Source organism: Paraburkholderia aspalathi, assembly GCF_905220735.1.
Taxonomy (GTDB): Bacteria; Pseudomonadota; Gammaproteobacteria; order Burkholderiales; family Burkholderiaceae; genus Paraburkholderia; species Paraburkholderia aspalathi.
Window position 1 is genome coordinate 1 of sequence record NZ_CAJNBA010000013.1, and the last position, 98,672, is coordinate 98,672.

General features: G+C 57.1%; 100 protein-coding genes and 3 pseudogenes. 72 read left to right on the top strand and 31 right to left on the bottom strand.

Annotated features, from left to right (window positions below; all coding sequences use genetic code 11):
• The first annotated feature begins 525 nt into the window (after nucleotides 1-525).
• The 4 genes from KHO30_RS36425 to KHO30_RS36440 are packed head-to-tail and all read left to right on the top strand — an operon-like array spanning nucleotide 526 to nucleotide 3,323.
• Nucleotides 526-1,077, top strand: coding sequence for a PAAR domain-containing protein (locus tag KHO30_RS36425; protein ID WP_211703819.1), 552 nt, complete (start codon nucleotides 526-528; stop codon nucleotides 1,075-1,077).
• Nucleotides 1,074-1,970: a glycine zipper family protein gene (locus KHO30_RS36430; RefSeq protein ID WP_211703820.1), complete on the top strand. Its 897-nt coding sequence runs from the start codon at nucleotides 1,074-1,076 to the stop codon at nucleotides 1,968-1,970. The genes KHO30_RS36425 and KHO30_RS36430 overlap by 4 nt, the downstream gene beginning before the upstream one ends.
• A gap of 2 nt (nucleotides 1,971-1,972) precedes the next feature.
• Nucleotides 1,973-2,665: a hypothetical protein gene (locus KHO30_RS36435; protein ID WP_211703821.1), complete on the top strand. Its 693-nt coding sequence runs from the start codon at nucleotides 1,973-1,975 to the stop codon at nucleotides 2,663-2,665.
• Nucleotides 2,655-3,323, top strand: coding sequence for a hypothetical protein (locus KHO30_RS36440; RefSeq protein WP_211703822.1), 669 nt, complete (start codon nucleotides 2,655-2,657; stop codon nucleotides 3,321-3,323). Before KHO30_RS36435 ends, KHO30_RS36440 begins: the two co-directional genes overlap by 11 nt.
• 154 nt (nucleotides 3,324-3,477) lie before the next feature.
• Here the strand turns inward: KHO30_RS36440 and KHO30_RS36445 are convergent, their stop codons facing one another.
• Together KHO30_RS36445 and KHO30_RS36450 are read right to left on the bottom strand one after the other, a co-directional pair.
• Nucleotides 3,478-3,753: a hypothetical protein gene (locus KHO30_RS36445; protein WP_211703823.1), complete on the bottom strand. Its 276-nt coding sequence runs from the start codon at nucleotides 3,751-3,753 to the stop codon at nucleotides 3,478-3,480.
• Nucleotides 3,754-5,666: 1,913 nt separating this feature from the next.
• Nucleotides 5,667-6,566 (bottom strand): LysR substrate-binding domain-containing protein, encoded by a 900-nt coding sequence (locus KHO30_RS36450; protein ID WP_211703824.1) that lies wholly within the window; start codon nucleotides 6,564-6,566, stop codon nucleotides 5,667-5,669.
• 172 nt (nucleotides 6,567-6,738) lie between these two features.
• Here KHO30_RS36450 and KHO30_RS36455 point away from each other — a divergent pair, with 172 nt between their 5' ends.
• The 3 genes from KHO30_RS36455 (at nucleotide 6,739) to KHO30_RS36465 (ending at nucleotide 8,734) form a co-directional block, all read left to right on the top strand.
• The gene (locus KHO30_RS36455) at nucleotides 6,739-7,485 is read left to right on the top strand and encodes an SDR family NAD(P)-dependent oxidoreductase (protein WP_211703825.1); all 747 of its coding nucleotides are present in this window, start codon (nucleotides 6,739-6,741) and stop codon (nucleotides 7,483-7,485) included.
• A gap of 65 nt (nucleotides 7,486-7,550) precedes the next feature.
• Nucleotides 7,551-7,988 carry a GlcG/HbpS family heme-binding protein gene (locus KHO30_RS36460; protein WP_211703826.1) on the top strand — a complete coding sequence of 146 codons (438 nt, stop codon included), beginning with the start codon at nucleotides 7,551-7,553 and terminating at the stop codon, nucleotides 7,986-7,988.
• A gap of 266 nt (nucleotides 7,989-8,254) precedes the next feature.
• Nucleotides 8,255-8,734, top strand: a complete 480-nt coding sequence (locus KHO30_RS36465) for a nuclear transport factor 2 family protein (protein ID WP_211703827.1) — start codon at nucleotides 8,255-8,257, stop codon at nucleotides 8,732-8,734.
• A gap of 258 nt (nucleotides 8,735-8,992) precedes the next feature.
• Here KHO30_RS36465 and KHO30_RS36470 read toward each other — a convergent pair whose 3' ends face one another.
• Nucleotides 8,993-12,793 (bottom strand): chemotaxis protein CheB, encoded by a 3,801-nt coding sequence (locus KHO30_RS36470; RefSeq protein WP_211703828.1) that lies wholly within the window; start codon nucleotides 12,791-12,793, stop codon nucleotides 8,993-8,995.
• A 397-nt stretch (nucleotides 12,794-13,190) separates the two neighbouring features.
• Nucleotides 13,191-13,667: a response regulator gene (locus tag KHO30_RS36475; protein WP_244864226.1), complete on the bottom strand. Its 477-nt coding sequence runs from the start codon at nucleotides 13,665-13,667 to the stop codon at nucleotides 13,191-13,193.
• A gap of 167 nt (nucleotides 13,668-13,834) precedes the next feature.
• On the opposite strand from KHO30_RS36475, the gene KHO30_RS39455 reads away from it, so the two are divergent.
• The 5 genes from KHO30_RS39455 (at nucleotide 13,835) to KHO30_RS36500 (ending at nucleotide 18,740) form a co-directional block, all read left to right on the top strand.
• Nucleotides 13,835-14,101, top strand: coding sequence for a hypothetical protein (locus tag KHO30_RS39455; protein ID WP_244864227.1), 267 nt, complete (start codon nucleotides 13,835-13,837; stop codon nucleotides 14,099-14,101).
• 185 nt (nucleotides 14,102-14,286) lie between these two features.
• Nucleotides 14,287-15,423: a sensor histidine kinase gene (locus KHO30_RS36485; protein WP_211703830.1), complete on the top strand. Its 1,137-nt coding sequence runs from the start codon at nucleotides 14,287-14,289 to the stop codon at nucleotides 15,421-15,423.
• A gap of 299 nt (nucleotides 15,424-15,722) precedes the next feature.
• Complete coding sequence (locus KHO30_RS36490) at nucleotides 15,723-16,031, top strand: hypothetical protein (RefSeq protein ID WP_211703831.1); 309 nt, start codon at nucleotides 15,723-15,725, stop codon at nucleotides 16,029-16,031.
• Between the two features lie 147 nt (nucleotides 16,032-16,178).
• A complete protein-coding gene (locus KHO30_RS36495; protein WP_211703832.1) occupies nucleotides 16,179-17,702 on the top strand; it encodes a hypothetical protein in 1,524 nt (507 codons plus the stop codon).
• A gap of 96 nt (nucleotides 17,703-17,798) precedes the next feature.
• Nucleotides 17,799-18,740, top strand: coding sequence for a hypothetical protein (locus tag KHO30_RS36500; RefSeq protein WP_211703833.1), 942 nt, complete (start codon nucleotides 17,799-17,801; stop codon nucleotides 18,738-18,740).
• A gap of 323 nt (nucleotides 18,741-19,063) precedes the next feature.
• Here KHO30_RS36500 and KHO30_RS36505 read toward each other — a convergent pair whose 3' ends face one another.
• The 5 genes from KHO30_RS36505 to KHO30_RS36525 form a co-directional block, all read right to left on the bottom strand.
• A complete protein-coding gene (locus KHO30_RS36505) occupies nucleotides 19,064-20,053 on the bottom strand; it encodes a replication initiator protein A (RefSeq protein ID WP_244864228.1) in 990 nt (329 codons plus the stop codon).
• A 152-nt stretch (nucleotides 20,054-20,205) separates the two neighbouring features.
• A complete protein-coding gene (locus KHO30_RS36510; protein WP_211703835.1) occupies nucleotides 20,206-20,619 on the bottom strand; it encodes a TrfB-related DNA-binding protein in 414 nt (137 codons plus the stop codon).
• 70 nt (nucleotides 20,620-20,689) lie between these two features.
• Nucleotides 20,690-22,054 carry a ParB/RepB/Spo0J family partition protein gene (locus KHO30_RS36515; RefSeq protein WP_211703836.1) on the bottom strand — a complete coding sequence of 455 codons (1,365 nt, stop codon included), beginning with the start codon at nucleotides 22,052-22,054 and terminating at the stop codon, nucleotides 20,690-20,692.
• Nucleotides 22,055-22,065: 11 nt separating this feature from the next.
• Nucleotides 22,066-22,884 (bottom strand): ParA family protein, encoded by an 819-nt coding sequence (locus KHO30_RS36520; RefSeq protein WP_211703837.1) that lies wholly within the window; start codon nucleotides 22,882-22,884, stop codon nucleotides 22,066-22,068.
• Between the two features lie 13 nt (nucleotides 22,885-22,897).
• On the bottom strand, nucleotides 22,898-23,305 hold the full coding sequence (locus tag KHO30_RS36525) for a hypothetical protein (RefSeq protein ID WP_211703838.1): 408 nt from the start codon (nucleotides 23,303-23,305) through the stop codon (nucleotides 22,898-22,900).
• A 597-nt stretch (nucleotides 23,306-23,902) separates the two neighbouring features.
• On the opposite strand from KHO30_RS36525, the gene KHO30_RS36530 reads away from it, so the two are divergent.
• Nucleotides 23,903-24,088, top strand: a complete 186-nt coding sequence (locus KHO30_RS36530) for a hypothetical protein (protein ID WP_211703839.1) — start codon at nucleotides 23,903-23,905, stop codon at nucleotides 24,086-24,088.
• 87 nt (nucleotides 24,089-24,175) lie between these two features.
• Nucleotides 24,176-24,421: a helix-turn-helix domain-containing protein gene (locus KHO30_RS36535; RefSeq protein ID WP_211703840.1), complete on the top strand. Its 246-nt coding sequence runs from the start codon at nucleotides 24,176-24,178 to the stop codon at nucleotides 24,419-24,421.
• A gap of 85 nt (nucleotides 24,422-24,506) precedes the next feature.
• Here the strand turns inward: KHO30_RS36535 and KHO30_RS36540 are convergent, their stop codons facing one another.
• The 5 genes from KHO30_RS36540 to KHO30_RS36560 form a co-directional block, all read right to left on the bottom strand.
• On the bottom strand, nucleotides 24,507-25,748 hold the full coding sequence (locus KHO30_RS36540) for a Cdc6/Cdc18 family protein (protein WP_211703841.1): 1,242 nt from the start codon (nucleotides 25,746-25,748) through the stop codon (nucleotides 24,507-24,509).
• A gap of 265 nt (nucleotides 25,749-26,013) precedes the next feature.
• Nucleotides 26,014-26,982 (bottom strand): ParB/RepB/Spo0J family partition protein, encoded by a 969-nt coding sequence (locus tag KHO30_RS36545; protein ID WP_244864229.1) that lies wholly within the window; start codon nucleotides 26,980-26,982, stop codon nucleotides 26,014-26,016.
• A 2-nt stretch (nucleotides 26,983-26,984) separates the two neighbouring features.
• A complete protein-coding gene (locus KHO30_RS36550; protein ID WP_211703842.1) occupies nucleotides 26,985-28,169 on the bottom strand; it encodes a ParA family protein in 1,185 nt (394 codons plus the stop codon).
• A 251-nt stretch (nucleotides 28,170-28,420) separates the two neighbouring features.
• Entirely contained in the window at nucleotides 28,421-30,343 is a 1,923-nt protein-coding gene (locus KHO30_RS36555) for a tyrosine-type recombinase/integrase (protein WP_211703843.1), read from the bottom strand.
• A 13-nt stretch (nucleotides 30,344-30,356) separates the two neighbouring features.
• On the bottom strand, nucleotides 30,357-31,142 hold the full coding sequence (locus tag KHO30_RS36560) for a hypothetical protein (RefSeq protein WP_211703844.1): 786 nt from the start codon (nucleotides 31,140-31,142) through the stop codon (nucleotides 30,357-30,359).
• Between the two features lie 788 nt (nucleotides 31,143-31,930).
• Here KHO30_RS36560 and KHO30_RS36565 point away from each other — a divergent pair.
• Both KHO30_RS36565 and KHO30_RS36570 read left to right on the top strand, forming a co-directional pair.
• Nucleotides 31,931-32,227 (top strand): toxin-antitoxin system TumE family protein, encoded by a 297-nt coding sequence (locus tag KHO30_RS36565; protein WP_007182514.1) that lies wholly within the window; start codon nucleotides 31,931-31,933, stop codon nucleotides 32,225-32,227.
• Nucleotides 32,224-32,604, top strand: a complete 381-nt coding sequence (locus tag KHO30_RS36570) for an HVO_A0114 family putative DNA-binding protein (RefSeq protein ID WP_007182513.1) — start codon at nucleotides 32,224-32,226, stop codon at nucleotides 32,602-32,604. The genes KHO30_RS36565 and KHO30_RS36570 overlap by 4 nt, the downstream gene beginning before the upstream one ends.
• Nucleotides 32,605-32,728: 124 nt before the next feature.
• Here the strand turns inward: KHO30_RS36570 and merR are convergent, their stop codons facing one another.
• Nucleotides 32,729-33,163 (bottom strand): mercury resistance transcriptional regulator MerR, encoded by a 435-nt coding sequence (merR, locus tag KHO30_RS36575; protein WP_211703845.1) that lies wholly within the window; start codon nucleotides 33,161-33,163, stop codon nucleotides 32,729-32,731.
• Nucleotides 33,164-33,234: 71 nt separating this feature from the next.
• Between merR and merT the strand changes: the two are divergent.
• The 6 genes and pseudogenes from merT to merB all read left to right on the top strand — a co-directional run bounded on the left by merT (nucleotide 33,235) and on the right by merB (nucleotide 36,603).
• Nucleotides 33,235-33,584: pseudogene (gene merT / locus KHO30_RS36580) on the top strand (mercuric ion transporter MerT).
• Nucleotides 33,585-33,597: 13 nt separating this feature from the next.
• Nucleotides 33,598-33,873, top strand: a complete 276-nt coding sequence (gene merP / locus KHO30_RS36585) for a mercury resistance system periplasmic binding protein MerP (RefSeq protein WP_211703846.1) — start codon at nucleotides 33,598-33,600, stop codon at nucleotides 33,871-33,873.
• Nucleotides 33,874-33,891: 18 nt separating this feature from the next.
• On the top strand, nucleotides 33,892-34,326 hold the full coding sequence (merC, locus tag KHO30_RS36590) for an organomercurial transporter MerC (protein ID WP_211703847.1): 435 nt from the start codon (nucleotides 33,892-33,894) through the stop codon (nucleotides 34,324-34,326).
• 45 nt (nucleotides 34,327-34,371) lie between these two features.
• Complete coding sequence (merA, locus tag KHO30_RS36595) at nucleotides 34,372-36,039, top strand: mercury(II) reductase (RefSeq protein WP_211703848.1); 1,668 nt, start codon at nucleotides 34,372-34,374, stop codon at nucleotides 36,037-36,039.
• A 16-nt stretch (nucleotides 36,040-36,055) separates the two neighbouring features.
• Entirely contained in the window at nucleotides 36,056-36,292 is a 237-nt protein-coding gene (locus KHO30_RS39460; protein ID WP_244864230.1) for a hypothetical protein, read from the top strand.
• The gene (gene merB, locus KHO30_RS39465; protein ID WP_342345997.1) at nucleotides 36,256-36,603 is read left to right on the top strand and encodes an organomercurial lyase; all 348 of its coding nucleotides are present in this window, start codon (nucleotides 36,256-36,258) and stop codon (nucleotides 36,601-36,603) included. Before KHO30_RS39460 ends, merB begins: the two co-directional genes overlap by 37 nt.
• Here the strand turns inward: merB and KHO30_RS39680 are convergent.
• The 14 genes and pseudogenes from KHO30_RS39680 to KHO30_RS36665 all read right to left on the bottom strand — a co-directional run.
• Nucleotides 36,573-36,719 (bottom strand): annotated as a pseudogene (locus KHO30_RS39680) (DUF1264 domain-containing protein); the annotation flags it as partial. The gene merB and the pseudogene KHO30_RS39680 sit on opposite strands and share 31 nt — an antisense overlap.
• 294 nt (nucleotides 36,720-37,013) lie before the next feature.
• Nucleotides 37,014-37,685, bottom strand: a pseudogene (locus KHO30_RS36605) (c-type cytochrome); the annotation flags it as partial.
• Between the two features lie 388 nt (nucleotides 37,686-38,073).
• Nucleotides 38,074-38,907 (bottom strand): IS21-like element helper ATPase IstB, encoded by an 834-nt coding sequence (istB, locus tag KHO30_RS36610; protein ID WP_211703849.1) that lies wholly within the window; start codon nucleotides 38,905-38,907, stop codon nucleotides 38,074-38,076.
• Nucleotides 38,904-40,418 (bottom strand): IS21 family transposase, encoded by a 1,515-nt coding sequence (gene istA, locus KHO30_RS36615; RefSeq protein ID WP_211703850.1) that lies wholly within the window; start codon nucleotides 40,416-40,418, stop codon nucleotides 38,904-38,906. Before istA ends, istB begins: the two co-directional genes overlap by 4 nt.
• Nucleotides 40,419-40,592: 174 nt before the next feature.
• Nucleotides 40,593-40,880: a hypothetical protein gene (locus KHO30_RS39685; protein ID WP_342345998.1), complete on the bottom strand. Its 288-nt coding sequence runs from the start codon at nucleotides 40,878-40,880 to the stop codon at nucleotides 40,593-40,595.
• Nucleotides 40,880-41,641 carry a c-type cytochrome gene (locus tag KHO30_RS36625; protein WP_244864232.1) on the bottom strand — a complete coding sequence of 254 codons (762 nt, stop codon included), beginning with the start codon at nucleotides 41,639-41,641 and terminating at the stop codon, nucleotides 40,880-40,882. Before KHO30_RS36625 ends, KHO30_RS39685 begins: the two co-directional genes overlap by 1 nt.
• A gap of 87 nt (nucleotides 41,642-41,728) precedes the next feature.
• On the bottom strand, nucleotides 41,729-42,742 hold the full coding sequence (locus tag KHO30_RS36630; RefSeq protein ID WP_211703851.1) for a molybdate ABC transporter substrate-binding protein: 1,014 nt from the start codon (nucleotides 42,740-42,742) through the stop codon (nucleotides 41,729-41,731).
• 13 nt (nucleotides 42,743-42,755) lie between these two features.
• The gene (tetH, locus tag KHO30_RS36635; RefSeq protein ID WP_211703852.1) at nucleotides 42,756-43,541 is read right to left on the bottom strand and encodes a thiosulfate dehydrogenase; all 786 of its coding nucleotides are present in this window, start codon (nucleotides 43,539-43,541) and stop codon (nucleotides 42,756-42,758) included.
• A 65-nt stretch (nucleotides 43,542-43,606) separates the two neighbouring features.
• Nucleotides 43,607-44,383 carry a substrate-binding domain-containing protein gene (locus KHO30_RS36640; protein WP_211703853.1) on the bottom strand — a complete coding sequence of 259 codons (777 nt, stop codon included), beginning with the start codon at nucleotides 44,381-44,383 and terminating at the stop codon, nucleotides 43,607-43,609.
• A complete protein-coding gene (locus KHO30_RS36645; protein WP_211703854.1) occupies nucleotides 44,383-45,195 on the bottom strand; it encodes a TlpA disulfide reductase family protein in 813 nt (270 codons plus the stop codon). The genes KHO30_RS36640 and KHO30_RS36645 overlap by 1 nt, the downstream gene beginning before the upstream one ends.
• A 23-nt stretch (nucleotides 45,196-45,218) precedes the next feature.
• Nucleotides 45,219-45,710, bottom strand: coding sequence for a DsrE family protein (locus KHO30_RS36650; RefSeq protein WP_211703855.1), 492 nt, complete (start codon nucleotides 45,708-45,710; stop codon nucleotides 45,219-45,221).
• Entirely contained in the window at nucleotides 45,707-46,462 is a 756-nt protein-coding gene (locus KHO30_RS36655; protein WP_244864233.1) for a DsbC family protein, read from the bottom strand. Before KHO30_RS36655 ends, KHO30_RS36650 begins: the two co-directional genes overlap by 4 nt.
• Nucleotides 46,459-47,244, bottom strand: coding sequence for a sulfite exporter TauE/SafE family protein (locus KHO30_RS36660; protein WP_211703856.1), 786 nt, complete (start codon nucleotides 47,242-47,244; stop codon nucleotides 46,459-46,461). Before KHO30_RS36660 ends, KHO30_RS36655 begins: the two co-directional genes overlap by 4 nt.
• 5 nt (nucleotides 47,245-47,249) lie before the next feature.
• Nucleotides 47,250-47,969, bottom strand: a complete 720-nt coding sequence (locus tag KHO30_RS36665; protein WP_211703857.1) for an MBL fold metallo-hydrolase — start codon at nucleotides 47,967-47,969, stop codon at nucleotides 47,250-47,252.
• Nucleotides 47,970-48,073: 104 nt separating this feature from the next.
• Here KHO30_RS36665 and KHO30_RS36670 point away from each other — a divergent pair, with 104 nt between their 5' ends.
• The 7 genes from KHO30_RS36670 (at nucleotide 48,074) to KHO30_RS36700 (ending at nucleotide 55,607) form a co-directional block, all read left to right on the top strand.
• The gene (locus tag KHO30_RS36670) at nucleotides 48,074-49,336 is read left to right on the top strand and encodes an NAD(P)/FAD-dependent oxidoreductase (RefSeq protein WP_211703858.1); all 1,263 of its coding nucleotides are present in this window, start codon (nucleotides 48,074-48,076) and stop codon (nucleotides 49,334-49,336) included.
• Between the two features lie 22 nt (nucleotides 49,337-49,358).
• The gene (locus KHO30_RS36675) at nucleotides 49,359-49,823 is read left to right on the top strand and encodes a DUF2244 domain-containing protein (protein ID WP_211703859.1); all 465 of its coding nucleotides are present in this window, start codon (nucleotides 49,359-49,361) and stop codon (nucleotides 49,821-49,823) included.
• 51 nt (nucleotides 49,824-49,874) lie between these two features.
• On the top strand, nucleotides 49,875-51,473 hold the full coding sequence (ctaD, locus tag KHO30_RS36680; protein ID WP_211703860.1) for a cytochrome c oxidase subunit I: 1,599 nt from the start codon (nucleotides 49,875-49,877) through the stop codon (nucleotides 51,471-51,473).
• A 42-nt stretch (nucleotides 51,474-51,515) separates the two neighbouring features.
• Nucleotides 51,516-51,950 (top strand): protein tyrosine phosphatase family protein, encoded by a 435-nt coding sequence (locus KHO30_RS36685; protein ID WP_211703861.1) that lies wholly within the window; start codon nucleotides 51,516-51,518, stop codon nucleotides 51,948-51,950.
• A gap of 40 nt (nucleotides 51,951-51,990) precedes the next feature.
• On the top strand, nucleotides 51,991-52,425 hold the full coding sequence (locus KHO30_RS36690) for a YeeE/YedE family protein (protein ID WP_211703862.1): 435 nt from the start codon (nucleotides 51,991-51,993) through the stop codon (nucleotides 52,423-52,425).
• Nucleotide 52,426: 1 nt separating this feature from the next.
• Entirely contained in the window at nucleotides 52,427-52,873 is a 447-nt protein-coding gene (locus KHO30_RS36695; protein WP_211703863.1) for a YeeE/YedE family protein, read from the top strand.
• A 1,720-nt stretch (nucleotides 52,874-54,593) separates the two neighbouring features.
• Nucleotides 54,594-55,607, top strand: a complete 1,014-nt coding sequence (locus tag KHO30_RS36700) for an IS110 family RNA-guided transposase (protein ID WP_211703864.1) — start codon at nucleotides 54,594-54,596, stop codon at nucleotides 55,605-55,607.
• 544 nt (nucleotides 55,608-56,151) lie between these two features.
• On the opposite strand, the gene KHO30_RS36705 is transcribed toward KHO30_RS36700, so the two are convergent.
• Complete coding sequence (locus tag KHO30_RS36705) at nucleotides 56,152-57,054, bottom strand: LysR family transcriptional regulator (protein WP_062085351.1); 903 nt, start codon at nucleotides 57,052-57,054, stop codon at nucleotides 56,152-56,154.
• Nucleotides 57,055-57,165: 111 nt separating this feature from the next.
• Between KHO30_RS36705 and KHO30_RS36710 the strand changes: the two genes are divergently transcribed.
• Genes KHO30_RS36710 through maiA form a run of 7 tightly spaced genes read left to right on the top strand, consistent with a single transcriptional unit; the run spans nucleotide 57,166 to nucleotide 62,733 of the window.
• Nucleotides 57,166-58,161: a 2Fe-2S iron-sulfur cluster-binding protein gene (locus KHO30_RS36710; protein WP_211703865.1), complete on the top strand. Its 996-nt coding sequence runs from the start codon at nucleotides 57,166-57,168 to the stop codon at nucleotides 58,159-58,161.
• A gap of 12 nt (nucleotides 58,162-58,173) precedes the next feature.
• Nucleotides 58,174-59,217: a gentisate 1,2-dioxygenase gene (gene gtdA, locus KHO30_RS36715; protein WP_211703866.1), complete on the top strand. Its 1,044-nt coding sequence runs from the start codon at nucleotides 58,174-58,176 to the stop codon at nucleotides 59,215-59,217.
• Nucleotides 59,218-59,238: 21 nt separating this feature from the next.
• Nucleotides 59,239-59,937 carry a fumarylacetoacetate hydrolase family protein gene (locus KHO30_RS36720; protein ID WP_211703867.1) on the top strand — a complete coding sequence of 233 codons (699 nt, stop codon included), beginning with the start codon at nucleotides 59,239-59,241 and terminating at the stop codon, nucleotides 59,935-59,937.
• Nucleotides 59,938-59,959: 22 nt separating this feature from the next.
• A complete protein-coding gene (locus KHO30_RS36725; RefSeq protein WP_211703868.1) occupies nucleotides 59,960-61,216 on the top strand; it encodes an aromatic ring-hydroxylating dioxygenase subunit alpha in 1,257 nt (418 codons plus the stop codon).
• 1 nt (nucleotide 61,217) lies between these two features.
• On the top strand, nucleotides 61,218-61,691 hold the full coding sequence (locus tag KHO30_RS36730; RefSeq protein ID WP_211703869.1) for an aromatic-ring-hydroxylating dioxygenase subunit beta: 474 nt from the start codon (nucleotides 61,218-61,220) through the stop codon (nucleotides 61,689-61,691).
• Nucleotides 61,692-61,698: 7 nt separating this feature from the next.
• Nucleotides 61,699-62,013, top strand: a complete 315-nt coding sequence (locus KHO30_RS36735) for a non-heme iron oxygenase ferredoxin subunit (protein WP_211703870.1) — start codon at nucleotides 61,699-61,701, stop codon at nucleotides 62,011-62,013.
• A gap of 18 nt (nucleotides 62,014-62,031) precedes the next feature.
• On the top strand, nucleotides 62,032-62,733 hold the full coding sequence (gene maiA, locus KHO30_RS36740) for a maleylacetoacetate isomerase (protein ID WP_211703871.1): 702 nt from the start codon (nucleotides 62,032-62,034) through the stop codon (nucleotides 62,731-62,733).
• A gap of 97 nt (nucleotides 62,734-62,830) precedes the next feature.
• Here maiA and KHO30_RS36745 read toward each other — a convergent pair whose 3' ends face one another.
• A complete protein-coding gene (locus tag KHO30_RS36745; RefSeq protein ID WP_244864234.1) occupies nucleotides 62,831-64,519 on the bottom strand; it encodes a sigma-54-dependent Fis family transcriptional regulator in 1,689 nt (562 codons plus the stop codon).
• 572 nt (nucleotides 64,520-65,091) lie between these two features.
• On the opposite strand from KHO30_RS36745, the gene KHO30_RS36750 reads away from it, so the two are divergent.
• From KHO30_RS36750 to KHO30_RS36925, 36 genes are all read left to right on the top strand, one after another.
• Complete coding sequence (locus KHO30_RS36750) at nucleotides 65,092-66,198, top strand: LysR family transcriptional regulator (protein WP_211703872.1); 1,107 nt, start codon at nucleotides 65,092-65,094, stop codon at nucleotides 66,196-66,198.
• Between the two features lie 51 nt (nucleotides 66,199-66,249).
• Nucleotides 66,250-67,701 carry an aldehyde dehydrogenase gene (locus tag KHO30_RS36755; protein ID WP_211703873.1) on the top strand — a complete coding sequence of 484 codons (1,452 nt, stop codon included), beginning with the start codon at nucleotides 66,250-66,252 and terminating at the stop codon, nucleotides 67,699-67,701.
• Between the two features lie 50 nt (nucleotides 67,702-67,751).
• Nucleotides 67,752-68,744 (top strand): dihydrodipicolinate synthase family protein, encoded by a 993-nt coding sequence (locus KHO30_RS36760; RefSeq protein WP_030101532.1) that lies wholly within the window; start codon nucleotides 67,752-67,754, stop codon nucleotides 68,742-68,744.
• A 97-nt stretch (nucleotides 68,745-68,841) separates the two neighbouring features.
• Nucleotides 68,842-69,102, top strand: a complete 261-nt coding sequence (locus tag KHO30_RS36765) for a hypothetical protein (RefSeq protein WP_211703874.1) — start codon at nucleotides 68,842-68,844, stop codon at nucleotides 69,100-69,102.
• 55 nt (nucleotides 69,103-69,157) lie between these two features.
• Nucleotides 69,158-69,985 (top strand): DODA-type extradiol aromatic ring-opening family dioxygenase, encoded by an 828-nt coding sequence (locus KHO30_RS36770; protein ID WP_211703875.1) that lies wholly within the window; start codon nucleotides 69,158-69,160, stop codon nucleotides 69,983-69,985.
• Between the two features lie 31 nt (nucleotides 69,986-70,016).
• On the top strand, nucleotides 70,017-70,607 hold the full coding sequence (locus KHO30_RS36775) for a 2-hydroxychromene-2-carboxylate isomerase (protein ID WP_211703876.1): 591 nt from the start codon (nucleotides 70,017-70,019) through the stop codon (nucleotides 70,605-70,607).
• 63 nt (nucleotides 70,608-70,670) lie between these two features.
• Entirely contained in the window at nucleotides 70,671-72,023 is a 1,353-nt protein-coding gene (locus KHO30_RS36780) for an aromatic ring-hydroxylating dioxygenase subunit alpha (RefSeq protein ID WP_211703877.1), read from the top strand.
• A gap of 61 nt (nucleotides 72,024-72,084) precedes the next feature.
• Entirely contained in the window at nucleotides 72,085-72,672 is a 588-nt protein-coding gene (locus KHO30_RS36785) for an aromatic-ring-hydroxylating dioxygenase subunit beta (protein WP_088176956.1), read from the top strand.
• An 87-nt stretch (nucleotides 72,673-72,759) separates the two neighbouring features.
• Nucleotides 72,760-73,578, top strand: coding sequence for a 3-(cis-5,6-dihydroxycyclohexa-1,3-dien-1-yl)propanoate dehydrogenase (gene hcaB / locus KHO30_RS36790; RefSeq protein ID WP_211703878.1), 819 nt, complete (start codon nucleotides 72,760-72,762; stop codon nucleotides 73,576-73,578).
• A 375-nt stretch (nucleotides 73,579-73,953) separates the two neighbouring features.
• On the top strand, nucleotides 73,954-74,241 hold the full coding sequence (locus tag KHO30_RS36795) for a hypothetical protein (protein ID WP_156528834.1): 288 nt from the start codon (nucleotides 73,954-73,956) through the stop codon (nucleotides 74,239-74,241).
• On the top strand, nucleotides 74,211-75,224 hold the full coding sequence (locus KHO30_RS36800; RefSeq protein WP_211703879.1) for a hypothetical protein: 1,014 nt from the start codon (nucleotides 74,211-74,213) through the stop codon (nucleotides 75,222-75,224). The genes KHO30_RS36795 and KHO30_RS36800 overlap by 31 nt, the downstream gene beginning before the upstream one ends.
• A gap of 841 nt (nucleotides 75,225-76,065) precedes the next feature.
• The gene (locus KHO30_RS39815) at nucleotides 76,066-76,341 is read left to right on the top strand and encodes a phenol hydroxylase subunit (protein ID WP_211703880.1); all 276 of its coding nucleotides are present in this window, start codon (nucleotides 76,066-76,068) and stop codon (nucleotides 76,339-76,341) included.
• On the top strand, nucleotides 76,317-77,309 hold the full coding sequence (locus tag KHO30_RS36810) for an aromatic/alkene monooxygenase hydroxylase subunit beta (protein WP_184108312.1): 993 nt from the start codon (nucleotides 76,317-76,319) through the stop codon (nucleotides 77,307-77,309). The genes KHO30_RS39815 and KHO30_RS36810 overlap by 25 nt, the downstream gene beginning before the upstream one ends.
• A gap of 24 nt (nucleotides 77,310-77,333) precedes the next feature.
• Nucleotides 77,334-77,606 (top strand): MmoB/DmpM family protein, encoded by a 273-nt coding sequence (locus KHO30_RS36815; RefSeq protein WP_062085380.1) that lies wholly within the window; start codon nucleotides 77,334-77,336, stop codon nucleotides 77,604-77,606.
• Nucleotides 77,607-77,630: 24 nt separating this feature from the next.
• On the top strand, nucleotides 77,631-79,148 hold the full coding sequence (locus tag KHO30_RS36820) for an aromatic/alkene/methane monooxygenase hydroxylase/oxygenase subunit alpha (RefSeq protein WP_062085381.1): 1,518 nt from the start codon (nucleotides 77,631-77,633) through the stop codon (nucleotides 79,146-79,148).
• Between the two features lie 99 nt (nucleotides 79,149-79,247).
• Entirely contained in the window at nucleotides 79,248-79,610 is a 363-nt protein-coding gene (locus KHO30_RS36825) for a phenol hydroxylase subunit P4 (protein ID WP_062085382.1), read from the top strand.
• An 11-nt stretch (nucleotides 79,611-79,621) separates the two neighbouring features.
• Complete coding sequence (locus KHO30_RS36830; protein ID WP_062085383.1) at nucleotides 79,622-80,686, top strand: NADH:ubiquinone reductase (Na(+)-transporting) subunit F; 1,065 nt, start codon at nucleotides 79,622-79,624, stop codon at nucleotides 80,684-80,686.
• 43 nt (nucleotides 80,687-80,729) lie between these two features.
• On the top strand, nucleotides 80,730-81,056 hold the full coding sequence (locus KHO30_RS36835) for a 2Fe-2S iron-sulfur cluster binding domain-containing protein (RefSeq protein WP_231937099.1): 327 nt from the start codon (nucleotides 80,730-80,732) through the stop codon (nucleotides 81,054-81,056).
• Between the two features lie 92 nt (nucleotides 81,057-81,148).
• Nucleotides 81,149-82,093: a catechol 2,3-dioxygenase gene (locus KHO30_RS36840; protein WP_211703881.1), complete on the top strand. Its 945-nt coding sequence runs from the start codon at nucleotides 81,149-81,151 to the stop codon at nucleotides 82,091-82,093.
• A 120-nt stretch (nucleotides 82,094-82,213) separates the two neighbouring features.
• Nucleotides 82,214-82,648, top strand: coding sequence for a GlcG/HbpS family heme-binding protein (locus KHO30_RS36845; protein WP_156528836.1), 435 nt, complete (start codon nucleotides 82,214-82,216; stop codon nucleotides 82,646-82,648).
• A gap of 21 nt (nucleotides 82,649-82,669) precedes the next feature.
• A complete protein-coding gene (locus KHO30_RS36850) occupies nucleotides 82,670-84,124 on the top strand; it encodes a 2-hydroxymuconic semialdehyde dehydrogenase (RefSeq protein WP_062085386.1) in 1,455 nt (484 codons plus the stop codon).
• A gap of 2 nt (nucleotides 84,125-84,126) precedes the next feature.
• Nucleotides 84,127-84,909, top strand: coding sequence for a 2-oxopent-4-enoate hydratase (gene dmpE, locus KHO30_RS36855; protein ID WP_062085387.1), 783 nt, complete (start codon nucleotides 84,127-84,129; stop codon nucleotides 84,907-84,909).
• Between the two features lie 79 nt (nucleotides 84,910-84,988).
• Nucleotides 84,989-85,900: an acetaldehyde dehydrogenase (acetylating) gene (locus tag KHO30_RS36860; protein ID WP_062085388.1), complete on the top strand. Its 912-nt coding sequence runs from the start codon at nucleotides 84,989-84,991 to the stop codon at nucleotides 85,898-85,900.
• Between the two features lie 18 nt (nucleotides 85,901-85,918).
• Complete coding sequence (gene dmpG, locus KHO30_RS36865; protein ID WP_062085389.1) at nucleotides 85,919-86,962, top strand: 4-hydroxy-2-oxovalerate aldolase; 1,044 nt, start codon at nucleotides 85,919-85,921, stop codon at nucleotides 86,960-86,962.
• Nucleotides 86,959-87,747 carry a 2-oxo-3-hexenedioate decarboxylase gene (gene dmpH, locus KHO30_RS36870; protein WP_211703882.1) on the top strand — a complete coding sequence of 263 codons (789 nt, stop codon included), beginning with the start codon at nucleotides 86,959-86,961 and terminating at the stop codon, nucleotides 87,745-87,747. Before dmpG ends, dmpH begins: the two co-directional genes overlap by 4 nt.
• An 11-nt stretch (nucleotides 87,748-87,758) precedes the next feature.
• Entirely contained in the window at nucleotides 87,759-87,950 is a 192-nt protein-coding gene (locus KHO30_RS36875; protein WP_062085391.1) for a 2-hydroxymuconate tautomerase, read from the top strand.
• A 59-nt stretch (nucleotides 87,951-88,009) separates the two neighbouring features.
• Nucleotides 88,010-89,512: an aromatic/alkene/methane monooxygenase hydroxylase/oxygenase subunit alpha gene (locus KHO30_RS36880; RefSeq protein ID WP_211703883.1), complete on the top strand. Its 1,503-nt coding sequence runs from the start codon at nucleotides 88,010-88,012 to the stop codon at nucleotides 89,510-89,512.
• A gap of 71 nt (nucleotides 89,513-89,583) precedes the next feature.
• Nucleotides 89,584-89,850 (top strand): toluene-4-monooxygenase system B family protein, encoded by a 267-nt coding sequence (locus tag KHO30_RS36885; RefSeq protein ID WP_062085393.1) that lies wholly within the window; start codon nucleotides 89,584-89,586, stop codon nucleotides 89,848-89,850.
• Between the two features lie 55 nt (nucleotides 89,851-89,905).
• Complete coding sequence (locus KHO30_RS36890) at nucleotides 89,906-90,241, top strand: monooxygenase system ferredoxin subunit (protein ID WP_062085394.1); 336 nt, start codon at nucleotides 89,906-89,908, stop codon at nucleotides 90,239-90,241.
• Nucleotides 90,242-90,280: 39 nt separating this feature from the next.
• On the top strand, nucleotides 90,281-90,595 hold the full coding sequence (locus tag KHO30_RS36895) for an MmoB/DmpM family protein (RefSeq protein ID WP_062085395.1): 315 nt from the start codon (nucleotides 90,281-90,283) through the stop codon (nucleotides 90,593-90,595).
• Between the two features lie 53 nt (nucleotides 90,596-90,648).
• Nucleotides 90,649-91,635 carry an aromatic/alkene monooxygenase hydroxylase subunit beta gene (locus tag KHO30_RS36900; protein WP_062085396.1) on the top strand — a complete coding sequence of 329 codons (987 nt, stop codon included), beginning with the start codon at nucleotides 90,649-90,651 and terminating at the stop codon, nucleotides 91,633-91,635.
• Between the two features lie 97 nt (nucleotides 91,636-91,732).
• On the top strand, nucleotides 91,733-92,755 hold the full coding sequence (locus KHO30_RS36905) for a 2Fe-2S iron-sulfur cluster-binding protein (RefSeq protein WP_211703884.1): 1,023 nt from the start codon (nucleotides 91,733-91,735) through the stop codon (nucleotides 92,753-92,755).
• A 178-nt stretch (nucleotides 92,756-92,933) separates the two neighbouring features.
• The gene (locus KHO30_RS36910; RefSeq protein ID WP_211703885.1) at nucleotides 92,934-93,995 is read left to right on the top strand and encodes an alcohol dehydrogenase; all 1,062 of its coding nucleotides are present in this window, start codon (nucleotides 92,934-92,936) and stop codon (nucleotides 93,993-93,995) included.
• Nucleotides 93,996-94,064: 69 nt separating this feature from the next.
• The gene (locus KHO30_RS36915) at nucleotides 94,065-95,459 is read left to right on the top strand and encodes an OmpP1/FadL family transporter (protein ID WP_211703886.1); all 1,395 of its coding nucleotides are present in this window, start codon (nucleotides 94,065-94,067) and stop codon (nucleotides 95,457-95,459) included.
• Between the two features lie 254 nt (nucleotides 95,460-95,713).
• Nucleotides 95,714-96,544: an alpha/beta fold hydrolase gene (locus KHO30_RS36920; RefSeq protein ID WP_062085399.1), complete on the top strand. Its 831-nt coding sequence runs from the start codon at nucleotides 95,714-95,716 to the stop codon at nucleotides 96,542-96,544.
• 164 nt (nucleotides 96,545-96,708) lie between these two features.
• A complete protein-coding gene (locus KHO30_RS36925; RefSeq protein WP_211703887.1) occupies nucleotides 96,709-98,532 on the top strand; it encodes a sigma-54-dependent Fis family transcriptional regulator in 1,824 nt (607 codons plus the stop codon).
• The last annotated feature ends 140 nt before the right edge of the window (nucleotides 98,533-98,672 follow it).

Sequence of the window (98,672 nt, forward strand, 5' to 3'; positions counted from 1 at the left end):
GCGATCAAAGGGAGACGCGCACGTAGCTGGGTCAAGGAATCAAGCGCGGGGTGTGGGGCGGGATGGAGCGACTAGCGACTGACACGGCCCCGCGCGCCTTGACGCAGCGCAGGACGTGGCTACGATCGCGAGAAAAGGACGACGAACGAGGGGGATGGGAATTCGGCACAGAGAGGCCCGCGACGAAGCGAAACGCCGCGCGGCGAGCGCAACCTCGCGTAGCAAGCGATAGCGCTGCGAAGCGACATTTCTTCGCGGTGGTCGCCCGCCCCGAAGGGCAACGCCCGAATGGCGCGTAGTAGTCACCGTCGCGCCTTCGCGCGACGGCTGGTCAGTGCCGGTCCTTCCAGAAAAACGTTCCGCTCAGAGTCGCTCTTATGCATTGCGGCTATATCTCAAAATTAAACCGCATGAAACGCCTCTGGTTTGTCAATCTCTGACAAAAGTTCAGATTTATCTGATTGCCGACGCCGCTTTGATCGTGATAATTATCTAGGTTCCACGAATAGCGAGGCACGATGAAGCATGAGACGGAACAAGCTAAAAAAGGGTGATAAATCCTCGACGGGTGGTGTCGTCATTGAAGGTATGGAGTCGTGCACTCATCACGGAACGCCCTTGACCTTCGTCGGTGCTCTGGTGTCCTGCTCTGCATGTGGCTCAACTGGTCATATCGTCGCCCGAGGCCCGCGGTGGATCGATACGATGATGGGCAAGGAAGCTGCGCTGGAAGGCGATCTATGTCTCTGTAAATGCCATCCGACTCCCGTCATGATTGCGAGCCAAAACACGGCCTTTCATTCCTTTGAATCTCACGAACTCAAAGAGAAGGGCTTTGGTCCGACCGGCAATTCTCTCGTTGACGACTACAAAGGGGACTTTGACGAGCGGGTGCGGATTCTTGACGAAGGAGGCCGACCGCTCTGTTGCGTTCCCTACCATATCAAGACTGCGAGCGGCGCCACATTCAAGGGCCTCACGGATCTGTCCGGCTACTGTCCGCGTGTATATACCAAAGACGTGCAGCAACTGAGTATTGCCGTTGGCATGAAGGCACTGGAGCGGTGGGCCAAATGAGTAGCTATGTCTATCAGACCCCGACTAATGCCAAGCCAGACTCACGATACGATGTTCTCGGGCATCTCATGCCCGCCCGAATCTTCTTTTTTGTGGTGGTGGAAGAGCCTGGCCGTGATGGCTATCTGGTCCGTCGCTGCTACACCTCCATTGAGGATCCGTATCTTCAGAAGCTCCAACTCGACCCGCTCCAACTGGAGCGCGAAGTATTCCCGGAAAAGTACGGGCTTTGGGGCAAAGGTCCGAACGCGACGGCGAGCATTGCAGAGCACGTGATGGGCTACGAAAAAATCACACGGTATGCCTCTACCAGTTCCGAATTTCCCGAAGGTGCCGGCCGCATGCAGGGCAAGGTTATCTATGTGGATATCGCCCAAGCCAAACGTGCTGGTGCCAAGCTCGTTACCACTCAGGAAATCAAGCAGTCCCTGCAGCAGTATGCGCAGGAGAATCCGCACCTGAAGAATCGTATCAACAAGATCATGAGTTATGCGGAAGGGCTGGACAAGGAAGTGCTGGTCGCGGGCAATCCGAGCGTTCCGCCTTCCGGGATTTTTACCAAGGGTGGGCTGGCAATCACCTTGGGCTTTGTGAAGTATGCCCGTGTAGTTCAGGTGTTCGGTATTGCCTTCACGGGTTACGACCTTGCCGTAGCCTCAGATGAGTCATTCAAGACGAAGAGCATTCGCCCCATAGAAAAGGAAGTTGTCCGTCAAACAGGAGGTTGGGGTGGCGCAATCATGGGCGCAAGAATCGGTGCCTCAACCGGTGCCCTGGTTGGCATCGAGACCGGACCTGGAACCGTCATCACGGGGGCGATTGGAGGCATCATCGGCGGCGCAATTGGCTATTTCGGTGGTAGGGTTGCTGCTAACGAGATCCCGGACAGATAATCATGTTTTCATTTCTTCGCAGCCGTCGTCAGGAAAGGCAGGAAAAAGAGGCTCAAGCCAGCTTTGACCAGGGCCGTATCGCAGCCTTGGAGGGCGCCTTCGGTATGAATCTCGCTCACCTCAAGGATGTGTTTGAAGGCACGCCAGAGCACCTGAAAGACGAAAACACGCCCTCCTATCCGGGTGCCGTCTGGCTTGGCGATATCGGTGTCAGGGCGTTCGTGCAGACCGAAACCATTGAGCCCAATCGGGTTGACGCCTACATGGATCTGGTGCAGACCGGCCGACAGGCGCCTGTTCCACGTCATTTCATCACCAAGCCCCGTGTTGGATACGACCGTCATGTGCTGGTGTCGGCGAAGCCAGAGTTCTCAGGCGAAATGGTGCGTCTCCTCACCAATGACGTAGAACTACTGACTAAATTGGCTGCAGCTCGCTTCAATCCGCCAGTCCCGTGGGTAGCCTTCCCTGAGAGCGGCCCCTTGATTTTCGATCTACAGGGCGATACCCAATACTGGTACGAGCATGTTTGGGACCCGTATTGGGAAAACCTTAGCCTGGCCGAACAGTCGGACTTCCTCACGAAAAGGAAGCCTGAGCGCATAGAGGATTGGGAAGATTGGGTCGAAGCTATCAGAACCCGTGATCCGAGATATCGAGAGCAACTGAAGCAGGAATACCGGCATGAAGAATAAAACGCAATATATCGCTCCTGTGTCGTTGTGGCTCGTGGTCAGGAAACGGTTTGTGGAAGGTGGTGCGATATTCATTGAGCCTGCATGGGTCGGCTCAAGCAAAGCAGAAGAACAAGGGCCGGTCCTCTTCGCATCGCGCCTTCTGGCCGAAATCTATGCTCATATGCGAAACACCTATCACGGTCCGGACGACTCGAACAACTGGCGAGCCATTCCTCTATCGGATTTTGATCTGCTGGACCATGCGAAGGGCATATCAGGAAAGTTGAACTGCATGATGACGTTCGGCTTCACCATGGCTGATAGCGAGTCATTGATCGTGAAGACCGGTGCGCCCCGTATCCGATATGCGCCTCTGTCCTTTACCTTACCCGATGACATTGAGAGCATCACCTTCTCGTTCAATCAGTGGGTGTTCGCCTTCATGAAGGAAGAATGGACAGCGCTAGGCTTGCCCGAGTTCGAAAAAGATCTTGAGGTCGCTGACGAAATGGATCCGGTCACTTTTTCCCGCGCATTGAAGACTGCTATTGCCCTGGCCAAGGTGTGCCGAAATCCTCACGTTGGAGAGGACGCCTTTTGGGGTGTTTATAGCGTGCGAGGCGGGCAGTGGGTAGCCGGAAAAGATGTGGAATATATGGACCGAACGATCCATTGAGGTTCCGATTTTATCTACGCGGACCAACGCCAAACGTGCACGCGGGCCACGGCGCCGCTCCTTCGCGCGGCGATCGCCGCATGACAGTGTTTTGTGTCGTAAGCCCCATCCTCGCCGTTCGCCGATCCTCGAGCGCGCAGCGCTCGATCTTCCGTCACGCGCTGAAGCGGGCTGCGATGCGCGGCTCGATGAAGCGATACACCGCGGCCGATTCCTGCGTCGTGAGGCCCGCAATCAGCGCGTATTCGATACAACGTTGAGCGAGCGCCTTGTCCGCGTCATCCATCACGCGTAATGCGAACAGACTGCACACCATGTCTGGATGAACGATTGACGCAAGGACGTCGAGAAGAAGCGCGCGCTTCCCTGCCTTATCAAGCAGGATCGCTTCGATGGCGTCCGTGAAGGGATAGGGGAGCTGCGTGGCCATGAGAATTTCAAATAGGGTTCGACGTAGTATAGCTTTGCTGTCGGCCCGCGAACCTCAACGTTGAGCGTCAAGATGAGACGCCATCGCAGGTGATGGCAACCGAAATGCGCGTTTCACCAATCTGGTTGCAGTAAGAATTGATAAGGCGTTGTCAGCACAAATTAAGGCAATGGATCTTGCCAACGAAACAGACCTGCGCTTAAATAGCATTGTCCTGATGAATTGAATTTCGGTGCGTTGGGACAAACACTTCCTCCGAAAAGGCAGTAGTCGAAGGCCCGCTCTAACCAGCGGGCTTTTGGCTTTCTGGAGACTGCTGCGGCGAGTCTCGCAAACTGGTCGAGGCGGTTGCCCGCCGGCGACGCTGGATGCTAATATTGGTCAGCGCGGTGATGGCCCGCGCGTAAACGATTCCTCGGCCCCCTGGTGGGCGCTACGAAGCGAAGCAGCCATTGCAGTAACCGTTGTACGGGGGTTGCGAATCGGATCTCACCCAATCATCGATCGGGTAAAAACGGCTCACCTGTGAAGGTGGGCCGTTTTTCATTGGGGCATCGGCGTCGCCACCTGGCAATCGCTATCCCCGATAGCGCGCAGTGTGCGTCGCTACGTGAGACGGCCGGAGAGTGGTCCGATAGACACGAAGGTTACACCCTGGACTTCGACCTCGACCTTCGGTCTCCCTGGAGCGATTGCTACGCGTCGCACGTCGTTAGCCCTCCCCTAAGTTTCGCGAGCCCGTCTGCGGCCGTCGTGGCTTGCCAGCGAGGCTGAACAGACCCCGGCAGACCCCCTTCCCTGCAAAACTCGGTTCTTGGCCTGGGCGAACCATTGCGCGTCCACGGCAAAAGGCGAGCACACGAGCGCGTGGAGCCGGAGTCCGACTTGTCGGGCGCCGGCGACGTATCGCGCACTTAGGGGTGCGGGGTGCCGTAGGCGCCCCGTAGCCCTTAGTGCCTGCCGCACGATGTCGCTGGTACATGGTGGGGTTATTCCAAGCCTGCCCCTCTGGGGCCACGATTTGCTTTTGGGGGGTGTGGCCGGGGGGGTGGGGACGGCTTTAGCCGTCGAACCCGGCCGGGGGGTGCTTGCACCCCCCTCACCGAGGGTGGGGCGTTGTTCAAATCGCAGTTAAAACCAGTTAAAAGAAAAAAGTTAAACGCGCGCGCGTTTACGGCTTGCAGGACGCCCGTGTGGCGTGGGTTTGCGGAACGCTCGGTGGTGCGATAGACGCCTCGGCGGTGGTGAGATAGACGTGCCCGTGGTGGTGCGATAGACGTGCGAGCGGGAAAGTTATCCACAAAAATCGCTTAGGTGGCGCGAAAGACGCGACGAAAAAGCTTTCATTTCTATTCGTATGAAAATTGAATATCCCCTCTAATCAAGGGCATAACCCCGTCTAAACGGGCATTGGACGATCCGCCACCAGAGTGGCGGTGGTGCGATAGACGCGGCGGATGGTGGTGCGATCGACACTTTTCACACGCCTCAAATCCTGCATTTGGTGGTGCGATAGACACTCGCTCGTGGTGGTGCGATAGACGCATTTTGAGGACTTCTGTCGGGTGACACAGAAAGTGAAATCTGTGCCAGGTAAGTGAAAAACTGCTGACACGGTTAGTGAAAAAATCCGGGCGGCGGCACCCTACCCGACGGGAGGCTGACGTCCGCGACTGTCGCTGATCGACCCAACCTGCCACTCGTGAGCGTCTGCTATCGGGTAGCGAAATTTCTAGAGGTGGAGATAGATCACCACGAGCCGACGGCCGGGAGGAAATTGCCGTTATGGGATCCGCGGCTTCAGCGGGGTCGGCGGGCGAGATCCGGCAAAGGTGGAGACCCGGCAACGATGGCACGGGCCGATCAACCAGACTTCCTCGGAAATCGGTTCGATTGATGCCGGCCGCAAGCATTCAATTTTTCTTTTCGGGCATCGGCGCCCGCAGTTCCTCAAGCCTGGAGAGGAACAGCTTGAGAATCGGCGAGGTGTTCGACTTGCTGTAGCCGACCGCGAGGTCGATCGTCGGCACCTCACCCTCCAGCGGACGCCAGACCACGGACGGCGGCAACAGATCCTTCGCATAGGCGGGCATAAGCGCTAACCCGCGGGTGGACGCAACCAGGGACATGGCCATGGTCGTGCTGTCCACGCCGTGATCCAGTTTGATGTCGAGCCCGAAGTGGTGCAGATAGTCCTCGGTCACGGCGCGCAGCACTTTGGCTTTGTTCGAACCGCCGATGAAGATCTCGCCGATAAATTCCCGCGGGTGAATCGCTTCGCGGCTGGTGAGACGATGGTCGCCTGGCATCAGGACGATCAGCGGCTCGTGGTCCACCACCGCGTAGCCCAGGTCGAAGGCCGGCTCGACGCGGAGGAAGGCCACGTCGAGCTGGCCGCGGAATAGCGCCTCGGCGAGGTCGGGCGAATAGTCGCTCGAGACCGTGACCTGGATGCTGTTCAACTCGTCGCGCAGCACACGCATGGCCTGCGGCAGCCAGTTCATCTCGAGACCTGTCTGGAAGCCGAGGGCGAAGGTCTTTCTTGCAGGCCGTGCAGCCCTGCGCGCCCCTTCCACCCCGGCATCGACCTGCGCCAGCGCCAGCCGGGCATGGTCGAGAAAGACCTTGCCTGCAGCGGTCAGCTCGACGCCATGAACGCTGCGAGACAGCAGCTCGGCCCCGACCTGGTACTCCAGATCGCGAATTTGCCGGCTCAGCGAAGGCTGTGAGGTGCGGAGCCGGAGCTCGGCCGCCGTCGTCAGGCTGCCTTCCTCGACCACGGCTATGAAATAACGCAGATGCCTCAATTCCATGCCATTCCATGCCTGAAAGATATGCCCCTCAGCTTACAAAGTATTGTTCGCGGGCGCAACGGAAGCCTACTGTGGTCTGTGGCCGGCATGGATGCATTGGTAGCCGATAGATAAGCCAAGTCCTTGTTGTTCATCAAGTTACATCCATCAATCTGTCATCAGGAGTAGCGCAATGAACAAGCAAGTCGTTTTGATCACGGGAGCCCTCACAGGCATAGGCCGCTCCGCCGCGGTCGCCTTTGCCAAGAAGGGCGCGAATGTCGTCGTTGCCGGTCGGCGTGATGAGGCCGGCGAGGCACTCGTTAAAGAGCTGCGTTCTTTGGGTTCGGAGGTCGAATTCATCAAGGCCGACGTCCGCAAGGAGGACGACGTTCGCGCTCTGGTCGACAAGACCGTCGCACGGTTTGGCCGTCTCGATGTCGCGGTGAACAATGCTGGCACCCAAGGCCAGGTTGGCCCCATCACGGACCAGAGCGCGGAAAGCTATGCCGAGACGTTCGACACGAATGTTCTCGGCGTGATCCTGAGCATCAAGCACGAAGTGCGCGTCATGCAAGGACAGGGCAGCGGCAGCATCGTCAACATCTCCTCGACCTACGGGCACGAGGGTGCGGCGGGGGCCTCTGTCTATGGCGGCAGCAAGCACGCCGTCGAAGGCATCACCAAGTCGGTAGCGCTCGAAGTCGCTAAGGCAGGAATCCGCGTAAACGCCGTGGCGCCTGGTCCTACCGACACTGGCATGCTGACCCGTTTTACAGGCACGCCGGAGAGCAAGGCGGCTCTGGCGAGCAGTGTTCCGATGGGTCGTCTCGGCCTCTCGGAGGAGGTTGCCAGCGCGATCGTCTTCCTCGCGTCGGCCGAAGCTTCATACATTACCGGACACGTCCTCAACGTCGACGGCGGTCACAGTGCCGCCTGAAGACCGCAATTGCACGCAAGGCGATCGGCCAACGCACGATACATATCAAGTGAAGGGAGAGCCAAATGGCTAACGTGATCAAGAAACACAGCATTTCCTATGAGCTAGCACAGAAAATGGTGAATGCATCGGTGGCGAAAGCCAGAGAGCTTGGCGTCACGGAGAACATAACGGTTCTCGATGACGGCGGCAATCTCAAGGCCTTCGGCCGGATGGATGGGGCCCCGATCCTTTCCATCGAGATGGCGCAGAACAAGGCGTACACAGCGCTGTTCGGCGTTCCCACGCAGGACTTTTTCGACTTCATCCAGGGCGACCCGTCGCTTTTGGCCGGTATCCCTACGCTTCCACGCGTGGCAGCGTGGGGCGGAGGGTTTCCCATCAAGGTGAACGGAGAAGTGGTCGGGGCGATCGGGCTGAGCGGCGCGCCCACGCTGCAGAACGACATCGATTGCGCGAGAGCCGCCCTGGCGCTCGTAGCCGATGCGGCGCCAACCAAGTAACAACGATGATTCAGCGACTCGGGCACTTCAGCGCATTCCGTTTCCGAATCCATGCAGCAATCAGGAGATACGATCATGAGCAATCCTTCCGGAAAACAACGAAACGACAGTCGATCAATCAACTATGGACATGTTCCACACCTGCTCTCGGCGCACAGGATCCGTGCGGCGGAATAGCGGCAGGATTGAATTTCCTATCGTCGGGACGAGAGCCGTGGTTTCTGCTCTCGGATCGGTGAATTGTCTAACGAAGGAGAGTTGCGCTCATGGATAACGCAGAACTGGAAACACGCCTCACGGTCCTCCAGGACATTGAAGCGATCAAGAGGCTGAAAGCCGAATACTGTGACATTTGCGATGACGCCCACAATCCGGATCGAATGGCGGCGATTTTCGCCGAGGACGGGATTTGGGAAGGAAAAGGGCTCTGGCGGGCGCGAGGGCACGCGGACATTCGGAAGCAAGCCAAGGGCTTCGCCGAGCGCATCAGCTTCTCACAACACAACGTCTTCAACCCTCGCATCGAGGTGAACGGCAACGCAGCGCACGGGCGCTGGACATTCCTGGGAACGTTCACCTTCCGCAAAGGGAACCGCCCGGTCTGGCTCGCGGCATTCTACGACGACGACTTTGTCAAGGTCGACGGTGTGTGGAAATTTCAATACTTTCGGGCCCTTGTCCGCATGACCGCGCTCTACGAAGAGGGGTGGGGCTCAAAAGCCACAGTGGACGTGTTCTCCAATTAGCGCCGACGCCGCCAGCCCGTTACACGAGAAAGAAAGCAAGAAAGGGTAGCGACATGAACGATCTCCTGGAGCTTCTGTTGAGCGTTGATGCCGAGAATGACACTGTGGCGAGTGCCTGCTTTTTCGCCATGAGATTTGAACGCTGAGTGTCCGAATACGGCCGGTCCCTGGCCGCCGCACGGCGGGTTTTTTCACTTACTGCGGCAATGCGCGAGGTCGGTCGCCGTCGTCCAAAGTCAAGCAGCAGCCTGCTCTGGATCACCCGCTTTCATTCCCCGCAGCTCGTGAGGCAAACGTGGATATAAGTGATTGAAGTTTTCTCAAATCGATCGGTTTTAACACGTGATGATCAAATCCTGCCTCCTCGGACCGCCGTCGATATTCTTCCTGGCCATAACCGGTCAACGCGATGAGCAAGACGCCTGATTGTCCCGGTATTTTCCGAACCCGCCGGGCTACCTCAAAACCGTCCATGTCTGGCAAGCCAATATCGATGAGCATGATTTCCGGTTGGAAAGTTTTCGCAACCTCCAACGTGGATGCCCCGTCGATCGTTACCTTTACCTCGTGGCCATAAAGCTGTAAGCACATCTCCATGCTCTCGGCCGCGTCGAGATTGTCGTCAACCACCATGATCCGCCTTGGACGAACTATCAGCCCATGCATGTCGCCCGGTGGTTCTATGCTGTCAGGCGAGGTTCCGACTGGCATCGCTGGAAGCTGCACGACGAATCGACTACCCTTTCCGACGCCTGCACTGAACGCTTCAATCGTGCCCTGGTGAAGTTCCACGAGTCTATGCACGAGGGCCAGTCCGAGGCCAAGGCCACCTGCATGACGATCAAGAGAGCGCTCCGCCTGCACGAAGATCGTGAAAATGGACGGGAGAAATTCGGCCGACATGCCGATGCCGTTGTCGATCACCGTAAGCACGGCGCTTTGCTCGCGGCGCTCAACGGAGAGCGCGATGTGGCCGCCCGGTGGCGTGTATTTGATCGCATTGCTCAAGATGTTCGTCACGACCTGCTCGATTCGCATTGCATCGGCTTGAACGATCAGCGCGTCGTCGGGAACTTCCACGACCACCTCATGCCCGCGCAAATCGAATTCGGAACGCAGCCCTTCGACCGATTGCTTAACGACCTCAGCCACGTCTACCCGCGTGATCTTCAGCGGAATGATGCCCCGTGTAATTCGCGAGACGTCCAACAGATCGTCGACCAGGCTGATCTCATGCTCAAGCTGCCGCTCGGCCGTCGCGCGTGCCTTCTGCGAAATCTCGGGGCTTGCGTCCTTTCTCCCCCAGACATGGAGACCGTTGCGAATGGCCGCGAGTGGGTTCCTGAGCTCATGTGCCAGCATCGCGAGGAACTGGTTTTTATGGTTGTCCGCTGTTTGCAGCTGGTCCATCGCGACCGTCTGCTCCGTGACATCGTCCATGGCCAGTAAAATGAGTGCTCGCCCCCCCCACGCTACTCTTGAGGCGTTCACGCGCACCGTGCGAACGCCGATTTCCGGAAACGCGTGTGTCACCGTGAAGTCGCGAACATTCTCTTGGGCGGGGAGAATCTCCTCGAGCAACGTACGCAGAGATCCGCCACCCCATTGGCCGTTGCCCAAAGCGTAAAGTTTTGCACCGATTGTTGCGGCCGGCGAAACACGGAATTTTTGATAAAACGCTTCATTGACCCGTGTGATGCGAAGGTCGGATTCGAGAATGATCATCGGTTGCGACATCGTCTCGATCACCGAGTCCGCGTAGTCCCGCTCTTGCAGCGCGGTCGCGTGGAGCGTTTTCAGTTCCCCGTTGCGATACCTCAGCTCATCATTCGTCGTCGAGAGTTCCTCGTTAATAGACTGCAGTTCCTCTTTCGCTGTCTCCAGCTCCTCGTTCGTGCTTTGAAACTCCTCGTTGCTGGACAGCAATTCTTCCTCGCTGGATTTGAGCTCTTCCTGCCCGCTCTCGTGCTCCTCCAGTGTTGTGCGCAGTTGCTCTCGCGTCGACTCAAGTTCTGCCCTCAGTGCCGCGATCTCTTCGTCCTTGCTGTTCAGGCTACCCGCACTGAAGCGTCCGAAAAACCTACGCGATTTTTCTGCAGCGATGGCTCGAAGTGGTCCGCCAAGAATCGCGGGCAACACCCCATGCCGAGCGGCGCTCTGTTCGAACAAGACGAGAAACCACCGCCCGTCGACGTCATTCAATTGCAGCGGATGCACTTCAATCGTCGCTACTTTGACGCCATTCGCACCTTCTAAACGGACACCGCGCTTGAGGGATTGACGCCCGGTTTGCCGGGATTCGTTAACCGCTTGGCTCACCTGGACAAAGACTTCTGCCCGCGCAAGCCTCCTTAGATTGTTGCTTGGCGGTCCGTCCGGGTTGACGAGATACTGCGTGGTGTCGCCTCGAAACTCCACGATGTTGAAATCATCGTCACAGATGACGAAAGTCGGCGCGTATCGCGCGAGCACAGTCCGTTCCGCTTCTTCGCGTAAGCGTTCGGCTTGTGTCGTGACTCCGCGGTTTTCACTGGCTCGACCTGAACGGATTGCGCGCGCTGCAATCGGTGTCCTTGAGAGTAGCGCCGCCGCAGGCTCGCCAGCGACGACGCGCTTGCTATAGAGTTTGGTTCGCTTACTCTCGATCACGCTGAATAGCCGGGCAAATGAACCGACCGTTTCCGAGGGTCCCAGCATCAGCACGCCATTCGGTCTCAGGGCGTAGTGGAAAAGCGGCATGACCGTACGCTGCAATACTGGGTCCAGATAAATCAAGAGGTTCCGGCAACTGATCAAATCCATACGCGAAAAAGGCGGATCGGAAGCGACGTTGTGGCGCGCGAATGTACACACGTCACGGATGTTCTTGTCGATTCGGTAGTAATCGCCGTCACGCACGAAAAATCGCTGAAGCCGTTCTGCCGATACATTTCGAGCGATGTTTTCAATGTAACGGCCGGTGCGGGCCGTCTCGAGCGCTTCATCGCTGATGTCCGTGCCAAAAATTCGGACCGGGGTTGTCAACCCGTGGACACTCAGGTATTCGAACACGCACATCGCGATCGAATACACCTCTTCTCCACTTGAACATCCAGGTACCCAAATACGAATGGGCTCTTCAGTGCCTCGCGCGTCGAGAAAGCGCGGCAGAACGCGCTGAAACAACGCATCGAATGACTCCGGGTCGCGAAAGAACTCGGTCACCCGAATAAGTAGATCGCGACCTAACGCCACCACCTCGGCGGGCTCTGATCGAAGCACAGCGACATAATCCGCGATCGACGTGAGGCGACGCAGAGCCATCCGGCGCGATAGCCTGCGGTGGATCGTACCCAGCTTGTAGTGCGTGAAGTCGATGTTGCAAGCTTTACGTAAGAGTACAAAGACCGGCCGAAAACTTTGTTCCGATGGCTTGTCAACCCGCGCAACGTGTTCGATCTTGAAATGAGACAGATGAGGATGGGTGCCGATCCTCATGATCTCGGCACCGATGCGTGCCGGCGGCAGCACGAGATCGACACACCCTTGTGCAACTGCCGCGCGCGGCATGCTGCTAAATGCAGCAGTCGCATCGTCTTGGGCGAAGGTGATACCGCCTTCATCGTGAATGGCTTGAAGCCCAAGAACCCCATCCGTGCCGCTTCCAGAGAGGATGACGCCGATCGCCTGCGATCGTTGATCTTTTGCGAGCGAGTCTAAGAGATCGTCGACGGGCATTGGCGGACCCATCGATTTGTCGCGCGGCCGAAGACGAATTCGCCGATCCACAAGCGACATACTCATGCCAGGCGGAATCACGTACAAATGACCCATCTCGACGGGTATGCCCTCCGTCGCCTCCAGGACACGCAACGGAGTGTGCCGCGCGAGAATCTCGGGAAGGAGGCTTGGGCGATCCGGGTCCAAGTGCTGAACCACAAGAAAAGCCATCCCGCTGTCCGGGCGAATCTCCGCGATGAGTTCGCAGATTGCCTGCAAACCGCCCGCTGATGCGCCTATGCCGATGATCGGAAACGAACGTCGATCCACTTCATCTGGGACAGTTTCACCCGTTGTCATTTGTAATGTTCCATTGTTCGTTAATTTTCCCGCCTGGAAAGGTAGGCGTCGAGTTAAGGAACGAAGTCAAACCTGTCTTGAGCGCACGACGCACTGTGACATAGACGAAGGTATTTGCGTGAGTGTGGTTTAAGTATCGGTGAGTAATGCGCGCAAGCGACGCCCATCGCAGCGGCGAGAAGGCGGTCTCGCTTGGGTTTTGCGTACCCAATTTGGGTGTGGATTTGAAAACGGTGTTGCGCGCCGGATTACTAGTCGAGAACCACTTCTCACGCGAACGCCCGCCGGTAATCAGTCATCGTCAAGACCAACGATTAACCGAACGAAGCGGAGGACTGCACCAAGAGTTAACCAATTCTTTTGAACTCTAACGCTTCACGCGATCGTCTACCAGTATTCAGTACGCCATACTCGTCACGAGCGCGACTAATTCGGACGGCTTCTGACCCTTTTGGCAATACCCGTCAAACTCACTGTCTACGATATGGCGGCATACCTCGGCTTCATCCAACGCAGTGAAGGCAATGATGGCTATCCCGCAGGTACGCTCATCCCGGCGCAACGTGAGCGCAGCCTCAAAACCACTGCATCCAGGCATCGAGATATCCATAATAATGGCGTGAGGAATCCACGCAATTCCAACCGCAATCGCTTCCGCTCCCCCGAACGCCACGCGACATAGCATATTCTCGAACGACAAATAGGCCGCGAGCGCTTCAGCGGCATTGTGGTTATCGTCCACCACTAAAACACGCATTTTTTCGGTGCTGATCTGCACGCGCCGATTGGTCCAAAGATGATGCAGCTTGCTAGCGCCTGTTGGCATTAATAACTCCCCGAGTGCCACCAGCGACGCACCGGTCGTGCCCGCCAAGCGATAAATCCACAATTGAGCGCAATTCTTCGTTATCTAGATTCCCATTTTTTAAGCGAACGATATCACCACGTGATAAATGCGGACGGGTGGTATTTCGCAATCGTAGCGCTGCATCAGGCACGGCGAGTGCGTGCTACAACGTCTTGCGAAAGAATTGGGCTCAAATGAAAAGCGACTGGAAATCGAAAGTAGCAAAAGGCCGTACTCTTATGCTGTCGGCTCGAAACGCTGACCAAATACTTGATCACCTGGCGCTTATGGTTCGGCTAACTGGGCGCAGCGGTGGGCGAATAGCCCGTATTCAGGGGATGGACCTCAATTATTGGGCGAGTCGGATCATCACCGTGATCAACAAAACCGACCTCTTTTCTTCCCAGCAGGAGCGAGCAAAGCTGCTTCTGATCGAACTGCGATCTTCCGACCGAGCATAACGGGCGCGTGCTTCGGGACGGAGCGGTGCTGGAACTGTTAGCGAATTTCCCCTGCGAGGTTTCAACGATGTGCGGGTGTACGATGAGTTCTATTTTGCCCGTGGTCGAATGTGCGCGTCGGGCTTACAAGTTTAGTCCGGGACCCTGCCCCTTGCTCCATTGACGCAGAGAAGGAGGTGTTACCCATGATGCACGACTTCCTAGCGAACAACCGTGGCGATCTAATCGAGCGGTGTCGTGCGAAGGTGGCAACGAGACCGGCGCGGCGTGCGACCGCGCAGCAACTTCAAAATGGCGTTCCGCTGTTTTTAGAACAGCTCATCAAAACCCTCCGGATCGAGCAGACGCAGGAGCCAATGGATAGCCGTGCGGTCTCTGGTCCCGCGGGTGGCGGGACATCGTTGTCCGAGATCGGAACGTCTGCGGCACAACACGGACGAGAGCTGCTCGAGCTTGGATTTTCGGTCGATCAAGTGGTTCACGACTATGGCGATCTATGCCAAGCCATCACAGACTTGGCGTACGAGCGCGATGCGCCGTTTGAGGTAGATGAATTCAGAACCCTCAACCGCTGCCTGGATAACGCGATTGCCGACGCCGTCACCGAATTTAGTTACCAGCGTGACCATACCCTCGCGGATCAGCAAGCAGTTGCGGCAAACGAACAAGCTGGTTTCTTTGCGCACGAACTTCGTAACGCGCTTGGAACTGCGGTCCTAGCTTTTACAGCTGCAAAGGCTGGGAACCTGAGTTTGTCAGGTGCCACGGGATCGATGCTAGAACGCAGTCTGACGGCGCTGGCCGGTCTGATCGACAATTCCTTGGCAGAGGTTAGGGTAACTGCCGGACGGGCGGCTCGATCCGACCTATTCTCGGTTGCAGACTTTATCGCTGAAGTAACGTACGCGGCGCAGCTGGCGGCTCAGGTCAGGGGCGCACGACTCGCCGTTTCCCCAGTGGATACGGATTTGGCTATTAGTGGAGACCGCGATCTTCTCTATGCAGCGCTCGGGAATTTACTGCAAAACGCTTTCAAATTCACACACAAACACACCGAAGTGACCTTGAATGCATATGCAGTAGCGGACCGCATTCTGATAGAGGTTAAGGATCACTGTGGCGGACTTCCGGCGGGCAATGCTGAAAAGATGTTTTTGCCTTTCACACAGAACGGTGATGATAAAAGTGGGCTGGGACTTGGCTTGTCGATCGCCCGACGTAGCGCGGAATCAAACGGCGGAACCCTAAGTGTGTGTGACGTTCCTGGCATCGGCTGTATCTTTACGCTGAGCTTGCCGCGGCATGCGATGCCAAGCCAATAAACACTCTTCGTTATCCTTATATCTTCTTCCGTGAATCAGGCGTTATAACTACCAGTCCTGGACAATACAAACGCCTCCGCGCTTTCACTGAACTAGCCGATGAGTCGATATGCGTACGGACGGAACTTGTTAGAAATGCGGGAGCTATGGCAAGACCCCCTTGTTCCGCTGCCCAAGTTCGAAACGCCAGAATTGGAGGTACTAGCCGAACGCCTCTGATCGGCCGGTCCTTGCCCGTCGCTGACCGACGACAAGCAGACCGACGGGGCTGTGACCGGCTCTCGACTCCAGGCGCGTTGATGAGAACACAACGGTTTTTTCACTTACTGCGGCAGTGCGCGAGCGATATTTCACATTCCTTGGCACATGCCGGCCGCTCGGTGCCACTCTTCCTGAAAAATCGCCTTAAATTCAACGACGCATTTTTCACTACTGGTGACACCCGACAACTTCTCTGGCGTCACGTGGCAGAGTTTGCGATGGGGTCGAGGAATCCTGCTGGTGGCGCGATAGACGCGCTAATGGCGTCGATGATGATGCTGTCGGCCAGGTTGGTATCGGGTGTCGCAGAAAGTGAAATCCGTGCCAGGTGGGTGAAGAACTGCTGACACGGTTAGTGAAAAAATCCGGGTGGTTACGGCCATACCGTGCGCGTGCCCTCTGCGACTGTCCCGGAGCAATAGCGGACGAATTCAGCCGGGAACCTCGGGCGCACTGCCGGTATGCTCTCGCTTTAGACCACACCCGGATCGACGATGGCCGAGAAGACCCCTTGGGAACAAGCTGCGGCAGCCGAAGGCACGACCGATTCTGAACGGGCTCTGACGCACCTAGCCAAGAAGGCGTTCCTGAGCCTCTGGAGTTACTCGAACGTCTTCACCGACGAGGGTCGAGCCAACGGAAAGGGTGACGGCGACGAGCTGTGCGATCTACTGGTCGTCTTTGGCAATGACGTGCTTCTGTTCTCGGACAAGGACTGTGAGTACCACGCTGACACGGATGTGAAAGTGGCGTGGCCGCGCTGGTATAAGCGAGCGATAGAGAAATCGGCGAAGCAGTTGGCGGGCGCTGAGAAGTTTGCAAGGGCCTTTCCGAAGCGCATATTCCTCGATAAGAAGTGCCAGGCCCTGTTGCCTGTGCCGCTACCAGATGGCGCGGTCGCGCGCTATTTCCTGATCGCGGTGACACGTGGCGCGCACTTGGCCGCCCGACAGTTCTTCGGAGGTAGCAGTTCTGGCAGTGTCATGCTCAGTAGCGATATTCGAGGCAAGGAGCACTATGAGACGCCCTTTCACGTCGGTTTTCCCCTGGAGTCCGGACGGTTCGTACATGTCTTGGACGAGATGACCGTCGACTTGCTTCTTGAGGAACTCGACACTGTTCCGGACCTCGTGGCCTACCTCGCTTGCAAAGAGGCCTTCATCTCGAAGCCTGGCGTGCTCGTTTCGATTCCTGGGGAGGAGGAAATACTCGCCTGCTACATGACGACGATGCGTGACGGCCAGCACGCGCTGCCTGAGATCTCGGGAGAAATGATCTACGCGGCGCTTCCCGAAGGTGACTGGGGGACCTATGCGAAGAGCGCGCAGCGTGCTGCGAAACGGGAGGCCGACAAGGTCAGCTACCTATGGGATTCGCTCATCGAGCACCAGAGCAATTTCATTCGCGCCGGCACGGCGATAACGCTGCCGGACCAATCGCCGCAGCGGGTTGAACACGAGCGCATCGTCCGTGCGATGGCCCAGCAGAATCGGCTGGCGAGACGACAGTGTGGCGCGGACCTGCACTACGTCCTCTCGCGGGACGAACCACGGGGCGTGTTCACGCGGATTCATATGAACGGATCACCGCCGAAGCGCGCGTTCGTGTTCCTAGCAGCGAAACGGCCTGCGGACATGTCTTACGAGGAGTACAGAGAGAACCGCATACACTACCTGACGACGTACTGCCACGCAATCAAAGGGGACATGCCGACCTTGCAGGAAGCCATTGGCGTCTCCGCCGAGCCGTTCTCAGAGGGAGAAAGCTCCTTCGAGTTCATCTATGTCGATCACGCGATGCCGATGAGTGACGAAGAGAAGAGGGAGTGGAGGGACATGGCCGACGAGTTGGAGATTCTTCGGCCGAAAACGCAGTTTGCGTTCTACAAGGACACGACCAAGGAATTCCCGATACCGTTCAACTTCGGCCCCGAGCGTCATGCTCCGATCATGAGCCGTGCAGAACGTCGTCGGATGGAGCGCGAGGCCCGCAAAGTGGCCAAAAGAAACCCCCGCTGAGCGGGGGCAGGAATGCGGGGTAGACCTCCCCACAGTCCGTGCACACAGCCGGGCTTACAATGGGCTCAATGGGGATAGCCACGAGGCCAAACAATAATGAAAAAAATCGCCATCGCGTGCGCGATTGCACTATCGTCACCCGCGTTCGCAGGAAGCACCGCGACGGAGCTCGTGCAAGCTTGCCAATCGCTCAAGCGACAGGAGGAACGCAATACCTGCCTCGTGGAGGCCGTCAAGGCTGTGTCAGGCTCAACGCAGCAGGCAGCCGCACCAGTCGGGCCGTCGGTGTCGCCAAAGGATGCCGCTCGGGTGCGAGCGCAGCAGGTTATTGAGGCATCCCAGGCGATCCAGAGCATTGCCGCATCCGGAACATCGCTGCTGCAATATCAGTCCTTCGTGCAGCAGTTTTCGATTTTGCTCGGCCAGTACCGTGCTGCAGTCCAAACGCCGGATGAGAAAGAGGCTTCCGTCCTGCTTTCCGATGCGCTGAATGCCTACTCGGACGCCGGCGCCTACTGGCAGGCTGACAACGAGTTCTTTTCGCACAGCGATGCTCGGATCACGTACAGATGGGCGCAGCCGACCGGCTTGACCGGGACCCGCTACATTCTCGACCGATACAGCGTGCCAATTAGCAAGGCCGACCTATGGGGGATTCAGAAAGGCGCGCCTCTGGCCGAAGCGCTGTCGACCATTTGGGAATACGCGCAGAACAAAACGGATGCTGCCAAGAATGCGCTTGCGGGCATCGAGTCCCCGGCGAAGGCCGCACGTGACGCAAGAGTGAATGCTGCCGGACCGCCAGCCAAATTGGCTGAAATGATCGGGACGCCACTGGTGTGGACGGTAAAGGACGATTACGCGGGCGGAGCATACGCGGACCATGATCTGACCGCGCCGCGGGATAGCGAGCCGGCAGCTGGCAAGTCGGTGCCGATCTACGCGTCATATGGCAGATGGCTCCGCACGACACCGCTCGGAAAACCACCTAAGTGGTTCCGCTCCGATGACCTAAATGCGGCGACCGATATTCACTGAAGGGTTGGCGCCGTGATCGACCTTCAAATCACGCTGCATCAACGAGGACCTGCCGGATCTTTCATTTAAAGCGGCAGAGCAAGAGGGATATTTCACATTCTGTGGCGACTGCTGGGCGATAGGTGCCACTCTTCCTGAAAAATCGGTTTAAAGTCAATGATAGCCTTCTCACGAATCCTGGCAGCCGACAGTTGGCCGGGGCGCTGGTTTATGCGGGGAAAGCGACTGGCAGACTGGCACGGTCGGCGGCGAATCCCGATTACCGGAATCGCGCTGTTCGGCCAGGCGACCGCTACCGACGCGTGCACTTGAAACAGAGTGAGCTAATTGGGAAGCAGATCCAGTTGCGCCTTCGCGTCGGACTTAGAATCCCATCGCCGCAGCGCGTAGTACCAGTTCATCAGTTTCTTGGACAATAGTTCCTTGTGAATACCGGCGATGAGCTGCGCGTTCTGCTTCTGGTTATCACGATCGCACCTGAAGAAAATGACCATCGCTTTGGCGTCGTCAAGGGCGATATGAAATTCAGGCATGTTGTCGGCCACCATGGCGGCGACCACGTCGCGCCGGAAATACTTCTGAGCCTGCGCCGATCCCGATTTGGCGTATAGCTTGTCCAGCCCGATTTTGAACCACAGCTTTTCGCCGCAATGCTTCTTCGCGAGGTCATACAGCCGGCGCTCGAGCCCCTGTGCGAGATCGAAGTAACCCGGGTGGATTGTGAGCACCTTGCGATTGATCAGCGAGTCGAAGGTCCAGGTCGACAAAATCAACTCGACTTCGAGTGCGCCTTTCTTGTTACCCGTGTACGTGATGATCTTGTAGTTTTCGATCAGGCCATATCCGTAAAGACTCTCGTGGATGCCCTCCTCGTTGGCGCCAGGCCGTGACGCATCGAAGTTCGTTTCAACGATCGTTCCCTTCAGACGACGGCAACTGTCTACGATACGGGTATAGGACGCTCCGCCCGTACTCCGCCCCGTGTAGACAAGAAAGTCTCGGACCTTGAAACGGATGCGTCGGGAGATCTTGAGCTGTGCATCCGCGGCCTTGCAGATTTGAGTCGCCGCATAGACGAGAACGTCCTTATCAAAGATATTGGCCGCGCCGACCACGCTAGGGATGATTCGCACGATCTGGTCTCCGTTGCGATAGACCCTTACTCGCGTGTCTTTACCCTTCTGCAGTGAGAACAGCGGGAATTCGAGAGAATGCAGATCCTCACGTGGTTTCCATGTCGCGAGCAAGCGCTCGGCTGCGAACAGTTCGAGCTGCTCGGCATCATGGAATACCTCGTCCTGAGAAACCGACATCTCGGCGTCGTGCGTGTCACTGGTCAGGTTGACAACGCGTTCGACGGATCGAAGATGGTCCTTCTTCGTTTTGTGATGCCCCGGTATTGGCCTGCGCAGTGAGTGACTGCTTTCTTGTTCGATGGTACTCATTTGTCGCACTAACCCCTATGTCATTCTAGCTTGCTCGATTGCGTGTCAAGCGCTTTGATGATGGCGGTGACGGCAGACTGGATCTTTTTGGCGTCCTTGCCGCGCCTCGCTGTGGCGAGAAACGTTTCAAGCGGTTTGACTAGGTTATTCGGCATTTCGAAGCCATGCTTTAACCATAAAACCGCTAGATCTCCCTCGGTGGGATCCATCGTCAGATACGCCTGGTAATAGCGACCGACGATCGAACTGACTCGCTGCTTGGTGACGCCGAACCGCTGTTGCACTTCTATCGAGGGATCACCGTCGACGATCACCGCTTGCGCGATGTCCCGGGTCGTTTCGGCAAAGGGCTTGGTGCCCATCAGCTCGCTCTGCTCGCGCAGAGCCGCGTCAAGTGCCGCAAATTTTTTCCCTGTAAGACGGAACGTTGCCAAAGTGAATATCCGACACGATATGGTTGACGGGCCATGCAAAAGGGGCGTTTCCGCCCCTTTTTTCCTTGCATTAGAGAGCCCAATTGTTCGGCGCGAGAGGATGAATCTCACGCTCCGTATCGTACCTGAAATCGTCTGGCAAAACCCCTGCCTTGCGGCTCGGATGCAACGCATTCAGCAGCTCTATTGCGCTCCTTGAATTTAACTCAGCACTCAACCTGTTTATCATTTGCTCTGCGCGCGGCTGTCCCACGCCGACCAGCGCAGAGCACGCCAGCTGTACAAATGCGACCCAAAGCCTCCAGTCTGCGTCCTCCCCGCCCACGCCTGCGGCGGCCAGATCCGCCTGGAGCTGACGCAAGCGGTGGATTGAACCGGTCGATTCATGGAACAGTTCCTCTACTCGCCAGATGACGGTCCTCATGGGATCCGTGCTACCGGCTCGCTCCTGCTTCGGGCGCAGTGCGGCCGCTGCGTCCCGGGGCGCCTTCTGCGCCTGCGAGGCCAGCTGGACCGCCTGCGTCACCGAGGGTGCGGGCTCCTGCCGTATGGCCGGACCGCCGGCCTGTTCGATATGCGCCGCCGACGGGCCTGATCCTTCGCCATCCGTCGAGTTCGGGTTGCTCGGCGGGGTTCTGACTGATGGCAGGGGCACAGGCTCTTGCTCGGCGGCCGCCGGCGTCGACGGGCCGTCTTGGGGCGGGATGTCGCGCGAAGCAGATCGGATCTGCGCGAGTCGGGCGTCCAACGTCAAGCGTCCGAACCTCTCTCCGGCCCTCATGGCGTCGGCCATCTCACTGGCAAGATCTGCGTTCTCCGCCTCGATGTCATCCATCTTGTTCGCGGCCTCGACGTCGTCGAACAGACCGGCATCGAACAGCTCGCGCGTCACGGGTCCGTACTTCCGGAAACGAAGATGTTTGGATATCCACGACTCGCTACGCTGCTTGCCCTTAGGATTCGTCCACAGTCGCGCGGCCTCCTCGCGTCCAAACCGGTCGATATCGCTCGCGAGCCCCAGGGCCGTCTCTTTGGCCGAAAGCGATTTGCGATCGACATTCTCAGACACCTGGTACATCCGGATGGCGAGGTCCGGGGTGTTCGCGGGAAATATCTTGGCGGGGATCTTTTCCCATCCGTTCAGGATACTGCCTCGGACGCGCCGCTCTCCCCCGATCAGCTCGTAATCGTCTCCGTCCGTTGCCCGCACGAGGATGGCGGTGTGCACGTGCCCGACCACCTTCAGGCGAGCGGCGAATGCTTCGATATCCTTGAAGTCTAGGCGGTCTTGCGGCTTGGTGATGATCCTCGAGACGAGAATTTCCATCGTCATCGCGCCAGTTGCTTCCTCGATTGCCGCGGCCATTGCGCTGCCGGGCTTCATCTTCGATAGCTGAGCAAGGCTAGTCAGCTGTTGGCCATTTCTGAACTGCATAGTTGTATCCCTTACAGACCGATACGTTTGAACAGCAATTCGCAGACGGAGCGCATTTCCGCTGCCGCGCGCCGGTCGCTGTCACCGCGAGGGTTCTTCCAGACCGGATGTTCTTTCGCGAGTTTCGTGGCGGAACGCTCCTGCAACTCGACATCCAGCACGGCGCTGCCCCATTTCTGGCGAAGCGTAATTCTCTCGGTCTGGTCGTACGCTCGCCGCTTGTTTACCTTGTTGAGCAACACGCCGAGCAATTGGAGATCCGGATTGAAGTTCTCCGCGATGATTTGAGCCTTCTGCGTGAGATCGAGCAAGCCGCTTGTGGCGTCTCTGTCGAGGTCGCACGGCATCAGCAGGTAGTCGGCACAGATCATGCCGGCGAATAGCAGGTTGCTCATCGTCGGGGGCGTATCGATCACGCAAATGTCGTATTGATCGTCCAACTGCTTTAACGCGGACTGCGCGTGCTGGGCGCAATCGAGCGGCCACCCGAGTACCTCAATGAGGTCGTCTGATCCGGCGAATAGATCAACGCCCGGCGCGATCCGCATTGGCTCCGGGGCCTCCCCACTTTTGAACAGAAAGTGAGCGCTGCTTTCGGGAGCGATCGCAGGTAGCTGCACGCTGTCCCAATCGACGTTGCGTGCACGCAGCAGCGTTTCGTCAGACTTCGTCATCAATCTGTAGAGCATCGTTTTGGTGAGGTTTGCCTGCGGGTCGAGGTCGATCACGAGCGTGCGCAGGCCTCTTTCGATAGCGGTAAATGCCAAGTGCCGCGCCGTGGTGGTCTTGCCTACACCGCCCTTCTGGTTTGCGATTCCAACCTTGTACATATGTGTCCCTGTCTCACGCGTAGAGAGGCTGGTCGATCGGCTCGAACACGCGGCCCAACGTATTGAAAACAACCAGCCAGTTCGCCGCGTACAGATTGACGCGGGCGGACTGCGCGTCGGTGTATTGCCCCGCAACGCTGTAGTGACAGCCTTCTTGGAAGCACGTGACACGTGCGACTTCGCGTGCAGGATCGACATCGAAGCAGATCCACGACGCTGGATGGGTGCTGCCGCGCTCCGGCTGATCGTGGGCAATCTCAACACTCAGGTGACCGTCAACGGTCTCATCAACTGTGCAATGCACCGCCATATCACCGGCAACTCGCGCAGGAGCAAAGTGGGTTCGACTCTGCGTCTTGCCAAGATGCGGGATCAGTTCGGTAAGGCTCAGGTAGATGCGGGACTGCACGTTGTTCGACATGGAAAACTCCGATTTTTTGACGGTCCATTGATCTGCGATGTGTGGTTCGTCGCCACGTTCTAGGCATATTATTATTGGAAATGTTGACGGTCAATAGATCGTACAAAATTCGCCTGTTGGCCCCCTGGATCGGGGCATTCGCTTCCGCTAAAATGGTTCGTGTTTCAGTGCGTTCAATGCAACAGTCGGGCAGGCATCCGTAGTTGGCAACGGTGCGAGTCGAGTGGAAGATCGTTGCTCGACGTCGGAATGTGGTGGCGTCCCTTCTGGTGCCAACGGACGGGACTGCTGCAGTCGGGAAGTCTTTCATATCTGCGCCGCTGCGCGCACTCGGCACTAAATTACAGTACGGTCAAACAGTGATTAAAATTTCGCATGCGAAAGTGTGAATCGGATGGCGTCATAACAGCGGACCAGGAACGGATTGTTTCGTTGCTCGACTCCGGTTGCACCAGAGCTGAAGTTGCCGACCGACTGAATATGTCTGCTGCCGTGATCGGTCGGCAGATTTCCCGGATCAGAGAAAAAGTGCAATTGGGCACGTATGATCCTCCCCCCTTACCTATCGAACCCGCGTTGACGCGGTGATACACCAACATGATCCGTTTCGTTCTCTGCCTGCTTGGCGCTCTGTTCATTCAAGCCGCGGTCATGTCCCGGCTTGCGAATGGTGGTCCAACCGATTTCTTCACCAGTTTTGGCGAAGGGCTGCGGGCTTCGGTGAACTTCGACACCGGGATCGTCAGGAACGCGGCGACGTTGATTCGAGCCAGGCTCAACTGAGAATTTCGTCCTACGTTTGACCGCAGTACGATCATAGCGCGAATAGGTCAAAATGGCCTATTTTAGAAAAGTGGGGAGCATACATGTATGCCCCCTTCGATTAATGACGACCGTTACAAGCGCCTCCGCCTTCATTTGCGAGCGCTACGCCGTGCCGCTGGCCTGACCCAAGTGGAGCTAGCTACGCGCCTGAAGATAGATCAATCAAACCTATCTAAGGTCGAGCGAGGCGAGCGTTATGTGGACGTTCTCTTCTATCTTGACTGGTGCCGGGCCTGCGATGTGGATCCTGGTACCGCGCTCTCGAAGCTCGCGACCATGGACGTGTATTAGTGGATCGATGCTGCGGTCCGGGAGACCGTCTCGCGTGGTCACTGTGCAGGCGGAGCCCCTGCTACTCTTCTGCGGATGGTTGGGGTCACGCCGTGCCCCGACCAGACGGGACGCTGCCAAACTTCCCCGCTCCTGCGGCACGGAGCCTTTCCTTGATCTCTTTGAGATGTCCGTTAATGCTGCCCGTAAGTTCGCGTGGCCGTCCCTCGCCTTGATGCCGGGTGAGGGTTGGCACGACGCTAAGGCAGTGAGCTGCGAACGCCGCATCACGTTGGTCCGTCGCGGGCAGTAAGCGCCCTTCCCTCAGCCCTGCTGCGAAAGCCTTCGTCCATCCGCTGATCGCTGACCGCGATTGTTGCTCGGCGGCGTCGAAGGCCATCAGCGTGCTACCGTCAGTGCTAACGGTCAGGCGCCGGGTCGAATTGGTGTTGTAAAAGGTGCGGCCAGCACATCGAGCGATCGTTGCGGTCAGTTCGGCCTGGTCTGCGTCATGATGGACCTGTTGCTCTGCTCCTTGCCGGAGCACTCGAGCGCGGTGGGCGAAGTCGACCGGTTTGCGAAGAAGAGCGCGGAGATAGTTGATCGGTGCATGTGCTTTTTTGAGACCGGCCCAGCTGGCGTCGACAACGTCGGACAGGAATTTCCCCTGCGCTTTGGCTTCGGTCATGAGTTTGAAAACCAAGAACTCATGGAAACCCAGCGAAGTGAGGCGTTGGAGGTCCGCGGGAAGGGTGCCTGGTTGTCTCTTTTGAGAAGGAGGGTAAAGATCTTTATATATACCGCCGTCTGCCACATTGGCAGACCGGCGCTCCAAAGAGGCTTCAATGGCTTGCTTATCATTGGAGACAGCAGCCGAGTCTTGCTTCATTTCGACCGCATCCTGTTCGGTTGCGACCAGCCCAAGGATCTTAGCGGCCTTCTCGGTCAGGTGCAGGTAGGCGCGACCGAACAAGCCGGCGCTCCCGTAGCGCTTCTGTGGCGCGCGGGTGATGAGGCCGGCTGCTTCGAGGTCGTCTAGGCTGCGGTAGAACGTGCGCATCGATTGCATTGCTCGTCCCGTGAGCAGCTCGCGACGGGCGAATATAGCGGCATACGGCCGATCAGCGTCGACGGTGCGAGCGAGGGCAGCGAGCAGGGCGCGCGAGCGGGTTGACAGACCTTGTATGTGGGTCGCTCGATGAACGGCCCGGAAGATGATCCACGGCAGGTTGATACTGTCGGATGTGAACTCTACCAACGCGTCGCCGTCGGTTGCGGCGCATGAGGATTCAGCCAAAAGAGGGCGAACGCTACCCTCGCTGGCAACGGAATGTTGCGCGATAAACATGTCTACACGTCCATTTGAAGAAAATGGAAGGCATATGCTTGACTGTCTTTCGCGTTCCGCTACACTTCGAAGTGTAGAGTCCCTTGCCCGATTTGCCGTCGGGGAAGTGCAGCGGTAGGGCGAGCGACAGCAAGCCCAATGTTCAAAAGCCTTCGGTTACAGCCGAAGGCTTTTGTCTTTCTGCATCGTTGAATTAGTCCATGAGTCCTCGCTCAATTTTTCTAAGTCATTGATTTGTGGCGTCTTTCTATTAGAAAGATTTCGACTAGCCTCTTTCCTTCATCTTTGTCTCGATAAGCCGCTGTATCTCAATCGCCCAATCTGCGGCGCGAACTTGCTCATCCTTCGCAAAGCGAACCCCCACGATGCCGTTTCGCGTCGTAATTTCGCAGATGATTGTCTTGCCTTGCTTGACCCTAATCGTTTCTGCGGGGGGCGGTTTCCGGGCTTTCTCGCTAACAGAAGCGACTGCCTGTTCCTGGGTGAACTCGTCGTCCTCTACCAACCGGCGCACCGCGGCGATAACCTCCGCAGACTTCCCTTGCTGCGCTGCGGTCGCTAGCTTTTGAGCCGCGTTATTGCCGAGCCGGTGGGGGCGTCCAGCCAAGATGTCTTGTGCTTCGGGAGGCAGCGCTTCAAACGCGAAAATTCTGCTGACGTGTCCTTCGCTCAGCCCCGCACTTGTTGCAATCTCATGGCGAGTAAGGCTCGTGCCTTCTTGCAGACGCTTGAAGTTCCAAAACTTCTCGAAATCCGATAGCGATGGAGACAGCAGATTCGAGAAGAAGGCGGCGAACTCGACTTCACCTTCCTGCACTTCGATGACGTTGGCTCTGATCGTCTTACGTCCGAGTTCGCGATACACGGTGACCCGGTTGTGGCCAGCAACGATTTCATGAGTGCCGTTGGGCAATCTGCGAACCACGATGGCCGTGGCTAACGGATGCTTTGCAAGATTGCTCTTTAGCTCTAGAAACTGCTCTGGAGTTAGCTTGCGTCGGCGGCCCGGAACCTCGACAAGGGACTCCAAGTCGACTTCGAACGCAGCTGCGGAGGCGAGTTGGTTCTCGAGTTCCTTGATCCTTTTTTGTGCAGAGTGCAGATGACCCGCATAGATCATGTTTTCGCCAACTGCTGTCTTCGGACCTGGGCGCTTCTCTGCGGCGGGCGCGGATGGCGCTTCGTCAGCTTTGACGTTTCCGACTGTCTTCCTCAAGTGATCAGCAATACCCATTTTCATTCTCCAGACTTGACGTCGGCCCAAATCTCTTCGATTTCGCCGTGGACATACTCGACCAACTGGTCATAGGCCTCGCGGGCGCGGGTGTACGTTTGCGCGTCACCGGCGTAGTCGCTAACGTCGTACACGGACTTTAGTTCGGCATTTGAGTTGCCCAGCACGGCGGTCTTGGGGATTTCAACTGGGATCACATAATTGCCGTAGCTTTCGGACAACCATCCGCGAACGGGCACCGTGTGTGAGCTGTTTTCAACCTTCGACAGCACGATATTCAGAAATCGGTATTCCTTCTCCAGCCCGTAAGACGACAGTGCATTAACGATGTCATCGAACAGATTCCAGAATTGGGCAGACGATGCGAAGTCGAGCGGATCGGGGACGATGGGGACAATTATCCCGTCCGCAGCCATTAGCGCATTGATTGTCGTGTAGGAGAGGGATGGGGGAGTGTCCAGCAGGATCACATCGTAGTCCGCCCGCAACGGCTCCAAACCTGAACGGAGTACATCCCAAAATGCAAACTCGGGATTGTCTTTGGCTTTCGACGGCAGGAAAAACTCGGCGTTATAAAGCGCTGGCCCAGCAGCTACCAGATCTAAGCCCGGCCAATACGTTCGCTGCACGGCGTATCGCAGATCGGATTGGTCCCCTTCGAACAAGGCCTCAGCCGTTTGCTCTCTTTCGACATGCGCGTTGGGAATAATGCCGAATAGCTGCGTTAAACTCCCTTGGGTGTCCAGGTCAACCACTAATACTCTGTGCCCATAGAGCAGATTCAGCCCTTGCGCCAGAGAAATAGTCGTCGTGGTTTTCGTCGCCCCGCCCTTGAAGTTCGCAGCGCTGATTACCACGCCGGAAGCTCCCGCGGGCCTGCCGGCAAACTCGCGACAGAAGCCGAGCCACTCTTTTGTCTCCACCAACGAGAATTCGCGAGTGCGACCATTACCCCGCGATGTACCCTGCGGTAGTCCCTTTTGCTGGAGCAGGTACTGATAGCGGCTGCGTTCGATCCCGCATAACTGCATCAATTTTGTGCTGGAGAAGATAGGGGGCTGCTTCATCTCCTCTGGTTGTAAGGCGCTCATGCGAACCTTAGCAAGCACGAGTGCCGACTGAACTGCAAGCGCCTTAAGCGTCTCGCCGTTGGCGGGCCGCAGTTTTTTCTTCAGGTCAATTTGCATCCAGTGCCCCACGTGAGATGATTCACACCAGCCGAATCTACAGCTTGCATGGTTGATAGTCAGGTTAGTTCTTAAAACGCAGCTAACCCGAACAATAATCATCTTGCGGACGGCTTGCAAGTTAACTTTTTTGGGGTACGGATCACCCCGAGCCCACGTATTTGCTGGTTTACAGCGAAATTCCCGAGAAATTAGATGAGGTCACACCGTGACTGACTCTTTCAGCACCGGGGCTTTCGCATGCGAAAAAGCTACTCTGCTGCCGCCCGGATCGCATCGTCAAAGAACGCATTGAGCGCTTTGTAACGACGGGTACTGTCCATCTTGGTGTAGATCGTCGTCGTGCCAAGGCTGGCGTGGCCGAGGGTCGACTGCACGTCGCGCACATCCGCGCCGCTGTCGAGCGCGTGATTTGCATGGGTATGGCGTAGCCAGTGGGTGCTCGCGCTGCGCAGATCGTCGGCCGCGCCCGGATACGTTGCTTCGAGCCGGGCTGCCGCACGTTCAAAGATGCGCTTGTAGATGCGCCCGAGGCCGTCGGGGGTGAGGGGCTTGCCGGTTTTCAGATGACCGACAAGCGGGGTCGTTTTCGGGCAGTTCGCCAGCACGGTCGGCTCATGACGAGCCTGGAGCGCCCGCTCCAACTCCTCCATCAACCGCGCCGGCATCGCCACGCGCCGATTGCGGCGCCCCTTGCCGCGGACCTTTAGCTCCCACGCGTCATCCAGCACCCCGTCTAGCGCCGTGCGCGTCAGATCGCCCGTCGTCGCGGCGGCCAGCTCTGCCCGGCGCAGGCCTGTGGCATAGGCAAACAGCAGCGTAAAGTGGTCGCGCTGCTCTTCCGGCGTGTACGACACGCGCCGGGCCGTCTGCAGCACATATTTCCACTGCGCGTGTGTGAGGGTGCGGCCGGTTGCATCGATTTCATCGATGCCCTCGAACCTCGGCAGGCCGTGGAACGGGTTGCTGGTCAGATACTGCTCCTCGACCAGCCAGCTGCACATGGAACGCAGGATCTTGCGCGCACTCTCGCGGCTGCGTTCGTCAAGTTTTCCGGCAAAAGGCCGCCAGGCACGGTCGAAGCGCTCGACACGGCCGCGCCCGACCCAACGGTCGGCCGGTTGGGGATCCTTCAGGAACCCGTCGATGTACTCCGCACAATCCAGCGTATTGAGCGACGACAGGGGCTTGCGCTTTTGGACGATCGCCCAGAGCAGCAGGCGTTCAGCCTCGCGCCGATACGCACGAGCGGTGTGAACGCTCTTCGCGCCGCGAATCTTGATCCAGGCGGCGATCGCGCGCAGATCGGTGTCCAGTTCGGCCTGGTGCGCGGGCACGGGCGCACGGTTCAGGCCGCGCGAGCCGTCCAGCTCCGTCGCGACCCGCAGCGCCTCCATCGGCACGACCTCCGGCAGTGTCCCCGGACCTGTCACCAACAACGGCGGCCTGGCCAGCGCGGGGTGTCCGGCAAGGAGCTGCCGGCGTGGCGTGGTGGCCAGGGGCGAGAGGACTTGACCGAGCGAACTGGCGTTCAGCGCCAGCCAGTCCATGATGCGCTGCGCGCCCTTGGGACCAAGCTTGGGCACCTCGGTATGCCAGCGGTGTCGGCGTCGTCCAATTAGGGCCAGAAGGTCAGCCAGTGTCGCCAGGCCCGCGGACGCGAGGCGCGCGGCGACCACTGGCTCGAACCAGCCGTCGAGAGGGTGATCGGGTGCCGGATCCTGCACCAAGACCTTTTCCATGCGGGCAAGCGCCGCGGCTTGGCGCTGGCGCAGGCGGGCGTTACGGGCGATTTTCCGGTCCAGACCGGGTGAGGGCGGGGGCGGGAAGTCGCCCCGGTAGAGCGCGATCAGCTCCGCTTCGCCGTAGACGGCGTCCGGATCCACCTGCGCGCGGTAGACCTCGAGCGTCGGTACATCGTCGCGGCCGTGCAGCTCGGCAAGCGGAATGCTGCCGGGTTTCAGGCGCAGCAGGTGTGCCGCCTCGATGTCGCGCGCCCGGCGTGCCGCGATGGCCAAGGTGTCGCGCAGCGTCGTGAGCAGCCGCCGCGTCACCCGTACGTCCGTGCTGGGCTCGCCATAGGCGGCATGCAGCCCCTCGATCGCGGCGCCTTCGAGCCAGCCGCGGTAGAGCGCGAAGTGCTGGCGCGTGAGGCGGGGCGAGGGCGTTTTCATGACCGGTTCGGGTTCAGGCTTGTGGCGGGGTGCTTGTACCGGCGGGCTGCTGCTGCGGGAGCGGTTCACCGGTGGTAATCAGAGAGGCAGAGCGCCGGTCCAACTCATTTGGCTGAAGCTTCATCCGCAGGCGTTGAACGCAGCGCGGCCAGCTGGAAAACACCAGGCGGTCAAGAAAGTAGGCGGCCAGCGTCGCGTGTTCGACGCAAAGCTGCCAGTCAGTGTGCAGTTGTACCGGGCCCGGCACCGCTCTCGGAACGCCCCGGAACCGCGCCGATTGGTCCATGGGATCCATCGGCGCTTCCATGATGGCAGCGCGCAACGCCTGCTGCGCGGTGACGCCGTCCTCGAACGCCCGGTGCGTCATCTCGCACTGGAACAGGTGGCTGTAAAGGCGCGCGTCGATATCCGAAAGCTGGCCGATCACAGCGGTGTGGAGCGCAAACAGCCTTGGGCGCCGGTCAATGAGCTGGTTGAGCGCGGCCACGGGCCGTTGTTCGGCGGGCAACTGGCTGTTTGGAATATCGAACTTCGAGACGAGCCACCGCTCAAGGGCGTCACCGGCGGCAGCAAGCTGCTGCACGTCGGGCAGCACCATGCCGGCGGCGACGCGCCGGTCGCGGCGGCGGATCATGACCGCCACGATCCAGGCGCCTGCGATGCCGAGCAGGCCGCCGACGCCGTTCCCGGCGAGCGTCTGCCAGTGATCAAGCCGGTCGAGCCAGCCGTCCGGCGCTGCGGCGGGAACGGGCGTACACATCTGCGCGGCAGCGGCCGTCAACTGGTACAGCGTGCTCATGGCTGTGCGCTCCGGCGCGGGTTGCAGTTCATTCACGTCCTTGTTGTTCGTGGGTCAGTGCGACGGTGCTGGTGTGTCCGGGGGGAAGCCTTGCCGGGCGGGGATTCCAGCGAAGCGTAGCGGAACGCACAAAATCTGCCAAGCAAAATCGCCACTCGTGATAACTCCAGTTATCAGATGTGGCGATTTTCCATCCGGCGGCTAAATTTGTACTGCCTTCTGAAAAAGCCCGTATTCGCGTTTCCGGGAAGGAGGTCGCACGTTGACGGCGCGACCCGGCGACGTTGGCCCAGTGCTTGACGAGAGCGGGCACATCGCGTTCGACTTGTGCGGGATTGCAGTGGGATTTCATCAAGTTCGACGGCGCGACTATATGAATAATCGCAACGACTTGGTGAGGCGCTCGAACGGGCATGACTTAAGAGAGTTGCCGTGCAGCGGTCCCAATCGGACTGCGAACAGGCGAGGGCATGAAGCAGCTGACGCCAAGTCAACACAAAGCGGCGGTGCGCTGACTTAAGTCGCACGGAGCAACTACTGGCGAAGGAACTATCTATAAACAACCTGCCAACTCGGCGACGGAGGAGGAGGGCGCCTCCGCCTGCAAGTGGAGCGGCTGCTCGAGTGCCTTTGTTCACCTGACGTGCGTCACTGATCGATATCGGCGAGCGCTGGTCGCGGAGGGGCGCCAGGTACTCGAAGGATGATCGAAGCATTTCAAGCTCTCTGGCGGATATTCGGCGCTCTTCAATGACCGATCACAAGGATCAGCCATGATATAATAGGTCATGGCTGACAGAAAAATTTATGATGACCGCCACGCCATCGCGAAGCGCAGAGGTAACGGCGAGCTACGACGCGAGGTGTGGGTTGACGGAGCCGGTACAGTGACCCGCTACAACCTTGCCTACATCAACCACGACTTGCATCAGGGCGACAATGGCCGGGTGGTCGGCTACGACAATGCGCATGGCTTTCACCATCGACATTACTTTGGCCGCGTGGAACCCGTCGAGTTTGTCAGCTTTGACGACATCGAAGACCGGTTCGCACGCGACTGGACAGCGTTACGGAGAGAAACATGAAGAACACAGTGCTTGAAACGGCAGTTGGTACCGAGGCGGAATTTTTCGCGCGAGGTCGACGCATTGCGCAACGTGCCGATCGTAATGAGCGTATCCCGGAAGCGCACGTCGTCACTTTTGAAGATCCGGCTGACCTCGCGCGGCTGCTCACTGCTGCTCGGATCGGGCTTTTTCAGGCAATCAAAGCGGAGCCTGCGTCGATCACCGGCATTGCCACACGACTTCATCGCGATCGCAGCGCCGTTAAGCGCGACGTCGACGCGCTGCTACGCGCCGGCCTCGTGTCGGTCGAAACCGCCGTGAATGCCGGGCATGGCAACCACAAGGTCGTGCGAGCGGTGGCGTCGCGGGTCGATCTCCATGTACTCATTGCATGACGCGCTCGTTGAATGGACCGCGTCATTCGCAGCTTTGGAACCGAGAACACCGATCGATTGGACCTCCGCTAAATGGGGGGCCCTCAAGAAACGGACTTTTGCGTACCCTAAGACCGAACGGCCCTTACGCGGTGCCGGCGTCACGCGGGTCTTCGCCTCGCTGCAATGAGGCAATCAACGGACACGACACGTGCCCCCTGCGCGAATGGCACGCGCACACGAGTTGGGCGAGCACCGCTTCCATGCGCTGGAGATCGGCGAGCTTGTCCTGAATGTCGCGGAGCTTGTGCTCCGCGAGGCTGCTTGCCTCGTCGCAGTGCGTTCCATCTTCCAGTTTCCGCAGGTCTGCGATTTGGTCCAGGCTGAAGCCCAGCCGCTGCGCCGATTTGACGAACCGCACCCGGGTGACGTCAGCCTCACCATAGCGGCGAATGCTGCCGTACGACCTCTCCGGTTCGAGCAGCAACCCCTTGCGCTGATAGAACCGGATCGTCTCCACATTGACGCCGGCCGCCTTCGCGAAGGCGCCGATGGTCAGGCTTTCACAACCGTTTTCCATACCGCTTGACTCCGTACATAGGTACGGAAGTAAGGTTACGCTATTCATTCAAGGCTCGAAAGGAAAAGCGTATGGCTGAACAGCAGAACGGGCGCAGGGTGCTCTTCGCCGGCGGCCTAGCCGCGCTTCTCGCCTCAACCTGTTGCCTTGGCCCACTGGTATTGGTTGCATTAGGTGTCAGCGGGGCCTGGATTGGCAATTTGACGGTACTCGAACCGTATCGCCCGATTTTCATCGGCGCTGCGCTGGTTGCGTTGTTCTTCGCCAGGCGGCGCATTTTCCGACCGGCATTGGCCTGCAAACCCGGCGAAGTGTGTGCGATCCACAAGTGCGCACCGCGTACAAGCTCATCTTTTGGATCGTGGTCGCGCTGGTATTGATCGCGCTCGGTTTCCCCTACTTACTGCCCTTGTTCTATTGACCAGGAGTTCGTCATGAAAAAACTGCTTGCTGCACTCGCTGTTGCGATCGTCACCGTCCCGGTTTGGGCTGCGACACAGACCGTCAAGTTGTCGGTGCCCGGCATGACGTGCGCCGCCTGCCCGATCACGGTCAAACACGCACTGTCCAAAGTTCCGGGCGTCGAAAAAACGGATGTCCGTTTCGAACAGAGGGAAGCCATCGTGACGTTCGACGACGGCAAAACCAACGTCCAGGCGCTGACCAGGGCCACGACGGACGCGGGCTATCCGTCGTCGGTCAAACCCTGAAACTTTGGAGGTACTGCGATGTCGTTCGTCACGCGCGCGGTCGATAAGGCCGGTTTGCTCGGCAGCACCGAGTCGGCGATGGGCTGTGCGAGCTGCTTTCCCGCCATCGCCAGTCTGGGTGCGGCGATTGGTCTAGGCTTCCTGAGCCAGTATGAAGGGTTGTTCATCCACATCCTGTTACCGGCCTTCGCCGGCGTAGCGCTGTTCGCCAATGCGGTCGGCTGGCTCAATCATCGGCAGTGGCGCCGTACCGCGCTCGGCCTGATCGGCCCGGTACTGGTGCTGACAGCCGTGTTTGTGATGCGTGCCTATGGCGAGCGCAGCGGTTGGCTGCTCTATCCCGGTCTCGCCGTCATGCTGGCGGTATCAATCTGGGACCTGTTCTCCCCGGCGAAGCGCGTCTGTGCCACCGATACGTGTGATTCGGGCACGGGCACCGTCCGCGAGAGTTGAGCGGTCGTGCATCTAACCAAATCCATGAAAGAACGGAGCAAGCCCATGATGACCTTGAAGATCGACGGGATGACCTGCGCCTCCTGCGCCGAGCATGTCAGGCAGGCGCTGGAAAGCGTGCCCGGCGTGCGCTCGGCAGCGGTCTCCTATTCCAAAGCGCTGGCCGATCTGACGGTCGACGAAGGAGTCAGTCACGACACGCTGGCCACCGCCGTGACGACGGCGGGCTACCACGCCAGGGTTGCTGACCTGCCGACCCAATTCACCGGCCTGCTCGACAGGGCGGTGGCTGGTGGGAGGCGAAGCGGCGACGATGGTGCGCTGCGGGTCGCCGTCATCGGCAGTGGTGGCGCTGCCATGGCGGCTGCGCTGAAGGCCGCCGAAAACGGCGCGCAGGTGATACTGATCGAGCGCGGCACCATTGGCGGAACGTGCGTGAACGTCGGGTGCGTGCCCTCGAAGATCATGATCCGTGCAGCCCACGTCGCGCATCTGCGGCAGACCAGTCCCTTCGACGCGGCCATCACCGCGACGGCACCGGCTGTTGACCGGCCGCGCCTGCTCGCCCAGCAGCAGGCGCGCGTGGACGAGCTGCGCCACGCCAAATACGAAAACATTCTCGACACGAGCCCGAACATCAACGTCCTGCACGGCGAGGCGCGTTTCACGGAGAGCCATACGCTCACCGTGGCGCTGACCGCCAGCGGCGAACGGACGGTGTCATTCGATCGCTGCCTGATTGCCACGGGTGCAACGGCCGCAGTGCCGCCGATGCCGGGCCTGAAGGAGACGCCGTACTGGACCTCGACCGAAGCACTGGCGAGCGACGTCATCCCCAAACGGCTCGCCGTGATCGGCTCGTCGGTGGTCGCGCTGGAACTGGCCCAGGCATTTGCACGGCTGGGCAGTCATGTCACCGTCCTGGCCCGCCACACACTGCTCTACCAGGAGGATCCGGCGATCGGCGAAACCGTGACGGCGGCCTTTCGCGCCGAGGGCATCGAGGTGCTGGAACAGACCCAGGCGAGCCACGTGTCGCACGTCGATGGCGAGTTCGTCCTTACCATGAGCCACGGTGAGCTGCGGGCCGACCAGCTGCTGGTGGCAACGGGCCGCTCCCCAAACACTGGCAGTCTGAACCTGGCGAGTGCCGACGTGCAGCTCGACGAGCGCGGCGCCATTGTGATCGACACGGGCATGCGCACGAGCGCGCCGGATATCTATGCGGCGGGCGACTGTACCAACCAGCCGCAGTTCGTCTATGTCGCCGCAGCCGCCGGTACGCGCGCGGCGATCAACATGACCGGGGGCGATGCGCGGCTCAACCTCGATACGATGCCGGCGGTCGTCTTCACCGAGCCACAGGTTGCCACGGTCGGCTACAGCGAGGCGCAGGCGCACCAGGCGGATATCGAGACCGACAGTCGCACACTGACGCTCGATAACGTGCCGCGCGCGCTGGTGAACTTCGACACGTGCGGCTTCATCAAGCTGGTGATCGAGGCAGGTAGCGGCCGGCTCATCGGCGTGCAGGCGGTGGCGCCAGAGGCGGGCGAAATCATCCAGACGGCCGCGATTGCGATCCGCGCGAAGATGACCGTTCAGGACCTCGCCGACCAGTTGTTCCCGTACCTGACGATGGTCGAGGGGCTCAAGCTCGCCGCACAGACCTTCTCGAAGGACGTGACGCAGCTCTCGTGCTGCGCCGGATAACCCTCGGGGGACGACGATGAACCTTGCCCGCTACACGGCTGAACTGGTCGAGCGTCTGACGATGGGCAACCGGTCGGAAGGCTTTGCGGATCTCTTTGTCGTACTGCTGCGTGAACTCAGCAAGGGGGCGCCGGTTTCTCCTGCCGCGCTGGCCTCGTCGCAGGACTGGCCTATTGAGCGGGTGAGCTCGGCACTCGAACAGGCGGTCAGCACCGAGTGGGCGGCGATGGCAATGTCATCGGGTACGGTTTGACGTTGCGTGAGACCCCGCACACTTTCGAAGTCGGCAGCCGACGCCTGTACACGTGGTGCGCTTTCGATACATTGTTCTTCCCGGCGCTGATCGACCGGACGGCCCACGTAGTCTCGCGTTGTGCGGCTACCGGCGTGCCGGTCTCGCTCACGGTCACGCCGACCCTGATACAGGATGTTGCACCGGCGCGCGCGACCGTGTCACTGATCCTGCCGCAAGACACACCTGACATCCGCGCTGCATTTTGTTGCCATGTACATTCTAAGATCACGCATTGGAGAAAATCTTCGGTCAGGTGCGTGCAGAAATGATTCGCTTCGACTTGTCGCCCCATGTCATCAGCATAAAAATGGAAACTATTCAAATACTCGCTCATGGCGTTGACCGGGTTTTTACTTTGTAAAATGTCAGCGCCCGTCCAGCACATGACTGCGCATTGAAGGGGCTGGCCCAGGAGGCGGCGCCTCCGCTTTGTGCCGCGCTTGCGCCTCTCTTGCGAACAGCCCGACAAAGGGAAGCAGCAGCGTACTCTTCAGCAGGGTCGAGCCGAACCGACGACGGCAGCCACAGGTTTCAATCGGGTCCAAGAAAACTCCTTGCGCCGGTATCGGCCTAGGTGAGATCGGTCTCTTCCGTGTGCAGCGAAAAGATGCAGGCAAGATGCATTTCGCAAAGTTAGTTAGGGAACGACAGGTCGCTCAACGCATGACCGGGAACTCGCTTAAGGCGCTCCTAACACCCTTCCGTTCACCGTTTGACCGTACATTGAGTGGGGCGAGTCGTGGTATTTGGTGCGCGTTGCCTCGACTGACCCGGAATAACGCGGATCTTGTGGTCGATCCTGACTATCCATGAAAGTCGCGACGTCCCATGCTTGCTGATCCGTGAGTGTTCCGCCCAGGCCCAATGGCATGTTCGCCTTGATGAAGCCGGCGGCATTCTGAATCTCCCCCATTCCTGCACCCCAGTTAAAGGAATGCGCGCCCCATAAAGGTGGGAAAACAGTCTTTCCCCCGCTTGATTGGCCTTGGCCATCTGCCGCATGACACAATGCGCAATGCTGCGCGTAGATTTGGCTGCCACGCGTGTAGTCGGCCTTCTGCGCCGGTGGCGCAAGCTTCGGATAACCCTGGCCCGGCAATTTTTCGCCTACTGGCGCTCCTTTAGCGAGCCAGTAAGCATAGGTTTCCAGCGCAACCAGTACCGGATCGCCAAGCGGTGGTGCTTTGCCATTCATGCTGTAGCGAAAGCATCCTTGCATCCGCTCAGCAAACGAATTGACGTGACCGTTTTTACTGCGATAGGCCGGGTACACGAGGTACGCGGCCCACAGCGGACTTGAATTGGGTTTGCGTCCTGCGTCCAGATGGCAACTAGCGCAGTTCAATGAGTTGCTGTGGCGCGACGATCTGGATGAGAGACGCGCGACAATCAGCTTGAGAATGTCGCGGCAGGAATGATGATGCCGATGTTGATTGAGGCTGGCAAGCGTTTATTGATTGACGCGCGGTTTTGATTGACGCTGGCGACCGGGTGTCGCGCGACAATCAAGATGAGGAGTTCAGTCGTTGAGGATTACTGTGTAACGCGTGACGCTGCAGGTAGTCTGGCCGCGCGACAATCAGGATAAGAATGGGGTGGCGTGGGTAATGACGCTGGTGTTGATTGACGCCGGCGAGCTTGGGCTGCCAGCCGCGCGTCAATCTGGATGAGAACAGCGCGTCAGTCGGTGAGGTCGATGCTGTAACGCGTGACGATGGCTTTGAGCACGCGTTGTCCCTTCATTGTTGATCCTCCTGTGTCGGCGGCACGCCGACGTTCTTTGGTGTCGCTCGACTGGCCGGGCGTCCCGGGCCCTGCTGCTTGCGCTGCAGGGCCGTACGCCGACGGTAGCTTTCGACGTTCAGCTCGAAGATCGTCGAGTGATGGACCAGCCGGTCGACAGCGGCCACCGTCATGGCCCGGTCGGGGAAGACCTTCTCCCATTCGCCGAACGGCTGGTTGGCCGTTATGCAAAGAGAACGGCGCTCATACCTGGCGCTGATGAGTTCGAACAGCACCGACGTCTCGGCCTGATCCTTGCTGACATAGGCGAGATCATCGAGGACAACCAAATCGAAGCGATCCAGCCGATTGATGGCGGACTCCAGAGCGAGCTCGCGGCGCGCGACCTGCAACCGCTGTACGAGGTCGGTAGTGCGAGCGAAGAGGACCTTCCAGCCCTTCTCCAGCAGGCTCAGTCCAATGGCCGACGACAAGTGCGACTTGCCACCGCCACTCGGCCCCAGAAGAATCAGGTTGGTGCCGTTGCGCAACCAGCCGTCGCCAGCGCAAAGCGCCGAGACGTGCGCCCGGGACACCATCGGCACCGCGTCGAAGTCGAAGTTCTCCAGCGTCTTGCCCGGCAGCAGCTTGGCGTCCCTGAGGTGACGTTCGACCCGGCGTCGATCGCGCTCGGCAATCTCGTGTTCGGCCAGTGCCATCAGCAGGCGTGCCGCTGGCCAGCCTTCCGTGTCGGATCGCTCGGCGAAGCTGGACCAGATTTGCTTGATGGCGGGCAGGCGCAAATCGTTGAGCAGCAGCGAAAGGCGGGTGGCGTCGATGTCGAGACTCATGCTGCTACCTCCGTTGCCATGTCAAGCAGGGCTTCGTAGTCGCTCAGCGCGGCGAGCTGGATGTTCACCTCCGGCATGCTGCTCGTGGGCTCGACTTCGAAGCGCGAACACAGTGCGTCCAGATCGGGTAACTGTCCGTCGTCCAGACACTGCTGCAGTGCCTGGGCCAGTTGCGCTTCGCAGTTGTGCTCGTGGGCGAGGCTAAGCAGTTCAACCATGGTCCTGCATGCCTGGCGCTCCGGGAGCTGCTCGAGCAGGCGATCGAAGCTCAGGCGATAAGCCTCGCGCGGAAAGATCTGATCGCGATAGACCAGGTTGACCAGCGCCATGGGCTTGCGGCGCAGCGCATGGATGACGTGCCGGTAGTTGATGACGTGGCCGTGCTTGCCATTGGGGCCCGCACGGCCGCGCTGCAGTGTCATCAGGGCCGTGCCGCCCAGGAACAGCTCCAGGCGGTCGTCATACAGCCGTACGCGCAGGTGATGGCCAATCAGTCGTGACGGGACGGTATAGAACACCTTGCGCAGGACGAAGCCGCAGGTGGTCGTGACGTACACGCGGGTTTCCTCGTAGTCGCACGTACGCTGGACCGGAAGCGGCTGAAGCAGTGCCCGCTCGGCCTCAATGCGTTTGCCATTACGCGCGTTGATTCGACCGACGATCTCGTCGATGAAGCGGCGATAGGAATCGAGATCGTCGAAGTCGTGACTGCCGCGCAGAAGCAACGCATCACGCACTGCGTTCTTGAGGTGGCCATGAGGGCTCTCGATGGAGCCGTTCTCGTGGGCAACACCACGGTTGTTGCGTGTGGGCTGCATGCCGTAGTGGGCGCACAGCGCATCGTAACGCGTGGTCAGATCCTTGCGCGCGTCGGCATCAAGATTGCGGAACGCCGCCGACAGGCTGTCGCTGCGGTGCTCGCGCGGTGCGCCTCCGAGTGCCCAGATGGCGTTCTGCAGCCCTTCGGCCAGCGCGACATAGCTCTCGCCGCCGAGAATGACGTGAGCGTGCTCAAAGCCCGAGCAGGCCAGCCGGAAGTGATAGAGACGGTGGTCCAGCGTGACACCCGCCACGGTGATGCCCAGGCTGTCCATCTCGGTGAAGTCGGACAAGCCTAGCTGACCGGGCTGGTGTACCTGACGGAACATGACGTCACATTCCTCGCCATGGAGTGCGCGCCAGTCGCGAATACGCCGCTCGAGAGTGCGACGCACGCTGCCCGGGAGGTCGGGATGGCGCCGAAGCATCTCGTCGAGTACGGCTATCGGCCGGATGCCGGGAGCAGACTGGAGCAGCGGCACGATCTCGGTATCAAAGATCGCGGCCAGCGGATCGGCCCGGCGACGCCCGCGCGGGGCCTTCTTCTGCGATGGCAATCGCGGATCCTCTTCGATGCGATAGCCCGTGGCGACGCTGAACCCAGCGCGCGCAGCCGCCTTGGGCGGCCCCTCCTTGAGTCGGTACTTCATGTAGAGCCTCATCTGATGGTCGTTGATGTGTCGGCCGGGCAACTCAGCCTCCCTTCGCTACATGGAAGAGCTGTTCATACCCGATTTACCGCGACCACCGACAAGGCACTCCCGACGGGGGGAGCTCCTCGGCGCGGCGTTGCGGCAGCGGTTCCGGGCTACGCCCTCCACCGCTGCCGCAACGCCAGTGCTCTCATCCCGATTGACGCGCTGCTCTCATCTTGTTTGACGCGCGGCAGAGTTGCCGACATACTTCCCGGCGAACTCTTGCGTGTGCGTAAAAATCTGCTCGCCGAGCTTGATCGACTTGCCGAAGTCGTTGGTGGGCATCGTCGCTTCCGCGGGTGGCGTGAACGGTTTTGCAGGCGCGGAGGAAGGCGACTTTGCCGTGGCCTGGGGCGTCGGAGGGTCGGCTGCATATGCGATGCCACCGAGCGCACCGTACACGAGGAATATCCCGGTGTTTAATTTAAACGCTTTGTGCCACCAAGTTTGACGGATCATTATTTGCTCCCGACTGTTGCCGCGCTTGTGGGACTCGCAGCAATACCGGCGTAATAGGCGGCGACTGCCGTGATATCGGCGTCGGATAGTTTGCTGACCACCACGGGCATAAGCGCCAAGGGTCCCGGCGGACGCGCGCCTTTTTTCCATCCGTGCAATTGATTTTCGATATATATGGCAGGCTGTCCGGCAAGCGGTGGGAACACCGTGCCAACGCCAACACCTCCGGGTCCGTGACATTGGACGCATGCGGGCAGGCCTTGATCCCAGCGCCCACGGGTTGCAATCCACGCGCCGAGATCCGATGGCTTAACAGATGGGTTGTCATCGCGACGTATGCCTGTGGGCACCGGCAACGAACTGAAGTAGAGCGCAACTGCAGTGCGTCCATTTGACGACAGCAGTTTTGCGAATGGTTGCATGATCGTGCTTTGGCGTTCACCGCCCGCGAACGCCGACAATTGCTCGGACAGGTAAGCCGCGTTGACACCGGCGAGGCGCGGAAAGCCAGCTGCGGCATTGCCTTCGCCTTTTGCGCCATGGCAACTGATGCATGCGGCGACACCCTTGGCCGTGCCTTGAGTGGCGATTGTCTTGCCAACCATCATGTCGTCGGCCCGGGCGGCCACAACGGTGCCAAGGGTAAGCGTCACAACGCACGCTACACGAAACACTCTCGTCAATCTCGGTTTAACTGAATTGCCCATGTCTCCTCCTGGTGATGCTGTATTTCGTTTCCGTGGACCGGAAATCTTGGTCATCCGTTGGTACCGCTGGCGTCGATGAAAAAATGTTGGAATCTGCAGACCCTCGTTTTCCACAGCGGAAAGCCGGCCCAACGCGCGCGCTTAGTGGCTCATCGCATCGTCCTTTTCCGGCTCGAACTTACCGAATCCGTAGCGTTTAAAGATGTCGAAAGCCGCAGGCGAGCTGATAAACGCCAGCCATGTGCGAGCCGCCACCGGATGTGCTGCCCCCTTGACTTCGGCGCCGGCGTAGATTGCGGTCGTATTCTGTGCATCGGGAATGTCCACATGGCCGATGGCATGTCCGGTCTGTTCCTGGAACAACGCCTCGGATTTCCAGACGACGCCAGCATCCGCTCGGTCCTGCATCAGAAAAAGGGTGGTCTGCCGATGATGGATGTGGGTGAGTTCGGTGGTGCCGGCCCGTGCTTTATCGTCGTAGACCGCTTTCGCGAGCGCGTCGCCACCTGCCTTGATAAGCGACGACTTGATTTGTCGCGCGACGCCCTCGAACGCTGGGTTGGGCATCGCCAGTCGTAAGGCTGGCTGAGCGAGATCGGTCAGTGACGCGATGTTTTTTGGGTTTCCCTTTTGCACCATGATCGTCAACTGGTTGGTCACATAAGGGACCGCGGGCGCTGCAAGCGTGCCGTCTGCAATTAACTCTTTGACCTTCCCAAGCCCAGCGAAATAAGCGTCGGGCTTCACAGTCCACGTCATGTTGCCCACCGTGATCGTGCCGCCAGCCTTCATCTGCTTGACTAGAAGTCCGGGCGGAATGGTTTCCCAAAATATGCGCCCGCGGTACGCGGGGTTATCTTTCTCGAATTGTTCGACCAACGGCGCCATCGCGAAAAAATAGTTGCCGCCTACAAAGAGGACAAGTTTGGGCGAGCTCAGGTCGCCATGGAAATCGGCCAGCACATCGACTTGTGGAACGGTGAAATTCAACCCTCGATCAAGTGCGTCGTTGTTCTTACCTTGCTGCCACGGCGGGAATACATCATCAGAAGCGGATGCCGCCCACGTGCTGCTTTGCGCTCCGAACGAAGAAGCGGCGAGGACAGTCAGCGCGAGCTTTCGGAAGCGCACACGCGAGTCGGGTGAAGTAAGCATTAGAATGACCTTTTCATTTGGCGTAATGGAAGCCGACCTGCTGAAGCTCAGGTAACGTCCCCACCGCACCCGGCGTCACGATTGCGCTCGGGATGACGTGATTGGTCAACTCTGCGGCAAGTGCATCAAGGGGCAGCTTGTCAGGATTATTATTTGCGCCGATGAGCTTCTCGGCCAGCTCCCAAATCGCGTTGTGACACGATAAAAAGACGACGCCTCGTCGTTGCAATGCGGGAATGCTGTTGTCATGAGAAGAATACGCGCCATCAGCACGCTCATGCCCCTCGCCCTGCGCACTCGCTGGCTTATCTTCCAACAAAGAGTTAGTGGTCAGTTTGCCATCTGCCATTTTCGCCAACCCATACTTGTCCCACATCATCTGATCAAACAACGCCAGATGCGCGGAGCCATGGGTCGCTGACACAACCAGGAATTCCGGATGTTTGAATGACCAGATCTGAGCATTGAGCGAATTACGCATCAGGTTGAGCCAGGGTCCGCCGATCTCGGTGTTGTCCCACACTTGCCGTTCGCCCCCGCGATAGCCAAGCACTTGCGTCAACGCTTCGTGGTCCCACTGGTCGGGTTGTTCGAGGATCATCGGCACGGTTTTGAAATCACGTCGCCTTGGCGCAAGCGCCAAGGCCTTTGTCAGTTGCGCAAGTTTGGTGGCGCCCGTCGGCAAGAGTGCGGCGGCGTCGGCCGCGCGCGCCTGCGACTGACCGGTCGCGCTCAGAATCACCGTGCCGGCTGCGATGCCAAAGGTCTTTAAAGCGGTGCGTCGATTTTGTTGAGTCATGTCACTGTCTCCCAAGTGGTGGTTTCTAAAACCGGGCTGTCATGCGCCCGGTTGGGGTCGCGTCGTCAGGGCGTTGTCTTCCAGCCCCACTTGGCAAAGATGGCCGCACCTTGCTTGGATTTCAGAAAATCAACGAATTGTTTGGAAGCGGGCTGATCGGCACCACGGCGGGTGATTGCCACGCCAGTATCTCGATAGATCGCGTATTTGGGTTCTATCGGAACGACATCAGCGAGAGACGGATTCGCCACTTGCCAGATGTTCCAGATTAGCCAGACATCGATATCAGGTTGATCGACCCAGGTTTGCTTGGCGAGTGCGCTGTTCTTTGCGTAGCCGACAATATTTGCACGTAGTGCCTTGACTTGACCGATATTGCCGGTGCGGCCGGCCACGTCTTCCCACAACCCACCCTGTCCGGAGCCGTTCACGACCAGCACCTTTACACCTGGCTTCAATAAATCCGTAAAGCGCGCGATGTGTTTGGGGTTGCCTGGGCGCACAAGCATGGCCGCGGGGCGCAGGTAGAGCGGCTCAGCCGCGCTTGCTGTCAGTTGATCACCCATCGCGTCGACGAAGTCCGACATCATTGCTTCAGATCCGCTATAAATGACGTCGGCGTTTTCTTTGGCCTTGTCAATCCAGGCCGGCGTTGGGCCCGCGGTCACACTCACGGCGATACCGGTATTCTTTTGGAACGTGGCCGCGGCTTCCTTGATGGCAGGGGCCGGGCCACCCGGCCCGTACACGTTCAGTGTCGTTTGGGAATAACTGTTTGCCGACACCGCCAGTAAGGCAACGCCTAAGGTCGCACACAGTTTTCGAATTTTCACGTGATTCATCAATCGTCCTTCGAGATAGCAAGTGGGTAAAACTGCTTGAGTGCCTGGTCGAAGGTCGCTTTCGAAAAGGGACCCAGATGCGCGGCTAACAAGCGACCTTTATTGTCGTAGAACAGCGTGGTCGGAAAGCCCACCGCCCCGACCGCTTTCGCAACGGCACGGGCGGGATCAAGCAGGGAATTACGAATGTGAAGGTCATGTGAGACCAGATAGCTTTCAACAAGATTAGACGTTTCGCCCTGATTGACGAACACCATATGCACGTGTGGATGATCGAGCTGAGCTCGCGCGAGTACCGGCATTTCCGCCTGACACGGGCCGCACCACGACGCCCATAAGTTGACGACAGTCGGGCGCCCATCCCCTTTCGTGAGAGGCTGCGAGTCCCCCTCATGATTCATCAATGCAATCACTGGAAGGAATTCAGGCGTCTTCGAAAATTCGGCAGCGGCGTTGGCCACGCCCCAAACGAGTACGCCTGACGACAGGGCAACCATAAGAGGCTTGCGGATGGCAGGGGAACGGTAGAAAAAGCGGGCTGCCACGCAAAGTCCGGCGACAGCGCCGGAGATAAGATCGAACCCCAGGTCGCGAAAATCGAACATCTTCAGGAAATCGTCTTGGAAGTCGGGAAAGAAGCGGATAACGTAGGACAGACGAGCGATGAGCAACCCAACCCAAACGCTTGTGAAGATCGCTTTTTGAAGACGCGCCTCACCGCGACCTATGAATTGCGCAACACTCAACGCCACCGCGACGCTGAATATAAATATCAGCGGATGCAGGGGTAACGCGATGGGCCCGACGTTCATGACAACCCCATGCTTCTTGCCATCTACAGCGGCATCAAGCTATATCCATCATGTTGCAAAACGGTAATGGTCGTTAGCGCCGAGAGCGATCGCGTGACACCGGGCAGAAGTGCGTCAATCGTGAAGCCGTTTGCGATCAACGACTGCGCACATACGGACACTTCCACCCCTGCGCGCTGAATCGCTGCGATCAGATTCGCGTTAGGGTTCGGCGTTCCGTCGTACGCCTGATGGTGCGGATCCTGAAGGACGCTTGCTGTGGCCTCGCCATGGATAATAGCCACGCAGGTAAGCTGACTTAGGCTAACGCCCGACATGCTGTAGAGGTTTACAGCACGCGCTACGCGCTCAAGACCCGCATTCGTTGCTTCGCGGCTCTTGCTTGGGCCGCTTACGGAAAAGACGATTTTGTAGGAAGCATTCACATCCGGCAAATGGGCCGCGCCCTCAATCCAGTGTGACTTGCCGTACTCCACGATAGGGCCGGTAGGGGGCATGGCGGGTGTGTTTGTCATAATTTCCCCGCGTCGAGCCCGGTATTGAGTTGGTCGAGCGAAAGCGCACCGACGCGGCGCTGCCCATTAGCGAACACGATAGTCGGCGTACCTTCGATCCCCATGCCATGCGCGAGGGCCAGATTGCTGGTTATGGCGGATTCCTTGCATCCACTAGCAGAAGCAGGTTTGATCCCGCTGATCATCCAGGCATTCCACGCGGCAGATGCATCCTTCGAGCACCAGATCGCCTCTGACATCGGCTTCGAATCAGGCCTGAGAATGGGGAACAGGAAGGTATAGATCGTAACGTCGTCGAGCTTTTGCATTGTCTGCTCGAGTTTCTTGCAGTAGGGGCAGTATGGATCCGCAAACACTGCCATCTTACGGGTGCCATTGCCCTTTACGGTCTTGATAGCGTTGCTAAGCGGCAAGCTCGCGAAGTCAATCTTCTCGTCCTGCTGTAGCTTTGCTTCGGTCAGGTTTTTGCGCGTGCGACTCTCGATGAGTTGGCCAACCAGAAGGTATTTCGCACTCGCGTCTGTATAGATAATCTGTTTGCCAACATTGACCTCATACAATCCATCAAGCGGCGTCGCTGCGACTGACGTGACATCCACATCGGGCCCCAGGTTTTGGCGCAACGCAGCCTGCATTTGCGAGGCGCTGGGCGCATCCGCAGCAAAGCTTGAAGACGCGCCGATCAAGGTAGCAACGGTTATCACAACACCACGCTGTAAAGTCATCGTTAATCCGGAAAGTAAAATTTTCATCGTGCCTGCCAAGCGTGGTACACCATGTACGCCGCAACTGAAATGATCATTGCGGAAAAGACAAGGTTCAAGGCTCCGCGCTTGCGCGAGAGATGGCTTGCCGCTCGTGTGCCAAGCAGCCCGCCGACAACGCCGCCCCCCACGAACTCAGCGGCTACCAGCCAATCCACTTGACCCGAAATCGAATAATTGACCGCGGTCGTAAGGCCAAATGATCCAACGGCGAATAGCGAAGTACCGATTGCGTCGACGATCTGCATGCGACCGGCGAACATCAAGCCCGGTACCACTAGAAATCCCCCGCCAATGCCAAAGAACCCCGACAGGCTCCCTGCACCGAGACCCGTTCCACACAAGCGCGGATAAGGTGTCGGATAAACAGTAGAGGCTGCTGCCATCGCTGGTCGAGGGCGGAGCATTAAGAACGCGACAAAGCACATCAGGAACGCGAAGTAGGTCAATAATTTCTGCCCATCGACGAGCTTGCCGATTGTCGACCCCAACGTTGCCCCGAGTACGCCGCTCGCAGCGAACGCAAAGGCGGGGCCCCAGCGTACGTGTCCGGCACGCGCGTGAGGGATCATGTTGATGTAGGCGCTTGCTGCCACGGCGAGGGCCGCAGTACCGATTGCGACGTGCGGGTTATGGACCCCAACGACATAAAGGATGAGGGGCACGGCGAGGATCGAGCCGCCTCCCCCGACAAGTCCCAGTGAAAAACTGACGAACCCGCCGCAGAGTGCGGCAGCAATACCCTGAGTGAAAGCAGTAGAGGCGAACATCTCAATTAGCCTTGACGCTTGGCGAGTGTCGATGGCTGGCCGCACGCGAGATTCGCTGGGATGGCAACGTCCATCATTTTCGGATTGGGCAGATGCAAGTTGTTCATGATGTCGACGTATTCGCTTTCCGTCTTGCCGGCAAGCCGCGGATTAAAGTGCCTTTCCTCGCCAATGCTGGATGCCGTCCAACCCTTGTAGTCGTGGGCCGGATAAAGTGTTGTCGTGTCAGGTAGCTTGAAGAGCTTATTGACAATCGAGTCCCACGATCGATGTGCATCTCCGCCTTGGAAATCCGTACGTCCGCTTCCGCGAATGAGTAGTACGTCACCCGTAAAGACAGCGCGTGGCGCGTTTGGATTCAGGACAAAGCTAAATGATTCATCTGTATGTCCGGGCGTGTAAATTGCCCTCAAAGCGATACCGTCAACCTGCACGACCTCATCTTCGCGCACGTGCTGAGAAACGCAGTGGGCCTGCGACAATTCGCCCATGATCGTCGTGCAATATGTGATGTCGCGCAGGTCCCCCAGAGCGGTAATGTGATCCGCGTGCGTGTGGGTATCGATGGCATGAACGAGCGTCAGATCCAACTCTTTGATCACTTTCAGGTACTGCTCGAGTTGGTCCTTGACTGGATCGATGATGACGGCTTCCCCCCCGACTCGAGAGGCAAGTACGTAGGTGTACGTACTTGATGTGCAATCGAAAAGTTGTCGGAAAAGCATCGCCTTATAACCTCATAAAAAACTCTATATTACTTTTGTGTATAAGCTTATATCTGGATAGAATATAGTATTGAAAGCGTCGAAAGTCAACTGGAGGAAGGGTTATGGCTACGAATCTGAGCGTTCGCACGTCATACAGCGTGGTGATTGTGGGCGGAGGAGCGGGAGGAGTAAGTGTTGCCGCGCGCCTTAAACGCATGAGTAATATTCTCGACGTTGCTGTGGTGGACCCGTCAGAATTTCATTACTACCAACCGGCGTGGACATTGGTCGGCGGTGGCCAGTTCGACATCGCCAAGACTCGTCGGTCGATGCGCGACTGTATGCCAGCAGGCGTTGAGTTTGTTCCCGGGCGCGTAACAGCATTCGAGCCGGAGCACAACGCGGTGGTGCTGGAAGGGGGAGCCAGGATCGGCTACAAATTCCTGGTGGTCGCCGCCGGCATTCAGCTCGACTGGGATGGCATCGAAGGTCTAATCGACACGCTTGGGAAAAACGATGTGACGAGTAACTACCGATTCGATCTGGCGCCCTACACGTGGCAGTGTATTCAGCAGTTCAAGGGCGGCACGGCGCTCTTTACGCAGCCCCCCATGCCCATCAAATGCGCGGGCGCTCCACAAAAGATCTTGTATCTAGCAGCCGACTATTTCCGAAAAAACCGGATCGCGGCGGATATCCGCTTTATGACGCCGGGTCCCTCCATGTTCGGCGTGCCGTTCTACGCGAAGGCGCTTGAGAGCGTAATGCGCGCTTACCAAGCGAAACCCTGCTTTGGTCAGAAACTGGTGCGGGTTGATGGACCATCAAAGACGGCGTATTTCGAAGTAACGACGGACGGCATCAAATCGGTTCAGGACACGAAGTTCGACATGTTGCACGTTGTACCGCCGCAAAGCGCGCCACGGTTCATTCGCGAAAGCCCGCTCGCAGATGCCGCAGGCTGGGTCGAAGTCGATAAAGCGACACTTCGTCACACGCGGTTCGCGAACATCTTTGGCATCGGCGATTGCACATCGACGCCAAACAGTAAGACCGCCGCGGCCGTTAAAAATCAAATGCCGGTGGTCGCCAAGAATTTGATGGCCGCACTCACCGGGCGCGGTGAAACCATGACCTACGACGGTTGCGCGTCCTGCCCGCTGACCACGTCTGCCGGCAAGGTCATGCTGGCCGAGTTTTGCTATGACGGCGTGGTCACGCCAAGTTTCCCGATGGATCCGCGCTCACCACGAAAGATTTACTGGTGGCTCAAACAATCGTTCCTTCCTTATTTGTATTGGAATATCGTGATCAAAGGCAAACGGTGGCCGCTCACGCACAAGCGCAGAGATTTTCCCGAGGCCCTACCGACAATCAACCCGTAAGTCGACGGTGCTGGGGTGAAATATGGCGGGTGCAGGAGAACAGGATGTTGCCGCTGTCTGGATGCTCAAACGCAATTGCGCGATCACGCCGAAGCAGTTTGGCGTGTTCTATTGCTCGCTCGCGACCGTCTCGCTATCGATCGCTGCCTTCTGGACAGCCTTGGGCGCATGGACGGTGCTTCCATTCGCCGGCATCGATCTGATTGCTGTGGGTAGCGCATTTTTGGTCTATGCACGACATGCGACAGATTACGAGCGCATTGTTATATCACCCGGGCATTTGATCATTGAAACTGTGCAGGCTTCACACATCACAGTGATTGAGCTAAACCCCCGATGGATTCGAATTGGTCTGGAGGACAAGCCTCGTCCAAAGATCGAAATTCGTAGCGCCGGACAGGTCGTTCTCGTGGGCACCCATGTGCCCGTGCATCAACGCGCAGTCATTGCAGGCGAAATGCGGCGGTGCGTCGCGCGGCTTGCCTAAATTAATTTGAACACCTGACATTGAAAAGCCGTACGGTTAACTGGAGCTACCATGAGTACCACCACGCACGATCATGTAGTTGGCCACGACGAAGGGCACGCCATCCCAACCGGATGGCGGCGGTGGGTCTTTGCGACGAACCACAAAGACATCGGGACGATGTACCTGCTGTTCTCGTTCGTGATGTTCTTATCGGGTGGGGTGATGGCGCTGGCGATTCGCGCCGAGCTGTTCGAACCGGGCATGCAGTTGATGCGCCCGGAATTCTTCAATCAGCTCACGACCATGCATGGACTCGAGATGATTTTCGGCGCGATCATGCCGGCCTTCGTCGGATTTGCGAACTGGATGGTGCCGCTTGAGATCGGCGCATCCGACATGGCATTCGCCCGGATGAATAATTTCAGTTTTTGGTTACTGCCCGTTGCAGCCATCATGTTGACGGCCACGTTTTTTATGCCCGGTGGCGCACCCGCAGGCGGGTGGACGATGTATGCACCGTTGTCTACGCAGATGGGCCCGGGCATGGATATGACGATCTTCGCCATCCACTTGATGGGAGCGTCATCGATCATGGGCGGAATCAACATTGTCGTCACCATCCTGAACATGCGTGCGCCAGGCATGACGATGATGAAGATGCCCATGTTCTGCTGGACCTGGTTGGTCACCGCTTTCTTGTTGATCGCGGTCATGCCGGTCCTCGCGGGGGCAGTCACCATGCTCCTGTTCGATCGGCATTTCGGCACATCATTTTTTAACGCCGCTGGCGGCGGAGACCCAGTGCTTTACCAGCACGTCTTCTGGTTCTTCGGCCATCCCGAGGTGTACATCATGATCTTGCCAGGGTTTGGCGTGGTGTCACAGGTTATTCCAGCGTTCGCCCGCAAACCTCTTTTTGGCTACGCATCGATGGTCTATGCGACCGCGTCAATTGCGATTCTGTCGTTCATGGTATGGGCGCATCACATGTTTGCGACCGGCATGCCGGTTACCGGGCAGCTGTTCTTCATGTACTCAACCATGCTCATCGCGATTCCGACTGGCGTGAAAGTGTTCAACTGGGTCGCCACCATGTGGCGTGGATCGCTGTCCTTTGAGACCCCGATGCTGTTCGCCATCGGCTTTATCTTCGTGTTCACCGTCGGCGGCTTTACGGGACTGATTCTTTCCCTCGCACCGCTGGATATCCAGATGCATGGGACCTACTACGTCGTGGCGCACTTTCATTACGTACTGGTCGCAGGGTCGCTCTTCTCGCTGTTCGCCGGATGGTATTTCTGGGCGCCCAAGTGGACGGGCAAGATGTATAACGAGACGCGCGGCAAAATCCATTTTTGGGTATCAATGATTGCCTTCAACGTGACCTTTTTCCCAATGCACTTTTTGGGCCTTGCCGGCATGCCGCGAAGGTACGCCGACTATCCGGCGCAGTTTACCGATTTCAACCAGATTGCGACCATTGGCGCTTTTTTCTTCGGGCTGGCGCAGGTGTATTTTCTCTTTGCGGTGGCGCTGCCCTGCTACGCCCGTTCGAAAGAGTTGTTAGACGCCCCGGACAAACCATGGGACGGAGCTGAGGGACTTGAATGGACGGTGCCAAGCCCAGCGCCGTTCCACACCTTTGAGAACCCGCCCGAAGTTGTTTGATGGCAATAAGCACAGAAACCCTTAACTACTGCGTATTAGACAATGAGCGACCTCATACCGAATTTCAAACAACCAACGGCTGACATTGCTACCGGTGGACAACCGTCCCTCGATCAGTTGGCCCGCGTGAGCGACTATGGCTTTCGGTCCATCTTAAATCTAAGACCGGCCACCGAAAATGCGGGACTCGACGAACACGCCGAGGTTGTGAGGCTGGGAATGAAATACCACCATCTTCCTGTCGCTATGGCCAACGATCTCACACGTAGCGCGGCAGCCGAACTTGGTCGAATACTCGGTGATAAGGCCAATCTGCCAATCCTGGTGCATTGCGGATCCGGAAATCGGGTGGGGGCCTTGTTTGCACTTCGTGCTGCATGGATCGACGGTGCGTCCACGGAGGATGCGATCAACATAGGCCAGCAATACGGGCTGACGAAAATGGAAGATGACGTACGTCGGATCCTGACAAAATAACAGCTTATTTAGATATGCATACGATCAAGGGATGCCAAAGATGATGATCGACTGGGTCAATTTCACGCCAGCGCGATCGCTGGCCGGGGGCGCGATGATCGGGCTGTCCGCAGCACTTTTTATGCTGCTCAACGGGCGCATCGCGGGAGTCAGCGGAATACTGGGCGGCCTTCTGAGCGTTGACGGTTGGCGCGAAGGATGGCGAGTTTCCTTCGTTGCAGGGTTGCTTGTCGCCGCGACGCTTTTCATGCTGGTGGCTCCGTTGCCGCCTATCGTCATTCGGTCAAGTACGTGGACCTTGGTCGTCGGAGGCCTGTTGGTCGGATTTGGCACGAGGGCGGCAAGCGGATGTACGAGCGGCCACGGCGTGTGCGGCCTTTCACGTGGGTCAATCCGCTCGTTGGCCGCGACGTCGACGTTTATGGTCGCTGGCTTTGCAACGGTATGGATCGTGCGGCATGGGTGGGGTGCATAGGATGCGAAACGTAAGTTCTTTCTTACTCGGGACGTTGTTTGGGCTAGGGTTGATTATTTCGGGCATGGCCAATCCGGAAAAAGTACTCGGTTTTCTCGACATTGGGGGCCAGTGGGATCCATCGCTCGGCTTCGTGATGATCGGTGCGATCGCTATTGCGTCAGTTGGATTTTATGCAAGTCGGCGGATCAAGAAACCACTCCTTGCAGAGCGAAAGCACCTCCCCGCACAGCAACAGATTGACGGACAATTGCTCGTTGGAAGCGCCGTGTTCGGCCTCGGATGGGGCGTCGCTGGATTTTGCCCGGGACCCGCGGTAGTTGCTGTGGGTGCGGCAAAGAGCGGGGCCATCATCTTTCTTGCTGCTATGCTCGTCGGAATGTTGATTTTTAAAAAGGTAAATGCATGGCGAGAGCAAACAAGAAATTCGAGAAGAGCGGTAAGCTGACGCACCCCGAAAACGTTGAATTCAAAAAAAGCCCGGCTTTTGCGGCCGGGCCAAAGAGAGTGATCGGAAGCGAGCGCTATGGGTACGTACGTCATTCGTACCAACTGCGTAGCGCCGCCACCGATCAATCGCGTGGTCGGTACAGGTTACTTGTCAACTGCAGACCCTCCTGCCCATGTTAGATGCTACGATGTGAGGCTACATGATTTTACTTAAGTAGTACTGAATGGTCCATTGGCTTTTCCCCTTGAAGCGATCATTGTCTTTTCCAAGCGACCCGCAGATCCATAGTTGACACACCCACCAAAGGATCTTCATAACGGACCAGAAGCCTTCATGTTATCGTTGGTTGCATGTTCTCGACTGTCGCGACGACCATTAATGATGCTGGTACCTGGAAAAAGAAGGAACACAAAGGATCGGCCCTAGTATCGCGGCCAAGGCTGTAATTGAACCCAGCCGTCTCGAAGTGAGTTCCGCTTCGGGTGGAAACGGCGAAAAGAAGAATCGTTCGGATAGGCGAAAGGTGTTTGGACGTCTACAGCCCCAGCAGGACTAGTATTCGCTCCTGCGGCTTCGGGCATTATCATCTGTGCGCTAAACGCGACCCACGTCATCGCAAATGGGACCAACAGCACCCGCGAGATGGACCGCATATAAACTCCGTGTCGACGCTTCGCGTGGAAGGGTCAAAGAGACGCCCGGGCATAGCAGGTAATGTTCGAGACATTGCAACGCTACTGAGCTTATCCGCAACTAACGCGAGGTGCAGTTGCTTGGGATGGATAGTGATTCTTATTGCCGGGTTGCCTACGCAACCGAGCAGTTGCATCGATTTGCGCCTCGACACGCTCCCGCGCGCTTAACTTCTGCATCGTAGCCGGTTGCATCGATCGTGGTTGATTGACAGCACATACCACAGTCTTTCCGTCACGCAAATGAACAGTCATGGTGTATGCGGCCCGGGTTGCGCCGAAAGCTGATCCGACAGCGGTGTAAAGTGCCAGAAACGCGACTAATGCTTGAATTGGTCTACGCATTTTACTACTCCTTAACCCGTGAATGAAGTTACGTGAACCTATGATCCACCTGTATTGCTTAACGGATCCTTATCGCATTTCACTGCGGGTGCTGAAGTTTTGGGAATGGTGTAAACAACTTATTTCCTCCTTTGTGGAAGTCATTTCCCTCGAGTTAATGCCGACGTCCAATACGCTTCCGCGCAAGTAGCCAACAAGCCCTACGTTTTTAGCACGATAGTCAAAGGTGCGAGCGCGTGTTGGCTACCACGCCATATCGTCAGGTCGCCACGAGAGCAGAATTGGCTACTTTACGTATGAATCACATAAAGCAGCATGAACGTTTGACAAAAATAAAGAGCTGCGAAACGAACGACGCAGCAAATGACGTCCGATCACATATTCTCCGCGAAAACTGGACAGCAATTCTTGACGATCCGAGGGGCGTTGTCGACAGGTCGCTCTTGGTGGGCGGACTCGGACCTTACTGCCAGCCACCGCTACCGGCGTACCGACTTTTGCCAGTGACACCTTTATTTCGCGTCTGCAAACGCTTTTGTGCCGAGGCCGGGGCGGCACGTGAGTCGCGGTAGCGTTGCGAGTTGATAATCATTGAAAGGCCTCCTGGCCGCCCAGAGAAGGGGGCGGCCAGGGTCTAGAGTTGGGATGCAACGCTCAACCGACCCGTTCAGGAGGCTGAAATGAAGTTTAGCGGAATTGATCTGCACTCGAACAACGCCGTGGTCGCCGTGATCGACGACCAGGATCGGGTGCTGTACTGCAAGCGGCTGACCAATGATCTCGGACTAATTGTGGCAGCTCTCGCGCCTTATCAGGCTGAGCTAGAGGGAGTGGTGGTGGAGGCGACGTTCAACTGGTACTGGCTCGTTGACGGACTGACGGCTGCCGGCTTCGCCGTACATCTGGCCAATACCGCAGCGATCAAGCAGTACGAGGGCCTGAAGTATGCCGGCGACGAACGTGACGCGGTGTTCCTGGCTCACATCTTCCGTCTTGGACTGCTCCCTGAAGGCTATATCTACCCACCACAGGAGCGCGCGTTGCGCGATCTCGCCCGCAAGCGGCTGCAACTTGTGCAGCAACGAACGCTGCACATCCTGAGTATTGAGAGCCTGCTGGCCAGACAGATCAACCTGCGAATGAACGGCGAACACATCCAGCGAATGGACGATGCAGCGGTACACGCACTTGCGCTACCGCCGCATGTCGAGCGCGCGATGATGGCCAACATGGCGGTGCTGCGCACGTTGCGCAGCGAAATTACTGCGCTTGAGACGATCCTGCATCAGGAGGCACAGCTACGCCCCGAGTTCGAGACCCTGAAGAGCACGCCCGGCATCGGAAACGTGCTCGCTGTCACGATCATGCTTGAGACCGGCACCATCACGCGATTTGCCGACGTCGGCCACTTCAGTTCCTATTGCCGATGCGTTGACAGCAAGCGGATCTCGAACGGCAAGAAAAAGGGCGAAGGCAACGTCAAGAACGGCAACAAGTATCTCGCCTGGGCGTTCATCGAAGCCGCCGCAGTGGCGCTGCGTTGCTGCCCGCAGGCAAGACGCTTTTATGAACGCAAGAAGGCAAAGCGCTTGCCGGTTGTCGCGATGAAGGCACTCGCGCACAAGCTGGCGCGTGCGGCCTATTACATGATGCGTGACGGCAAACCCTTCGAGGTTAAACGATGCTTTAGCTAAGTTTGGCGGGGGGCCGAGAGCCCGGTAAATTTGTTGGCGTCAAACCATTGAGTTGATTGCGCCCGACCCCCGGCCATCCCGATGCAGCGAACCCTGAGACGCCCAGGCCATGAGCCGACAACAGTCTGGTGCCTGCGCGCGGGCAACCATGGAATTGACGTGTACTCCTTTGGACATTGGCCTGGCACCGACGATTTTCTGGAGCTCGAATGAGCCAGGGGCGACGGCCAGAACACCGGCACACGCCTTGATCCCGATGGGTGACTGGTGCGGATCAGTTCCGTAGCCAGACGATGAGAAACCGGACGCGTCATCAAGCTTCGCATCACCAGGATGGCTAAAACGATTCTACAACGCTGCAAGGCCTGACCCTTGAGGGGATAGATATATCCCTTTACTCCGGCCTTTCAATGGGTGAGAATATTATTGACGCAACGGTGACAGTATTAATTTGGTCTACGGCACGATCGGAATTTGGTGCGGTACCGCCGTGGCTGACTCACCACGCAGACTCACCACGCGGGAAGCCTTGCGTTCGGATACCCTATTCGGCGAAATGCTCGAAAATGAGCGACCGCAACCACCGATTTGCTGGGTCCCGGTGATAGCGCTTATGCCATAAGAGGTTGATTTGGATATTAGGCAGGCTGACCGGATGGGTAGCGTACTTTAGGCCGAAGAACGTGGCGCTTCGCTGGGCGAATTTTTCCGGCACGGTGGCAATGAGGTTCGTCTTCGACAGGATGTCCGCCACCGCGACAAAGTGTGGCACGTGCAGACGTACATTCCGCTGGATTCCAGATTGCGCCATGATGTCATCTATTCGCCCGTGTCCCGTGCCAGCCGACACTACGATGACATGTTCAGCCGAAGAGAAATCTTCCAAAGAGACGGACCCTCGATCAATGGGATGGCCCGCGCGGAACATGCAGACGTAACGCTGGGTGAAGAGTCTCTGCTGATAGAAGCTGGTGGTTAGCTTGGGCAGGTGACCAATTGCCAGGTCTACCCTGCCGGATTCCATTTCATCTTCGAGTCGTGAGCCAGCGTCGAAGACCGTGCTGATCGTCGCGGTCGGAGCCGCCTGGCTGAGCACTTCCATGAAGCCCGGCAGGAAATAAATCTCGCCGAGGTCCGTCATTGTTAATACAAAGTTACGGTCGCTGGTTTTGGGTTCAAAGGTTGACCGTCGATTGAGCGTGACGTGTATGGACGAGAGTGCGTAGGCGATAGGCTCAGCGAGTTCCTCCGCGACGGGAGTCGGCGCCATGCCTCTTGCCGTCCGCACGAAAAGCTCATCATCAAATAGTCGCCTGAGGCGATTCAACGCATTGCTAACCGCCGGCTGTGAGAGGCCGAGCGCGGTTGCGGCAGTTGACACTTTCCCGTCTTTGATCAACTGCTGGAAGACGACTAGCAGGTTGAGGTCAACGTCCTTCAGGTCCATAAGTGGAGCCTTTATTCATGCCATTGATAGTTGATATTGATGACCTTCTATTGGTGAATTATAGCGGGCAAGCCATGATGAAGCATCAACAATTCGAACTGCGGAGACGTGATGGAGCTACACATACTTCCTGCCGGAAAGACAGTAACTTTTGAGGAGGGCGCCAATCTCCTCGACGTGTTGCAGCGGAACGACGTATCTGTGTCCTACAGTTGCTCGGCAGGGCGGTGTGGTACCTGTCGCTGCAAAGTCATCAAAGGTCAGGTAATTCAGAATCAGAGCGCTAGCACGATGCCCCAGGCGTTGCTGTCTGACGATCATCCGCAGGTTCTCGCATGCCAGGCAACGCTGATCGAAAACTGCGTCATCGAGATTCCCGAACCGGATGAGATTGTCATTCACCCGGCCAAGATCCTGAAGGCAACCGTAGAGGAAATCGAGAACCTTACGCACGACATTAAACTCCTGCGGCTACGTCCGGCTAAATCGATTTCATTTTCGCCAGGACAATACGCTTCCTTGCAGTTTACGCCGGAACATGTTCGCCCCTATTCGATGGCGGGACTCGACAGCGACGAGTTATTGGAGTTTCACATTCGTCTAATGCCTGAGGGCCGAGTTAGCAGTTACGTTGCGCACTCGCTCCGTGTCGGAGACACGGTCCGGCTGAGTGGTCCACTTGGCACGTCGTATCTGCGTCGCAAACATGAAGGCCCGATGCTCTGCGTCGCCGGAGGGACGGGCCTTGCTCCCGTGTTGTCCATCATTCGCGGCGCCTTGTCCACTGGCATGCGCAACCCCATACACCTGTATTTCGGAGTTCGGTCGGCCGAGGACGTCTATGGGCAAGAGCGTCTGGCTGATTTGGCAAAACGGTATCCAAATTTGCATGTGAACGTGACGGTTGCATCAGGCCTTACAGCTAACCGTCAGCGAAAGGGAGTTGTGACTGATGCGGTTTTCTCGGACTGGGAGGATTTAACCGGTTGGCGTGCCTATTTGTGCGGCGCACCGCCGATGGTAGAAGCGGCCACAGTGGCTTTGCGCGGCCGGGGACTGCGCCCCGAGCACATTCATGCAGATGCATTCTATACGACCGGAATATGACAGGAGGCGACCATGAGTGTTTCAGCCAATGAAGTGGCGAACGAGAGGCGGCGTTACTACGAGAAGATTGCGGAAAAGAGCATGACTCCGCTGTGGGAGGTCTTGCATTCGCTCGTCCCGCTTCACCCTGTATCCTCCATCCAGCCGCACCTCTGGCGCTACTCTGACTTAAGAGACGACCTGATGGAAGCCGGGCAATTGATTTCGGCGCAGGAGGCGGAGCGCCGCGTACTCATCCTCGAGAATCCCGGTGTTCGCGGGCAGTCCCGAATCACGCAGAGCATATACGCGGGCTTGCAACTCATCCTCCCCGGCGAAATCGCCCCTTCCCATCGGCACGCTCAATCAGCTTTGCGGCTCGTTCTCGACGGAGAGGGCGCATACACCACAGTCGACGGCGAGCGCACAACGATGCACCGTGGAGACTTCATCATTACGCCTTCCAACACGTGGCATGACCATGGGAACGAGGGCGATCAGCCTGTTGTCTGGCTCGATGGGTTGGACATCCCGCTGGTACAGTTTCTGGGCGCCGGATTCGCTGAGAAGAGCAGTCTCGAAACGCAAATCTCGACTCGGCCAGAGGGCGATGCGCTTTCGCGCTATGGGCGCAACATGCTTCCCGTGGACTTCCGGCAGTCGGCGTCCGAGCCAACGCGCTTGTTCGTCTACCCGTACGCGCAGACGAAGGACGCACTGCATGGGATAGCCGGAGGAGCCATCGATGCTCATTTCGGATACAAGCTGCGCTATGTAAATCCTGCCACCGGTGCCTCCCCAATGCCGACCATGGGCGCCTATGCGCAACTGTTGCCAATGGGTTTTGAGACGAAGGGATACCGTAGTACGGACGGTACCGTGTTCGCCTGTCTCGAAGGTTCCGGCATCGCGGGAATTGGCGACAACACGTTCTCCTTTGATGCAAACGATGTCTTCGTGGTTCCTTCGTGGACCAACCTGAGCCTGCGTGCCGTAGACGATGTTGTTCTCTTCAGTCTTTCGGATCGTCCAGTGCAAGAAGCACTCGGTCTGTGGCGCGAACAGCGACTTCAGTAACTCTCTCTAAATCAGGTTGCCATGCAATTCGTCTTTAACGCCGCCCCAATTTACTCGTTGGAGGTGGCCGGTACATCAGCGCGTTTCCCGGTGAATCGCATTTTCTGCGTTGGCCGCAACTATGCGGCGCATGCACGCGAGATGGGCAAGGATCCAGATCGCGAACCGCCGTTCTTCTTCATGAAGCCGTCGAATGCGACTTTGCCGGCGGGCCGGATCGAGACGTCGATTCCCTATCCTCCGGAAACTCAAAACTTCCAACACGAGATTGAACTGGTGGTGGCGATTGGGAAAGGGGGAAAAAACATCGGCGTTGACGACGCACTGGAGCACGTCTATGGCTACGCGGTTGGTTTGGACATGACACGCCGGGACCTGCAGCTTGAAGCACGGGACAAAGGTCGGCCATGGGAATTCGGAAAGTCGTTTGCGAAGTCCGCCCCCATTGGTGCCATCGCGCGAGTCGCAGACGTGGGGCATTTGAAGCAAGGCGCCATCTCCTTAAAGGTGAACGGTGCGGTGCGGCAGGCATCCGACATCGCGAAGTTGATCTGGTCTGTACAGGAGAGCATTGCGCATCTTTCTCGCTACGAGACACTCGAGCCCGGAGATATCATCATGACCGGCACCCCCGAAGGCGTCGGTGCCGTCTTGCCGGGCGATGTGATGGAGGGCGCGGTCGCTGGGCTGGAGTCAATTGTCGTGCGTGTCGAAAGGTAATGCGCAAACAAGGAGACGAGACATGGAAATGCCAATTGTATTCAGCCCGAAACGGGTATGGCGCGACGAAGGATCGAGCCGTATCCCATTCTGGGCATATACCGACGAAGCGCTGTACCAACGAGAACTCGAAAGACTCTTTTATTCGAAGCACTGGTGTTACGTTGGTCTGGAAGCGGAGATTCCGGATGTAGGCGACTTCAAACGTACCGTTATCGGCGAACGCTCTGTATTGCTGGTTCGAGACGAGAACGCAGGCGTCAACGTCATTGAGAATGTCTGTGCGCACCGCGGTATGCGATTCTGCCGCGAAAGGTCAGGAAACCGAAAGGATTTTCACTGTCCGTATCATCAATGGAACTACTCGCTGAAGGGCGATCTCCAGGGCGTTCCGTTTCGGCGTGGCGTTAAGCAAGATGGAAAGGTCAACGGTGGCATGCCACCGGATTTCAAGCTGGAAGAGCATGGCCTGACGAAGTTGAAAGTGGCGACGCGCAACGGTGTCGTGTTTGCGTCGTTCGATCATGACATCGAGCCGCTTGAAGATTTCCTGGGGCCGGCTATTCTCAGCTATTTTGACCGCTTGTTCGACGGCCGGGAACTGAAGATTCTCGGATACAGCCGGCAACGCATTCCGGGGAACTGGAAGCTAATGCAGGAGAACATTAAGGATCCGTATCACCCCGGTTTGCTGCACACATGGTTCGTCAACTTCGGCTTGTGGCGTGCCGACAATAAATCTCAACTGGTGATGGATGAGAAGTTCAGACACGCCGCAATGATTTCCACACGCGGGCCGGGCGGCAAAGGAGATGTTACCTCCAATGTCACGAGCTTCAAGGAGCATATGACGCTCAATGACGATCGTTTTCTGGATGTGGTCCACGAGGAATGGTGGGGAGCGCCCACGGCAGTCCTGATGACGATTTTCCCCAGCGTCATCATCCAGCAACAGGTTAACTCTGTTTCGACACGTCATATTCAGCCAAACGGCCACGGTTCATTCGACTTCATCTGGACTCACTTCGGTTTTGCGAGCGACACGGACGACATGACCCGACGCCGTTTGCGCCAGGCCAATCTGTTCGGACCAGCGGGCTTCGTGTCCGCGGATGACGGCGAAGTGATTGAGGGCTCACAGGAGGGCTTTAAGCAGAAGCCTGAGCATCGAGCTATTGCCGAACTAGGTGGGCGAGATTGCGAGAACACGAATCACATGGTCAGCGAAACGTTGATTCGAGGAATGTACAACTATTGGCGCAGCGTAATGGAGGTGTGAGATGGTTGACTTCGATACGTACTATGGCATCGTCTCGCTCTATGCGCGCTATGCAGCGGTCCTGGATGCGAATGATTGGGGCAAATGGCCTGACTTCTTCACCGATGACTGCACGTATAAATTGCAGCCCCGGGAGAATTTCGACGGCGGCTTTCCACTGGCGACGCTCGCCTTCGAGAGTAAAGGTATGCTCATGGACCGGGTTTTCGCGATTCGGGAGACGCTGTTTCACGACCCGTACTATCAGCGGCACGTGATCGGTGCTCCTGTCATCAAAGAGGTCGAGGAGGGCGCTGTTGTCTGCGAGGCCAATTATGTGGTCATGCGAACCAAACGGGATCAGTTATCCGAAGTGTTCAATGTGGGGCGGTACGTGGACAGAATCGTCACGGTCAACGATAGACCCGTATTCGCGTCGAAGTTGTGCGTCTTTGATAGCGAAATGATACCTAACTCGATTATCTACCCGGTTTGAGGTCACAATGAGCGGCAACTGGATTTTTGTGGCACAACGCGCTGTCGTGCCGGACGATGACGTGGTGGCGATTCAGGTGGAGGCGCGCGAACTCGCGTTCTACGGTGTCGATGGGACTGTCTACGCGACAGATAACTTCTGCACGCACGGGCATGCCAGATTGTGTGACGGCTTCCTCGAAGGTCATGAAATTGAGTGTCCGTTGCATCAAGGGAAATTTGACGTTCGCACAGGCAATGCGTTGTGCGCGCCGTTGATTGAGGGCATTAAATCCTATCCGATCAAAGTGGAAGATGGAAAAGTCTTCGTTTTGATCGATTAGGTTCTGCACCGAGCCTGCATGACCAATCTTATTGGCCAGTACGAACAATACGCCGAAGAATTCATCGTGAAACCTGTCTTCTACAATTACTTTCGAAGCTCCGCGTCCTACCGGGTGAGAATTGCGCTTGCCCTGAAGGGTATTCCATTCGATTACCTGCCAATCCATCTTAACCGGAATGGCGGCGAACAGTTCTCTCCAGAGTACCGGAGCATAAACCCGCAATCACTAGTCCCAGTGTTTGTCGAGGGAAGCTTTGCGTTGAGCCAATCGCTTGCGATCATCGAGTATCTGGACGAGAAATTTCCTCAACCTCCGTTGTTGCCAAAGGCGATGCACGAGCGAGCACACAGCAGGGAAATAGCATTGACCATTGCGTGCGATATTCATCCGCTCAACAATCTTCGGGTGCTGAAGGCACTCACCGGTGAATTCGGTCTTACGGAAGACGCGAAGCATCAATGGATAGCGCGCTGGATTGAGAGCGGCTTCGGTGGTGTCGAGACGTTGTTATCTCAATCGAACCTGCGGGGGCGGTTCTGTATCGGTGATTTGCCGACGCTCGCTGATTGTTGTCTCGTACCGCAGATTTTTAACGCCCGGCGTTTTGGCATTGACATGAGCCACTATCCGACGCTTGAAGCAATTGAGGCTGAGTGCATGAAGCTTGATGCTTTCAGAGCGGCGCATCCAGGCACGCAACCGGATTCGGAGGGATAGGGCGAATAGTCGAGATTTGTTCCCGGGCGTGCAAGCCCGCTCCGAACGCGTTGCGGGACGCCGGACCGGCTGCTCAGAGGGTGATGGACGGGGGCGCTCAGTGCTCCGGCGCCGCGAGAGTGGCTGCCCGGCGTTTTCGAAGTCGATAGCGTAACTGTGGGCTGGTCATGCCCAACGCACGCGCGGCGCGGGCGAAGCTGCCACCGGAAAGGTTGACCGACTCCTGCAACACCAGCGTTTCAAGTTCCTCGAACGAGAGCCCCGAGTTTAGGACGTGTTCCACCAGTGACTGAAGAGACGGATTGGCGACACTTGCCGATTCGAGCGCTCCTGTCCGGCCGATACCACTGCTGCCGGCCCGTGCGGATTCCAGCGGGGTGGAGAGGTGGACGGCTTCGATCCAGCCATCCTCGGGTGCGAGGATTATTGCGCGCTCCAGCATGTTTTCCAGCTCCCGGATGTTGCCAGGCCAGGTGTAACGCTTGAGCAGGCGTAAAGCCATATCGGAAACGCCACGCACCGGCTTGTTGTGGACCACGGAGAAGCGCTCGATTAGCGTGTCGATCAGCGGCTGCAGATCGGCGAGGCGCTCGCGCAGTGGCGGGATGTGGATCGGAAACACGCACAGGCGATAGAACAGGTCCGCACGGAAGCGGCCATCCTTGACTGCCTGGGTGAGATCGATGTTTGTGGCGGCGACCACCCGCACGTTCACCTTGCGCACGCGCTCGTCGCCAAGCCGCTCGATTTCGCCTTCCTGAAGCGCTCGCAATAGCTTGGCCTGGGCGGCGAGGGGCATCTCGCCGATCTCGTCAAGAAACAGGGTGCCACCGTCGGCGCGCTCGAACTTGCCTCGGCGTGACGCCGTAGCCCCGGTATAGGCTCCCTTCTCGACACCGAACAGGTCGGATTCAATCAGCTCATGGGGGATCGCTGCGCAGTTGACCGCAACGAAGGGTTGATCGCGCCGCCGATTGAGTTGGTGCAGTGCGCGGACAAAGCGTTCCTTGCCGACTCCCGTCTCGCCGAGCAGCAGCACCGTGACGTCGGTACCCGCCGCGCGGGCAATGAGGTCGCATGCTTGACGAAAGCCCGCCGAGCGGCCAACCAGGCCCGGGAGGATGACGCCGCCATTGCGTGCGGCTGTGGGCTTCTCGCGGCGGGTCGAGGTTTTCGGAGCCTGTTCCGGCGTGAAGTAGCTCGCATAGTCCTCCTCGTCCTCCCATTCCTCGGCAGGTTTGCCCACTAGCGTGCAATGGTCTGCACCGCAGGCGGCGCATTCGATTTCCTTCATCAACACCTGTCGACCAAGAAAGCCAGACGTATAGCCTGAGGCGTAGCCTGCCCGCATCCAGCACACCGGGTAGTCGGTCTGGCCGAACTCGCGCAGATGAGACTCCGCCTCCCACGAATTCTCGGAGCGAAACTCGCCGTAAAAGCTGCCGCTCTGCACGTCCATCTCGACCCGCAGCGGAAACACACGTTCGCCCCCTTCGAGCATGAAAAGTTGGGGCCCGGCGATGTAAGCGTCGAGATCGTCGTCGTTCCTGCGTATCCTTCGCACGATCTCGGCGTCGCGCAAACCGGCTTCATACCCCATGCGGATGATGGTCCGGCGCGCATCGTCAACACCTACTGACAAGATCAGCTCGCGGCGCAGTCCCGCCATCGTGGCGACGTGAAGCAGCAGCATCCGGCTCTCCCCCAGCCAGATTAGACCGTCCTCTGTTGAGAAGCGGACCAGTCCGCGTAAGTCGTCATTCCCCGGGTATTCGATTTTCTTCATCAGGCGGCTCCTTTCGTCGGGTGTCGCGTAAGGGGATCTCAGTACAGACGCGATGATTTGATCGCATGAGTGCTTCGACAAGCTCAAATGATCACATGCGCCGGGATGGGTTGCCAAGGGGTAGGTTGACTTAATACCTTGATTGGACGCGCTTTATTCTTAATCTGTGCGGCTGGCACGCATCTTGTGTAATGAATGTCGACAAAAGTCGAGCACCGCTTCTCCTTCCAGACAAGGGGTGCGATCGACCTGCCGACGGCGTCGTAGGCAGGTACCCCAATAGGAGACAGACGATGACATCCACATCCAGCGCAGCAAGGTCTGTGAGCCGCTTGACTTCGACACCTTGCATAGGCTCTTTCGCGTGACCGGACGCCGCTCCGACGGCCTCTTCAGCATTTGGTTCGTCCGCGCGGGACGTGGCCAGCCTCAGTCGGCATTTCGGGTAATCATCCCCCATTGCATCGACTGGTCAGCAGTCGGCGCGGCCCGGTTTTGTGTGCGGCGAAGTGATGTCAATCGATCGGTGAATCATGTCAAACCAAGTAGTACGCAATCTTCGTAGCGTCAACATGAATCTGCTCCCGGTTCTCGGGGAACTCTTGCGCTGCCCCAATGTGAGCCACGCGGCGAACCGACTTCATCTTACGCAATCGACCGTCAGCGGCTCGCTGAAGCAGTTGCGTCTACTGTTCGAGGACGATCTGCTGGTTCACCGCGGGCGGGAGATGGTGCTCACCGAGAAGGCGAAAGAACTGCGGCCCGAGGTCGAGCGTCTTCTTGAGCAGGCCAGCCGACTGTTCTGCGCCGAGACTTTCGATCCAGCAACCGCAGCTAACTGCTTTCGCATCGCTACCGCCGACTACGTGTCAGCACTCGTTACCTCACGTCTTGGTCCCGTGCTTCAAGCCAATGCGCCGGGGGTCAGCATAACCCTTACGCCCACACCCGGTACCACCGCGAAGGATCTCCGGCTCGGTGTCGTCGATCTGATCATCTGTCCCAACCGACGGGAGAATTGGGAAGCGTGCGGGATCGCCGCGCACGACCCCGAGTTCTGCCACGAGGTGTTTATTCGCGATCGTCTGGTGGCGATTCAATCGGCGAACCGGTCGTTGGCCGAACGGCCGCTGGCTTTGGCGGACTACCTCGCGCGGCCCCACGCTATGTATTGCCGGACCGACGGACAGCCGACGATCGAGCAGGAAACGCTCGCGCAGATGGGGCTCGTGCAGCGCATACAGTTCCTGGTGCCGTATTTCACGCTGCTTCCCCAATTGGTGGTCGACAGCCATCTGGTGGCGCTGATCCCGCTTTCTCTCGCCAACCACTACGCGCGTCTCTTTCCCCTCGACGTATTCGAACCGCCCGTTCCGTTCCCTTCGCTCGATCTGGTGATGATAGGCGCTTGCCACCGCGCCGATCGCGCCGACCTGTATTGGCTACGCAAGATCGTGCGCGATTCCGCATCCAGCTTCCTCGACATCGGGAACGAAGGCGGTTGCCTCGAGACGGCTTCCGCTTGCGCTCCAACGGATGTCGATGTCACGACCGCGGCTGGAACTCCGCTTCTGCCACCTCGCGCGCTCGCACGACCAGGTCATGGGGAAAACCGATACCGGGTATCGGAAGAGTCCGTTTCTCCGTCCGGCAGCGCTTTGATATCTTTTCCTCAATAACACCGGGCCATGCCGCCCGCCACGCGACGAACAAAGGAGACGCAGGACACCATGGACACCCAGCTCATCATCGACAACGCCGATATGCCAGCAACAACAGCGGCGACCTTCGAACGCCGCAGCCCGACCACCGGCGAGCTGGTGACCCGCGCGGCTGCCGCCAGCGTGGCGGATGCCATTGCCGCGGCTGACTCCGCCGCTGCCGCCTACCGGTCGTGGTCCGCCACCGGGCCGACCGAACGGCGCCGCATCCTGCTCAAGGCGGCTGACCTGCTGGAAGCCCGCACGCCGGAATTCAGCCGCGTAATGGCGCTGGAAGTCGGCGCCTCGGACTTGTGGGCAGGCGTCAACGTGATGCTTGCCGCGAACCTCTTCCGTGAGGCCGCCGCTCTGACGACGCAGATCCAGGGCGAGACCATCCCTACTGACAAAGCAGGTGTGTTGTCGATGACCGTGCGTCAGCCAGTCGGCGTGATTCTCAGTATCGCGCCCTGGAACGGACCGGTCGTACTTGCTGCGCGGGCAATCGCTTATCCGCTGGCTTGCGGAAACGCGGTTGTGTTTCGCGCTTCCGAGTTGAGCCCGAAGACCCACATGCTGATCGTCGATGTGCTGCGTGACGCGGGCCTGCCGCCGGGGGTGCTGAACGCAGTCACCAACGCGCCGCAGGATGCCCCGGAAGTGGTTGACGCCCTGATCGCTCACCCCGCGGTGCGGCGGATCAACTTTACCGGCTCCACCCGTGTCGGTCGCGTCATCGCCGAGAAGGCGGCTCGCCACCTCAAGCGCTGCCTGCTTGAACTCGGCGGCAAGGCGCCGCTGGTGGTGCTCGACGACGCGGATATCGCCGAAGCGGTGAAGGCCGCCGTGTTCGGTGCCTTTCTCTACCAGGGGCAGATCTGCATGTCGACCGAACGCATCGTGGTCGACGAGAAGATCGCTGACACATTTGTCGCCAGGTTTGCCGCGCGGGCGCGCGAGTTGCCGGTAGGCGACCCCGCTACGCGCGGTGGCTGTGTTGTGGGACCGATGATCGTCCGTGAATCCGGTGATCGCATCAACGCGATGATCGACGACGCGATGAACCAGGGTGCCAAGGTGGTGGCTGGCGGGTTTGCTGACGGCGCGGTGATGCCGGCCACGATCGTCGACCACGTTACTCCGGCCATGCGTATCTATGACGAGGAAACCTTCGGCCCGATCACCACCGTGGTGCGAGCGAAGGACGCAGATGATGCGGTGCGGATCGCCAACGACACTGCGTACGGGCTGTCGTCCGCGGTGTTCGGCCGCGACGTGACACGAGCACTGAGCGTCGCGATGCGCATCGAGGCCGGCTCCTGCCACATCAACGGCTCCACCGTGCAGAACGAAGCCCAGGCGCCCTACGGCGGGACCAAGGCGAGCGGCTACGGACGCTTCGACGGGCGCGCGGTCATCGATGAGTTTACCGAACTAAAGTGGATCACGATCGAGCCCACACCGCAGTCCTACCCCTTCTGAATCTCGCGGCCGGCAACTGTCTTGATCCAATTCGAAAAATAGGCATACTAATGAGCAAACAACGCAAACAACGTCTCGGAACCGAAGACGTCAACGGGGCATGGGTCATCATGCCCACCCCAGCTAAACCGGAAGCCTCTGACTGGCGCGCCACCGACACGGTCGATCTGGATGAGACCGCCCGCATTGTCGAGGCGCTGATCGATTCCGGCGTGAACGGCATTCTTAGCCTGGGCACTTTCGGCGAATGTGCCACGCTGACCTGGGAGGAAAAGCAGGCTTTTATTGGCGCCGTCGTCGAGACTACGCGTGGCCGCGTGCCATTTTTCTGCGGTACCACTGCGCTCAACACGCGTGAGGTGGTCCGCCAGACGCGTGCCGCGCTGGACATCGGCGTCGACGGCACGATGCTCGGCGTACCAATGTGGTCCAGGATGGAAGTGCCTGCCGCTGTGCAGTTCTACCGCGACGTCGCGGAGGCCTGCCCCGAAGCCGCGATCGCGGTCTATGCAAACGCGGATGCGTTCAAGTTTGAATTCCCGCGCGCCTTTTGGGCCCAGGTAGCCCAGATTCCGCAGGTCGTCACCGCCAAGTATCTGGGCATCGGAATGCTGGACCTAGATCTCACGCTGGCACCGGGCATTCGCTTCCTGCCGCACGAGGACGACTACTATGCGGCCGCGCGCGTGGCGCCAGAGCGCGTGACCGCGTTTTGGTCCAGTGGTGCGATGTGCGGGCCGGCCACCGCTATTCGACTGCGCGACGAGGTGGCGAAGGCCAAGCAAACCGGGGATTGGCGTCTCGCCAAGGAACTTTCAGACGCGATGCGGCGTGCCGACGCCACGCTGTTTCCGCGCGGGGATTTCGCCGAATTCTCCAAATACAACATCGCCATCGAGAAGGAGCGCATGAACGCCGCTGGCTGGCTCAGAGCGGGGCCATGCCGACCTCCCTACCACATTGCGCCAGAAGAGTATCTGGATGGTGCACGCCAGTCGGGCAGGGCATGGGCCGAATTGCATCAGCAATATTCAGATCTGTAATGTAATTAGGTAAACTAAATTTTGTGAAAATTTTGAGAACAGCACCGACTGCCGATAACCGGGGTACGGCGGCTAACTGAAAAAAATGGAGATGAGGATGAGCATCTACACCGTAGAACGCGTGCTGTGGGATCTGCATGCCCAGCCCGCTCTCGCCAGCCGCTTCCGCGCGGAGCCGGAGGGGGTGCTCGACGGGTACCCGCTGGAAGGGGACGAGCGCGGGCTGGTTACGTCGTTGGATGTGCGTGCGATGGCTGATCGCGGCGCCAGCCAGATGCTGTTGTTCGTTGCCTGGATGGCGTTGCAGGGACCCGGCACTACGCCGGAATACATGCGGCGGATGAACACTCGTCTTTAAAGACGGGGATGAATAACCGGGTGGTCCAGAGAGACCATCAACAAGGAGAGACAAGATGGCGAAAATCGTAGGGGGATTCATGATGCCCCACGATCCACTGATCCCCGCGACGCCTACTGCGCCACCCGCAGCGCAGCGCGAGATTTGCATGCACGCTTACGCAATCATTGTCGAGCGCCTGCGTGCACTACAGGTCGACACTGTAGTGGTGATCGCGGATGACCACTACACCCTGAACGGGCCGTACTGCATCCCGATGGCGATGATCGGCATCGGTGACATCGAGGGTCCTTACGAGTCGTGGCTGGGGATTCCGCGCGCCCAGATCGAAAACAACAGGCCGCTGGCACATCACATCATGCAGTACGGCCTCGAGTACGGCATCGATTGGGCGGTTTCGAAGTCGCTCGTTCTCGATCACTCGGCGACCGTACCGATCCACTACGCGGCGCGTCCGGTGAAGGGGATGCGAGCGATTCCGGTTTATCTCAACACTGGAATCGAACCGTTTATCACCAGCTGGCGCGCTCACGAGATTGGACGTGTGATCGGCGACGCGGTCGCCAACTGGCAGGGCGACGAACGGGTGGCGATTTACGGTACCGGCGGTCTCAGCCATTGGCCAGGCATGGCCGAAATGGGGGCAATCAATGAGGGGTGGGATCGCAAGATCATGAAACTGGTGGCGCAAGGCGACGTTGAGTCCCTGATCGCCCTCAGCGATGAAGAGATCTTACGCGACGGTGGCAATGGCGGAATTGAGATCAAGAACTGGATTTGCGCGATGGGGGCGCTCGGCGCGTGTCGGGGTGAAGTGATCGCGTACGAGCCGGTGGCCGAGTGGGTATGCGGCTGCGGTTATATGGAAATGAAGGTGGCTTGAGGTCCTGTTGTGTCTCGATGGAGAGTGTGTCATGACGATCGATTTTTTCTTTGATTTTCTCAGCCCGTATGCCTACCTGGCCCGCCATCGGTTGGCCGAGGTCGCGGCGCTGCACGGTTGTGCAATCGCGTATAAACCGATTGACCTGGCGCGTGCCAAGCTGGCCATCGGCAACACCGGTCCAGCAAACCGCGACATGCCAGTCAAGCTGGCATATGTCGTGGAGGATCTTAAGCGCTGGGCCGCGCGCTATCGAATTCCAATCGAATTCATCAAGAACTTCAACACAAAGCGAATGAACGTCGGCACGTTCTATGCCGAAGCAAGGGGGCAGCAGGCCGACTACGTCCGACAGGCATACCACTTGGCGTGGGGCGAAGGAGGCGCGCCGGACGACGATGCGGCGTTGCGCTCGATCGCCGTGTCAATGGGGTGGGACGCAGCCGACTTCTTGCGATTTCTCGACTCGTCGACGGCCGAGACGGCCTACAACGAATCAACTTTAGAGGCGATCTCTGCCGGCGTCTTTGGCGTTCCGACGATGGCTGTCGGTCGGGACATGTGGTGGGGTAACGACCGCATCGATTTTCTTGAAACCCATCTGGGTCGAATTGCCAGGTAGATAACGTAATTTTTTGGAAAAGCCGGATTTACTTGATGGATCATAAACATAGGAGGATGACAAATGGATACCACTCGTACAATTAACTTCATCGACGTTGAGCATGGACGTCAAAGTCATAAAATCTATCAGGACCAGACATTATTCGAGCTGGAGTGTGAGCGCATCTTCGCGCGCTGCTGGCTTTTTTTGACGCATGAATGCGCCATTCCCAATTACGGCGATTTCGTGACCACGCGCATGGGAACGGATGAGGTGATTGTGATGCGGCAGAAGGATAACTCGATTAAAGCCTTTCTCAACGTTTGCAGGCATCGCGGTGCGCGGCTATGCGCAGTCGAAGCGGGTAACGCGCGGGGCTTCGCCTGCAATTATCATGGCTGGGCGTATGGGGCAGATGGATCGCTTCTAAGTGTTCCATTTGAGAATGAAATTTATCAAAAGCGTCTGGATAAATGCAAAAACGGTCTGCATGAAATTGGCAAGGTGGAGTCCTACCATGGATTCGTTTACGGCTGCTTCGATACAGATGCGCCCAATCTAAAGGAATATCTGGGCGATTTTGCATGGTATCTCGATCTGTGGATGGAAGCCGGCGGCGGCATCGAACTCGTCGGGCCGCCTGCCCGCTGCTTTATCGAAGCCAATTGGAAAGCGCCGTCAGAGAATTTTGTCGGTGACGCCTATCATGTCGGCTGGACACATGCATCCGCGCTCAGATCTGGTCAGTCCGGGTTCGCCGGCATGGCAGGGAATAATGTGCTTCCGCCAGCAGGCGCCGGTCTGCAAGTTACCACACAGCACGGTCACGGGATCGGTGCGCTATATGACGTCTATGCGGGCGTCCACGACAACGAGTTATCCGAAGATCTGATGGCATGGGGCCTGGCCAAAGAGCAGGTTCTTAAAGACAAAATTGGCCCGATACGTGCCCGGCTTTATCGGTCACATTTGAATGGAACCATCTTCCCCAATACCAGTTTCCTCACAGGATCGGGCGTATTCAAGGTCTGGCAGCCACACGGGCCAAAAAAGACCGAGGTATTGACGTGGGCCATGGTCGAAAAAGACATGCCTCCGGACATGAAAGAGAGAATTTCAAGGTCGGTGCAAAGGACGTTTGGAATCGCCGGTTATTGGGAAACTGAAGACAATGACAACATGGAGTCCGAAACCCATATGGGGCGAGGTTTCATGGCTGGCAAGAAAATGTTGAATTCCCAAATGGGGATCAGCGGGGACCGTCAGGATCCGGATTATCCTGGTATCGTCGGTGATTCTGCTGTCGGAGAGACGTCGTATCGCGGCTACTACCGCTTTTACAACGCCCTCATCCAATCCTCAAATTGGGAAGAGGTCAATGCGCGTAGCAATGACTGGGTGAATGAACTGATCACCGCGAGGCCCGAAAAATAAGGTCCGGTCCTTAGCGGCCTTGCAAATCATCGAAATAAACAGACCCTGGAAATAAAGAGCGATGGAAACGAATCAAGCAACTATGGAAACGACTCAAGCGCCGGTGAAAGCGGATCTGGCGAATGAGTATCCGGAACGTTATGTCAGTGAGGATCTTCGCAGAGAGGTCGAACGGTTTTTGTTCCGGGAAGCCCGGCTGATGGATACCGAGCAGTTTCGCGAATGGCATCAACAGATGCTGGATCCGGACATACGTTACGTTGTAACCAGTACCCAGCTTCGTTCCAGGAGAGAACGGCGGTATGCCCAACCTGACAAGGTTTTCATTTATGACGATGACCACAGACAGCTAGGCATTCGCGTGAACCAGTATTATGACCCCCAGCATTGGCGCATCGATCCCCCCGAAAAATACTGCCACACCGTTACCAACATCGAGGCGTTCGAGAGCGACCGGGAGGACCAGATTAACGTCCGCAGCAATTGTTTGATTGTTCGTGCGCGGCGGTCCTATGAAGTGGATCAATTTTTCTACACACGAGAGGATGTGGTGCGAAGGAGTTCGGCGGGCACGTTGCGCTTGCTCAGTCGCGTAATTGACTATCCAGAGCGTTGTGTTCAAGGCCGGAATATGCTGATTTTTCTGTGAGGAGATGTTACGCGATCGGCGTGCAATGCATGCGGCACGCCGCGAATAAAATTAGTATGCCGAATTATTGTGAGAGGAGGGGAGGTCATGGGCTGGTTGAATAATACCGTCTCTATCATTACCGGCGGCGGTTCGGGACTTGGAAAAGCGTTGGTTGAGCGCTTCATCAACGAAGGGGGGCGGGTGGGCGTCCTTGAACGAAGTGGCGAGAGGGCGGGCGAGCTTGCGCGGGAGTTCGGAGACGCGGTCGAAGTTGTGGTCGGAGACGTGACCCTCTATGAGGACAACGTCCTGGTGGTGGAGAAAACTGTCGCGCGGTTTGGCCGGTTGGACAATTTCGTTGGTAACGCGGGGGTCTTTGACTTTTTCCAGACGTTGCCTCAAATGGACGCGGGCAATATTTCGCGAGCCTTTGATGAATTGTTTGCAGTTAATGTCAAGGCAGCGCTCCTCGGCGCCAAGGCTGCGTTGGCCGAACTCGTCAAGAGTCAAGGGAGCCTGATTTTCACGGTATCGAATGCCGGGTTCTATCCTGGGGGCGGTGGACCGCTCTACACGGCATCGAAACACGCATTAGTTGGGTTGATTCGAGAGCTGGCTCACGAATTGGCGCCCAAAGTACGCGTGAACGGTGTTGCGCCAGGCGGTATGCGCACCAATCTCGGCGGACTAAGTGCGACCGGCACCTCTGCGCAGACGCTGAACCAGGTTGACAGTCTGGAGGAGATGCTCGTCGAAAATACGCCACTTCGTATGGCCCCTGTTCCCGCCGATTATTGTGGGCCATATGTACTGCTTGCATCACGTGAAAACTCAGGTCCGATGACCGGCGTGGTTATCAATACGGATGGTGGATTTGGTGTGCGCGGCATCATGAAAGTGTGCGGCGGAGACGATTTGCACTGAGTGCCGTGAAAGATTCCCAGACTCAGGGGCGTTGTCTGCGCGGTGCGGATTAGCCTGCGCGAGACGGGGTTTGGGCACCACCTCGAGTAGGAAATTGCCGTCTCAGAGGACCTTATGTGACGCCATGCGCCGGTTAGCTTGGCGTGCGACAAAGGGTCAATCTATGACAGGCGCGCTGTCATCAGGAACCGGAGCGACAAGGGGGATCTGACCAGGGCGGATCCAAATCGTTACAGAGGCCCGGAAGTATTCTGGCCGACAATGCAGCATATGTCCTTCGTGCTACCCTGAAAAACAGAAGACGTAGATCTTTTACAAAATTTAGGTATACGAAAGTTTCTAGATAAAACATAAAATTCTTCGGAGACAGCAAAAGTGACTTTTTTTAAGGAATTCATGGCAGTGAGAGGTAAAGCAGCCATCGGTCTTGCGCTGTTCGCCAGCCTGGCCACGACTGCCCAGGCGCAAAGCGTTGCAGCACGGTCGGACGACGATCAATGGTGGGTGCGGGCCGGTCCAGCATGGGTAGCCTTTGACGAAAAGGCAGAACTCAAGCTTGCAGGTAATACTGTCCCCGGTGCAGAAGCGGACGTGAAGACAATGCCGCCTTTCTCGCCGAACTCGGGTATCGATTGTTTCCGAACAGTCCCGTCCGCGACCTGACCTCGATCGCCGCTGAGCGCGCGCAGGTAACTGCAGATCTGGCCACGGCCAAGACGCAGAAATGCACAGCACGCTGCACCTCGTTGTCGTTGCGCCGCGTCTCCCTGTCGTCCCGTCTGGACGCGTTGAACGTCGCGTTCGATGAAGCCCGGCGCCCCGAGCAAGCAGCCGACCGACTGAACGCCGCGCGGGATCATCAGGCCACGTTGCGCGCTGAGGCAATCAACGACCCGGTTACCGATCGCGTTGCCCAGCTGCTCGGCACGTCGACGGGCCACGTGGACCTAACTTTCGGCATCGCATTCGGAGCGATGATGGAGTTTGCTGCATGCCTCGGCTGGCTACTCGCACTTCAGGAAAACCGGGGCGGCAATCAGCATGTGGCGATGAAAAGTAACGCGGTGGTAGCGCCGCGTAACGCTCAAATTGGCGAGGGTCGTGAACAGGTGATCGTCCCGACTGATAGGGGTTTGCCGGGTCACGGCGACGTTACTGCGAGTCGTGCGGCCGTCGCGACGGGTAACAGCGACAACCGGCCGGCGCACGCGCATGACTACAAGGTAACGATGCTGGTGGCCAAGACTGTAAGCGCCGATCTCGCACCGCTTGCCGCAGAAGTAGCTGCAGGTCGCTCGGCGCGGCACGGTCGCCGAGATCCGGAAGTTCTGCCGGTGCTCATAAGCGAAAGCGATGATGCTACGCCGACAGTTGGCCGAAGCAACGCTAGAGCAACCGCACGCTCTGTGATCCCTGCGGCTCCTTCTCGGGGTCAAGAAAACAGCGCAGTTGCCGTTAAAAACGGATTGGGCAACGCGCGCATCGCGCGCGGTCCTCGCAGACCTAATCGCTCATCACACTGGAATCGAGGAATAAGAAGCGGCTTCAGAATTCGGAATTTGAAGCACGTTAGCGCAAGCCGATCGGCCTCAGACGGTCTAACTGGTCGGAGAGGATGCGAGGCGAAACGCGTCCTATTGTTATAACTGGAATTGAACTAAACCGCTGACGCGGTATGGTGGCTGGCCGACGTCCCCGTCCTGGCCGGCGCCGCGGGCATTCCTTTCCGGGTGCGACGATGACAGTGCAATTCACCGCACCTGCTCATCCCGAAAGGAGTCCTGTCATGACACGCCTACGTCAGCGCATGGTCGAGGATATGCGCGTTCGCTAATACTGAGGATTTTGTAATGTGAAGGAAACCCCGCTACGCGTTGTCGAAGCTAGTCCGAATGCTTCTTCCTTCACATTACGAGATGACGTCTCAAAGCGAATCAAGCCAATCCAATAACGAAGCGGACCGCTTCCAGCGAGGGAGTGGCCTGATCCAAGAAGGCGCATCGAACCGTTAAAGTGCGTCGCGCATCGTTTGCATGTTAGCGCGGGCATACTGATTGGTCGTATCAAGGCTCGAATGTCCAAGCCAACTGCTGATGACCGTAACTCCATTGCGTCTGCGAAATTGATGAAATCCTCGAGTGTGACGCGCGGTGAGACTTCATAAATCCATGAAACGCAAATTGACGCGCCTGCGCTCGCACCTGCAGCAGTCGGCGCAACGTCGGGTTAATGGGGTAAGGATTTACCCTGAAGCGTGGCCCCGTAGCCGGAGTAAATGTGAGTTAGACAGATAGGAAGACGTGCCCTGGCAATAATCAAAAATCTCTCTTGTGCCGCTTTGCATATGGCTGCTGTGAGAACCCTGTAGCTTTGCGGCAAAGACCGATCGACGAAAGGCAGGTTTTGCTGCACCCCAGCAAATTCATGATGTGCGCTAATTGGCACAGGTATTGCATAGTTGTGTGCAAAGCAAAATTCGGAGACAAAATGCCTTTGCCGGACATAACCCAACGCTATGTGCGAGTTACTCGCACCGGCGTCGATGGTTTCGTTGAATTCGATTTCATCGTCTCCGACGAGGACCTGACCGTAGAGCTCATACTGCCAGAGGCAGCATTCTCTGAATTCTGCACTACTAACAGCGTAACGGTAATTAGGAACCTCGATGGTGGCTCAAGCCCAACTAAAGGCCAAGGTCTCCTACAAACAGTTAAATCATCCATTTTAGAGGTAGCTCGATGCAAGTCGATATCAAAAGCCTAAGCATTAAGCCACTTAGGAATACTTTCGATCAGGTAGCCCGCTTCACTGGCACTGACAAAACAGCCTCACGCTATCTCGAAGCAACTATTGGGGTACAGCCAGAAGCGAATTTTCATTACAAGCCGCTTTGGGCAGAAGGGCGGGAGATATATGACAAGCGGAACACTGCGATTGTCATGGGAGAGTGGGATAAGCTGCTGGATCCGAGGCAGTACTATTACGGCAGCTGGGCAATCGCACGCAGCAGGCAGCAGGATGCGGCTGAGCGCAGTTTCGCGTTCGTCGAAAAGCGCGAAATGCTGGCTTCTACGGCACCTGAACTACGCCAAAAGATAATCGACATCGTGTTGCCACTCAGACATCTGGAATACGCAGCGAATTTGAACAATTGCTACATGTCTGCTTACGGCTACGGTGCTTCCGTCACGCAAGCTACGATGATGTGTGCTATGGATAGGCTAGGCATCGCTCAATACATCACGCGCATCGGCCTGTTGCTTGACGGAAATTCAGCGGAATCACTTCGTAGCGCGAAGTGCACTTGGCAGAGTGACGCGATCTGGCAGCCCCTGCGCAAGCTCGCCGAGACCATGCTTGTGACTAAAGACTGGTTCGAGCTGCTGATCGCACAAAACGTCGTTATCGACGGACTTGTTTATCCACTGGTATATCGATCCGTTAGCGACGCATTGAGTGCTCAAGGAGGATCGGCCTTCGCGATGCTTACGGAATTCATGAGCGAATGGTACGACGAGCACATCCGATGGAGTGACAACCTTGTGAAAGTCGCGGCAGCCGAGTCAACCGAAAACAAAACGCGGATAGCGGGATGGGTAGCGACTTGGCATGAGCAAGCTCTAACAGCGCTTGCGCCTGTCGCGATCGAAGCGCTTGGCGAAACGGGACCCTCGGCCCTTGAAGCGGCCAGTGCATTGCTCGACGCCCGTATGAACAAAGTCGGACTTTAACGAATTTGTCGGGAGACGGCACAAATGTCAGGAAAAATGGTTTTTTTAGCTCTTCAGGATAACGAAGATTCGCGTCCGATTCGAGAAGCCATTGAGGCAGATAACCCTCAAGCGGTGATATCGCAATTCCCAGGCGTGTACAAAATCGATGCGCCAGGTCGAATTGTGGTGAACCGTGAAAGCGTGGAGGCGCGCCTTGGGCGGCGCTGGAATCCACAAGATATACATCTCACGCTTGTATCACTGTCGGGCAACATCGACGAGACCGACGACTATTTTGCGCTCGAGCGCATCTAACATTTTCCGAGCAAGGAGCTAGCAATGGCCGCCACCAAAAAGATGAGTTTGCGTGAGAAATACACAACGATGACCGCCGATCTCGCGTGGGACTTGACGTACAAGAAGCCGTCTGAAGTCTTTCCCCTTGCCGACTTCGAAGGAATCAAGATTGAAGATTGGAGTAAATGGGAAGATCCCTTCCGTCTGACCATGGATGCATATTGGAAGTACCAGGGTGAAAAGGAAAGAAAGCTCTATGCGGTGATTGACGCCTTCGCGCAAAACAATGCCCACTTGGGCGTTTCCGATGCGCGCTATATCAATTCTCTCAAACTATTTTTAACTGCAGTTACGCCGCTCGAATATGGTGCGCATCGCGGTTTTGCGATGGCTGGTCGTGCGTTTCCAGGTGTCGGTGCACAGGTCGCATCGCAGATGCAGTCGGTTGACGAGTTACGCCACACGCAAACACAACTGCACACGATTAGCCAGTACAACAAATATTTCAACGGACTGCATGATCCTTTTCACGCGCATGATCGTGTGTGGTACCTCTCCGTTCCGAAATCATATTTCGAAGACGCACTTTCGGCTGGACCATTCGAATTCGTTGCAGCCATTTCGTTCTCTTTCGAATATGTACTGACCAACCTCTTGTTCATGCCTTTCATGTCAGGCGCGGCTTACAACGGCGATATGGCGACCGTGAACTTCGGGTTCTCGGCGCAATCGGACGAGTCGCGTCATATGACGCTTGGACTCGAGGTGATCAAGTTCATGCTCGAGCAGCATCCCGACAACTTGCCAATCGTACAACGCTGGATCGATAAGTACTTCTGGCGCGGTTATCGTTTGTTGGGCATCGTCGGAATGATGATGGACTACATGCATCCAAAACGTGTGATGTCGTGGAAGGAAGGCTGGGAGATGTATTTTGAGCAGAACGGCAAGGCTCTGTTCGATGACTTGGCCCGATACGGTATCACTATGCCGAAATTTTGGGAGCAATCGGTTGCCGAAAAGGAGCACATTACTCATCAATTGTGGCTCACTTTCTATTACTTCGGTAACGCCACAGGTTTTCACACCTGGATCCCTGAAGACAAAGAGCTTGATTGGCTGTCTGAGAAATACCCTAATACTTTCGATAAGTACTATCGTCCGCGGTTCGAATACTTGCGCGAGCAGGAAAAGGCGGGAAAGCGACTGTACGGATCCATGCTTCCGCAATTGTGTCAGGTTTGCCAGGTCCCAATGGTTTTTACGGATCCTGAGAATCCGACCAACACGGTGTACCGCCGGACGCAATACAGAGACGATAGCTACCACTTTTGCTCAGATGGCTGCCAGGCCATTTTCGAGCGCGAGCCTGAAAAATATGTCCAGGCATGGATGCCGCCGCACCAGATCTTCCAAGGCAACTGCGGTGGCCCGACAATCCCGGACGTCTTGGACTACTACCACTTTACAGCCCAAGATGGCGGAGAATTTTTGCATTCAGCTGATAACGCAAACTGGAATCTTTGGAAGGGTTTAACCAAAGAGAGCGAAGCTGCCTGATAGGCCAACAATGAGCATCGTGCAGCGCGGCGACCGCGCTGCAGCGTTGCACGAAACCGGCGCTTCTAGCCGCGCGCATAGGTAATAAGGAAATCCAACATGTCAGTCAAAGCAGCCTTCGCGGAATATACCGGCCCAGTCCGTGACGCGATTGAAAATTTCCACGGAAACCAGCTCGTCTACGTTGCGTGGGACGAACATCTGATGTTTCCCTGTGCAGCCGCGTTTCCATTTCCACCAACCATGCCCTTCGACGCATTGGTGAAAGACGTTCTCCCTTCCGTGTACGGCATACATCCAGACTTCGCTAAGATCGAATGGTCTGATGTCAAATGGACACTCGATGGCGAGGCGTTCGATCCGGAACTTACCGCAAGCCTTGCTGGAAATGGCGTTAAGCATAAGTCGCTGATTCGCCTTGCTACTCCCGGTTTGCATGGCATTGGTGGGATCGGATACTAAAGGGAGCCAGCGTGAGCTTCAAAATGACCATAGAACCGCTGTCTCACACCGTCGAAGTTGCAGCCGGACAGACGCTGCTGGAGGCGGCATTGAGATCTGGAGTCTACATCCCGCACGCCTGTTTGCACGGGCTTTGCGGCACCTGCAAAGTCCAGGTCGTCGAGGGGGAAGTGGACTTGGGCGACGCGTCACCGTTCGCTTTGATGGACGTCGAGCGTGATGAGGGAAAGTGCTTGGCATGCGTAGCTATCGCGCAGTCGGACCTCGTCATCGAAGCTGATATCGATGACGAACCGGATGCGGAGTCGCATCCGATGCAAGATTTTATTGGCACCGTGCGAAAGGTCTCGGACCTCACGCCGACCGCGAAGGGCGTTTGGATTGAGCTCGATGGCAGCGGCATAGATTTTCAGGCCGGGCAATACGTCAATCTGCACTTGCCGGGTGTAGCAGAGCCACGGGCTTTTTCGATCGCGACGGCGCCATCTTCAAAGCGTTTAATTGAATTGAATATTCGCCGGGTGCCAGGCGGCAAGGCCACTGAATATGTACATACGCGGCTTAAGGAAGGCGAGAAAATCCGGTTGAGCGGTCCATACGGGCGTTTTTTTGTCAGACGCTCTTCGCCCGAAAGTTTCTTGTTTCTGGCGGGCGGCACTGGTCTTTCAAGCCCGAAGTCAATGATTCTGGATTTGCTTGAGAAAGGCGAAACACGCTCAATAAAGTTGTTCTATGGTGCACGCAACGTACGCGAACTGTACGACGACGATTTGTTTCGTGATCTGGCTATTCGTTATCCAAATTTGACTTACGTACCGACATTGTCTGAACCCGATCCTGATGTGGAGTGGCTCGGCGAAAGGGGCTATGTCCACGAGGTAGCGACTCGACATTTTGACGGTGATTTCCGACATTTCAAGGCGTACATGTGTGGGCCACCCGTCATGATAGATGCTTGTATTAGTGCACTGATCCGCGGTCGTCTTTTCGAGCGTGACATGTACATGGAGAAGTTCATTTCCGCAGCCGATTTAACCACGTCAGCTCGCAAGAGCCCGCTCTTCAAGGCGATCTGAAATGCACGTAGTAGAAGATTGGTCGGCCGTGCCCGACTGCCGGATGTACATGATCCAACTTTCGGAGACGGGGGAAACTTTTGAATGCAGCTCGTCCGAGACGTTGCTGGAGGCGATGGCGAGGCTCGGTCGCAAGGGTATTCCTGCAGGTTGTCTAAATGGTGGGTGTGGGGTGTGCAAAGTCGAAGTGAACCGCGGTTGCGTCCGGAAAACGGGCGCGATGAGCCGTGCGCACGTTTCAGCCGAAGAAGAGGCAAGTGGGGTAGTGTTGGCGTGTCGAACCGCGCCGACCGGTGACCTTGACCTTCGCATTGTCGGAAAGATGAAGAAGACGGTTGTATATGACCGGTGGGGCGCAAGCTCCGCCTGATTCGGACATCGAGCGCCGACAGTGGGTTGAAGACAATCCATGTGTAAGGTGACCTGATTAATGCATGGTCCAACATTAAATTGGAGACTGAGATGGGCGTCATGAGGATTGGGCATATCAGCATAAGGGTGATGGACCTTGAGGCCGCAGTCAAACATTACGAAAACGTGGTGGGACTGAAGGTTACTCATCGCGATGCACAGGGCGCGGTGTATATGAAGTGCTGGGATGAATGGGACAAGTATTCGGTGGTTCTTACTCTGTCCGATCAGGCAGGAATGAATCACGTGGCCTACAAGGTCGAAAAGAACGCAGATCTCGATGACCTGAAAGGGCGTATTGAGAAGTTTGGCATCCAAACGGAATTGGTCGCAGCTGGCTCAATGCCGTTCGTCGGACGCATGCTGCAATTCACATTGCCCAGTGGTCATGACATGTATCTGTACGCTGAAAAGGAATGCGTCGGGACTGATGTCGGCTCGACCAACCCTGATCCCTGGCCTGACGGCCTTCGCGGGGCTGGCGTGCATTGGCTGGATCATTGCCTGCTGATGTGCGAAATGAATCCTGAGAAGGGGATTAACAAGGTCGCAGAAAACACCCGTTTCTTCATTGACGTGCTCGACTTCTTTCAGACCGAGCAGGTTACTGTGGGGCCGCAAGGTTCGATTCAGCTCGCCTCCTTCCTGTCGCATTCGAGTAAGCCTCACGACATAGCCTTTGTCGGTGGCGAGCGGGCCGGGCTTCACCATCTGTCATTTTTCCTGGACTCATGGCATGACATCTTGAAGGCCGCGGACGTAATGGCCAAGAACAAGGTCCGGATCGATGTCGCGCCGACGCGCCATGGTTTGACGCGTGGGGAGACTATTTACTTCTTCGATCCATCGGGTAACCGCAACGAAACGTTTGCCGGCCTGGGGTATCAGGCGCAGCGCGACAAGCCGGTTGTCACGTGGACTGAAGATCAGGCCGGTCGCAGCATTTTTTATCACACGGGGGTGATGGCTGAGGGATTCACCACTGTCTATACGTGAGCAAATTCTTGAAAGCAGGCCGGTTGCAGAGGTTTGCCGTTCGAACAACGACCTCGTGCTCGAAGTGACTTTCGATAGTCGCGCTTGAACGGCCCGCATAGGGACGAAGGTAATTTGAGGATGGCAAATATGACTTGCACGCCGCGCCTAAGTTGGGAGGCGGCCCACCGCGCGGTCGAAGGCGCGGTACGAAAGGCTATCGACCTCGGGGCACGTGTGAATGTGACCGTAGTTGACATTGGCGGCAATCCCCTATCTTTCCTGCGGATGCCGGGAGCGCCGCTTCACTCGATCAGCATCAGCGAAGACAAGGCGTACACGGCAGCGAGCTTTGGTTTGGCCACGAGTCAGTGGGCGGCAGAACTGCAGGCGCAATCAGATGCATTGCGACAAGGCCTGCCACTTCGGCCACGCTTCGTAATGTTCGGCGGGGGCGTGCCGATACGGCTCGCGGACGAAGTCGTCGGAGGGATTGGCGTGTCGGGTGCGTCGGAAGTGCAGGACGAAGCCTGTGCGAACGCTGGGCTTGCGGCAGCGGGTCTGCTCGACAAGTAAAACACCATAGGAAGTACGGACGTGAAAGACATCAAAAACTTTATCGACGGCGAGTTCGTTTCGACCGAACGCTGGTTTGACAAGCGTTCGCCATATGACGGAAAAGTGATCGCACGCGTCGCAGAGGCGGGACAAGCCGAGGTGCACGCGGCGGTGTGTGCCGCGCGAGAAGCGTTACGTGGTCCGTGGGGACAACTGGCAGTAACCGAGCGGGTTGAGATGCTCTACGCGATCGCAACTGAAATCGATCGACGCTTCGAAGACTTTGTCGGCGCCGAGATGACCGACATGGGCCAACCCGCGCATTTCATTCGTCATGTTGATGTCCCGCGAGGCGCTGCAAATTTCAGAGTTTTCGCCGACGTCGTCAAAAATGTTCCGACCGAATTCTTCGAAATGGCGACACCAGACGGCAGAGGCGCATTCAACTACTCGGTTCGCAAGCCGGTGGGCGTAGTGGCTGTGATCTGCCCTTGGAATCTGCCCTTCCTCTTGATGACCTGGAAGGTCGGACCCGCACTGGCATGTGGCAATACAGTCGTCGTCAAGCCGTCAGAGGAGACACCGCAGGCGGCCACGCTCTTAGCTGAAGTGATGGCAAGCGTCGGCGTCCCCAAAGGCGTCTTCAATGTCGTTCACGGTTTTGGACCCGAAGCGGCAGGAGAGTTCCTGACGACTCATGCGCAGGTGAACGCAATCACGTTCACCGGCGAAACGCGCACGGGTGCGGCAATCATGAGGGCAGCGTCAAACGGCGCGCGCCCGGTGTCGCTTGAGATGGGTGGGAAAAACGCCGCAATCGTGTTTGCCGACTGCGACATGGACGCTGCCATCGAGGGAACATTGCGGTCCGTATTCGCCAATTGCGGACAAGTGTGTCTGGGTACTGAACGCGTGTATGTCGAGCGCCCCGTCTTCGACAAATTCGTTGGCCGCCTGAAGGCAGGAGTAGAAGCGTGGAAGCTGGGAGTGCCTACGGATCCGGAGAGCCGTATGGGTCCGCTGATTTCACAAGAGCATCGTGACAAGGTGCTGTCGTATTACAAGAAGGCAGTCGACGAAGGGGCTACGGTGATCACAGGAGGGGGCATCCCTGATATGCCGGACGCTCTCCGAGGGGGGTCTTGGGTGCAGCCGACCATTTGGACCGGCCTGCCGGACTCGGCAACGGTGTTGCGAGAGGAAGTTTTCGGGCCGTGCTGTCACATTGCACCGTTTGACAGTGAAGAAGAGGTCATTGGCCGCGCCAACGACAACGACTATGGATTGGCCACGGCTATCTGGACCACAAATCTTTCGCGCGCGCACCGAGTCGCGGCCTCCATCGAGGTCGGTATCGCGTGGGTGAACTCCTGGTTCCTGCGTGATTTGCGCACTCCGTTCGGGGGTGCCAAGCAATCTGGGATAGGCCGCGAAGGTGGGACCCATTCACTTGAGTTTTATACGGAACTCAAAAACGTGTGCATCAAACTGTGATCATGGAAAAAACGCAAATCACGCAATTCGGCGACGATCTATATCAGGCACTGGTGACGCGCTCGGTGGTTGCACCGCTGACGGAGCGACATTCGGGCATGACGATCGAGGACGCTTATCAAATTCAGCAGCAGATGATTGGCCGCCGCGTTGAGGCGGGCGAACGGATCATTGGCAAGAAAATCGGCGTTACGTCTGCTGCGGTGATGAACATGCTGGGCGTGTATCAGCCGGACTTTGGATACATGCTTGACGGGATGATCTACAACGAGGGGCAGGCGATCGAGGCTGCAACGCTGATTCAGCCAAAGGCGGAAGGAGAGATAGCCTTTATCCTTAAAAAAGACCTGATGGGCCCGGGTGTCACCAGCGCTGCTGTCCTCGCGGCGACTGAATGTGTGATGCCGTGTTTCGAGATTGTGGACTCCCGCATTCGCGACTGGAAGATCAAGATTCAGGACACCATTGCAGACAACGCCTCATGTGGTGTGTTTGTACTGGGAGATCAGGCGGTTGACCCACGCAAGCTTGACCTGACGCTTTGCGGGATGGTGCTGGAGCGCAATGGGGACATCATTGCCACGGGGTGTGGCGCCGCCGCGCTCGGTTCGCCGCTCAATGCAGTGGCGTGGCTCGCGAACCGCTTGGGCACTCTCGGGATTCCGCTCAAAGCCGGCGAAGTGATTCTGTCAGGCGCGCTTGCCGCGATGTTTCCGGCCACGGCAGGCGACAGTTTCAGAGTCAGCATAGGTGGCCTCGGCAGTTGTTCGGTTCGGTTTCAGTGACCACGTATGGAAAAGCACCCGGTCGGGCCGTTTGTCTGCCATCCGATTTAAAAGTCGCTTCCACGTTAAGGATCGTTTCATGAAGAAAATCAAGTGTGCACTCATCGGACCTGGCAACATTGGTACCGATCTACTGGCCAAACTTCGGCGCAGCACCGTGCTCGAACCGGTGTGGATGGTGGGCATCGATCCGGAGTCGGACGGACTGAAGCGAGCCCGTGAAATGGGCATCAAGACCACGGCTGACGGTGTCGACGGATTACTGCCGCATGTGTTGGCCGACGGCGTGCGGATTGCATTTGATGCAACGAGCGCCTACGTGCATGCAGAAAATTCCCGCAAGCTTAATGCACTGGGCGTCATGATGATTGATCTGACGCCGGCGGCGATCGGCCCATACTGTGTGCCACCGGTTAATCTGAAAGAACATCTTGGTAAGCGCGAGATGAATGTGAACATGGTGACGTGTGGTGGACAGGCCACCATTCCAATGGTCGCGGCAGTCTCTCGCGTGCAGCCGGTGGCGTACGGCGAAATCGTGGCGACTGTGTCAAGCCGCTCGGTGGGACCGGGTACCCGCAAGAACATCGACGAATTTACGCGCACCACCGCTGCCGCCGTCGAAAAGGTCGGAGGCGCAAAAAAAGGCAAGGCAATCATCATCATCAACCCGGCGGAGCCTCCAATGATGATGCGCGACACCATTCATTGTCTGACCGAAACTGAGCCGGATCAGCAGAAAATAACCGAGTCCGTGCACGCGATGATCGAAGAGGTTCAGAAGTACGTGCCAGGCTACCGGTTGGTGAATGGCCCAGTGTTTGACGGTAAGCGGGTCACGATCTTCATGGAAGTGTCGGGGTTAGGAGACTATTTGCCAAAGTACGCCGGCAACCTGGACATCATGACCGCCGCAGCGGCGCGTACTGCCGAGATGTTTGCCGAAGAGATGTTGACTGGCAAGCTCGCGCTCGAACCCGTCGTCGTCTGATTGATCAAGGAGAACACCATGAACTTGCAAGGCAAGAAGATTACCGTCCACGACATGACTTTGCGTGACGGCATGCATCCGAAGCGTCATCAGATGACGCTGGAACAGATGAAGGGGATAGCCTGCGGATTGGATGCAGCTGGCATTCCGCTCATTGAGGTCACGCATGGCGATGGTCTCGGCGGTTCGTCGGTTAACTATGGATTTCCTGCTCATAGCGACGAGGAATACCTCGGTACTGTCATCCCACTGATGAAACAGGCTAAGGTGTCGGCCCTGCTGATACCGGGCATCGGTACCGTCGATCATTTGAGGATGGCCAAGGATCTCGGCGTTCACACGATCCGGGTGGCGACTCACTGCACCGAGGCGGACGTATCGGAGCAGCACATTAGTCTTGCGCGCAGCCTTGAGATGGACACCGTAGGGTTCCTCATGATGGCGCATATGAACAGCCCGCAGGGGTTGGTTAAGCAGGCAAAGCTGATGGAGTCGTACGGCGCGAACTGTGTCTATATCACCGATTCGGCCGGATATATGCTGCCCGACGATGTCAGGGCTCGGCTCGGCGCCGTGCGTGAGGCACTCAAGCCCGAGACGGAACTCGGCTTTCATGGGCACCATAATCTCGCGATGGGAGTTGCTAACTCCGTTGCGGCCGTCGAGTCGGGGGCCATTCGCATTGACGCCGCCTCCGCGGGGCTTGGTGCCGGGGCAGGCAACACACCGATGGAAGTATTGGTGGCTGTATGCGACCGGATGGGAATTCAGACTGGGGTGGATGTATGGGCCATCCAGGACGTGGCCGAAGAACTGGTGGTCCCGATCATGGACTTCCCCATTCGCATTGACCGAGATTCGCTTACGTTAGGGTACGCGGGCGTGTACGGCTCGTTCCTGTTGTTTGCTAAACGTGCTTCGCAAAAGTATGGCGTACCGGCTCGCGACATCCTCGTGGAGCTGGGTCGGCGTGGCATGGTCGGTGGCCAGGAGGACATGATCGAGGACACCGCAATGACGTTGGCCAAGGCGCGCGTCCAACAGACAAAGGTGGCCGCATGAAGCTTGATGCCACAACGGTTGCTCTTCTCGCCGAGCGTCTCGAGAACTGCGAGCTGCAGGCGGAAGATACGCTCAAGATCACCGAAGAACATCCGGAGATGGACTGGGAAGATGCTTACGCGATCCAGGATGAAATCCGGCGCCGCAAAGTCGCGCGCGGCAGCAAAATCATCGGACTGAAGGCGGGACTGACGTCGCACGCCAAGATGAAGCAGATGGGCGTTCAGAACCCTGTTTTCGGGTTTCTGGCCGACTACTTCGCGATACCCGACGGCGGTACGTGTGACGTCAAAGCCTTGATTCACCCGAAGGTGGAACCGGAAATCGCGTTTTTTACGAAGACTGTGCTACGAGGCCCAGGATGCCACATCGGGGCAGTGTTTGCGGCGACCGATTTCGTCATGCCTGGCATCGAGGTCATCGATTCGCGATACCGCGATTTTAAGTTTGATCTTAAGAGTGTGGTGGCGGACAACACATCGGCCGCTCGCTTTGTGATCGGTGGCCAACCGGTATCTGCATCCCATCTCGATTTGCGCACGGTCGGGATTGTGTTGGAAAAAAACGGTGAAGCGGTCGCGTTTGGGGCGGGCGCCGCGGTACTAGGGCATCCCGCTGCAGCGATTGCGATGCTGGCCAATCACCTAAGCGAGCGTGGTGAGGAAATTCCGGCCGGCAGCATCATTCTTTCCGGTGGTATCACTGAGGCCATCGCCGTGCAAGCGGGAGATGCTATATCTCTTCGGGTTCAGGGCATGGGCAGTACGGGTTTGCGTTTTATCTAACGGGGATAGTGATGCCAATAGCACAGCTGTACATCATCGAAGGGCGTGATGACGAGAAGAAGGAGCGGTTGATCGTCGAAGTCACCGATGCGATTCACCGCGCCATTGATGCGCCGATCGAGTCCATTCGAGTCATCATCACCGAGATGCCGAAACAGCACTTCGGCATTGCAGGACAAAGTGCGCTCAAGCGCGGACGTTAGAAGTTTTTCTTGTCGTGCGTTAAGGCCGCGATGGCCTGCGAAATCTAGGAGACGAAAAAATGGCTTTACTCAACCGGATGGACTGGTACGACCTTGCCAGGACGACCAACTGGTCGCCGAGATATGTCACAGAGAGCGAACTATTTCCGCCTGAGTTGAGCGGAGGGTATGACATTCCCATGGAAAAGTGGGAAGTCTATGACGAGCCCTATAAGCAGACCTACCCGGAATACGTGAAAATTCAACGCGAGAAGGACTCCGGCGCCTACTCAGTAAAAGCCGCGCTCGAGCGCAGTCAAATCTATGAAAAAGCAGATCCGGGTTGGCTCACGGTGATGAAGCAGCACTATGGCGCGATCGCTCTCGCCGAGTACGCAGCCGCGAGCGCAGAGGCAAGGATGATGCGTTTCTCCAAGGCGCCGGGCATGCGCAATATGGCAACGATGGGTAGTCTGGATGAAATCCGTCACGGCCAGATCCAGTTGTATTTTCCTCACGAGCATGTCTCGAAAGACCGTCAGTTCGACTGGGCTGCCAAGGCCTTCCATACGAACGAGTGGGCCGCCATTGCGGCACGTCATTTCTTCGATGACATCATGATGACGCGCGACGCGATCAGTGTCGGCATCATGCTGACTTTCGGCTTCGAAACCGGTTTCACCAACATGCAATTTCTGGGACTGGCGGCCGACGCGGCGGAGGCTGGGGATCACACTTTCGCCAGTCTGATATCGAGTGTGCAGACCGACGAGTCGCGCCATGCACAGATCGGCGGTCCAACGCTTGAGATACTGATCGCAAACGGCAAGAAAGCCGAGGCCCAGAAAAAGGTTGACATTGCTTTCTGGCGCGCGTGGAGGCTGTTTTCGGTGCTGACTGGTCCTGTGATGGACTACTACACTCCACTTGAGCACCGCAAGCAGTCGTTCAAGGAGTTTATGCAGGAGTGGATCGTCACGCAGTTCGAACGCGCACTGGGCGATCTTGGGCTCGACAAGCCATGGTATTGGGATACGTTCCTGCAGCAGCTGGACCAACAGCATCACGGCATGCATCTCGGCGTCTGGTATTGGCGTCCCACCGTCTGGTGGAACCCAGCTGCTGGCGTCACGCCGGCGGAACGCGATTGGCTGGAAGAGAAATATCCCGGCTGGAACGACACCTGGGGCCAGTGCTGGGATGTGATCATCGACAACCTGGTCGATGGAAACATGGCGCAAACGTACCCGGAGACGCTGCCGATTGTGTGCAACATGTGCAACCTGCCGATCAATTACACGCCTGGCAACGGCTGGGCAGTGCAGGACTACCCGCTCGAATACAAGGGGCGACTGTATCACTTCGGTTCGGAGCCGGATCGTTGGTGCTTCGAGCAGGAGCCGGAGCGTTATGCGGGTCACATGACTTTGGTGGACCGTTTCCTCGCTGGCTTGGTACAGCCTATGGACTTGGGTGGGGCTCTGGCTTACATGGGCCTCGCGCCTGGCGAAATCGGTGATGATGCCCACGGCTACTCGTGGGTCGACATCTACAAGCAGATGCGCATGAAGAAGGCGAGTTGAGCGCTGCTGCCTGACAGGCCGGTGGCGGTATGACCACCGGCGCAATCACCAACTAAATGGAGGACAACATAATGGCTTTGTTTCCCTTAAGCTCCAATTTCGAAGGCGACTTCGTGCTTCAACTATTGCCGGTCGATACCGAGAACACGATGGACGAAGTGGCGAGTGCCGCCGCGCATCACTCAGTCGGACGGCGCGTGAAAGCTCGCCCCGGGCATATCCTTCGCGTGCGCAGACAGGGTAGCAAGGAGTTTCTGCCCCGAGCGATGAAAGTGGAGGATGCGGGCCTCAAGCCCACCGAGTGTGTAGAAATTATTTGGGAACCCTCGCAGCCGTAACCAGGCATTCGACGGTTGATGTGCTCGAACCTTTTCACCAATAGGAAAGAAGTTCATGACATTTAAGAAAGTGTGCTCTCTTGACGATCTTTGGGAGGGCGAAATGGAGTCGTTCGAGGTTGATGGGCAGGAAGTTCTGATGGTTTGGCCGGAGGGCGGCGACCTGAAGGCTTTCCAAGGTATTTGCCCACACCAGGACATTCCGCTGATTGAAGGCAAATTCGACGGTAAGACAGTGATCTGCAGGGCGCATCTTTGGCAGTTCGATGCCTGCTCTGGAAAAGGTATTAACCCGTCGGACTGCGCGCTCGCCCAGTATCTAGTTAGAATTGAAGGCGAGGCGGTTTTCGTAGAAACAGACGGCGTGAAGCCGTTGTTCGCACATACATAAGCAGCGCTCCGGCCGCCATTTAAACCCAAGGAGAAGTTTGTGACTACAAACGATATAGCATCGGCCCACCTCAACAATCGGGTAGGTCCGATCATGCGCGCTGGAGAACTCGCTGATGCCGTCGTTGAGGCTGCGCTCGAGGACAATCCGGGGAAGGAAATTCGCGTAGACGATAAGCGGGCATACCTGCGCATCGACACCGAGGGTGAATTGATATTGCGCCGGGAAACGATTGAACGCGCTTTGGGGCGTCCGTTCAAGATTCCGGATCTTGAGGTGGAGCTCAGTTCGTTTGCGGGCCGCATCGAAACCTTGCCCGAGCAGATTCGATTTTATTTTAAAACGACGGTCTGACCGACGATTGAAACTGATCGGCGAACGAAGAATTCTGAGTTAAGGAGACAAGTATGTCAGAAGTTCAAGTATTAAAGCCACTCAAGACGTGGAGCCATCTTGCAGAGCGGCGGCGCAAACCCAGCGAATACGAAATCGTATCGACCAATTTGCACTTCACAGACCGGGATCCGAATGCTCCTTACGAGCTTGATCCCGATATGTGGATGAATCGTTGGTACAAGCAGAACACGCTGAATAGCCCACTCAAACACGATGACTGGAACGCCTTCCGCGACCCGGATCAGGTCATCTATCGCACCTACAACCTAATGCAGGATGGGCAGGAGGCGTACGTGTACGGGCTATTTGACCAATTCAATGCCCGTGAACATGACAAGGCTCTGGATCCGCGTTGGGCAGGAAAACTTGCGCGCCTGTACACCCCGGCTCGCTACTTATTCCATACGCTCCAGATGGCGTCTGCTTACGTGGGACAGATGGCTCCTGCAAGCACGATCACGAACTGTAATTACTTTCAGATGGCTGATTCTTTCCGGTGGTTGAGTCATACGGCCTACCGCACCAAAGAGTTGTCCTTAGCATTCGACGACAAGGGCTTTGGCACAGACGAGCGCCAGTACTGGGAGACTGATCCGGCCTGGCAGGGGTTTCGCGAGCTAATGGAAAAGGTCCTCGTAACCTGGGATTGGGCCGAGGCATTTGTTGCATTTAGTCTGGTGGCGAAGCCGGCCGTTGAGGAAGCGGTTTTGCGCAAGTTGGGTGAGTCAGGTCGACACAACGGCGACACGTTGGTCGGATTGCTAAACGATGCGCAGCTTGTTGATGCCGCGCGGCATCGGCGCTGGGCCGCAGCGCTGGTCAAAATGGCGGTGGAAAGGGCCGGCAACGCAGACGTGATTAAAAGATGGGTTCTGAAATGGGAACCGCTCGCCGACTCTGCGATCAACGCCTATTGCACGGCGCTCTCGGATGTACCGGACGCGTCCGCATCAGCGAGACTCGCGACGCGGGAGTTCCGAAACTCTCTCGGCTTATGAAGGGACATGCAACTGATCGCAATCTGCGAGCGCTCTTGGAGGGGACGTATTCGTGCTCCCGATGAGCACTCCAAGAGCAGCAAAAGGAGCTTAAAAAATGTCTCAACATAAAATATCGGTCCATGGCGAAGATCGTGTCTTTCTTCAAAGCGGGAACGACACCATTCTACGGGCAGCCCTGCGCTCCGGCATTGGCTTCCCGTATGAGTGCAACTCTGGTGGATGCGGGAGTTGTAAGTTTGAGCTCGTAACGGGCGATGTCGAGAGCATCTGGCCTGAAGCACCTGGTCTGACGGAACGTGATCGGCGTAAAGGTCGTTTGTTGGCTTGTCAGTGCCGGGCGAAGAGCGCTTTGGGGATCAAGATCCGAACCGATCCGGCTTATGAGCCGATACAACCCCCTAAGCGAAGGTCGGCTCGTTTCGTCGAGTCGCATGACGTAACGCACGATATCCGGGAATTCAGGTTTGTCACGGAAGACAAGGCGGCGTTCCTTGCTGGCCAATATGCGATGCTTTCAATCCCGGGGGTCACTGAGCCTCGAGCTTATTCGATGTCGAACATTGGCAATGAACTGGGCGAGTGGCAATTCCAGATTCGACGCGTACCCCATGGGCGAGCCACCGAACGCCTTTTTCATCATCTTCATGCGGGCGATGAGGTGGAGATCGACGGTGGATATGGTGTCGCGTTCCTTCGAACGGAGGTTAAGCGCGATATCGTTTGCGTAGCGGGTGGTTCAGGTTTGGCACCGATGGTTTCAATAGCTCGCGCAGCCTCGCAATTGAGCATGCTCGATACCCGTCGTCTTCATTTTTTCTACGGTGGAAGAACACCGGCAGACATCTGTGGGACGTCGTTTCTGAGTGAACTAAAGGGATACGACGAGCAGATTCATTTTTATCCTGTGGTGTCCTTGCCAAATGAGATTCCTGGTTCACAGTGGAGCGGTGAGACGGGCTATGTTCACGACGCAGTTCAACGGGTTTTTGAAGAGTCTTTGCGTGAGTTCGAATTTTACTTCGCTGGACCGCCGCCTATGACACAGACTTTGCAAGAGATGTTGATGGTGGGCTACAAGGTTCCGTTCGATCAGATCCATTTCGATCGGTTTTTCTAATAGGTGGGGTGAGGACCGCGACCTCGGAGAAGTGACAGATAAGAGGCACGCAGCGAAGAAAATCTCCAACAAAGCTGCAGTGTCAGAGGCACGTCATGCTGTCTGTGATTTCGGTGACAGTTCAGTTTGGTGCACGGGTTATAGAACTGTTCGAGTTAGCAAAAGTACGGAGTACAAAATGAAGGCATCAGTCTACTTCGGCCCTAAGGACATCCGTTGCACAAATGTTCCTGACGCGGCCATACGCGCTCATCATGAAATATTGGTCAAGGTAAAGGCTACTTCGATTTGTGGGTCAGATTTGCATCTTTATAGAGGTGCTCTGGACGCAATAATGGAAAGGGGGCATTCGCAGACCGGCCATGAACTCATCGGCGAGGTGATACAAGTCGGAAAAGGAGTCGGGAGATTTACTCCGGGCGATCGAGTTAGCATGGGTTACTCAGTCTCCTGCGGTCACTGCTACATGTGTGAGGTCGGCCAGACCGCGCACTGTGAGACGACCAAGAATGCTGTCTATGGTTTCGGGCTGCCCTTTGGCGATATGAACGGCACACATGCGGAAGCCTTGGTAATCCCTCACGCGGATGGCCATGCAATGAAAATACCGCTGAGCGTGTCCGACGAAGCAGCCATTACGCTTTCGTGCAATCTGCCATCCGCAATAATAGCGAATCGCTTAGCCGACATTCAGGTCGGTGAGAAGGTCGCGCTCATCGGTTGCGGCCCCACGGGGATGATGACGCTAGACATCGCTTTGCAAAGAGGGCCTGGCCGGGTGGTTGTTTTGGACAAAGTGACCGAACGCCTCGAAGGAGCGAGGCAGAAGGGTGCGGTCGCTATCGATGTAAACCACGTTGACTGGAAGCAAATGGCGCTTAGCGAAACCGGAGGTCGCGGCTTCGATAAGGTGATCGAGGTTGTCGGCTACCCGGAGACGTTTCAGATGTGTCTTGATTTGGTCCGACCCGGGGGCACCGTAGCCGCTATAGGCGTTTTCTGCGACGCTCCATTCAACCTTAATCTGGCCGATGTGTTCTTGCGCAACATTAGCCTGCACATGAACGGATTTGCTAGTGTTCGGCCATACATGTGGGAGGCCATGCGCATGATCGAACAAGGCGTGATCACTCCCGCTGCGTATTTTTCCCATACTTTCGAGCTGACGTCAGTAGATAAGGCGTTCTCTTTGTTTGATGAGAAGAAGGACGGCGTATCGAAAGTTCTGATTCGACCGTGAAGTAGTCCAACGCAGAGTGATTAGACTGCCGAGCGCTCGACACACAAAAAAATCCGACAGGAGACAAAGATGAAAAGCAACAACGTTTTTGCGGCTGTAAGGGGCTTGATGGGACTGTCGGTCGCGTTATCGACGATGACTAATGCCAACGCGACTGACGTTTTTAATCTCGAAGGCTATGGTCCGATCTCCCGTGCAATGGGGGGCACCGGGGTCGCCTACAATGTGGGAACGGCAGCAATGATGGAAAACCCCGCAACTCTGGGTTTGATGGAAGAAGGAAGTTATTTTGAACTGGGTGCTGACGTAATTAACCCGGATATCAGAGCTATCGATAAAAACACGGGCGAATCTGTTTTATCCAAAAATCATGGAAACAACAATGGTCCGTACTTTGCTCCTGAATTAGCGTACGTCTACCGCCACAAAGACTACGCATTTGGAATTGGCGCGTTTGCCGGAGGGGGCCTGGGTACTCAATTCGGTGGAAGTAGTTTTCTCTCGCGAACCACAACCAACAATATTGATACGGGACTCGATAATTTCTCGAGATTGCTAGTGCTTCGTATTCCTTTTTCAATCGCTTATAAAGTCACTGATAAATTGACGCTGGGCGGCTCGGTTGATGCGGTATGGACGTCACTAAATTTGGGCCTACTGCTCGACACGTCGCAGATTGGCAATCTCGCGTCCCAGGGTCGAATTAACGGATCGCTGGTTCCGACACTATTGGGCGTACCCGGACTATCTGGCGGTTATTTTAACTTCTCTCACAGTGGCATCGTCGGAGGCGGAGCAAGCGCTTGGGGCATCGGAGGCAAGCTGGGCTTGACCTATCAAATTGCACCGGACACCCGGCTCGGAGTTGCTTATAATTTCAAGACGGATGTTGGGGATCTGTCTGGCGGCGCCAATCTGACAGCAGTGAGTTCAGTTGCCGGGAACATTCCATTGAGCGGCCGCATCGTCGTCCGAGATTTTCAGATGCCAGCGCAATTGTCGATCGGAATTAATCATAAATTCAGCGACCAGCTTTCGGTTTCCCTAGAGTATCAGCGTGTCTTTTGGGCCGATGCCTTCAAAAACATAAATGTTGGTTTTGTACAAAACGGAACCGGAGCTAACCTTAACGTACTGCTTCCCCAAAATTATCGAGATATCAACGTCTTCGCGCTTGGTGCAGAATACCGTTATAACGATAAGTGGACCTTCCGCGGGGGTGCCCAATATGCTCAGGAAGCTATACCAAATAACACGCTCTTAACTATAGCACCAGCAATACCCACGACGCATCTTAGCGGCGGCGTCTCTTATGCCTTTAATAAAGATAACGTTCTCGCTTTTGCAATGTCAGTAGGATTGCAGAAGACAGTGTCTAACGATAGCCAACCGAATACCGCAGTTCCGATTAAAGTAACGCACTCTCAGGTGAATTTGCTGCTGAACTATCAACGACGGTTTTAGATCGCAAGTTATTTTACGCAGATACTGTTCGGTTCCTCTAAGCAGCGTATCAACCGTCATTAATTACAATTTTATTTAATGGAGAATGCCGGTGCACTGAAACCGTGAGCGGTAGTTCGATGACTGAGATTGATCAGGTCGCAGCAATGCAGATGAGAATATCTTTGGCAATAAGTCGAGAAGCTTTTGTTGGGAATTTTGGTCCGAAAGCTGTGGCGCGATTTTTAACAAATAGGTATGCTGAAAGGAGTTCTATGTCTGAGTCAGTAGAGATTGCGAACAATATTAATGCAGACGGCATTAATACCAACTACCACGACTGCGGCTCTGGAGTGCCCGTCCTCTTGATTCACGGATCAGGCCCGGGCGTTACTGCGTGGGCGAACTGGCGACTTACTATACCCGATCTTTCGACACGATTTCGGGTGATTGCTCCGGACATGGTTGGCTTCGGCTACACGGAGCGACCGCCGGGCATCCGTTATGACATGGGTACTTGGGTGAAACATGCTCTCGGACTGTTAGACGCGTTGGAGATCGACAAAGTGCATGTCGTCGGCAACTCTTTCGGCGGCGCACTCGCTCTTGCAATGGCAATCAGTGCTCCCGATCGCGTGCGTAGACTCGTACTAATGGGTAGCGTGGGCGTAAGCTTTCCCATCACGGATGGGCTAGATCGAGTGTGGGGGTATACGCCATCGATTGAAAATATGCGCGGGCTGCTCGACGTGTTTGCTTACGACCGCAACCTGGTGAACGACGAACTTGCGCGACTGCGGTATGAAGCAAGCATACGTCCGAACTTTCAAGAGGCGTTCTCGAGCATGTTTCCTGCACCGCGTCAGCGATGGGTGGATGCGATGGCAAGCCGGGAGGAGGATATCCGTTCATTACCTCACGAAACCCTTATCGTACACGGGCGCGAAGATAGGGTTATTCCGCTGTCGAACTCTGAGAAGTTGTTCGAGATGATTCCGCATGCTCAGTTTCATGCATTCGGTGGTTGTGGGCATTGGACGCAAATTGAGCACGGGCGGCGTTTTAACCGCCTGGTCGGCGACTTTTTCGATGAGGGTGCAACTTAGTCCGTCTGACGAAGCAAATTGCGGTTGAAGTTTAGGGAGGTATGGGGCGCCTCCCTATTTGAATCAACGCCTGCTTGGATCAAACTGAAGAGCTTGGATGGACGTAACACGCAGTCGAGCGCAAAAATGGAAGGGGCGGTTTGACCGTCTCTTGAGGCGGAGGCATGGAGCACAACAACGAAAAGACGGGTGGCACGGTCGAAAGAGGGATTCCACTCTTCGTCCCTGACGTGGTAGCAGATCTGCATTTTCCAAATATCCGCGATTTAGCGGAAAGGCTCCGCTTCAACCCGATGGACGGGCGTATTTGGCTTGACGACCGCCGCATGGTTTTGATCCACACGGAGGCGTTTGGATCTTTGAGGCAGGAACTCATTGAAGCGCTCGGTACCGAGGCAGCGCGCGGGTTGTTGACGCGGATGGGCTATATATCGGGCTCGCGAGACGCAGCGCTTGCACGTAAAATTCGCGGTGACGACAGCGCTTTCGACGCGTTTGCGGTGGGACCACAACTTCATGCGCTTGAGGGCATTGTTCTGGTGGAGCCGGTCAAGGTCGAAATCGACAGCACTACGGGCCATTACTACGGCGAATTCCTTTGGAAGGATTCGTCGGAAGACGAGGCTCATGTCGCTATCTACGGTATCGGCGCGGACCCCGCATGTTGGATGCAGACGGGTTACGCATGCGGTTATACAAGCGCCTTCATGGGAAGGCGAATCCTGTATCGAGAAATTGAATGCCGCGCACTGGGCAACGCCGCGTGTCGGATCGTGGGCAAGCCCGCGGAAGAATGGGAGGATGCCGACTCGGACTTAAAGTATCTTGCACCTCAATCAAAAGGTAGTCGCCGTGTCGCGGCAACGAGTACCTACGAGGTCGCGCCTGCTGGTAAGCTCGATGAAACGCCGCTTTCAGGCCATGCTGACGACAAGCTACTCCAAGAAGGTCCTATAGGTTCGTCCGCCGCCTACAACGCTGTCTTGCATAAGATATTTCGGGTCGCGGCTACAAAAGCAACAGTTTTATTAACTGGGGAAAGTGGCGTCGGTAAGAGCATGTTCGCTCGTGAAGTCCACCGTAGAAGCTCTCGAGCAACCAAACCTTTCGTTGAGATCAATTGCGCAGCTATCCCCGAGTCCTTAATGGAATCTGAGCTATTTGGTGCAGAAAAAGGGGCCTTTACTGGCGCATTCGCGTCGCGAGCTGGCAAGTTCGAGAGTGCCAACGAAGGGACAATTTTTTTGGATGAAATTAGCTCGTTGAGTTTGACGGCGCAAGCCAAGCTTCTCAAAGTCTTACAGACTGGAGAGCTTGAGCACCTCGGCAGCTCGACGACGATACAGGTAGACGTACGGGTGATAACGGCAACCAACGACAATCTCAAAAGCGCGATTAAAAACGGACTTTTTCGAGAAGATCTTTTTTATCGGCTCAACGTCTTTCCTATTTTGATCCCCTCGTTAAGAGCTAGAAAAGACGATATTCCACTGTTGATCGAACACTTCATAAAGAAATTTTCGCAGCGGCATTGTCGACATCTTCGCGGCATTTCGAGTAGGGCGCTCCATCTAATGTTGGACTATGCGTGGCCCGGAAATATTAGGGAGCTCGAAAACGTGCTTGAACGAGGTGTAATTCTTGCTGACGAGTTCGGGACACTGGAGGTATCTCACTTGTTGAGCAGTGACGATTCCCTGGAATCTAAAGGCGCCTTCGGATTAAGCGATTTGGGTTCGCTCGTTCCCGATTCAATCAGCACTGATGTTCAAGTCGATCGGCGCACAAAACCGAATGAGCCGTCCTATGGGCTGGACGACTGGGCGGCGCAAGCAGTAAAAATGAACAAAGCGACTCTTGGCGAAGTGGACGACGCTCTTGTTCGCGCGGCACTTTCAGCAGCGAAAGGCAATATTTCAGAGGCGGCCCGTCTGCTCGGATTGACGCGTGCACAGTTGGACTACCGGGTGAAAAAGTCGAATGGCTGACTCCCATGATCGGTAAGCAACCCGCGAAGCTTGCTATTACCCACACCCATTAGCGGGCCGGTGTCAAGCGAGCAGGCGACAGCATGGCCGCGCTAGCGGCCAGTTTCAATTTCACGATTCCCGATCGCATCAGCTGAGCG

Coding starts and splice junctions, on each gene's coding strand:
- KHO30_RS36425 (WP_211703819.1), top strand. CDS start 526: ATGAGACGGAACAAGCTAAAAAAGGGTGATAAATCCTCGACGGGTGGT.
- KHO30_RS36430 (WP_211703820.1), top strand. CDS start 1,074: ATGAGTAGCTATGTCTATCAGACCCCGACTAATGCCAAGCCAGACTCA.
- KHO30_RS36435 (WP_211703821.1), top strand. CDS start 1,973: ATGTTTTCATTTCTTCGCAGCCGTCGTCAGGAAAGGCAGGAAAAAGAG.
- KHO30_RS36440 (WP_211703822.1), top strand. CDS start 2,655: ATGAAGAATAAAACGCAATATATCGCTCCTGTGTCGTTGTGGCTCGTG.
- KHO30_RS36445 (WP_211703823.1), bottom strand. CDS start 3,753: ATGGCCACGCAGCTCCCCTATCCCTTCACGGACGCCATCGAAGCGATC.
- KHO30_RS36450 (WP_211703824.1), bottom strand. CDS start 6,566: ATGGAATTGAGGCATCTGCGTTATTTCATAGCCGTGGTCGAGGAAGGC.
- KHO30_RS36455 (WP_211703825.1), top strand. CDS start 6,739: ATGAACAAGCAAGTCGTTTTGATCACGGGAGCCCTCACAGGCATAGGC.
- KHO30_RS36460 (WP_211703826.1), top strand. CDS start 7,551: ATGGCTAACGTGATCAAGAAACACAGCATTTCCTATGAGCTAGCACAG.
- KHO30_RS36465 (WP_211703827.1), top strand. CDS start 8,255: ATGGATAACGCAGAACTGGAAACACGCCTCACGGTCCTCCAGGACATT.
- KHO30_RS36470 (WP_211703828.1), bottom strand. CDS start 12,793: ATGACAACGGGTGAAACTGTCCCAGATGAAGTGGATCGACGTTCGTTT.
- KHO30_RS39455 (WP_244864227.1), top strand. CDS start 13,835: ATGAAAAGCGACTGGAAATCGAAAGTAGCAAAAGGCCGTACTCTTATG.
- KHO30_RS36485 (WP_211703830.1), top strand. CDS start 14,287: ATGATGCACGACTTCCTAGCGAACAACCGTGGCGATCTAATCGAGCGG.
- KHO30_RS36490 (WP_211703831.1), top strand. CDS start 15,723: ATGAGAACACAACGGTTTTTTCACTTACTGCGGCAGTGCGCGAGCGAT.
- KHO30_RS36495 (WP_211703832.1), top strand. CDS start 16,179: ATGGCCGAGAAGACCCCTTGGGAACAAGCTGCGGCAGCCGAAGGCACG.
- KHO30_RS36500 (WP_211703833.1), top strand. CDS start 17,799: ATGAAAAAAATCGCCATCGCGTGCGCGATTGCACTATCGTCACCCGCG.
- KHO30_RS36505 (WP_244864228.1), bottom strand. CDS start 20,053: ATGTCGGTTTCTCAGGACGAGGTATTCCATGATGCCGAGCAGCTCGAA.
- KHO30_RS36515 (WP_211703836.1), bottom strand. CDS start 22,054: ATGCAGTTCAGAAATGGCCAACAGCTGACTAGCCTTGCTCAGCTATCG.
- KHO30_RS36520 (WP_211703837.1), bottom strand. CDS start 22,884: ATGTACAAGGTTGGAATCGCAAACCAGAAGGGCGGTGTAGGCAAGACC.
- KHO30_RS36525 (WP_211703838.1), bottom strand. CDS start 23,305: ATGTCGAACAACGTGCAGTCCCGCATCTACCTGAGCCTTACCGAACTG.
- KHO30_RS36530 (WP_211703839.1), top strand. CDS start 23,903: ATGATCCGTTTCGTTCTCTGCCTGCTTGGCGCTCTGTTCATTCAAGCC.
- KHO30_RS36535 (WP_211703840.1), top strand. CDS start 24,176: ATGCCCCCTTCGATTAATGACGACCGTTACAAGCGCCTCCGCCTTCAT.
- KHO30_RS36540 (WP_211703841.1), bottom strand. CDS start 25,748: ATGTTTATCGCGCAACATTCCGTTGCCAGCGAGGGTAGCGTTCGCCCT.
- KHO30_RS36545 (WP_244864229.1), bottom strand. CDS start 26,982: ATGGGTATTGCTGATCACTTGAGGAAGACAGTCGGAAACGTCAAAGCT.
- KHO30_RS36550 (WP_211703842.1), bottom strand. CDS start 28,169: ATGCAAATTGACCTGAAGAAAAAACTGCGGCCCGCCAACGGCGAGACG.
- KHO30_RS36555 (WP_211703843.1), bottom strand. CDS start 30,343: ATGAAAACGCCCTCGCCCCGCCTCACGCGCCAGCACTTCGCGCTCTAC.
- KHO30_RS36560 (WP_211703844.1), bottom strand. CDS start 31,142: ATGAGCACGCTGTACCAGTTGACGGCCGCTGCCGCGCAGATGTGTACG.
- KHO30_RS36565 (WP_007182514.1), top strand. CDS start 31,931: ATGGCTGACAGAAAAATTTATGATGACCGCCACGCCATCGCGAAGCGC.
- KHO30_RS36570 (WP_007182513.1), top strand. CDS start 32,224: ATGAAGAACACAGTGCTTGAAACGGCAGTTGGTACCGAGGCGGAATTT.
- merR (WP_211703845.1), bottom strand. CDS start 33,163: ATGGAAAACGGTTGTGAAAGCCTGACCATCGGCGCCTTCGCGAAGGCG.
- merP (WP_211703846.1), top strand. CDS start 33,598: ATGAAAAAACTGCTTGCTGCACTCGCTGTTGCGATCGTCACCGTCCCG.
- merC (WP_211703847.1), top strand. CDS start 33,892: ATGTCGTTCGTCACGCGCGCGGTCGATAAGGCCGGTTTGCTCGGCAGC.
- merA (WP_211703848.1), top strand. CDS start 34,372: ATGATGACCTTGAAGATCGACGGGATGACCTGCGCCTCCTGCGCCGAG.
- KHO30_RS39460 (WP_244864230.1), top strand. CDS start 36,056: ATGAACCTTGCCCGCTACACGGCTGAACTGGTCGAGCGTCTGACGATG.
- istB (WP_211703849.1), bottom strand. CDS start 38,907: ATGAGTCTCGACATCGACGCCACCCGCCTTTCGCTGCTGCTCAACGAT.
- KHO30_RS39685 (WP_342345998.1), bottom strand. CDS start 40,880: ATGATCCGTCAAACTTGGTGGCACAAAGCGTTTAAATTAAACACCGGG.
- KHO30_RS36625 (WP_244864232.1), bottom strand. CDS start 41,641: ATGACCAAGATTTCCGGTCCACGGAAACGAAATACAGCATCACCAGGA.
- KHO30_RS36630 (WP_211703851.1), bottom strand. CDS start 42,742: ATGCTTACTTCACCCGACTCGCGTGTGCGCTTCCGAAAGCTCGCGCTG.
- tetH (WP_211703852.1), bottom strand. CDS start 43,541: ATGACTCAACAAAATCGACGCACCGCTTTAAAGACCTTTGGCATCGCA.
- KHO30_RS36640 (WP_211703853.1), bottom strand. CDS start 44,383: ATGAATCACGTGAAAATTCGAAAACTGTGTGCGACCTTAGGCGTTGCC.
- KHO30_RS36645 (WP_211703854.1), bottom strand. CDS start 45,195: ATGAACGTCGGGCCCATCGCGTTACCCCTGCATCCGCTGATATTTATA.
- KHO30_RS36650 (WP_211703855.1), bottom strand. CDS start 45,710: ATGACAAACACACCCGCCATGCCCCCTACCGGCCCTATCGTGGAGTAC.
- KHO30_RS36655 (WP_244864233.1), bottom strand. CDS start 46,462: ATGAAAATTTTACTTTCCGGATTAACGATGACTTTACAGCGTGGTGTT.
- KHO30_RS36660 (WP_211703856.1), bottom strand. CDS start 47,244: ATGTTCGCCTCTACTGCTTTCACTCAGGGTATTGCTGCCGCACTCTGC.
- KHO30_RS36665 (WP_211703857.1), bottom strand. CDS start 47,969: ATGCTTTTCCGACAACTTTTCGATTGCACATCAAGTACGTACACCTAC.
- KHO30_RS36670 (WP_211703858.1), top strand. CDS start 48,074: ATGGCTACGAATCTGAGCGTTCGCACGTCATACAGCGTGGTGATTGTG.
- KHO30_RS36675 (WP_211703859.1), top strand. CDS start 49,359: ATGGCGGGTGCAGGAGAACAGGATGTTGCCGCTGTCTGGATGCTCAAA.
- ctaD (WP_211703860.1), top strand. CDS start 49,875: ATGAGTACCACCACGCACGATCATGTAGTTGGCCACGACGAAGGGCAC.
- KHO30_RS36685 (WP_211703861.1), top strand. CDS start 51,516: ATGAGCGACCTCATACCGAATTTCAAACAACCAACGGCTGACATTGCT.
- KHO30_RS36690 (WP_211703862.1), top strand. CDS start 51,991: ATGATGATCGACTGGGTCAATTTCACGCCAGCGCGATCGCTGGCCGGG.
- KHO30_RS36695 (WP_211703863.1), top strand. CDS start 52,427: ATGCGAAACGTAAGTTCTTTCTTACTCGGGACGTTGTTTGGGCTAGGG.
- KHO30_RS36700 (WP_211703864.1), top strand. CDS start 54,594: ATGAAGTTTAGCGGAATTGATCTGCACTCGAACAACGCCGTGGTCGCC.
- KHO30_RS36705 (WP_062085351.1), bottom strand. CDS start 57,054: ATGGACCTGAAGGACGTTGACCTCAACCTGCTAGTCGTCTTCCAGCAG.
- KHO30_RS36710 (WP_211703865.1), top strand. CDS start 57,166: ATGGAGCTACACATACTTCCTGCCGGAAAGACAGTAACTTTTGAGGAG.
- gtdA (WP_211703866.1), top strand. CDS start 58,174: ATGAGTGTTTCAGCCAATGAAGTGGCGAACGAGAGGCGGCGTTACTAC.
- KHO30_RS36720 (WP_211703867.1), top strand. CDS start 59,239: ATGCAATTCGTCTTTAACGCCGCCCCAATTTACTCGTTGGAGGTGGCC.
- KHO30_RS36725 (WP_211703868.1), top strand. CDS start 59,960: ATGGAAATGCCAATTGTATTCAGCCCGAAACGGGTATGGCGCGACGAA.
- KHO30_RS36730 (WP_211703869.1), top strand. CDS start 61,218: ATGGTTGACTTCGATACGTACTATGGCATCGTCTCGCTCTATGCGCGC.
- KHO30_RS36735 (WP_211703870.1), top strand. CDS start 61,699: ATGAGCGGCAACTGGATTTTTGTGGCACAACGCGCTGTCGTGCCGGAC.
- maiA (WP_211703871.1), top strand. CDS start 62,032: ATGACCAATCTTATTGGCCAGTACGAACAATACGCCGAAGAATTCATC.
- KHO30_RS36745 (WP_244864234.1), bottom strand. CDS start 64,519: ATGAAGAAAATCGAATACCCGGGGAATGACGACTTACGCGGACTGGTC.
- KHO30_RS36750 (WP_211703872.1), top strand. CDS start 65,092: ATGAATCTGCTCCCGGTTCTCGGGGAACTCTTGCGCTGCCCCAATGTG.
- KHO30_RS36755 (WP_211703873.1), top strand. CDS start 66,250: ATGGACACCCAGCTCATCATCGACAACGCCGATATGCCAGCAACAACA.
- KHO30_RS36760 (WP_030101532.1), top strand. CDS start 67,752: ATGAGCAAACAACGCAAACAACGTCTCGGAACCGAAGACGTCAACGGG.
- KHO30_RS36765 (WP_211703874.1), top strand. CDS start 68,842: ATGAGCATCTACACCGTAGAACGCGTGCTGTGGGATCTGCATGCCCAG.
- KHO30_RS36770 (WP_211703875.1), top strand. CDS start 69,158: ATGGCGAAAATCGTAGGGGGATTCATGATGCCCCACGATCCACTGATC.
- KHO30_RS36775 (WP_211703876.1), top strand. CDS start 70,017: ATGACGATCGATTTTTTCTTTGATTTTCTCAGCCCGTATGCCTACCTG.
- KHO30_RS36780 (WP_211703877.1), top strand. CDS start 70,671: ATGGATACCACTCGTACAATTAACTTCATCGACGTTGAGCATGGACGT.
- KHO30_RS36785 (WP_088176956.1), top strand. CDS start 72,085: ATGGAAACGAATCAAGCAACTATGGAAACGACTCAAGCGCCGGTGAAA.
- hcaB (WP_211703878.1), top strand. CDS start 72,760: ATGGGCTGGTTGAATAATACCGTCTCTATCATTACCGGCGGCGGTTCG.
- KHO30_RS39815 (WP_211703880.1), top strand. CDS start 76,066: ATGCCTTTGCCGGACATAACCCAACGCTATGTGCGAGTTACTCGCACC.
- KHO30_RS36810 (WP_184108312.1), top strand. CDS start 76,317: ATGCAAGTCGATATCAAAAGCCTAAGCATTAAGCCACTTAGGAATACT.
- KHO30_RS36815 (WP_062085380.1), top strand. CDS start 77,334: ATGTCAGGAAAAATGGTTTTTTTAGCTCTTCAGGATAACGAAGATTCG.
- KHO30_RS36820 (WP_062085381.1), top strand. CDS start 77,631: ATGGCCGCCACCAAAAAGATGAGTTTGCGTGAGAAATACACAACGATG.
- KHO30_RS36825 (WP_062085382.1), top strand. CDS start 79,248: ATGTCAGTCAAAGCAGCCTTCGCGGAATATACCGGCCCAGTCCGTGAC.
- KHO30_RS36835 (WP_231937099.1), top strand. CDS start 80,730: ATGTACATGATCCAACTTTCGGAGACGGGGGAAACTTTTGAATGCAGC.
- KHO30_RS36840 (WP_211703881.1), top strand. CDS start 81,149: ATGGGCGTCATGAGGATTGGGCATATCAGCATAAGGGTGATGGACCTT.
- KHO30_RS36845 (WP_156528836.1), top strand. CDS start 82,214: ATGGCAAATATGACTTGCACGCCGCGCCTAAGTTGGGAGGCGGCCCAC.
- dmpE (WP_062085387.1), top strand. CDS start 84,127: ATGGAAAAAACGCAAATCACGCAATTCGGCGACGATCTATATCAGGCA.
- KHO30_RS36860 (WP_062085388.1), top strand. CDS start 84,989: ATGAAGAAAATCAAGTGTGCACTCATCGGACCTGGCAACATTGGTACC.
- dmpG (WP_062085389.1), top strand. CDS start 85,919: ATGAACTTGCAAGGCAAGAAGATTACCGTCCACGACATGACTTTGCGT.
- dmpH (WP_211703882.1), top strand. CDS start 86,959: ATGAAGCTTGATGCCACAACGGTTGCTCTTCTCGCCGAGCGTCTCGAG.
- KHO30_RS36875 (WP_062085391.1), top strand. CDS start 87,759: ATGCCAATAGCACAGCTGTACATCATCGAAGGGCGTGATGACGAGAAG.
- KHO30_RS36880 (WP_211703883.1), top strand. CDS start 88,010: ATGGCTTTACTCAACCGGATGGACTGGTACGACCTTGCCAGGACGACC.
- KHO30_RS36885 (WP_062085393.1), top strand. CDS start 89,584: ATGGCTTTGTTTCCCTTAAGCTCCAATTTCGAAGGCGACTTCGTGCTT.
- KHO30_RS36890 (WP_062085394.1), top strand. CDS start 89,906: ATGACATTTAAGAAAGTGTGCTCTCTTGACGATCTTTGGGAGGGCGAA.
- KHO30_RS36900 (WP_062085396.1), top strand. CDS start 90,649: ATGTCAGAAGTTCAAGTATTAAAGCCACTCAAGACGTGGAGCCATCTT.
- KHO30_RS36905 (WP_211703884.1), top strand. CDS start 91,733: ATGTCTCAACATAAAATATCGGTCCATGGCGAAGATCGTGTCTTTCTT.
- KHO30_RS36910 (WP_211703885.1), top strand. CDS start 92,934: ATGAAGGCATCAGTCTACTTCGGCCCTAAGGACATCCGTTGCACAAAT.
- KHO30_RS36915 (WP_211703886.1), top strand. CDS start 94,065: ATGAAAAGCAACAACGTTTTTGCGGCTGTAAGGGGCTTGATGGGACTG.
- KHO30_RS36920 (WP_062085399.1), top strand. CDS start 95,714: ATGTCTGAGTCAGTAGAGATTGCGAACAATATTAATGCAGACGGCATT.
- KHO30_RS36925 (WP_211703887.1), top strand. CDS start 96,709: ATGGAGCACAACAACGAAAAGACGGGTGGCACGGTCGAAAGAGGGATT.